This window comes from Mycolicibacterium flavescens, assembly GCF_001722335.1.
GTDB lineage: Bacteria > Actinomycetota > Actinomycetes > Mycobacteriales > Mycobacteriaceae > Mycobacterium > Mycobacterium flavescens.
The window spans coordinates 57,535-170,397 of the sequence record NZ_MIHA01000001.1; the positions used below are offsets into that span (position 1 = coordinate 57,535).

A 112,863-nucleotide genomic window follows, 5' to 3' on the forward strand; every position below is an offset into this window, starting at 1 on the left:
CGGCCCAGCTCGTCGACCCCGCGGGCGACGATCTCCTGCAGCCGTTCGAGGTCGCGCACGTCGCCGCGTTCGGCCACGATCCGGCGGCCGGTCTTCTCGACCAGGTTCACGGTCTCGTCGAGGTCCTCGCGGGTCGCCATCGGGTAGGCGACGCTGGCGATCTGATCGCACAGATCCACCGCGATGATGTCGGCGCCCTCCTCGGCGAACCGCACCGCGTGCGCCCGCCCCTGACCACGCGCCGCGCCGGTGATGAACGCGACCTTTCCCTCGAACTGCTCAGCCATGAGCGATCACCCTACGGAGGCCGCGGATCGGGCTGTGCCAGAATGTCGGCAGTAGCGAGCCGGACCGTGAGGAGTAGCCGTGGCCAACACCGAGGTGCAGCGACACACCGGGGTCGACGTCGAAGAGGTGCCGTCCGCGGAGTGGGGTTGGTCGTATGTGAACCCCCGCGTGTTCCACATCGGCGGGCTGCTGGGAGCCGCGTTCCTGCTGTTCATGATCCACGGCAACCACACCGGGCGGGTCGAGGACCTGTTCCTGATCGGGTTCGCCGCGATCATCGTCGCGTTCGTCGCGCGGGACTGGTGGCTGCGCCGGCGCGGCTGGATCCGCTAGCCCGCACACCCCTCTCACACCGTCGCCAGCGGCCGGAGATCTCCGGCGCGCAGGTCGAACAGCGTCTCGGTGGCCTCCGCGGCACCTCCCAGTTCGGTACTGCCCAGTTCGGCGGCGGCCAGCGCGCGGGCCTTGAACGCGCGCGCCGCGACGCTCAACCGGTGCGGCCTCGGGTCGATCGAGCCGCCCATACCGTCGGGCAGCGCGGCGCCCCAGGCGATCACCTCGACGTCTCCGCGCCGGGCCGTCTCCACCGCATACGCCCGCACCCGCGCGTCCCGGCGCAGCAGCGTCGCGCTGACCGCGAGCGCACCGTCGACCGGCGCGGTGAACACCTCGTCGGTGATCTCCCCGGCCGAGTCGGCACCCAGGATGGTCAGCGCGCGCACATCCGGACAGTCCTCGACGCGCACCATCACCTCCCAGCCGGCGCTGGCCCGGTCGAACAGCCAACCGCCCGCGAGGCCGACCACGTCGGCGAGGTCGGCGGCCAGCACCGTGAGCTGATGGCGGTTGACCCGCTCGTCACGGTCCCCGTCGCTCAGTACGCCGTCATCGGTAGGGGCTCGAGTTGCCATATGCGTCCAATCCGATCTGTGAGCGACGCCGGGCGCGGGCTGCCGGCGCTTACCTAGAGCGTGACATTATTACGCATATCTGTAAAGGTACGGTTTGGTGACGGAATGCCACGGAACGACTCAGTGCGCGAGCGGCAGCGCCGCGGCGACGGGCGCCAACTCGTCGCGCAGTCCGGCGGCGCGCCGGATCTCGGCGAACGCGGCCAGCATCGCGTCGGTCGCCTCGTGCGGATCGTCGAGCGTGCGGTCGTCGGTCAGCACCGAGATGGCGAGCTGGTCGACGTAACTCCACACGGTGATGTTGAGCCCGCTGCCGGTGACGACCGGACCGACCGAGTAGATCTCGGTGATCGCGCCGCCGGCGAGGTCGCCGCGCTCGCGCGGGCCCGCGACGTTCGAGATCGTCAGGTTCATCACCGCGCCGGACTGCATCCGGCGGGCCTGCATGCGGAAAAACCTCGGCGCCAGTGCCGGCGGCAGGTACGCCATCCACGCCGGCAGCACCGTCGGCCCCAGCAGGCGGTGGTTCTCCTTGGCGATCTCGGTGGCCACCGCGGTCAGTTCCACGCGCTGCAGCGGATCGTCGATGTGCACCGGCAGCGACGGCATCATGTACGTGAACTCGTTGCCCGTCAACCGATCCGGCGATGGGTTCGTGCACACCGGGACACCGGCGATCAGCGGTTCGTCGGCCGCGCCGTCGTGGCGCAGCAGCAGGGTCCGCAGTGCACCGGCCGCGGTCGCCAGCACGATGTCGTTGAGCGTGACGCCCAGCGCCCGTGCGGTCTCCTTGACCTCCGGCAGCAGCAGCGGCGCGGTGGCGAAGCGCCGGCCCGGCGAGACGACGTGGTTGAGAAACGTCTGCGGCGGGGCGAAGCTGCGCGCCATCTCGGGGTGGCGGCCGCGTTCGGCGGCCCGCCTGCGCACCCGCGACACCCCGGCGCCGGTCTCGGCGAGCAGTCGGGGCATGCGACGGATCAGGTCGGCGTGGTCGCGGACGGCGGACCCGAGCAGGTGCGCGCGCGTCCCCGGCCCGTCGTCACCGGTCAGCGGTGTGGTGTCCTCCGGTGCCAGCGCCTTGGCCAGTTGGTTGGCCGAGGCCACGCCGTCGGCGAGCACGTGGTGCACCTTGTGGACGATCGCGATCCGGCCGCCGGTCAGGCCCTCGACGAAGTACATCTCCCACAGCGGGTGGCCGCGGTCCAGCGGGGTGCTGGCGATCTCGCCGACGAGGTCGTCGAGTTCGCGGCGGCCGCCCGGCGGGTCGACGCGCGCGCGACGCAGGTGGTAGTCGAGGTCGAGGTCGGGGTTCTCGCACCACATCGGGTGATGCAGCCGCAGCGGGATGTCGACGAGTTGGTAGCGCAGCGCCGACAACCGCATCAGCCGCGGATACGCCACCCGACGGAACATCTCGAAGTCGAAGCCGTCGACGCCGGAGACGTCCAGGATGCCGACTTTGAGTGTGTGCATGTGGATCTCGGGTGTCTCGCTGTAGAGCATCAGGGCGTCGACACCGTTGAGTCGCTTCATCGTCCCGCCTCCCGTCGCTCCCGGTCTTCCCGAAACGGGCGATTCTCAAGCCACTGGCCCGAAGGCATGACGGTCGAGGCGAAGTTTGTAAAGCTGTCGGGATGAGCCTCGTCGCGGCCCGTGGACCGCTCAGCAAGGACCCCGCCGGGTGGTTCACTCCCCCGCTGCCCGCCGACGTGGTGTTCGTCGAACCGCATCCGCGACGGGTTCAGGGGCTGCGCGACGGGCGCGCGGTGATCGACACAGAGCGGGCGCTGCTGGTGCACCGCCGCGACCATCCGCTGAGCTATGCGTTTCCCGCCGAGGAGGCCGCGGATCTACCGGGTGAGCCGGTCGCCGAGGCGCCCGGGTATGTGCGGGTGCCGTGGGACGCGGTCGACACCTGGCTCGAGGAAGGCCGCGAACTCGTGCACTACCCGCCCAACCCGTACCACCGGGTGGACTGCCGACCGACCGACCGGGCGCTGCGCGTCACCGTCGCCGGCCAGACGCTGGTCGACACCTCCGACACCGTGATCGTGTTCGAGACGTCGCTGGAACCCCGTCTCTACGTCGACCCGTCGCACGTGCGGACCGATCTGCTGCGGCCCTCGGCCACGACGAGCTACTGCAACTACAAGGGCTACGCGACGTACTGGTCGGCCGTGCTGGACGACACCGTCGTCGACGACGTCGCCTGGAGCTACCCGGACCCGCCGCCGGAGACGCTGCCGATCGCGGGCTTCTTCAGCTTCGACGCCGAACGCGCCGACGTGCGGGCGGCGCTGCCGCGAAACTGAACTTGTGCTCGACTCGTCGGCGAAGATTCGCACACAAGCTCAGTTTCGGCGGATCACCGAGTCGCCGAACCGTTCGATCGTCTCGACCGTGTGCGCCAGGCTGTCGCCGGGCAGCCCGACCTGCACCCAGGTGACGCCGATCCCCGCCAGCTTGTCCAGGCCGGCGAGATAGGCGTCGGCGTCGAAGTCGTCGCTGCCGGGATCACCGCCGGCGGGGTTGGTGAACGTGACGTCGATGGTGGAGAAGTCGCGGCCGGCCTCGTCGCAGCGGCGGCGCAGATCCTCGATGCCGCGGGCGAGCGTGTCGACGTCCATCGTCGCGGTGCGCGCGGTCTGCGCCAGCTGCGCGGACGCGGCGAACGGGCACCAGGCGTCGCCGTACGCGACGACCCGGCTGCGGGCGGCGGCGGTGTTGCCGCCGATCCAGATCGGCGGGTGCGGGTCGCTGACCGGTCGCGGGTGCGCGGTGATCCCGCTGGCGGTGAAGTGGCGTCCCTGATAGGAGAAGTCGTCGGTGGTCCAGATGCCGCGGATGACCTCGAGCGCCTCCTCGAACAGCGCGGCGCGCTCGTCGAAGTCGACGCCGAGCGCGGCGAACTCCCGCTTCAGGTAGCCGACACCGACCCCGAGGGTGAACCGTCCGCCCGACAGCAGGTCCAGCGTGGCACCGGATTTGGCGACGACGAACGGGTTGCGGTACGGCAGCACGACGATGTTGGGGATCAGCCGCAGCGTCGACGTGGTGGCCGCCGCGTAGCCCATCGCGACGAACGGGTCGACCGCGTCGTGGCCGCCGGCCTCGAGCCACCGCTGCGTGGGGGCTGGGTGGTCGGTGAAGCCGAACCCGTCAAAGCCCGCCGCCTCGGCCGCCGCCGCGACCGTCGCGATCCCGGCCCCGGTCACGAGTTCGGGGTTGTAGGGATGGCTGTGCATCGGATGGGTGAAGGTGAACCGCATATCAGGCTGCCCCGTTCAGAACTGGCTTCTCGGTATTGGAGAATGTCGTTACACCGCGCAAAGTACCGTATCGACCGCGCCGACCCGGGAGGAACCGCACCGCAGATGAGCAGACCCGAGATCGGCGTGTACCTGCCCCAGATGGGGTTCACCTACGAGCAGCTGCTGCATCGCACGCGGCGTTGCGAGGACCTCGGCATCGATTCGGTGTGGCTCTATGACCACCTCTACGGGCCGGGTGTCCCGGACTACCCGTCGTTGGAGGCCTGGACGCTGGCCACCGCGCTGCTGAGCGACACCGAGCGCATCGACATCGGACACATGGTGCTGTGCAACCAGTTCCGCCACCCGGTCGTGCTGGCGAAGATGGCCACGACGCTGGACCAGATCGCGCCGGGCCGCCTGCAGCTGGGCATCGGCAGCGGGTCGGTCGAGGACGAACACCACCGCGCGGGGCTTCCGTGGGGCACGTTCCGCGAGCGGTCCGAACGGCTCGGCGAGACGCTGCAGATCCTCACCCAGGCCTTCGCTGACGAGCGGATCGACTTCAGCGGCAAGCACTTTCAGATCCGGGACTTTCCGGTCAAGCCGGGACCGACGCGGCGCCCGCCGATTGTGGTCGGCGGCGTCGGCGAGAAGTACACCCTGCCGCTGGTGGCCCGCTACGCCGACGTGTGGAACGTGCCCACCTATGCGCTGGGCGAACTGCGGCACAAGGTGTCGGCGCTGCGCGCGCTGTGCGACGAGGTCGGACGCGACCCGTCGACGATCGTGCTGTCGGTGGAGGCGGTGATGGCGCTGGCGCCCGACGACCGCGCGCTGCCCGAAGTGCGTCAACTGGCCGAAAAGCGTTTCGGGATGCCCGCTTTCGGGCTGCACGACGGCGGTCTGGTCGGCACGCCGTCTGCGGTCGTCGATCGCCTCGGCGAGCTGACCGAGATGGGGTTCGGCCAGATCGTGCTGTTCACCCACGACCGCGGGTCCGACGAGACGCTGGACCTGTTGGCCGCCGAGGTCATCGCGAAACTCTAGGCGGGCCGTTTGGCCGGCGGCGAGTAGTTGGGCCTGCCGAGGCCGAGCACGTGCTGGGCGATCATGTTGCGGAACACCTCGAGCGTGCCGCCGTAGATGCCGGTCGGGCCGGCCAGCCGGAACAGGTACTCAGCTGCTCCGTCGTCGGCGGCGCCGTCGGTGCCGACCGGCAGGGTGGCGGCCGGACCGAGGAGGTCCATCAGGTCCGGGGTGACATCGCGCATGGTCTGGGCGATCGCGACGCGGCCGAACATCTCCGGGCTGCTGGCCGCGGCCTCCATCCGGGCGATCGCGCGGCCGAGCCGGTACCGCACCGACGCCTCGGGGCGGGCCACGGCGGCGGCCCGGTCGACGGCCTCGCCGAGCAGCAGCAGATGCTCGGTCATGGTGGCCAGCTTCTGCAGTCCCAGGTTGTCGCGTTCGATGGTGCCGTGTTCGGCGTTGAGTGCCTCGCGCAGCACCGTCCAGCCGCCGTTGACCTCACCCACCCGGTAGCGGTCGGACACCCGCACGTCGCTGTAGTAGGTGATGTTGGTGCGGTCGCCGTCCACGGTGCGGATCGGCTGGATCTCGACGCCGGGGCGGTCCAGCGGCACCAGGAACATGGTCAGGCTCTGGTGCTTGGGCGCGTCGGGGTCGGTGTTGGTGATCAGGAAGACGAACTGGGCGTTGTGTGCGTTCGAGGTGAACATCTTGGCGCCGTTGACAACCCAGTCGTCACCGTCGCGCACGGCGCGGGTCTTGCAGGTCGCGACATCCGAGCCGCCCTCGGGTTCGGTGTAGCCCAGGCACAACCGGACCCGCCCGGCCAGCACGTCGGGCAGGATCTCGTCGAGCAGTTGCGGGGAGGCGAACTGCTGCAGACAGCGCGCGACCATCATCGTGGTGGGCCAGTGGAACCACGGGGTGTGCGCACGCCCGATCTCCAGTTCCCAGATCCGCCTGCGCACGACGCTGAACCCGCCGTCGGCCTCGGAGTTGAAGTCCGCGGCGAGGTAGCCGGCCTCACCGAGCGCCAGATGCACGCCCTCGTCGAAGTTCTCGCCGGTTTCCCGGTCCCGCTCCAGTACCTCGTCGGTCACGATGCGGGCCAGGAACTCGCGTAGCTCGCGTTGGAACGCCTGATCGCTCTCGCTGAGCTGCACGCGGGAGAAGTCCATCTGGACACCGTGACACTATTGCGGTTAGTTGTAAAGTCTCCCGGAGCTCGGACGAAAGGCAGCACCTTGGGCATCGTGACCACCAGCTCGGAAACCGCGTTCCCGCACGCGCCCGAGACGATCTACGACTTCGTCACCAACCCGGCGAACTGGCCCAAGACCTACCCCACGAGCGCGAACATCGGCGGGTTGCCCGACCACCTGCCGCTGACCGTCGGCGACACCTGGACCGAGACCGGGCCCGACGATGGCCGCATCTTCACCTGGCACCTGGCGATCGCGATGCGCCCGACGCTGTGGGTGTTCAACTCGGTCGGCCGGCTCGGACACGACCGCGACGGCAACGGCGGGATGGCGGGCCGGATCACCGTGCAGTACCACTTCACCCGGCCCGGCCGCGATGTCACCCTGTTCACCAGGACGATGACGGTGGAGGCCCCGAAGGACGAACCGCTGCCCGACGGTTTCTTCCGGGCGGTCAATCCGGCGCACATCGACGCGTACCACGAAGCGATCGCCCGCGAGCTCGGCTAGTTGCGGCGAGCGTGCGGGTCTGCACACGACACGCCGACAAATTCTCGTCGTTTGCGCACGCTCGAACGGCGCCGGACGTGCGCATCACGATCCTCGACTAAGCCCGCGGAATCGGCGCCACCACATGGTTTTCGAGGTGGTCGAACACCACGTCGGTGCGCACGCCGGCGACCTCGCGGCGTTTGGTGACCGAGTCGAGAACGAAGTCGCGCAGCGCCTCGGTCGACGGCACGGCGACGTGCACGAGCAGGTCCTCGGTGCCGGTCGTGACGAACACCTGCAGCGTCTGCGGTAGCTGCAGTACGAAATCGCGGAACTCCTGGATGATCTGGCGCGACTGCGGACGCAACCGCACGGTGACCATCGCCTGCACCGGCCTGCCCAGTTTCGCGAGATCGACGCTGGCGTGCACCCCGGTCAGCACGCCGCGCGCCCGCAGCGCCCGCACCCGTTCCAGCGTCGTCGAGGGCGCGACGCCCAGCGCAGCGGCGAGGTCACGGTTGCTGCGCCGACCATCTGCCTGCAGCGACTCCAGGATCGCCGTATCAAGTTCGTCCACACTGCCTCCCAAACGCGCGTCACCAAATTATATTCGGCTCAGAATCATATTTGGACGATTAATGCCTAGCTTTGATCCCTATGACCGAGCAGATGATGCGCTCAGCCGAGCACAACCCGACCATCGCCACGAAGATCGCCATCGTCGTCCGCGACGACCTGCCCGCCTGGCAGAAGCTCAACATGACCGCGTTCTTGGCCAGCGGCATCGCCGCCAGTGCGCCGGACTCCGTCGGGGCCCCGTACCGCGACGCCGACGGCACCTCCTACACCCCGATGTTCGGCCAACCGGTCATGGTCTTCACCGCTGACCCCGACCGGCTCACCCGCACCCTCAACCGGGCGCTCGCCCGGGGTGTGGTCCCGGCCGTGTTCACCGCCGAGTTGTTCACCACGGGGCACGACGAGGCCAACCGCGCGGCTGTCGCCGCCCTGGGGCGTGACGACATCAACCCGATCGGCCTCGCGGTGCGCTCCGACCGCAAGACCGTCGACAAGATCGTCGACGGTCTGCGCCTGCACCGCTGAAGCTCAACGAGGATGCAGCGCCCGACGCAGCGCGGCACCCTGCAACTCGAACAGCCGCATGCTGGTCTCCCACTCCGGCAGCAGCGAGTCGAACCCGTGACACGTGCCCGCGAAGACATGCAGGTCGGTCGCCACTCCCGCGCGCATCAGCCGCACCGCGTAGTCGATCGCCTCGTCCCGCAGCGGGTCGAGCTCCGAGCAGCTGATGAAAGCCGGTGGTAGGCCGGATAATTCGTCGGCCCGTGCGGGAGCAGCGCGCGAGTCGGCCGGCGCGTCGCCGAGATAGTGGCGCCACATCGCCTCGGCGGCCGGGCCGTCGAATCCGGGTGTCTCGGTGAACTCGGCCTTCGACGGCGTCGGACGGTCGTCGAGCACGGGCTGATGCAACAGCTGGAACACCACAGGCCCCGCGCACCACTGCGCCAGCCCGGCGGCCAGGGCCCCGCCCGCGCTGCTGCCCGCGACCGCGATCCGCGCGGTGTCCACCCCGAGCTCCACCGCGTTGCCGACCACCCACGAGTGCACCAAAAGCGCGTCGTCGAGCGCCGCCGGATAGGGATGTTCGGGCGCCAGCCGGTAACCGACCGAGATCACCGTGCAGGCCGCGCGCCGCGCGAGCTCGACGCACTGCAGATGGTCGGTGTCGAGGTTGCCGAGCACGAACGCCCCGGCGTGACAGTAGATCACGGCAGGCGCCGGCGCGGGCCCGCCGCGGTAGATCCGCACCGGGACGTCGCCGGCCTCACGGTTCTCGTACTCGGTCCCCGCGGTGATGACCTCGGCGGCGGTCTCGGCCCTGCGCTGGTTCAGGGAGTCGCGGACGAAGCCGAGCAGACCGGCCGACAGGTCGGTGCGGGCGTCGGCGAAGCCCCGCAGCGCCGGGTCGAGCCGGTCGCCGATGCTCACGGGTTCTCGGCGGCCTGCAGCGCGGCGCCGCCCACGCCCCCGCCGACCGGCGACCCGAAGAGGTAGTCGGACGGCCGGAACCGGCGGGTCATCTTCCAGAACGCGCCTGCGCTGCGCGGCCACTGGGTCACCACCCGCCCGTTTTCGGCGCGGAAGTAGCTGCTACAGCGGGTGAGCCACACGGTGCCGGTCATCCAGCGGTCGATCCTGGCCAGGAACGCCGCCATCACCTCGGGCCGCACCGCGATATACGTGCGCCCGCGGCGGCGCATGTGCGCCAGCGCGCGCACGATGTAGTGCGCCTGGGCCTCCAGCATGAACAGCACGCTATTGGAGCCGACGTTGGTGTTGGGCCCGTACAGCATGAAGAAGTTCGGAAATCGCGGCACCGCCATGCCGAGGTAGGCGTGCGCGCCCTCGCGCCAGACCTCCCGCAGCGAGGCGCCGCCCTCGCCGGTCACGTCGATCTGCCCCAGGTAGTCCGCGGCGGCGTAGCCCGTCGCACACACCACGACGTCGACGTCGAGTTCGGTGCCGTCCTCGGTCACCAGCACCCGGCGCCGCAGCGCGCGGGCCGGGCTCGCGACCACCCGGACGTGCGGCCGGGTCAGCGTGGGCAGATAGTCGCTGGCGAACACCAACCGCTTGCATCCCAGCGGATGCTGCGGGGTCAACGTGCGGCGCAGGTCCGCATCCTCGACCGTGTTCTCCAGCACCTTGAGCGCGACCTCGGTGAACTCCCGGGTCTTGTCGCTGCCGTGTTCGATCACCGAGATGTTGGCCTCGCTGCGCAGCCACAGCCGCGTCCGGTACACCTTCTTGGCCAGCGGGACGTACCGGAAGATCCGCCTCTCGCGCTCGGTGTACGGCCGGTCGGGTTTGGGCAGGATCCACGTGGGCGACCGCTGCACCGAGTACACGGTCGCGGCGACCTTGGCCACCTCGGGGATCAGCTGGGCCGCAGTCGATCCCGTACCGAGCACCGCGACCCGCTTACCGGTCAGGTCGACGGTGTGGTCCCAGCGTGCGGTGTGCATGACGGTGCCGGCGAACGGTTCCTCCTCGACAAGGTCGGGCATCACCGGCCTGGTGAACAGCCCGACCGCCGACACCACCACGTCGAAACGGTGCTGCGCGCCTTCGGCGGTGCCGAGGAGCCAGGCGTCGCCGTCCCACCGCGCCGAGACGATCTCGGTGTCCAGCAACAGGTGCTGGTCGAGTCGGTGCCGACGCGCGCAGCGCTCGAAGTACTCGAGGATCTCGCGCTGACCCGACCACAGCCGCGACCAGTCCGCGTTCAGGTCGAACGAGTAAGAGTACAGGTGCGACTTCACATCGCAGGCCAACCCCGGATAGGTGTTGATCCGCCATGTCCCGCCGACGCCGTCCTCGCGGTCGAAGATCGTGAAGTTGCGAAAGCCTTTCTTGCGCAGAAATATTCCGAGCGCAATTCCCCCGGGCCCGGCGCCGATGATGCCGATCGACAGATCGCGTCGACCCTTCACATTCGCAGGCATTGGCCTCCGTCCACGACGAGTTCGGCACCGGTGACGAACGACGCGTGCTCGGACACCAGGTAGGCGACGGCATCGGCCACCTCCGTCGGCTGTCCGAGGCGGCCGAACGTCGCGGCCAGCCGGCCCTGGGTGGCGTCGTCGAGCATCGGTGTCGCGATCGGGCCGGGAAACACGGCGTTGACCCGAATGCCCATCGGTGAGAGTTCGGCGGCGGCGATCTGGGTCAGCCCCCGCAGCGCCCACTTCGACGAGCCGTAGGCGGCGTGGTTCGGGAATGCGCGCATCGCGCCGGTGCTGCAGGTGTTGACGACGGACGCGCCGTCGGCCTCGCGCAGATGCGGCAGCGTCGCCTGGATGCCGAGGAACGGGCCCAGACAGTTGACCCGCCAGCTGGTTTCGAAGCCCGCCGCGGTTTCGTCGGCCAGCGAGGCGCGGTGCAGCACGCCCGCGTTGTTCACCAGCGCCGTCACCGGGCCCAACCGGTCCGCGACGGTGTCCACCGCGGCGGCCCACTGCTGCGTCGACGTCACGTCCAGTGCGACGGCCAGCACACCGTCGTCGCCGAGTTCGGCCACGTTCGAGCTCAGTTCCTCGACTCGCAGGTCGCACGCCGCGACACGGAATCCGTCGGCCCGCAGGCGGCGCACGATCGCGGCGCCCTGCCCGCGGGCGGCGCCCGTGACCAGCGCGACCCGGTCCGTCATTGTGCCTCCCGCAGGATCTCGGCGGCCCCGCGGCGCAGGGCCTGCGACTCCGAGCCCAGTGTCAGCATGCGGAACCCGTTCTCCGCCATGGCTTTACCGTGAACACCGGCGTGGATACCGGGGATCAGTCCGGCCGCCTGTGCTGAAGCCTGAATCCGGGCGATCGCGTCCTGCACCACCGGCGCGGTCCACGCGTCCGCCGGGGTGTGCCCGAGCGAGATCGCCAGGTCCGCGGGCCCGACGTAGAGGCCTGTCACACCGTCGACGCCGCAGATCTCGTCGAGGGCCGCCAGCCCGCGGGCGCTTTCGATCATCACGAACACGCTGATCCGCTCCTCGTGCGCGGCGGGGTCGCGGCCCAGGTCGGCGCGCAGCGGGCCGTAGCTGCGCACCCCGGCGGGCGCGTACCGGGTCGCGGCCACCGCCGCGGCGGCCTGGTCGGCCGATTCGACCATCGCGACGATCACCGCGTCGGCGCCGGCGTCGAGCACCCGCCCGATCGGCGCCGGGTCGGTGCCGGCCACCCGGACCGCCGTCGCGATCGGTACATGCTCGAGGCGACGCAGTATCAGCGCGACGTCGGCGTCGTCGAGATAGCCGTGCTGGATGTCGAATCCGACGTAGTCGTATCCGGCGTTCGCGAACTCCTCGGGTCCCAGGATGGTCGGCCCGACGACCCAGCCGCCCCAGAGCCGCTCCCGCGCGGCCAGTGCGTCCTGCAGGCGGCTCATGCGGCGATCGCTATCTTGACCCGGTCGGGTGCCGGCCGGCAGGCGAGGTCGAACGCCGCCTGCACCTCGTCGACGCCGAACGTGTGGGTGACGTAGGAGGGCAGCAGATCCGGGTGCCGGCGGGCGAATTCGTCCGCGGCGGCCAGCATCCGACGGCGCTGCAGGGTGACCCCGGACTTGAGGGTGAGGTTGTTGCGCAGCATGGTCCGGATGCTGATCGGATAGCTGTCGTCGTCGGGCACGCCGAAGTAGAAGACCGTGCCGCCCGGTGCGGCGGCCTCGATTGCGTGTCCCAGCGTGGCGACCTGGTGACCGACCGCTTCGATCACGACGTCGGGCCGCTCCGCCGGTTCGAGGTGGCTGACCCAGCGGTCGCTGGTCGCGCGCACCACCGTGTCGACACCGAACGCGGCCGCCACCGACTCCCGGTCCACGGGGTCGACACCCGTCACCTGCCGGGCGCCGCAAGCCTTTGCCACATAGGAGAACAACAGCCCGATCGAACCTTGGCCGAGGACCGCGACATGCAGGCCGGCCAGCGCCGCCAGCTGTTCGACCGCGTAGAGCACGCACGCCAGCGGCTGCAGCGCGACGGCCTGCGCGGGGGTCAGCGACCGGTCGTAGGAGCCCAGCCCGTCACCGTCGGCGACCACGTGCTGGGTCAGCCCGTCGAATCCCGACGCCCAGCCGACGACCCAGTCGCCCACCGCGTGCGCGGTGTGCCTGCTGTCGATCACCTCCCCGACGATCTCGTGGATCGGGAAGCCGGGCAGTTCGGCGGCGCTGCGGCCGCGGTCACCGGGGATCTTGCCGCGCACACCGCGAAACGGCGGCAGGTCCGAGCCGCACACCCCGGCGGCGCGGAAATCCAGCAGCACCTCGCCGTCGGCCAACGGTGCGGTGCGCGTGGGGATGTCGCACTTCTGGAACGTGTACGGCGCGGTCAGGCGGTAGGACCACACGTCACACCTCCACCGGGACGCTGTTGTAGCCCCACTGGAAGCTCGACGGCGGGCGCAGCGCGGCCGCGGGGTCGATGCGCCAGTCGTCGACCCGTTTGAGCCATTCGGTCACCAGGACGGTGATCTCCAGCCGCGCGAGGTGCACCCCGAGGCAGAAGTGTTGTCCTCGACCGAAGGCCAGCAGTCGTTCGATCGGCCGGTTCCAGATGAAGCGTTCGGGGTCGGGGTACTCGCGTTCGTCGCGGTTGGCCGAGGCCAGCAGGGTGATGATGCGCTGCCCCGGCCGGATCGTGGTGTCGTGCAGCGTGATCGGCTTACGCACCGTCCGGGCGAACCACTGCGCCGGGGCGCAGTAGCGGATCATCTCCTCACGCGCGACCGGCACCGCGGCCTCGAGGTCCGCGCGCACCTCGGCCAATTGGTCGGGGTGGGATCCGAGTTCCCACAGGCCGTGCGCGACGATCTTCGGCACGGTCTCGGTGCCGCCGATGAAGATCCCGAGCAGCTGGGTGGCGGCCTCGACGTCGCTGAACCCCGACCCGTCCGGCAGCCGGTAGGCGATCAGGTTGTCGGCGATCGGGTTCTCCCCCGGCACCGCCCGGCTGCGCTCGATGATCGGGACCAGGTACTCGAGGTAACCCGGCCGGGCCTTGGCGACCTCGACACCGCTGCCGGGTTGCGCCATGCTGCCCGCGTTGACGGTGCCCAACACCTCACCGGCGAGTTCGACTGGCAGACCGAGCAGTTCACAGACCATGGACGCGGCGACGATGCCGCCGTAGTCCTGGGTGAGGTCGAACGTGCCGCGCGGCAGCAGTTCGTCGAGCCGTTCGCCTGCCAGCTGACGGACCCGGTCGGCGAGCCCGCTGACCGAACGCGGCCGCAACGGCGCCGACGTGCAGCGCCGGACGGTGTCGTAGATCGGCGCGTCGAAGTTGGCGTGGAACGGCATCGGGTGCAGGGGCGGGTCCGGCACAGGCCCGTCGTTGTGGTCGGCGAGAACCGTTGCCGCGGGCAGGGTCCCCTCCGAGGCGACGAACGTGCCGTCGTTGATCTCCAGCACCCGCCAGACGTCGTCGAAGCGCGACAGCGCGTAGGTGTCCCACTTGTCGATGTAGTACACCGGGTGGTGGTCGCGCAGTATCCGGTAGTACGGCAGCGGGTCGGCCATCACCGCCGGGTCGAACGGATCGTAGGAGAACGCCTGCAGCGTGGGGGAAGTCATTGCAGCGGCGACGGGGGTAGCGCCTGCAGTATCGAGTCCTCCCAGCCGTCGCGCAGCGCTGGCGCGACGCTCATCCAGGTGACGATCTCGGCGGGCGGGCTGTCCTTCCACGACGGGTAGTGCTCGGCGAAGCAGTCCCAGTCACCGTCGAGCGCCCAGTAGTGGATCACCTCGTTGAACCGGAAGGTGGTGATGAACGATCCGAGCCAGCGCTTGCCGGTGCGCTCCGACCACGGCACGTAGAGCCGTTCGAGTTCGCGGATGTAGTCGTCCTGGCGGCCGGGTTTGGTCTGCATGATCTCCTGGATCACCAGACCGGCACCGAAGTTCGCCTCGGTGAGTTCGGCGAGCGTCCGGTTGTACTTGCCCGCGTACATGATGCGCCCCTCACCGGTGGCGCCGATCTCCGAAAGGTAGGTCGACCATTGCGCCGCGGCCTGTGCGTGGCTGCCGCCGTGGGCCTGCGCCTTGCCGATGCGCGCGTAGTCGGAGAACTTGTCGATCTCCCAGATGATCGTGACCTGCGGCCAGTGCCCGTTGTACGGCGTGGTCTCCCAGATCGCGAACAACCGCGCGCCGAGGTCGGCCATCATCGGCGCGTACACCTCGTCGAACACCTCCGTGAACTGCGCGGCACGCCCGGATCCCAGCGCGATCGTCTCGTGCAAATACAGCAGGGTGTGCCCGTAGAACTTCTTCATGACCGGCACCCAGTTGACAGTGGCACCCTGCGAGCGTGACACTTATCGCGTGTTTTGTAAAGGTGTGAGGGCCGTGTCGGGATGCCGCTGACCGCGTTGGCCAACGGCTTCTGTTTCGGCGAGGGGCCGCGCTGGTTCGAAGGCCTGCTGTGGTTCTCCGACATGCTCGGCGAGGCGGTGCACACCGTCGACCTCGCGGGCGACCTGAGCACACTGGCACTGCCCGGACATGCCCCCGCCGGCTTGGGTTTTCGCCCCGACGGATCGCTGCTGATCTCCTCCACCGAGCGGCGCCAGGTGCTGCGCTACGACGGCGAGTCGGTCACCGTGGCGGCCGATCTGTCCGACGCGGTCCCGGCCGCGCTCGGCGACATGGTGGTCGACGCCGCGGGCCGCGCCTACGTCGGATCGCAGGCCCGCGAGGGCGGGGTGATCGTGCGCGTCGACCCCGACGACACCTACACCGTCGTCGCCGAACACCTCGACTTCCCCAACGGCATGGTGGTCACCGCCGACGGGGCGACACTGATCGTCGCCGAATCCACCGGTCGGCGGTTGTCGGCGTTCACGGTGACTTCGGACGGGGCGCTGACCGACCGCCGGGTGTTCGCCGGCGACCTGGACGGGCCGCCCGACGGCATCTGCCTGGATGCCGGGGGCGGCGTCTGGGCCGCCATGACACTGGCGCACCAGTTCGAGCGGATCACCGAGGGCGGCGAGGTCACCGACCGGATTGACATCGGCGACCGCGTGGCGATCGCCTGCGCCCTCGGCGGTCCCGAACGGCGCACACTGTTCCTTCTGTCCAGCACCGACGCCTACCCGCAGCGACTGGTCGGGACGAAACTGTCCCGCCTCGATGCGACGACCGTCGACATACCCGGAGCGGGCCTGCCGTGAGCGACTCCTACTACGAACTCGTCGACGCGGCCGATCCGCTCGGCGAGCGTTTCCGCGCCGGCGATCTGGTGCGCAGCACCTGGTCGGCCGCCATTCAGCAGGGCGCGCCGGTGTCGGCGCTGCTGGCCCGCGGGCTGGAGCGGTGCCAGGCCCGCGACGACACCCGGCTGAGCCGGGTGCTGATCGACCTGCTCGGCGGTGTCCCCGCCGAGGGTGACCTGTGGCTGCGGTCGCGAATCGAGCGCGCGGGCAAGCAGATCGAGTTGGTCAGCGCCGAACTGCTGGCGCCGGGACGCGACGGTGAACCGCGCGCGGTCGCCCAGGCCAGCGGTTGGCGGCTCAAGACCGTCGACACCAGCCCCGTCGTACGCACCTCGGAGCCGCCGCTGCGTCCGCTCGCCGAGGCGAAAAGCCGTGACATGAAGAAGGACTGGGACCGCAACTACGTGCACAGTGTCGACTGGCGGTGGTTGACCGAGCCGCTGCGCGAGGGCCCCGGCGAGTCGTGGATCCGCCCGGAGGTCGATCTGGTCAAGGGTGAGACGATGACCCCGATCGAGCGGTTGTTCGCGGTCGCCGACGACGCCAACGGCATCGGCACCAAACTCGACATCCGCAAGTGGTCGTTCATGAACACCGACCTCGTCGTGCACATGCACCGCATCCCCGACGGTGAGTGGATCGGTGTGCGGGCCGAAACCAGTTACGGGCCCGACGGTATCGGCACGACGGCCGGAACGCTGTTCGACGAACACGGTGCGGTCGCCGCGATCCAGCAGTCGGTGCTGGTGCGCCCGATGCCGGGCAGGTAGTCAGCCGACGCAGTCGCCGGTGGGCACCGGTTGGGTGGCCGCGACACCGTTCATCATCAGCTCGAACACCTGCTTGGCGGTCAGCACGAAACCCGCCTCGGGGTCCTCGACCGCCGCGCCGAAGCTGATCCCGAGCACCCGGCGGTCCATGTCGATCAGCGGGCCACCCGAATCTCCCTGCCGGATGGGGCCTCTGATCGAGTAGACCTCGCGGGTCACCGTCTTGGTGCGGTAGATGTCGGGACCCTGCAGTTCGATGATGTCGCGGATCCGCGCGGGCGTGGCCGTGAACGGGCCGCCGCCGGGGTAGCCGAGAACCAGCGCGTCGGACCCGGTCTCGGCCGGCTTGTCGGCCATCCCCAGCGGCGGTGCCGGCAGGTCGGGGACGTCGAGCACCGCGATGTCCATGTCGGGGTCGAACACGACCACGGTGGCGGGTCGCTCCTGGTCGCCGACCGCGACGCTGACGCTGTCGGCGCCCGCGACGGCGTGCGCGGCCGACATCACCTTGTTGGGTGCGACGACGACGCCGCTGCCGTCCAGTGTGCGCTGGCACGCCTGCGCGACCGAGTGGATCTTGACGACGCTGCGAGCCGCCTCGGCGACCACCGGGCTGTCGGCCAGTGCGGCGTCGGGCGCCTCGACCGAGACGACGGTGGTCTCCGACGTCGGCACGTCGGCGTCATCGGATCGGCCGGAGCCGCAGCCCGCCGCGCCGAACATCACGGCGATCAGGGCCAGGGCGCCCAGCAGTGTTCTCGGGGTCATCGCCGCAAACGATAGCCGCCCGCGCCGGCACGGTCAGTCCAGGAGCCGCAACGCCGCCGCCGGGCAACCGGTGACCGCCCGCTGCATGCGCTCGCGGTCGGACTCGGGGCGCTGCGCCCCGTGGATGACCGCGAACCCGTCGTCGGTCACCTCGAAGACGTCCTCGGCGATCGACTCGCAGATGCCGTGGCCGGTGCACCGGTCGAGATCGACTTCCACGCGCATGTTCACTCCCCTAGCGGACGACGGCGGGCAGGCGTTTGACGCCGTGCACGAAGCTGCTGTACAGCAGGTCGGGTTCGCCGACCTCGATCGTGGTCAAACGGGTCAGCAACTCCGCGAACAGGTTTCGCAGCTCCGCCTTGGCCAGCTGGCTGCCCAGGCAGAAGTGCGGGCCGCCGCCGCCGAAGCCGAGATGCGGGTTCGGCGAGCGGGACAGGTCGAAGGCGCCGGGCCTGTCGAACGCGGCCTCATCGCGGTTGGCCGAACAGTAGAACAGACCGACCTTGTCGCCCGCTCTGACCGGATGGCCGTTGATGTCGGTGTCCTCGGTGGCGAACCGGGCGAACTGCAGCACCGGCGAGGACCACCGGACGAATTCCTCGATGGCCGAACCGATCCGGCCGTCGAAGTCGGCCATCAGCCAGTCCCGCTGTTCGGGGTGCGCGGCGAGCGCCATCATCGCGTGCGTGGTCGCCTGTTTGGTGGTGTCGTTGCCCGCCGAGGCGAGCAGGATCAGGAACGCGCCGATCTCCTCGTCGGTCAGCCGGTGCCCGTCGACCTCGGCGTTGACGATGCTGGTCATCAGGTCGTCACCGGGGTGGGTGCGCCGGAACTTGGCCAGTTCCACGCCGGTGTTCGACAGCAGCGTGATCTGCGCGACGGGGTCGCCGACCCGTTCGTCCTCGGTGGCGTACTCGTCGTCGCTCATCCCGAACAGCTTCTCGGCCGCGTAGGCCACCGCGGGTTGGTCGGCGCTCGGCACGCCGAGCATGTCCATGATCGTCAACATCGGCAGCTTCGCCGAACACGCCGAGACGAAGTCGATCTCGCCTGCGCCGACCAGGTTCTCGACGATGGTGACGGCGTTCTTGTGGATCTGCTCCTCGATCAGCCGGACGTTGCGCGGGGTGAACGCCGAGCTGATCAGCCTGCGGTACACGGTGTGCTGCGGCGGGTCCATGGCCAGGAAGAACGAGGCGAACCGCTGGATCTCGGCGGGCATCGGGTTCAGTGCCACCCCCTGAGCGGAGGTGAACAGTTCGGGATGCTGGCTGACATAGACGATGTCGGCGCGGCGCGTCACCGCCCAGAAGCCCGGTTCGTCCATGTCGAACATCGACGGCATCGGCGGATGCCAGCTCAGCCCGTCGCCGGCGCGCAACTGTGCGAACGACTCGTCGCGCACGGCGAACGGCTGGCTCCAGAAGTTCTCCGAGGTGATGTCGACAGCGCTGTACCCATGGGCTGATGTCACCGATTCAGCGTGACACTTGCTCAAATGTTTGTAAAGCTATGACGGTGCAGGCAACCGACGCGGACCCGTCGACCCGCGAGCGCATCCTGGCCGCGACCGCGACCGTGCTCGGCCGCCACGGCATGACCAAGCTGAGCATCTCGGAGGTCGCCGCCCAGGCGCAGGTGTCCCGGCCGACGCTGTACCGCTGGTTCGCCTCCAAACGCGAACTGCTGGACGCGTTCGTGGTGTGGGAGCGCCAGTACTACGAGCGCGCGGTCGCCGAGGCCACCGCGGGGCTGCCGCCCGCCGAACGCCTCGACGCCGCGCTGCAGGTGATCGTCGAGTATCAGCAGTCCTATCCGGGGCTGCGGATGATCGACATCGAACCCGAACTGGTGATCCGCCGGCTCTCGCGGGTGATCCCGCTGATGCGCCAGCGCCTCGAGCGCCTGGCCACCGGACCCGATCCCGGTCTCGCGGTCGCGACGGCGGTGCGGGTGGCGGTGTCGCATTACCTGGTCCGCAGCGACGACGACGCGGACTTCCTGGCCCAGTTGCGCTACGCCGCGCGGGTCAGGCACCCGGCGCCTCGGGTCGGGCCCTGAGCTCGGCGAGCACCTCCTCGGTGTGCTCACCGAGCTTCGGGGCCACCGACCGCGGCGCCCACGGCGTGCCGTGGAAGTCGGCGGGCGACGCCGCCATCGGCACCGTCGCGTCGCCGTCGGGCACGTAGACGATCCCGCCCGCGGCGTGGAACTGCTCGTCGCCCACCACGTCTTCGAGCGTGTTGATCGGTGACCAGAACAGATCCGGTTCGGCGGCAAAGGATTCCGTCCACTGCGCCAGTGTCCGGGTGGCGAAGATCTCGTCGAGTTCGGTGATCAGCGTCGTCGCGTTGGCCGCGCGCGCCTGCGGGGTGTCGAAGCGGGGATCGGTCAACCAGTCCGGGCGCCCGACCGAGCGGCACAGCGGCGGCCAGTGCCTGTGGGCCTCGAGCCCGACGATCCAGAAGCGGCGCCCGTCGCCGGCGGTGTAGTTGTTCATGCACGGGTTGCCCATCGTCTCGCGCTGGCCGATCGCGATCTGATGCCCGGTGAGCAGGAACGTGTTCAGGTCGAAGCTGACGGTGTAGGCGCCCTGCCGGTACAGCGACGTGCTGACCAGCTGGCCGGCGCCGGTGCGCGCCCGCGACACCAGGGCCGCGCAGACGGCGGCGGCCAGCGTCATCCCCGCCGAGTGGTCGCCCATTCCGCCGCGCTGAAACGGCGGCGTCTGCCCGGGTCTGGTGAGCAGATGCGCCAGCCCGGAGCGGGCCCAGAACGCGGCGACGTCGTAGGCGGCGCGGTCGGCGTCGGGCCCCGACTCGCCGTAACCGGTGATCAGCGCGTAGACCAGGCGCGGGTTGTCCGCCGCCACCGTTTCGAAGTCCAGGCCGAGGCGCGCCAACGCGGCCGGGCGCACGTTGGTCAGGAAAACGTCTGCACCGCCGATCAAGTCGAGCGCGGCGGCCCGGCCGCCGTCGGCGGTGAGGTCGAGCACGACGCTGCGCTTACCGCGGTTGTCCATTTCGAACGGCGGGCTCAGGTCGCCGTCGACGCCCAGCATCCGGCCGAACATCCGCCCGGGATCTCCGCCGGGCGGTTCGATTTTCACGACGTCGGCGCCCCAGTCGGCGAGAATTCCGCCCGCCGCCGGGCCGGCCACCCACACGCCGAGTTCGACGACGCTTATGCCCTGTAACGGCCCGGCCATGGCGTCCTTCCCACGAACTTTACAAATTAGCGCAACTTCGTAAACTGTCCCGGTGAGTCGAGTTCCGCCGGTCGTCGGCCTCGTGGCGCACCTGGGGCGCGGTGTTCAACGTATCGCCACCGACGGGGTGCTCGGCCGGTTCCGGGCGCTGCCCCGGTCGGTCGGCGACCTCGACGCGGCGTACCTGTCCGCGCTGATGGGCCGCCAGGTCGCGTCGGTGTCGGTGCTCGACGGCGACGCCGGCACCTCGGCGCGGGCGCGGCTGGCGCTGAGCGGCGACGGCGTCCCGGATTCGGTGTTCGTCAAGATGCCCGCCGAAACCGTCGCCACCCGCCTGATGGGCGAACTGGGCCGGCTGGCGGCGACCGAGACCCGCTTCTACCGCGAACTCGCCCCGCAGCTGAGCGGCGTGCCCGGCGCGTACGGTTCGGCGTTCGACGCGGCGACGGGCCGGTTCGTGCTGGTGCTCGAGGACCTCGCCGCACACGGCTGCGAATTCCCCGACACCCTGCACCCGATCGACGCCGGGCGCGCCGGCCTGATCGTCGAACTGCTGGCCCGGCTGCACGCGACGTTCTGGGAGCGGGTGCCCGACTGGCTGTACACCGCATCCGGCGACACGGCCGCCCTGCTGACCGGGCCGCTGCTGAAGGCCTCGGCGCGACGGATCGCCGAGCGCACCGACATCGCGGTCGGGGCGGGCCGGTTCATCGACGACCACTACCGCGCCGTCGCGCGGATCATCGACGCGCCGCCGCACACCGTCATGCACGGTGACGCGCACCCGGGAAACGTGTACTTCCGCGGCGGTGCGGCCGGGCTGCTCGACTGGCAAGCGGTGCGCCGCGGCCACCCCGGTCGCGAGTTGGCGTACACGCTGGTCACCGGCATGACATCCGAGGACCGCCGCACCCACGAGCGCGAGCTGCTCGACCGGTACCGCGACGCGCTCGCCGCCTCGGGCGGTCCGCGGCTGGGGCACGACGAGCTGTGGCACCGCTACCGGCAGGGCGCGCTGTACGCCTACGTCGCGGCGCTGATCACCGCCGGGATGGGCGGCATGCAGGCCGAGGGCATCGCGCTGGAGGGGCTGCGGCGGGCGGTCACCGCGCTGACCGACCTCGACACTGTCGAATTACTCCGGAAGTCGCTGTGAGAAGCATCTACCATCGTCTCGACCGCTGACGATTGAGGTTGCGTGAACGAACCGATGCACGACGTCGAGGACAGCTCGACGCGGAACCGCATCCTGGCCGCCACCGCCGAAGTGCTCGCGCGCAGCGGACAGACCAAGCTCAGCCTGTCCGAGGTGGCGTTGCAGGCCGGGGTGTCCCGGCCGACGCTCTACCGCTGGTTCGCCTCCAAGGCCGAACTGCTCGACGCGTTCGGCGCCTACGAGCGCGACCTGTTCGACAACGGCATCAGCAAGGCGACCGCGGGATTGCGCGGCACCGAGAAACTCGATGCCGCGCTGCGCTTCATCGTCGAGTACCAGCACTCGTACTCGGGCGTGCGACTGGTCGACATCGAACCCGAGGTGGTCATCGCCCAGCTCACCCGCATCATCCCGGTGATGCGCGCCCGGCTGCAGAAGCTGCTGACCGGGTCGAACGGAGCGGTCAAGGCGGCCACCGCAATTCGGGTGGCCATCTCGCACTACATCGTCCGCAGCGACGACGACGACCAGTTCCTCGCCCAGCTGCGCCACGCCGCCGGGATCAAGCAGAACGCCTGACACTTGGGCGAAAATTTGTAAAGCTGTGCACATGACCCAGGTGCAGAGTGAGACCGGCGTGCTGGCCGGCGACGAGCGGATGCTGATCGACGGCGAATTGCAGACGACTTCCAGCGGGGCGACGTTCGACGTCATCCACCCGGCCAGCGAGGAAGTCGCCGGCCGGGCCACCGACGGCACCGTCGAGGACATGGCGCGCGCGGTCGGCGCGGCGCGGCGCGCGTTCGACGAAACCGACTGGTCGCGCGACCTGGAGTTCCGCTACCACTGCCTGACCCAGTTGCACGAAGCGCTGGAACGCAACAAGGAACGGCTGCGGCGCATCCTGATCACCGAGGTCGGCTGCCCGGTCACCGTGACCGGCAGCCAGATCGAAAGCCCGATCGAGGAGGTTCGGCACTGGGCCGAGCACGGCCGCAACTTCGACTACCTCGTCGACAACGGGGTGCACGACACCCCGCTGGGCCCGGCGCGCCGCAAGATCCACTACGAACCCGTCGGCGTGGTCGGCGCCATCACGCCGTGGAACGTGCCGTTCTACCTCAACATCGCCGAGACCGTGCCCGCGCTGATGGCCGGTAACACCGTGGTGCTCAAGCCCGCCCAGCTGACCCCGTGGTCGGGCAGCGAGTACGGCCGCATCGTGGCCGAGGAGACCGACATCCCGGCCGGCGTGTTCAACGTCGTGGTGTCAAACGCCAACGAAGTCGGCGCGGCGCTGTCGGCCGATCCCCGCGTGGACATGATCACGTTCACCGGGTCGACGGCGACCGGGCGGGCGATCCTGGCCGCCGGCGCGCCGACGGTGAAGAAGACGCTGCTGGAGTTGGGCGGCAAGTCGGCCCACATCGTGCTCGACGACGCCGACTTCAACGCCGCGCTGCCGATGGCCGCGATGATGGCGTGCGTGATGAGCGGCCAGTCCTGCATTCTGCCCAGCCGGATCCTGTTGCCGCGCAGCCGTTACGACGAGGGCATCGAGGTCCTCAAGAACATGATGGAGAACTTCCCGGTCGGCGACCCGTGGACGCCGGGCAACATGCAGGGCCCGCAGATCAGCGAGACCCAGCGCCAGAAGGTGCTCGGCCTGATCAAGAGCGGTGTCGACTCCGGTGCGCGGCTGGTCACCGGCGGCGGTATCCCGGAGAATCTGCCGGTCGGCTACTACACCCAGCCCACCCTGCTTGCCGATGTCGACCCGAATTCGCAAGTGGCGCAGGAGGAGATCTTCGGCCCCGTGCTCACGGCCACGCCGTACGACACCGACGACGAGGCGGTCGCGATCGCCAACAACACGATCTACGGGCTGTCCGGTGAGGTGTCCAGCGCCGACGTCGACCGCGCGTTCGCGGTGGCCTGCCGGATGCGCACCGGCAACGTCACGATCAACGGCAAGAGCCACTTCGGGATCAACAGCCCGTTCGGCGGCACCAAGCAGTCGGGGCTGGGCTACCGCAACGGCGAAGAGGGTTACAAGGAATACCTGGAGGCCAAGACCATCGGCATGCCGGACCAGTGACGGACTCCGAACAGATCGCCGCCCTGCTGTACCGGTACGCGCGCGCCGTCGACACCAAGGACTGGGACCTGTACCGCTCGGTGTTCACCGACGACGCGGTGATCGACTACTCGTCGGCCGGCATCCCGGTCCGCTCGCGCGAGGAGATCGTCGAGTTTTTCACCCAGGCGTTCACCGCGATCCCGTGGAGCATGCACTACATCACCAACATCGAGGCCGACATCGACGGTGACACGGCCGACGTGCGGGCGATGTTCTACAACCCGATGCAGCTACCCGGCATGGCCGAGCAGAGCGCCTGCGGCGGTTACTACTTCCACCGGTTGGTGCGCACCGCCGACGGGTGGCGCAGCCGCCATCTGCGCGAGGACAACGTGTGGTTCGTCAACCGGCCCGGCGGCGGCACCTGAGTCGCCGAGCAGACGCAAAGTGACCCATTTTCGCGCGACATCCGGGCAATTTGCGTCTGCTCGCCGGAAAAGGTTCAGCCCTGCGCGGCCAATTGACCGCAGGCAGCGGCGATCTCGCGGCCCCGGGTGTCGCGCACCGTGCACGACACCCCGCGTTCGCGGACACGGCGCACGAACTCGCGTTCGGCCGGTTTGGGGCTGGCGTCCCATTCGCTGCCCGGCGTCGGGTTCAGCGGGATCACGTTGACGTGGGCCAGCGGGCCCAGTGCGCCGTGTAGTCGCTTACCGAGAAGGTCTGCGCGCCAAGGCTGGTCGTTGACATCACGGATCAGCGCGTACTCGATCGACACCCGGCGGCCGGTCACGTCGGCGTAGTAGCGCGCCGCGTCGAGCGCCTCGGACACCTTCCAGCGGTTGTTCACCGGAACCAGGGTGTCGCGCAGTTCGTCGTCGGGGGCGTGCAGCGACAGCGCCAGCGTCACCCCGAGCCGCTCGTCGGCGAGTTTGCGGATCGCCGGGGCCAGCCCGACCGTCGACACCGTCACCGACCGCGCCGAGATCCCGAACCCGTTGGGCGCCGGGGCGATGATGCGCCGTACCGCGGCCAGCACCCGGTTGTAGTTGGCCAGCGGCTCCCCCATGCCCATGAACACGATGTTCGACAGCCGCCCGCCGCGCGCCGCAGGAGTGATCCCGTCGCCGTCGCGGTCGCGCAGCTCCACCGCCGCCGCGCGCACCTGTTCGAGGATCTCGGCCGTCGACAGGTTGCGCTTGAGCCCGCCCTGGCCCGTCGCGCAGAACGGGCACGCCATCCCGCACCCGGCCTGCGACGAGATGCACACGGTGTTGCGCTGCGGGTAGCGCATCAGCACCGACTCGAACGTGGTGCCGTCGATCGCGCGCCACAGCATCTTGCGGGTCTCCCCGGCGTCGGTCTCGATCTCGCGGACCGCGTGCAGCAGCGTCGGGAACAGCGTCTCGGCGACCTGGTCGCGCACCGCGGCAGGCAGGTCGGTCATCTGGTGCGGATCGGCGATCAGCCTGCCGTAGTACTGGTTGGCCAGCTGCTTGGCGCGGAACTTCGGCAGCCCGATCTCGGCGACGGCCGCCGCGCGGGCGGCCTCGTCGAGGTCGGCGAGGTGCCGCGGCGGCATGGCGCGGCGCGGCGGGTCGAAAACCAGGGGCAGGGAGGTCGGCATGAGCTTCGTCCAGTATCCCCCATCGGCGGCGGAGCGCCGGTCACGCCAGCAGCGTCAGCACCACCCAGCCGGCCACCGCCGACGGCAGCATTGCGTCGATGCGGTCCATGATCCCGCCGTGGCCGGGCAGCAGCGTGCCCATGTCCTTGATCCCGAGATCGCGTTTGACCTGCGATTCGACCAGATCACCCAGCACCCCGGTGATGACGAGCATCAACCCCAGCGGCACACCCAGCCAGGCGGGTTTGTCCATGAAGAACGTCACCGACACCACAGCGGCGGCGATACCGAACACCAGCGAACCGCCGAGCCCTTCCCAGGACTTCTTCGGGCTGATCGCCGGGGCCATCAGGTGCCTGCCGAACAGGACGCCGGCGACGTATCCGCCGATGTCGGCGAAGACGACGGTCGCGATCACGGTGAACACGCGGCCGCCGCCGTGGTCCTGGAAGATCAGCAGCGCGCTGAAGGCGGCGAACATCGGCACCCAGGTCGCCAGCAGCACCGCGGCCGAGATGTCGCGCAGGTAGTTCACCGGTTGCCTGCGCAGCCCGCCGCCGACGAGCCGCCACACCATGCACACCACGATCGTGCCGCCGTAGGCGCCGAGCAGCCCGGTCGGGCCGAACGGCCAGGTCAGCCAGATCATCGCCTGACCGCCGAGCAGCAGCGGGATGGCGGGCAGGTCGTAGCCGGCCTCACGCAGCCGGCGGATCACCTCGTGGGTGGCGATCGGGATGAAGACCGCCAGCACGGGCAGCCAGCCGATCGGCCAGAACAGCAGGATGGCGATGGCCATGCCGCCGAGCAGCACACCGACGGCGATCGCGGCGGGAAGGTCGCGTCCCGCCCGCGATTTCTTCTTGGGCGGTTCGTCGATCGGCGTCTCTGCCACTGGACTCGAGTGCTGTTCGGTCACTAGACCTCCAGCAGCTCGCCTTCTTTGTGTTTGACCAGATCGTCGATCTGGCTGGTGTAGGTGGCGGTGGACTTGTCGAGATCCTTCTCGGCGCGGCTCACCTCGTCCTCACCGGCTTCGCCGTCCTTCTTGATGCGGTGCAGTTCCTCCATCGCCTTGCGACGGATGTTGCGGATCGACACCTTGGCGTCCTCGCCCTTGGCCTTGGCCTGCTTGACCAGGTCGCGGCGGCGCTCCTCGGTCAGCTGCGGAATCGACACACGGATGATGTTGCCGTCGTTGGTGGGGTTCACGCCCAGGTCGGAGTTGCGGATCGCGTCCTCGATGTTGCGCAGCTGACCGGCCTCATAGGGCTTGATCACCACCATCCGCGCCTCGGGCACGTTGATGCTGGACAACTGGGTGATCGGGGTGGGCGAGCCGTAGTAGTCGACGTTGACACGCGCGAACATGCCCGGATTCGCCCGTCCGGTGCGGATCGAGGCCAGGTCGTCGCGGGCCACCGACACCGCCTTCTCCATCTTCTCCTCGGCGTCGAAGAGGGTCTCGTCGATCACGCTCGTTCTCCCGTCGCTTCCGTTCGCCTGTTTTCCGGGTCAGGTGGTGACCAGTGTTCCGATCTTCTCACCCGCGACCGCCCGCGCGATATTGCCGTCGGTGAGCAGGTTGAACACCAGGATCGGCATGCCGTTGTCCATGCACAGGCTGAACGCGGTCGCGTCGGCGACCTTGAGGCCGCGGTCGATGACCTCGCGATGGCTGATCGCGCTCAGCAGTTCGGCGTCGGGGTGCTCACGCGGGTCGGCGGTGAACACACCGTCGACCGCCTTGGCCATCAGGACCACCTCGGCGCCGATCTCCAGCGCGCGCTGGGCGGCGGTGGTGTCGGTGGAGAAGTACGGCAGCCCCATACCGGCGCCGAAGATGACCACGCGGCCCTTCTCCAGGTGGCGTACCGCGCGCAGCGGGATGTAGGGCTCGGCGACCTGTCCCATCGTGATCGCGGTCTGCACGCGCGTCGCGATGCCCTCCTTCTCCAGGAAGTCCTGCAGCGCGAGGCTGTTCATCACGGTGCCGAGCATGCCCATGTAGTCACTGCGGGTGCGTTCCATGCCGCGTTGCTGCAGCTGCGCGCCGCGGAAGAAATTGCCGCCGCCGATCACCACGGCGACCTGCACACCGCTGCGGACCACCTCGGCGATCTGGCGTGCCACCTGGTGGACGACGTCGGGATCGAGGCCTACCGCCCCGCCGCCGAACATCTCCCCACCGAGTTTGAGCAGCACCCGCCGGTAGGGGCGGTTCGGACCGGAGCCGTTCGGTTCGGGAGTTGACTGGCCGGTGACATTGGAATCCGCCATCCGACTCCTTCGGTTCTCGCTGAGATTTTCCTCATCCTGCCTCATGGCGGGGCAGTTCGAGGCGAAGGGGGTGCGGCGGGCGGCGAGTCGGCTATCCCAGGTGCGCGGTCAGCAACCAGGCCGGCACGGATTTGCGGCCATTGCCCTCGTCGCGGAGGTCCCCGAACGGCATCGGGCCGTCGCCGATGTCGGCGGGCAGGTTGGCGTGGATACGCGCGGGGCGGACCTCGTCGATCACCCAGTATCTGCCGACGACGTCGCGCAGTTCCTCCTCGGTGACCGGGTGGGCGGGCCCCTCGGGCAGGTGGTTGCGGTCGAAGACGAGCACGAAGTACGACGCGCCGGGCGCGGCGGCCCGCACGATCGACTGCTGATAGCCGTCGCGCAGTTCCACCGGCATCGAGTGGAACAGCGTGCTGTCGACGATCGTGCCGAACCGGCCGTCGTAACCGGTGAACGCGCTGATGTCGGCGACCTCGAAGCTGGCGGTGGTCAGGCCGCGTTTGCCGGCCTCGGCGCGGGCCAGTTCGATCGCGGTCGGGGACATGTCCAGGCCGACGGTGGTGAACCCGCGCTCGGCCAGGTACATCGAGGTGGCCGCCTCGCCGCAGCCGGCGTCGAGCACATCGCCGTGGAACTTGCCCGCGTCGATCAGCGCGCGGATCTCCGGCTGCGGTTCGCCGATGCTCCACGGCGGCCGGTTGCCCAGACCCATGTCCTCGACCTCGCCGCGGTAGGCGTTTTCGAACATCTCGTCATGATCGGTCATCAGACGTTGATATCAATGTGATTGATATATGTCAACATGTTTGACATGGATGAGGCGCTCGAGGACAAGCCGTTGGGCTTTCTGCTGTCACGCGTCGTGAACGCGTTGCGCGCAGAGGTGACGGCGACGGTCCTCGAACCGTTGGGCGTGACATTCCCGCAGTACCTGTGCATGCGGATCCTGTCGCAACACCAGGGGCGGTCCAACGCCGAACTCGCCCGCGACTTCAACGTCTCGCCGCAGGCGATGAACGTGGTGCTGCGCGGGCTCGAGGAGCGCGGGTTCGTGACCCGGCCCGCCACCGTCGCCTCCGGCCGTTCGCTGCCCGCGCGCATCACCCGCGAGGGCCAGGAACTGTTGAGACGCACCGATTCCGGGGTCCGGGCCGCCGAGCAGAATCTGATGGCCGACCTCACCGCGCGGCAGCGGCGGGAGTTCCGCGCGATCCTGGCGACCCTCGGCGCCGACTGAAGTCTGCCAGACTGGCCAACGTGAAGATCGTGCTTGCGCCGGACTCGTTCAAGGAGTCGATGACCGCGTCGGAAGCGGTGGCCGCGATGCGCGCCGGCGTCGAGGAGGTGCTACCGGACGCGGAGGTCGTCGGTGTGCCGATGGCCGACGGCGGCGAAGGCACCGTCGAGGCCGTCGTCGACGCACTGCACGGTCGGTACGTCGAGGCGCAGGTCGCCGACGCGCTCGGCCGCACCGTGACCGCGCGGTACGGGCACGTGCCGCTGCGGGCCCTGGCCGTCATCGAGATGGCCGCCGCCGCGGGGTTGGAGCGGATCGCACCCGCCGAACGGGATGCGTTGCACACCAGCACGTTCGGTGTCGGCCAGCTGATCTTGTCGGCGCTCGACCGCGGTGCCGAGGACTTCTTGATCGGGCTGGGCGGGTCCGCCACCAACGACGGCGGCACCGGCATGCTGACCGCCTTGGGCGCCAGGTTCCTCGACGCCGACGGCCGCCCGCTGGCGGCCGGTGGCGCCGCACTGGAGCGCCTCGACCGGATCGACCTCGACGGGCTGGACCCGCGCCTGCGCGACGTGCGCATCCGCGTCGCCTCCGATGTCACCGCGCCGCTGCTGGGCCCGACCGGCGCCAGCGCGGTGTTCGGACCGCAGAAGGGTGCGGATCCGGCCGACGTCGAACGCCTCGACGCGGCGCTGGCGCGGTTCGCCGGTGTCACCGCCGCGACGCTTGGTGAGGCACAGCCGCAGCGCCCCGGCGCCGGGGCGGCCGGCGGCATGGGTTTCGCGCTCGTCGAGTTTCTCGGCGCCACAAGCGAACCCGGTGTCGACGAGGTCGCCCGCACCGTGGACCTCGAACGGGCGCTGAACGGGGCCGACTGGGTGTTCACCGGTGAGGGCAGCGTCGACGCCCAGACCGTGATGGGTAAGACGCCCTACGGTGTCGCGCAGGCCGCGCACCGCGCCGGCGCCCGGGTGGTCATCTTCGCGGGGCGGGTGGCCCCGGACGCGTCGGTGCTGCTCGACCACGGGGTGCACCGACTGGTCGCGATCACCCCCGACGGCACCCCGATCGAGCAGGCGCTGCGCGAAGGCGCCGCGTCGCTGACCCGGGCCACCGTCGAGGTGTGCCGCGAAATCGCTTGAGTGTCAGTGGTGGTGGCACGCCTTCGGCGGTGACGGCGGAACGTCGAGCGCCGGGTTGCCGTCGAAGAAGCCGACCGGTTTGAGGTGAAAGCCCGTGTAGGCGCACGGCATCACCGGCCAGTCCTCCGGACGGACCACGTGGTGGGCGCCGACGGTGTACCACAGCACGACGTCGGTGTTCTCCAACGGAGCGTCGTCCTGCAGGTACACCGGCAACCCCTGTATGTCGGCGGCCTGGTACATGTAGTCGCCCGCGGCGTATTTCTCGGCGGGGTCGTACTTGGTGACCCACAGGTTGTGCTGGACGAACCGGGCGCGGTCGTAGATGTAGGAGCCCTCCTGCACCATGACCGGCACGACATCGCGTGGAGTCAACTTGTAGCCCACCGGGTTACCGACCTCGTTGCGCTTGTTCGGGTTCGTGATCTTCCAGTACCGGCCGGTCGACCAGTCCCAGTCCCTGGCGCCCATCGCCTCGGAGGCCACCAGCGTGTCGCGGGTGATCCAGGCGTTGCGGTGCGGGTTGAGCTCCGGATCGGGTTCGGGGATCGAGTCCACCTCGTAGACGCTGTTACCCGCACCGTCGATGCTCATGTCGAGGCGGAAGTTGAAGAAGTGCTGGTGGTTGGGCCCGTAGATGTTGGGCGCCACCATCTTCCCCCAGCGGGGTTCCTCACCGTCGGGCACCGCGCCGGTGGTGAGCACGCCGGACAGTTTGACCTCGACCTCCATCGAGGCGTCGTTGTAAAAGTACCAGAAGAACCCGTACTCGTAGTTGCCGACCGTGCAGATCATCGAGATCACCAGCCGCCTCGCCCGCCGGACCTCGACCTCGCCGGTCCGGAAGTCGGTGTGTTTCCAGGAGATCCCGTAGTCCTCCTCGTGCATGCAGATCGCGTTCGGGATGGTCACCGGGTTGCCGGACGAGTCGTTGAGCGTCGCGTCGAAGTAGTGGATCTCGCCGAGGCAGTCGCAGCCCAGCGTCAGCGGGTTGGCGCTGAACCCCATGCCGACCTCGCCCATGTCGAACACGTTCTTGTTCCAGTGCGTCGGCGACGAGTCGCCGTAGGGCACCACCATCTCCGACAGCGACGCCCGGTAGATCAGCGGGCGGGTCTCACCGCGATCGGTGTAGGCGATCTCGTGCAGGGTGATGCCCTCGCGGGGGTTGAACCCCAACCGCATCGACCACTTCTGCCACTGCACCTTCCACCCGTCGACGGTGAAGCTCGGACCCTCGGGTTGGGTGATCTCGATCGGTTTGACGTCGGGACGGAACTCGGTGAACGCCGGCCGGTTGTCCGGGTCGAACATGAACCGCTCGGTGTAGTTGCCCGCGGTGGGCGGCAGCGGGACCACGCCGTGGTCCTCGACATCGATCACCTCCATGGCGTCGAGGTCCAGCGTCACGATCAGCCCCTCGACCGGCCGGGCGTAGCCGTGCTCGCCCGGGGCGGCGCGCACGAACGTCAGCGGCCGGCACACCAGCGCCGAGTTGTCGTAGTGGTCCTGCGGGCCGTAGTAGCCGGCCGGCCAGGGGTCGATCATCGCCAGGTCGAAGTCCGTGACGCCGCGTCTGCGCATGGCCTCCTGCCAACGCGGGTCCTGGCGGACCTTCTCCTCGACCCCGGTCATCCACTCCACCAGGTACGACGGGAACCGGCCCGGGATCGGGTTCCACGACGTGATCAGCCGCGCGTCGACGTCGACGGTGGCCTCGTAGATCATCTTGGCGCCGGTGTCGTACATGGTGACGAACGCCTCGCGCGGCACGTCGTCGGTGTCGCTGAAGGTCAGCGCCGCCGGTTTCGCCGGCTCGGCCAGCTGGATCATCACGAACCGCAGTGTGGGGGTGGCGTATTCGGAGTCGGAGATGACAGTGGCGGCGGTGACGATCTCAGCACCCGACAGCGGGTCCAGCGGGTAGCGGGTGGCGTCCGTGGCGTCTGTGCCGGGCACGGTGCTTTCCATCGTCATTTCGTGTCGTCCTTCAATTCGAGCACCGCCAGATGGGCGAGTGCATCCTGTTGCGAAACCTTGTGCGCGGAGCGACGTCCGAAGACGTAGACGATCAGGCCGAGCGCGAACATTCCGAGGCTGATTCCGCCCACCCAGGTCATCCAGGTGGCGGCGGGCACGTCGATCCACGGCGTCGCGAATGAGTAGTACACGCCGCCGATGGTGCCCAGCGTGCCGACGATCACCGCGATCCACACCCCGACCATCCCGCCGGGAATCCGCCAGAACTGTTCGTTGGCGTAGCGATCGGCGTATTTCTTGCGCGCGATGATGACCGGGAACAGGAAGAAGAACCCGGACAGCAGCCAGACCGTCGACAGCCCGCCCTGCAGGTAGATCGTGACGTTGGCCATGCTGCTCTGCGAGTACAGCCCGACCAGGATCAGCGACGAGATGACGCCCTGGATCAGGATGGCGGTCACCGGGTTGCGGGTGCGCGGGTTGAGGTGGGTGAAGATTCGCGGCAGGTGCCGCTCCAGGCCGGAGACGAAGATCAGCCGCGAATACGCGACCTGGTAGGTCATCAGCGCGACGATGATGATACCGGCCAGCACCACCGCGCAGATCTCCATCAACCCGGGAAAGCCTGCGACGTCGAGCATCCCGATGATCCCGGTGACCGGGTCGATCTGGTCGCCCGGCAGCGCCATCATGGTGCCCAGCGTGGTCAGCAGGTAGATGGCGACCAGCGCCACCGAACCCCACAGGATCATCCGCGGGCCGCTTCTGCGCACCGAGAGGAACTCCGCGCCCATGTTGTACGGCGTCTCCACCCCGAGCAGGTACAGCAGCACGGTGCCGTAGAGGAAACCGGCGGCCGCGAAGTTCGGCACCGTGGCTTCCTGCCAGCTGAACGGCGTCGCCGAACCGTGCTCACCGGCGTAGAGCAGCCCGCAGGTGAAGATGGTCAGCGTCAGCGCGCAGTAGACGACGAAGACGATGTTCATGATCCGTTGGTTGGCCGCGAGTTTGGCCAGCGCCAGCCCGATCACCGTCCACAGGATCACCAGCTGCAGGATGATGCTGGTGGTCAGGCCGAGTTCGGCGTGGAACGCCAGCAGCAGGAACTGCAGCACCACCGCCGGCGAGGACGCGGCGTTGAGGATCACCGGCACCCACGACAGGTAGCCGCCGATGAAGCCCCACGTCTCCCCCATTGTCCGGTACGCCCAGATGTAGACGCCGCCTTGGCCGGGCCACAGGTTGCCGAGTTCGACCACCGCCATCCCGGCCGGGATCAGGAAGGTCAGGATGCCCAGCACCCACATCGGGATCGCGGTCCAGCCGCCGGAGGCCATCACCGACGACCCGGTCACCCAGCAGATGATGAAGACGTAGGCGGCGGTCAGCCCGAAGGTGCTCATCACCTTGGGCAGGATCTGTTCGGGGACGAGCTCGGTGGTCATCAGTTTGTCGCGCCCGGCCACGGGTCCGGCGCTGGCCGGTGGCGCGGCTTCTGCTTGTGTCATGTTGTCTCCCAGACGATTCAGTGGACGATCTGTCCGTCTTTCATGCGGACGACACGGCTCGCTTCGTCGGCCACCGTGGGGTCGTGGGTGCTCGCGACCACGGTGACGCCCATGGTCGAGCACAGGTCGCGCAGCATGCGCACCACCGTCTCCCCCGTGCGGTGGTCGAGGTTGGCCGTCGGCTCGTCGGCCAGAACCAGGGTCGGGTTGCTGATCAGCGAGCGCGCGATCGCGGTGCGCTGCTGCTCGCCGCCGGACATCTTGGTCGGCGCGTGGTTGACGCGGTGGCCCAGTCCGACGAGTTCGAGCAGCTCGATCGCCCGCGTGCGCAACGCCTTCCGGTCGTAGGGCTCGAACATCAGCGGAAGTTCGACGTTCTCCACCGCGGACAGAAACGGGATCAGGTTGTAGCTCTGGAAGATGAACCCGATCGTGTCGTGGCGCAGTGCCGCGTACTGGCTCTCGGTCAGCGCGGCGGTGTCGGTGCCCGCGATCTTCACAGTGCCCTTGGTCGGGCGGTCCAACCCGCCGATGATGTTGAGCAGCGTCGACTTTCCGCTGCCGCTCGGGCCCATCAGGCAGACGAACTCGCCGGGCATCACCTGCAGTTCGGCGGCCACCAGCGCCCGCACCACCTCGTCGCCGAGCTTGTGCAGCTTCCACACGTCGGACAGTTCGATCACGGGATCCCCGACGGCGGGAACGACGTCGGTGGGATCTTCGACAGCGGTCATCGTCAGCCTCCTGCGGTCAGTGAGCGGATCGGCGGGCGCGACGCCGCGGTGTAGGTGGGCACGATGCTGGTGACCAGCGCCGCGGCCACACTCACCCCGACGGCGACCGCGGCACCGACCAGCAGGCCGACGGCGGACACCCCGGCGGCGGCCAGTCCTGTTGCGCCCAGGATGATTCCGGATACTCCGGCCAGCGCGGCTCCGGTGCAGGCGCCGATCACCGACGCGATCAGCGGTTCGACCAGAAGTGCGGTGACGACCGGACGGCGCGGCACCCCGGTGGCGCCGAGCACACCGAGTTCGCGGGTGCGCTGCGCGACGGTGCGGGTGGTCGCGACCGCGACCTCCACGACCCCGACCAACAGGACGGTGATCGCGATCAGCACCACCGCGCGCCCGATCTGCTCGGCGTGCCCGAGGGGGGCCGACTGCGCCCGGATCCCGTCGGCCATCCCGAACACGAGGACCACGAGGAAGGCGCCGGTCGCGGTCGTGACCGCGGGAAGCAGCAACTCACGGAGCCGGCGGCGCGTCGCGAGCCATCCGTAGGACAGTCCCTTGCTCAGCATCAGGCTCCTCCCAGCAGCGTGACCGGTCGTTGTTGCAGCAGGCGGTGGACGGGGACCAGGGCGCCGACGATCGCCATCGCCGGCAGGAACGCGGCCACCATCGCGGCGGCCTGCAGCCAGGCGGTCGGTGTCGCGATCCCCGGAATCACCAGCGCGACAGCGGCCCCGGCGCCCAGCACACCGACCGCGTAGGCCGCGATGAACACGATCGCCGATTCGACGAGGAAAAAGTACAGCACCTCGTCGGCCAGGCCGATGCTCGACATGATCCCGAACTCGCGCCGGCGCTCGTGCACGGCCGCCAGAAACGACGACACCGCGATGACGAAGCCCAGACCCAGCCCGACGGTGGAGATCAGGCCGAGCGTCGAACTGGTCACCTTGCCCGAGAACAGCGCGGAGAACTTCTGCTCGAACGTGAGCGGCCCGGCGCCGCCGACGGTGTCGTAGATCAGCCCCCGGCCGTGGGGGTCCGGTTGCTGCGCGGGGTCGGCGGTCGACGCGAGACCGGTTGCGGCCGCGAATGTCTGCGCGAGGTCGCGGCGTTTCTCGTCACCGGGCGGCGCCCACACCGTCCACCACCCGTTGGTCCCGACGACTGCGGCGGCCACCGGCTCGGCGACCGTGACCGACTGACCGGCGCCGTCGACCCGGACGGTGAGGGTGCGTCCGCCGATGGTGACGGTCTGACCGGGGCGCACACCGACGCGCCCGGCGACCGCGGACCCGAACACGGCTTCCCCGGGCTGGACGGTTTCGTTGCCGCGCAATGCGATTCGTTGGCCGGCCAGGTCGGTGAGACCGGACAGCGTGCGGACCGCGGTCCATCCGTCGGGTACGCCCAGGTCGGGCGCGGGGCCGTCGGCGACCAGTGCCCGGGCGTCGCTGTCGTAGTGCGCTCCGGCCGCCGGGACCGCCCACAGCTGGGCGTCGCCCAGCACGTCGGTCACCGAGTCGGCGCCGGTGATCGCGAAGCTCGCCGAGATCGTGCGCACCACCGTCACGCAGGCGATCGCGAGCGCGATGCCGATAACCGAGAGCAGGAACCGCTCCGGGCGACGCCGGATGTTCGCCAGCGCAAACCGGACGAGGCACAGGAACGTGTTTCCGGATGCGGTGGCGATCGCCGGTGATCGAACGGTGGTGGGTGTGCTGCTGACCTGACTGGTCTCCACGAGATGGAATCGTCAGACCACCACGTTTCGGCCGCAGCAGCGCGCAGTGTCGCCTGCGTTAACTCGCCGCGGTTCCCGTTACGGCGCTGTGTCCCCGTGCTGTGAGCCCGCTGGGCGCATCACGTCGTCGAGTGCCACGGTGACGCGAAAACCACAGAGCACCAGGATGTGTAGCAGATACAGCCACAGTGCCAGGGCCGAAACCGCGCCGACGATCGGCAGCCCGCCGAACGGTGCCGACCACGGGATCGGGATCGCCAGGAACAGTACGAAGCCCTGCAGGAAACCGGCCAGGATCGCGCCGGTGCTGAACGCGCCCAACAGCACCGGCCGCCAGGCCAACGAACCCGGACCGATCAGGGCGAACACCCCGACCAGCGCCGTCGACACCGTCAGCCACACGACGTGGAAGGCCACCACGACGCCCCACACCAGCGCCCAACCGCCGCGGTCGTAGAGCGGGCCGACATACGGTGACGACGCGAGCACCGCGAGCACCAGCAGCGGCGCGACCGCCGCCACCCCGAGCAGACCGGCCCGGCCGCGCCAACCCGTGAGAGTGTCCGGCGCAGAGGACATCTGGACGAAGGCCCGGCGCAGTCCCTCCCCGTACAGGCTGGCCGGGAACAGCACCACGGCCGCCTGCACCCATGACATCGACAGCGCCACCGACGTCAGCGTGCGCAGCGCCTCGGGGGTGCCGTGGCCGTCGGGCAGGCCGACGATCGCCGCCTCCATCGCGGACTCGACCGCGTCGTGGCCGACCAGCCCGCCGACCGCCCACAGCGACGCCAGCGCCAACGGGACGATCCCGATGATGCCGAAGAACGTCGCGCCGGCCGCCCACAGCGACAGGTCGCTGCCCGGGAACGTGCGCCGCACCTCGGTCGCCAGCCGGCGGGCGCGGCTCACCGCGACCTCCCGCCCCTCGCGCGCCGGGGCTGGCAGGCTGAGCCTGTGGATCCACGACCCGGCGCCGACGACGGCTGGTCGGCGCTGCACGGCGACATCGAACCCTCGGTGGTGGTGCGCGGGTGGTTGCGGATGATCCGGGCCCTGGCGGCGGGGCCGGTGCTGCGGGTGCCGCCCGATGTGTTGTCGGCTGCCGGGGTGGCGGCGGTGGCGGCGGCACTGGCGGCGGTGGCCGGGCCCGGGTGGTCGTGGCTGGCGGTGCCGCTGATCGTGGCCGCCGGGGTGCTCGACGGCCTCGACGGTGCGGTCGCGCTGCGCACCGGGCGGGCCCGACCGGCGGGCGCCGTCGTCGACGCGGTCGCCGACCGGGTCGGCGACGTGCTGCTGGGCGTGGTGCTGCTGGTGCTGGGCGCGCCGGCGGGCTGGGTGGCCGCGGCGCTGACGCTGGTGCTGCTGCACGAGTACCTGCGCGCGCGGGCGCAGGCGGTGGGCATGCCGGGTGTCGGCGCGGTCACCGTGGCCGAACGGCCGACCCGGTTGATCGTCGTCGCGATGGCCGCGGGCGGCGCGGCGGTGTTTCCGGCCGGGGTGCCCGCGCTCGGCTGGGGCTGGGGCGCGACGTTCGCGATCACGTGGACCGGTATCGGGGTTGTGGGTCTGGTGCAGCTGCTGGTCGGGGTGCACCGCTCGATACCCCCGCGGTTCCCGCGGACCCGATGAGCCCGGCCACGATCTCGGCGGACATCAGCACCAGCGGGATCCCGCCGCCGGGGTGGGCCGAGCCGCCGACCAGGTAGAGGCCGGGCAGGCGGCTGCGGTTGGCCGGGCGTCGCAGGGCGGCGCGCGGCCCGTGCGAGGCGGTGCCGTAGATCGCGCCGCCCGGCGCGCCGGTGCGCCGCTGCAGGTCGGCCGGTGTCACCGTGTCGGCGAACCGGATCCGGTCGCGCACGTCGGCGCCGCGTTCGGCCAGCAGGTCGAGCACCCGCCGCGTGTACTGCTCGCGCAGCCCGGGGGCGTCCCAGTCGACACCGCGGCCGGGGTCGTGTGCGGGCGCGTTGACCAGGACGAACCAGCCCTCGGAGTCGTCGTCGGGCCGCAGCGCCGGGTCGTCGGGTGCGTGCACGTAGACGGTCGGGTCCGGCACCGGTCGCGGCGCCCGGCCGAAGATGGCGTCGAACTCGGCGTCGTAGTCGCGGGGGAAGTAGATCCGGTGCGCAGGGCCGGGCGCGCGCCCGGACAGGCCGAGCAGCACCACGAAGCCGGCCATCGACGGGGACCGTCCCCGCAGCCGGCGCCGCGCCGCCCCGGCGCGGCCCGGGAGCAGTCGGTCGTAGAGCACGGTCGCGTCGGCGTTGCTGACCACCGCGTCGGCGGCGACCTCGACGCCGTCGACCCGCACACCGGACACCCGCCCGCCCGCCACGGTCACCGCGTCGACCGGCGCGCCGGTGCGGATCTGCACGCCGAGGTCGCGGCAGCGCTGCGCGACGGCCTCGACGATGCGGCGCAGCCCGCCGGGCACGTACCAGGCGCCGAACTCCTGTTCCACGAACGACGTCACCGACAGCACCGCCGGTGTGCGGCGCGGGTCGGACCCGGAGTAGGTGGCATACCTGTTGAGCCACATCCGCATTCGCGGGTCGGGCAGCAGCCGGCGGGCCAGCCCGTCGATCGTGCGCCACGGCGCGACCGCCCTGAGGTCGGCCGGTCGCGCGCTCATCCGGGCCAGCGCGGGCAGCGACACCGGTTGCCGCAGCACGGGTTCGCCGACCAGCTCCCACAGTCGCCGCGAGCGGGTGCGCAGCCGCGACCACGCCTCGCCGGAGCCGGAACCGAACGCCGCGCCGAACGCCGCGGGCGTCCGGTCCCTGTCGAACGGCAGCTGCAGGGTCGTGCCGTCGGCGTAGGTGTACACGCACGCCGGGTCGACCGGGGTAAGCGGCAGCTCGGCGGGCCCGCCGGTGTCGGCGAACAGCTGCTCGAGCACTGCGGGCATGGTCAGCAGCGACGGCCCGGTGTCGAAGGTGAACCCGTCGCGCTCGAGCACCCCGAGCTTGCCCCCGACGGTGGCCGCGGCTTCGAAGACCGTGACGCTGTGACCGGCCGCGGCCAGGCGCGCGGCGGTGGCCAGGCCGCCGAGGCCCGCGCCGATCACCACCACCCGGCTCATACCGGCCGACCCTTCCAGCGCAGCGTGCCGCGCAGCCGGCCGGCCCACGACGACACCATCAGCCCGAGCAGGGCCAGCACCGACACCGGATGTGCCACCGCATCGAACCACCGGCCGCACCACGGCGCCGCCAAGACACGACCCACCACGGCCGCGGAGTACCCGAGCGCGCCGATTCGCGAACCGGTCACCGCCGCGGCCGCCGGCAGCACGTAGACGACCGCGAGCGCCGCCCCGACCGCGACCGCGCCCACCGGTGAGCCGAACGCCGCCCACAGCGACTTGCGGTAACCGTCGCGCAGCTCCCGGCCGGTGGCATACATCCGGCAGCTCGCCAGCCGCGACCCGTCGGCGAGCCCGGTGCGCCCACCTGCCGAACGGACCGCCCGCGCCAGCGAGATGTCGTCGAGCACCGCGCCGGCCACCGACGCCCAGCCGCCTGCGCGGGCCAACGCGTCGGCATCGACGATCAGGAACTGGCCGTTGGCCGCGGCCATCGACGGACGCCGGGACCGCTCGGCGATCCGCAGCGGGAGGGTGGTCAGCCAGGACCACGCCAGCAGCGGCTGCACCAGCCGGGCCGCCGGCCCGGAGGTGATCTGGCGGGGCCACGGCGACAGCAGGTCCAGCCGGGCAGAGCGCAGCACGGCGACCGCGGCGGCCACCGCGTGCGGGGCGAGCACGACGTCGGCGTCGACGTACACCAGGATCTCGCCGCGGGCGGCGGCGGCCAGCTGGGCGCACGCGTGCGGTTTGCCGAGCCAGCCCGGTGGCGGCTCGGCGCCGGTCAGCACGGTCACCGCGGAGCCGGCGGCCGCGCGGACCACGTCGGCGGTGCCGTCGGTCGACCCGTCGTCGAGCACCAGGATCTCGACGTCGGACAGCCCGCGCTGGGCCAGCAGGCAGCCGATGGTCGGCGCGATGCGGTGGGCTTCGTCGCGCGCCGGTACCAGAATCGACACCGACGCGGTGACCGGCGGCGGGTCGTCGGGAGGACGACGCAGCAGGCGGCGGTTGACGATCTGGTGGGCCGTGCCCGCGCAGGAAAGCACCGAACCGGCGACGACGAGCGCGCGCAGGGTTTCGGCAACGCGCGCATCGGGCACCTTGCAGACTCTACGAAGTCGCGATCTGGGCGCGCAGCCGACGGGCCCCGACCCGTCCCGAAGCGGAGGTAGCAGAACTGTGGTGGTGGCCGTGCCCCTCGCGCCCGTGCGCGGCACCGCGCTGGTGTGGACGTTGGTGTCGGCGGCCATCGGGGTGCAGATCGCCTATCCGCTGATGCCGGAGTCGGCACGCACCACGGTGACCGTGCTCAGCGTCGTGGTGTTCTTCGTCGCCGCGGTCGCCGACGCCGCCCGGGTGCACGGCGCGGCCGGTGCCGCGGTGCTGGTGGCGGTGGCCGGCGGCGGCGGATTGATCGCCGAGGCGGTCGGGGTGGCCACCGGCTGGCCGTTCGGGCACTACGCCTACACCGGCACGCTGGGGCCCGAGGTGCTCGGTGTCCCGGTCGTGGTCCCGCTGGCGTGGGTGATGATGGCCTGGCCTGCGCTGGTGGTGGCCAGGACGTTGGCCGTGCGGGGTGTTGCCGTCGTGGCGCTCGGCGCGGTGGCGTTGACCGCGTGGGATGTCTTCCTCGACCCGCAGATGGTCGCCGCGGGCCACTGGACGTGGTTCGACACCCTGCCCGGCCTGCCGCTGATCCCCGGCATCCCGTGGACGAACTACCTGGGCTGGCTGGTGGTGTCGGTGGCCATCATGGCGATGCTGAACTGGGCGCTGCGCCGCGAGTCGGCGCCGTCGTCGCCCGCCGCGACGCTGTATCTGTGGGTGTACTTCTCCTCGGTGCTCGGGCACGCGGTGTTCTTCGGGTTGCCGGGCTCGGCGCTCATCGGCGGGGTGCTGATGGGCGCGGTGGCGGTGCCGTTCGCGGTCGTGCTGAGCCGGCGGCGCCGGACGGTGCCGGCGTGAGCGAACTCCGCAGCCGGGCCGCGCCGGGACGGATGCGGCCGCGCCGCCTGGTCGTGCCCGACCCGCTGGCGCCCCACCGGGTCGCCCCGGGCGCCGAGGCGGTCGTCGTCGGGGCCGGCATCGCCGGGATCTCGGCCGCGGTCGTGCTCGCCGAGCGCGGGGTGGCGGTCACGGTGCTGGAGGCGGCCGAGCACCTCGGCGGCCGGTTGGGTGCGTGGCCCGAGCGGCTGCCCGACGGCAGCGAACAGAACGTCGAGCACGGGTTCCACGCCTTCTTCCGCCACTACTACACGTGGCGGTCGGTGCTGCGCCGCGTCGACCCCGAGTTGTCGTTCCTGGCGCCGGCGCCGAGCTATCCCGTCGTCTCGGCGAGGTGGCCGGACGAGAACCTCGCCGGGTTGCCCGCCGCGCCGCCGTTCAACCTGCTGGCGTTGGCGCTGCGGTCGAAGAGCCTGAGCCGACGGGACCTGACCGGCGCGGACCCCGACGCCGGCCGGGCGCTGCTGGCCTACGACCGGGCCACCACGGTCGCCGAGCTCGACACCGTCGATGCGGCAACGTTTCTCGACAACCTGGGTATGTCCGAGCGTACCCGCAGCATGCTGTTCGAGGCGTTCGCGCGGTCGTTCTTCTGCAACCAGGGCGAGCTGTCGGCCGCCGAGCTGGTGGCGATGTTCCACTACTACTTCCTCGGCAACCCGGAGGGCATCGGGTTCGACGTGCCCATCACCGACCACGCCACCGCGATCTGGAATCCGCTGCGCGAGTATCTGATCGGGCTCGGCGCCGACGTGCGCACCGGCACCCGCGTCACCGGCATCGCACCCGACGGGCAGGGCTGGCGCGTCTGCACCGACGCGGAGGATCTCGTCGCGCGTGACGTCGTGCTCGCCGTGGACCCCGGCGCGCTGCGCGGCCTCGTCGGCGGTTCGCGTGAACTGGTTTCGGCCGCGCCGCTGTTGGCGCAGCGCTGCGAAACGCTCACCGTCGCACCGCCGTTCGCGGTCAGCAGGCTGTGGCTGGACCGCGACGTCGCGCCCGGGCGCGCACCGTTCAGCGCGGTGACCGGCCAACCGACGCTGGATTCGGTGGCCGTGTACTCGCGGCTCGAGGAGCCGAGTCGGCAGTGGGCCGTCTCGACGGGCGGCTCGGTGATCGAATTGCATTCGTATGCCTGCCGGTTGGATGATGTCGACGCCGCCGCGCGGGCGCTGCGCGAGGAGCTTGCGGTGCTGTGGCCGGAGACCGCGCAGGCCGCCGTCGTGCACGAACACCACCGGTTGGAGGCGACGGCGCCGGCGTTCCCGCCCGGGTCGACGGGCACCCGGCCGCAGGTGCGCAGCGACGCCCGCGGTGTGCGGGTGGCCGGCGATTTCGTCGAGCTGCCGTTTTTGGCCGGGCTGATGGAACGCTCGGCGATGTCGGGGGTGCTGGCGGCCAACGACATCCTCGCCGAGCTGGGCGCGGCGGCCGAACCGATCGTCGGCGTGCCGCAGCGCGGTCTGCTCGCCGGTGTGCCGAGGGTGCGCTAATCCCGGCGAGCAGACGCAAACTAGCCCTATTCGCCGCGATTTTGGGCGATTCTGCGTCTGCTCGGCAGAGAAACTCAGCCCTGAATGCGGCGCCAGGGGCGGGCCTCTTCGAGCTCATAGGCCAGCTCCAGCAGCCGCCGTTCCTGCCCGAGCGGCGCGACGAACATCATGCCGACCGGTAACCCCGACGCCGACTCGGCGAGCGGCAGCGAGATCGCCGGCTCGCCGGTGGCGTTCTGCAGCGGGGTGAACGCCACCCAGTCGACGAGCCGGCCGATGATCTGCTCGTAGTCCTGTGTCGGGTCCAGGTGCCCGATGCGCGGCGGGGCGTCGGCGAGCGTCGGCATCAGCACGACGTCGTAGGTGGTGGTCAGCCGCGCGGTGATCCGCCGCACCCGCGACAGCCGGGCGATCGCGACCGGCAACCGGTGCAGGTTGCGCGCGGCGTGACGCTCCAGACCCAGCGTCAGGTTGTCCAGACGCGACCGGTCGAAGCTCGGCCCGAACGTCCGACGGCCCCCACGCACCAGCGCGAACGCCAGAAACGACCAGTACAGCAAGAAGTCGTTCATGAAGTACGCCGGCACCGGGTTGTCGATCGTGTCGACGCGGTGGCCCAGCTCTTCGAGCAGCGCGGCGTTCTTCATCGTCAGCTCGCGCACCTCCGGGCCGGCCTCGCGCGCGATCGACTGCGTGCAGACCGCGACGCGCAGCCGCTGCGCGCTCGGACCGGTGACGTCGCCGATGGCGGGAAGCCGCGGGTTGCGCGAAACCCGTTCGGCCTCACGGTAGAACGCCGCGGTGTCGCGCACCGACCGGGTGACGACGCCGTTGGCGACGATCCGCACCGGCATCGCCCGCATGTCCTTGTCCAGCGGCAGCCGCCCGCGCGACGGTTTGAGGCCCACCAACCCGTTGCAGGATGCCGGAATCCGGATCGACCCGCCGCCGTCGTTGGCGTGCGCGATCGGCACCACCCCGGCGGCGACGAACGCACCCGACCCCGACGACGACGCCCCCGCGGTGTACTCCGGATTCCACGGGTTGCGCACAGCGCCGAGTCGCGGGTGTTCGGCCGATGCGCTGAACCCGAACTCCGAGAGCTGCGTCTTGCCCAGCGGCGCAAGGCCGGTCGCGAGGAACGAGCGCGCGAAGTCGCCGTCGCCGCGCTCGGGCCGCGGCGTCCACGCGTCGGTGCCGCTCATGGTGGGCATGCCCTCGACGGCGACGTTGTCCTTCAGGTACGACGGCACGCCGTCGAAATAGCCGCCGTACGGGCGGGATCCGGACGCCCGCGCCCTGGCCCGGTCGAACGCCTCGTAGGCCAGGCCGTTGAGCGCCGGGTTGACCGCCTCGGTGCGGGCGATCGCCGCCTCGACCAGCTCGGCCCGCGACACCTCGCCCGCGCGCAGCGCCTCCACCAGGCCGACCGCGTCGTGATCACCGAGGGCGTCGTCGCCGAAGGCGCTTATCCGAGTCATGGCGATGACGGTACCAAGTCGTACCGCGGCAGCTGCCGGAATCGCGGGCCCCCAGAAATGGGCGAGCGCTCACTGTCGGTACAACAGTGAGCGCTCGCGCCAGAAAACAGAGAGGTTTAGGCCTGGCCGACCTCGAAGCGCACGAACCGGGTCACGGTCACGCCCGCCTCGTCGAGCAGCGCCTTGACCGTCTTCTTGCTGTCGGACACCGACGGCTGATCGAGCAGCACGACATCCTTGTAGAAGCCGGTCACGCGGCCCTCGACGATCTTGGGCAGCGCCTGCTCGGGCTTGCCCTCCTCCTTGGCCGTCTCCTCGGCGATCCGCCGCTCGTTGGCGACGACGTCCTCGGGCACGTCCTCGCGGCTGAGGTACTTGGCCTTGAGCGCGGCGATCTGCAGGGCGACCGCGTGGGCGGCCTGCTTGTCATCGCCGGTGTACTCCACCAGCACACCCACCGCCGGCGGCAGGTCGGCGGCACGCTTGTGTAGGTAGGTCTCCACGGTGCCGTCGAAGTAGGCGACGCGGCGCAGTTCGAGCTTTTCGCCGATCTTGGCCGACAGGTCCGCGATGACCTGCTCGACCGTAGCGTCACCGATCTTCGCGGCCTTGAGCGCGTCGACGTCGTTGGCCTTGGCGGCCGCGGCGGCGGCGACGATCTGGTCGGCGACCGACTGGAATTCGGCGTTCTTGGCGACGAAGTCGGTCTCGGAGTTCAGCTCGATCAGCGCACCGTCCTTGGCGGCGACCAGGCCCTCGGCGGTCGCGCGCTCGGCGCGCTTGCCGACGTCCTTGGCGCCCTTGATGCGCAGCAGCTCGACGGCCTTGTCGAAATCGCCGCCGGACTCGACGAGCGCGTTCTTGCTGTCGAGCATGCCGGCACCGGTCAGCTCCCGCAGGCGCTTGACGTCGGCCGCGGTGTAGTTAGCCATGTTCTAGCTTCTCCCTAAGCTTCTGGAGTCTTCGGTTCGGTCTGGATCTCTGCCTCGGGCGTGCCGGGCTCGGCACCCGCGGCGGTCGGCGACGCGGTCGCCGGCGCGGTCGCGGAAGCCAGCAGCTCCTGCTCCCACTCGGCGAGCGGCTCGGCGGCGGCTTCGGGCTTGTCGCCGTCACGGCCGGCGCCGGCGCGGGCCTGCAGACCCTCGGCGACCGCGGCGGCGATCACCTTGGTCAACAGCGCGGCCGAGCGGATCGCGTCGTCGTTGCCCGGGATCGGGTAGTCGACGAGATCGGGGTCGCAGTTGGTGTCCAGGATCGCGATGATCGGGATGTTGAGCTTGCGCGCCTCGGCGACCGCGAGGTGCTCCTTGTTGGTGTCGACGACCCAGATCGCCGACGGCACCTTCTGCATGTCGCGGATACCGCCGAGCGAGCGCTCGAGCTTGTTCTTCTCGCGGGTCAGCATCAGGATTTCCTTCTTGGTGCGACCCTCGAAACCGCCGGTCTGCTCCATCGCCTCGAGTTCCTTGAGGCGCTGAAGACGCTTGTGCACGGTCTGGAAGTTGGTGAGCATGCCGCCCAGCCAGCGCTGGTTCACGTACGGCATGCCGACGCGGGTGGCCTCTTCGGCGATCGACTCCTGCGCCTGCTTCTTGGTGCCGACGAACATGATCGTCCCGCCGTGCGCGACGGTCTCCTTGACGAACTCGTACGCCTTGTCGATGTAGGTCAGCGTCTGCTGCAGGTCGATGATGTAGATGCCGTTGCGGTCGGTGAAGATGAACCGCTTCATCTTGGGGTTCCAGCGTCGGGTCTGATGCCCGAAGTGCGCGCCGCTGTCCAGCAGCTGCTTCATGGTTACAACGGCCATAGCCAGCCATATCCTTTTTTCGTCGGTTGTCGCCCAGCGTCGGGTGATGCCGGGCCCTGGTGCCTGCGCGGAATGCCAGACCCGTCGCGAAGACGGGACCGACGGCATCCGGGGTTACGACCGAGGGTCGTGTGCAGACACGCGAAGTCAGCCCGCGCAAGCGAGCTGCGGTTAGCAGTTTACACCCTGACCAGGGGTGGTTTTACCACCGCGACCTGGCCATCCACAGATCCGCGGGCGGGGCTGGCGGTCTTCGCCCGGTATGCGCTGAGCTGGGCGGATGCGAGTGCTCACGGTCCTGACCATCGTCCTGGCCGGGGCGCTGGTTTCTGCGCTGGTGGATGCGACGCCGGTCGCGGCCGACGAGGGCCGCTTCGACTGGCCGCTGCGGCCGCGCCCGCAGGTGGTGCGGATGTTCGACGCCCCGAGGCCCGACTGGCAGCGCGGGCACCGCGGTGTCGACCTGGCCGGCGCGCCCGGCCAGCGGGTGTACGCGGCGGGCCCGGGCACCGTCGTGTTCGCGGGCCGGCTGGCGGGCCGGACGCTGGTGTCGGTTGCCCATCCCGGCGGCCTGCGGACCAGCTACGAGCCGGTCGAGGCGACGGTGCGCGTCGGGCAGCGCGTCGACGCGGGTACGACGATCGGCGCGCTGCAGGCCGGCCACCCCGGGTGTGCGGCGTCGGCGTGCCTGCACTGGGGCGCGATGTGGGGGCCGGCGGCGAACGCGGACTACGTCGACCCGCTGGGCCTGCTCGCGTCCACCCCCATCCGCCTCAAACCCCTCCCCTGATTGCGGCGAGCGTGCGTGCCTGACGACGACACGCCGCTACTTTTTCAGCATTCGTGCACGCTCGCGCCACACCGAGCGTGCCCCTACCGTCAAACCCGTGACCACCGACGCCCACCGATCACGGACTCCACGCTTCGGCCTGACCACCGCCACACCGCGCACCGGGACACAGCTGCGCGAGTTCGCCCGGACGGTCGAGGCGGCCGGCTTCGACGTGCTGACCTTCGCCGACCACCTCGGACCGTTGGCGCCGCCGTTCACCACCGCGGCCGCCGCCGTGACGGCTACCGAACGCCTGCACGTCGGAACCCTGGTGCTGAACAACGACTTTCGCCACCCGGTCGAAACGGCGCGCGAATCCGCCGGTCTGGCAACGCTTTCCGATGGGCGGTTTGAACTGGGGATCGGCGCGGGACACATGAAGTCCGAGTACGACGCCGCGGGTTTGCAGTTCGACGATGCCGGCGTGCGGGTTTCACGCATGATCGAGGCCGTCGCAGTGATCCGCGCGCTGCTCGACGGCGCACGGGTCGACCACGACGGCGAGCACTACCGCGTGCATGCCGACGCGGCCTCGCTCGTCGCCCCTGCCCCGGCCCGGGTGCCGCTGCTCATCGGCGGCAACGGTCGACGGGTGCTGCGACTGGCCGGCCGCGTCGCGGACATCGCGGGCCTGGCGGGCATCACGCACAACCGTGACGCCACCGAGGTACGCCTGTCCCATTTCGACCCGGCGGGTCTCGCGGATCGGATCGCGGTCGTCGCCGACGCCGCGGGTGAGCGCTTCGAGCGCATCGAACTCAACGCCCTGATCCAGGCGGTGGTCGCCACCGATCAGCCGCGCCGCGCCGCCGAACACCTCGGCGAAACGCTCGGCGTCGCGCCCGACGCGCTCATCGACTCGCCGTTCGTCCTGCTGGGCACCCATGAGCAGATGGCCGAACAACTCGTCGCCCGCCAGCGCCGCTTCGGGGTGAGCTACTGGACGGTGTTCGACGAGCTGCCTGGCCGGCCGTCGGCGATGCCGGACCTCGCCGAGGTCATCAAGCTGCTCAGCTGAGCCCACCGAGGAACTCGAGCATCGCAGCCACCACGACGTCCGGCCGGTCCCGCTGCACCCAATGTGCTGCTCCGGCAACGAATTCAAGCCGCGCATCGGGCATCACGTGCGCGGCGGCCCGCGCGGCCGACACCGGCACGCTGCTGTCGCGGTCGCCGTGGACCAGCAGCGCGGGCCGCGGGAACGACGGCAACCGGTCACGGTAATCGGTCCGCAGCCCGGTGCACCCGACCTCGTCGCGCTGCCACTGCCCATAGGCCTCGAACGCGTGCGGCGACCGCGCCGCGGCCAGGACCTCGTCGACGAGTTCGGGGGGACGCCGCGCGGGATCGCGGATCAGCGCCGGCATCACCCGCGTCATCGCCGCCCGGCTGCGCCCCGACCACCTGGTGACCGCGCCGAGCAGACCGCTGCGCACCATCGCCCACATCGCCGCCTGCCGCACCAGTGACAGCTGCCCCTCCGACAGCCGCCCCGTCAACCCGTAGCTCGCCAACAGCATTGCGCCCGTGACATTTTGCGGCCTACCCAAGACGTGGCCGATCGTCATGCCGCCGCCCAGCGACAGACCGCCGATCGCGTAGCGGCCCAGGCCCAGCGCGTCGACGAACTCCCCCACGTAGGCGACCAACCGCTCCTGCGTCGACGGCCACGGCGCCGGCGCAGTGTGCCCGTAGCCGGGGTGATCGGGCGCGAGCACGCGGTAACCGCCCGCCGCCAGCCGCGGCCCGACCTCACCCCAGGACAGCGACGCGCTGTCCACCCCGGCGCCGTGCAACAGCACCACCGCCGGCGCCTGGGACGACCCCCACGAGAGATAGCTGACGGACCCCCACGACAGCCGGACCGTAGAGCGCTGCACATCCTCTCCTTCTGTGATTTCGGGGCGCTAACAGTCGCTCACCCATTGGTAGCGCCCCGAAATCGCCAACTTACGCGCGCGGGTGGGCCTGGTCGTGGACCGCCCGCAGCCGCGCGACCGTCACATGCGTGTACAACTGCGTCGTCGCCAACGACGAATGCCCGAGCAACTCCTGCACCACCCGCAGGTCGGCCCCGCCCTCCAGCAGATGCGTCGCGGCGCTGTGCCGCAACCCGTGCGGCCCGATGTCCGGTGCGCCGTCGACGGCCGAAACCGTCTGGTGCACGACGGTGCGGGCCTGCCGCGGGTCGAGGCGACGCCCGCGCGCACCCAGCAGCAGCGCAGGCCCCGAATCCGCGGTGACCAGCGCGGGCCTGCCGGAGTCCAGCCACGACGACAGCGCCGCCTGCGCCGGCTCGCCGAACGGCACGGTGCGCTGTTTGTCGCCCTTACCCAGCACCCGCAGCAGCCGCCGCGGCATGTCGACGTCGTCGATGTCGAGCCCGCACAGCTCGCTGACCCGGATCCCGGTGGCGTACAGCAGTTCCACGATCAGCTGGTCACGCAGAGCCAGCGGATCATTCTGCTGGGCACCGGATTTCGCGGCGGCCATCGCGTCCAGGGCCTGGTCCTGGCGCAGCACCGCGGGCAGCGTGCGATGCGCCTTGGGCACCTGCAGGCGCACCGCCGGGTCGGTGTCGATCAGGCCGCGCCGGGCCGCCCACGCGGTGAACGTCTTGACCGCCGACGTGCGTCGCGCCAGCGTGGAGCGGGCGGCACCCGCAGCGGCCTGGGCGGCCAGCCAGGACCGCAGCCTCGGCAGGTCCAGCCCGGACAACCCGCAGTCGACGAACGCGAACAGCGCCCGCAGATCGGCGAGGTAGGCGCGACGGGTGTGCTCCGAGCGCCCACGCTCCAGCGCGAGGTACTCGTCGAACTCGTCGAGGACGGCTTCCACGGCATCCACCGTGGCAGACGCCGGCCGCACCGCTCAGGTGACGCGCCGCAATGTGTCCGGAGTGAGATCGGCCAGCGTCGGATACCCGTCGACGGCCATCGTGAGGTCGGCCTCGGCGAGCAGCGAGCGCAGCACGTGCACCACGCCGTCGACCCCGCCGAGCGCCAAACCGTAGGCGTAGGGCCGCCCGATCCCGACTGCGGTGGCTCCGAGCGCCAACGCCTTGACGATGTCGGCGCCACTGCGGATACCGGAGTCGAACAGCACCGGCAGCCCGTCGGCCGCCGCCACGACGCCGGGCAGGCAGTCGATCGCGGCGAGCCCGCCGTTGGCCTGCCGCCCGCCGTGGTTGGAGCAGTAGATCGCGTCGACGCCGCCGTCCCTGGCGCGCCGCGCGTCGTCGGGGTGGCAGATGCCCTTGACGATCAGCGGCAGATCGGTCAGCGACCGCAGCCACGGCAGGTCGTCCCACGTCAGCGGGTTACCGAACAGCCCGACCCAGTGCAGCACGGTGGCCTGCGGGTTCTCCTCCGGCGGCTGGGCCAGGCCGGCGCGGAACACCGGGTCGCTGGTGTAGTTGGCCAGGCACCGGCCCCGCAGCTGCGGGAAGTTCGAGGTGGACAGGTCGCGGGGTCGCCAGCCGGGCACCCAGGTGTCGAGGGTGACGACGATGCCCTTGTATCCGGCCGCTTCGGCGCGGTGCACGAGGCTGGCCGCCAGTTCCCGGTCGGTCGGGGTGTAGAGCTGGAAAAACCCTGGGGTGTCACCGAATTCGGCCGCGACGTCTTCCAACGGGTCCTCGGTGAGGGTGGAGACCATCATCGGCACGCCGGTCTGGGCCGCGGCGCGGGCGGTGGCGAGGTCACCGTGACCGTCCTGGGCGCAGATCCCGATCACCCCGACCGGCGCCATGAAGACCGGCGACGGCAACTGCAGGCCGAACAGGTTCACCGACAGGTCGCGCTCGCGGGTGGCGCGGAACATCCGCGGCATCAGGCCCCAGTTGTCGAAGGCGGTGCGGTTGAGCCGCTGGGTGCGCTCGTCGCCCGCGCCGCCGGCGACGTAGGAGTAGACCGACGGCGGCATCGCGGACTCCGCTTTGGCCTCCCAGTCCGCGAACGTCATCGGGAGTTCGGGCACGATGCCCGACAGGCCCTGCAGGTAGATCTCGAACTGGTAGTTGCCGAAGGTCATGCGGTCAGCTTGCCAGTCAGCCGCCCTGTCCGGCCTCGACTTTCGCGAGTTCGGCCTTCCACTGCCGGAAGGTCTCCTCGGTGCGGCCGCGCCGCCAGTACCCGGAGATCGACGACGCCCACTTGGCTTCGATGCCGCGTTCCTTGCGGATGTAGGGCCGCAGGTTGTGCATGACGGCCTGCGCCTCACCGTGGATGAAGACCTGCACCTGGCCCGGCAGCCACGGGGTCTCCTTGACCGCCGCGATCAGCGGCGCGTGGTCGCCCGCCTGGTCCTCGGGCACCAGGTCGGCGCGCCCGCCACGGTAGATCCAGCGCACCTCGACGCCGTCGGGCTTCTTGAGCGGGATCTCGTCGTCGGGGCCCGCGACTTCGATGAACACCCGACCGATCGCGTTGTCGGGCAACGCTTCCAACGCGGAACTGATCGCGGGAACGGCGGCTTCGTCGCCGGCCATCAGATGCCAGTCGGCGGCCGGGTCGGGCGCGTAGGCGCCGCTGGGCCCCATCAGGTAGGCGGGCTGCCCGGGTTGCGCGGCGGCCGCCCACGGCCCGGCGACACCGTGTTCGCCGTGCACGACGAAATCGATGCACAGTTCGCGGCGCTGCGGGTCGACGTTGCGGACGGTGTAGGTGCGCACGGTCGGGCGTTTCTCGGGCGGCAGCGAGGCGAAGCTGTCCATCGTCAGCGGCTGCGGCAGGGCGGCGACGTCGATGGCGGTGTCGACGATGACGAGCTTGACGTAGGCGTCGGTGAAGTCGTTCGGGGTGAAGGTGTCAAATCCCGGACCGCCGAGCACCAGTCGGATCATGTGCGGTGTCAGCTCTTCGGTGCGCACCACTTCGAATGTGTGAATCGGACGCCCTGCCACTGTTCCTCCAAACTCGGCGACCGGTCCGTACCGGTCGGCATTTTCAACTATACGAGCGCGATATCGCCCGGGGGCCGCTACCTCGCGAGGGCCGCGGCCGCCGCCTTGGGCCGCCAGTCGGTGGTGACCAGGGCCCCGAAGTTGTCCTCGCGGTTGTCCCGGTTGGCGGTGTCGGAGTCGCGGATCGAGAAGATGAACGCCGGACCGCTGTACGGGGTCTGCGCCGCGCGCCGCAGCCCGTCGAGGATCTGTTTGGCCTGCTCCTGTTCGCTGACCCCGTCGGCGATCGGGGCGCTGGTCGGCGCACCCATCTCGGTCATCCAGATCTTCTTGTCGCCGTCTCCGTTGGCCACCATCAACTCGCGTACCCGTTCCACGTCGGACCACCCGTTGTGGGTGTCGGCCGCCAGGCCGTGCGGGAAGACATACGGATGCATGGCCATCGCGTCGAAGTACCCCTTGGCGCCGCGGTCATACATCTCGGCGACGAATGTGGGTGGCGCGTCGGGCGCAAACGCCGGGCTCAGCCCGCCGGCGAGCACCGTGCTGTCCGGCTGTACCGCCTTGACCGCCGGGTAGGCCGCCTTGAGCAGTTCGGTGTAGCCGGCCGCCCGGTCGCCGAGGTAACCCCAGAACAGCGGGATGTTCGGCTCGTTCCAGATCTCCCAGTTCGAGACGCGGTCGCCGTAGCGCTGCACCACCGTCTTGACGAAGCTGGCCAGCACCGCGGTGTCGGTCGGCGGTCCGGTGAAGTAGACGCCCGGGGCGCGGGCCCAGTCGGGGCTGTACCCGATCAGGCCGAGCACCTTGATGCCGCGCGAGAGCGCACCGTCGATCCAGTGGTCGACGTAGCCCCAGTTGTAGGCGCCCGGCATCGGTTCGACGCGGCTCCAGTCGATGAACACCCGCAGCCATGACGCGCCGGTCTTGGCCGCCGCGTCGAGTTCGCCCTCGGCCTCGTCGTAGCTCATCCAGGTCATGGGCGCTCCGACGCTGAAGCCGTAGCCGTCGGCCGGTGCGATGACCGACTCGGCGCGCGCGGTGGCTGTCTCGGCGAACAGCGTCACCGCGATCAGGCACGCCGTGACGGCGACCCGGGCGATCACGCTGCGCAGCCGCTGGTACATGGCGACAACCTACCCGAGCGCGACCGCCGCCGACCCCTCGTCGCGGCGGCGGCGCCCCCGGGTCAGCCCCGCTATCCGCGCAGATCGGACGGGTGCACCGCCAGCGGGGTGACCGTGATGTCCATGTAGGGGAACAGCGGCAGCCCCGAAAGGATCTGGTGCAGTTCGTCGTTGGTGTCGACGTCGAAAACGGAGTAGTTGGCGTACTCGCCGACGATGCGCCAGATGTGCGGCCACTTGCCTGCGCGCTGCAGCTCCTGGCAGTAGGCCTTCTCCCGGGTCACCATGTCGTCGCGCTGCGCCGGATCGAGATCCGGCGGCAGGTTGACGTCCATGTGCACGTGAAACAGCATCAGGCACCGGCCCGTTCGGGGTCGAGGACGAAGTTGTAGATGACCCTGCGCGCACCGCCGGTGTGCGGCTGCGGGTCGAGGATCAGCTCGGGTTTGACCGCGGCGGCGATGTCGTCCTCGTTGTGCGGGTCGCCGGGGAAGTACAGCTGCGCGGTGAGCAGTTCGTAGCCCGGGGCGGACACCTTGACGTGCAGGTGTGCGGGCCGCCAGGCGTGCCATCCGGCGGCGGCGATCAGCTTGCCGCAGGACCCGTCGGTGGGGATCTGGTAGGGCGCCGGCATGATCGTGCGGATCTCGAACTCCCCGTCGTCGCCGGTGGTGAACGTGCCGCGCAGGTTCCACTCGGGCAGGTTCGGCGCGAACTGCGAGTAGAAGCCGTCGGCGTCGGCGTGCCAGAGTTCGACCTTGCCCGGCAGCGGGGTGCCGTCGGTGGCGGTGATGCGGCCCTCCCACACCAGCGGGGTGCCCTGCTCATTGTCGCGCATCGGGATCGTGCCGCGCGCACCGCGTTCCGGCGACCCCGGCACGTAGTACGGGCCTTCGATCGAGCCCTTGTTGCCCGAACGGTGGTCGGTGGCGACCTCCTCGACCACGTGCTCCACCCAGACGTCGAGGAACAGCGGCCACTCACCATCGTTGCCGACGTCGATCAGCCACGCTTTGAGCGCGTTGTACTCGTCGTAGGTGACGCGGTGGCGGCGGATGGTGTCGTGCACCGCCGACAGCACTTCGCGAGCCAGCAGGTCGACCCGCTCGGCCGGGGTGTCCCTGACGGCGTCGTACGGCGACTTGTCGGCATGGAATCGCTCGGTCGCCGAGGCGCCCGACGCCGCGGCGCTGGCGGTCTGGGTGTCGGACCGATGCTCGATGCGTTCGATGGTGGTCATGGCGTGATCTCCTTCGGAATTTGGGCTGCGCTGGTCAAATGGACTGGGCGTGTTCAGTTGTCGGTGCGGTAGCGGGTGAGCTTGTCGGTGTCGATGTCGATTCCCAGGCCCGGGCCCGGCGGCACCTGCAGGTGGCCGTCGCGGATCGTCAACGGGTTCGCGAGCAGGTCGTCGGACATGTCCAGGAAGTTCGACAGCTCGCCGGCGCGGCGCGCGGTGAGCTCGAACGCCGAGCCGAACGCCACCGCACACGCGGTGCCGATCTGACCGTCGATCTGGTTGCCCATCACGACTTCCACGCCCAGCCCTTCGGCGAGGTGGTGCACCCGCCGCGATCCGGTGAACCCGGTGCGGGCGGTCTTGATGCTGATCGCGGTCGCCGACCCGCCCAGCACCTCGCGGGTGACGTCGGCCGGTGTCGGCACGGATTCGTCTGCGATGAACGGGATGTCGAGATGGGAGACCAGCCAGCGCCGGCCCTGCACGTCGTCTGCGGGGCACAGTTCCTCGGCGAACAGCAGGTCCAGGTCGGCCATGTCCTTCATTGCCCGCATCGACTCGGCGGCCGTCCAGCCGCGGTTGCCGTCGACATACAGTTCGACGGCGTCGCCGAAGCGCTCGCGCAGCGCCCGCACCACGGCGGTGTCCAGGGTGACCGGGCGCCGGCCCACCTTCACCTTGAAGGTGGTGATCCCGTAGTCGTCGTTGATCCGCTCGGCTTCGGCGACCATCTTCTCCGGGGTGTCGAAGCCCAGCATGTGGCTGACCCGCATCCGGTCGGTGTAGCCGCCGAGCAGCGCGGTGACCGGCAGGTCGAGGGTGCGCCCCAGGGCGTCCCAGATCGCCATGTCCACAGCGGCTTTCGCAGTCGGGTTGCCCACCGTACGGGCCATGCGGGTGTGCACCGTCTCGCGTTCGGTCAGCGTCAGCCCGACGAGTTGCGGGGCGAAGATCTGGCGGATCACCGCGAGGATGCCGTCCTGGGTCTCGCCGTAGGTGTAGGGACGCGGCGGCGCCTCGGCCACGCCGACGACGCCTTCGTCGGTGCGCACCCGGACCAACACGTGTTCGGCGGTCCGCACTTCGCCAGAGGCGAACCTCAGCGGTTTGCGGTACGGGATGGCGAACGGGATGGCTTCGACGGCAACGATTTTCATGGGATCTCCTCGGTGAGGGCGGCTTCGACCGGCGTGTAGGCGGCGGACAGGACGGTGACGACGGCATCGACGACGGGGTTGTCGGCGCCGCGCCGCCAGGCCAGTGCCAGTTCGATGGTGGCGCTGTCGAGCAGGTCGCGGAACACGACGCCGTGCAATGGCAGGGAACGCACCGACGCGGGCACCATCGCGATGCCGAGTCCGGCGGCGACCAGGGCCAGCAGCACCGCGGTGCCCGGCGCGGCGTGTTCGCGGTGCGGTACGAAGCCGGCCCGGCGGCAGGCCCGCGCGACGGTGTCGTTGACGGCCGAGTTCTGGCCGGTGTAGCCGATGAACGGCTCGCTGCGCAGGTCGGTGAGCGACACCACGGGTTCGGCGGCCAGCCGGTGGTCGGCGGACACCGCCAGGATCAGCGGTTCGACGTCGATGGCGCGCAGTTCGATGTCGTCGCCGACCGCGGGCGGCCGCAGCACCCCGACGTCGAGCGCGCCGGTGCGCAGACCGTCGCACTGGGCCGGGGTGAGCATGTCGGCGTGGATGTCGAGCGCGACGGCGGGCAACTCCTGGCGCACGACGCGCGCGATCCGCGGCAGGTGGGAGAACGCCGCGGTGCCGGTCAGGCCCAGCCGCAGCAGGCCGCTGCGGCCGGCGGCGATGCGACGCACCCCGCGCTGAGCTTCGTCGACGCCGTCGAGGATGCGGGCGGCTTCGGCGCGCAGGAACTCCCCGGCCGCGGTCAGTGCGACGTGGCGGGTGGTGCGGTTGAACAACGTGACGTCGAGTTCGTCTTCGAGTTGGCGAATCGCGTACGACAACGCCGGCTGCGCGACGTGCAGCTGTTCGGCCGCGCGTCCGAAGTGGCAGGTGTCGGCCACCGCTACGAAGTACCGCAGGTGCCGCAGCTCCATCGCGTCTTCCCTTCCGTGTGCGCCACTCCCGAACCGGGGTGCACTGTGACCGCCGACACCTCGACGGTATCGGCGATCATCCATAGTCACAAAGACTTGTTACGCATCTATTGATCGTCTTTGTTTATCAATCGGCACCCGAGTCACGACTAGGCATAGCCCTAGTGTGACCGGTACCACTCGCTGCGAGAGTGCAGAGAAGCATCACAATCGGCCCACTCGCTGGAGGTCCCCATGACCGCATCGCAATCCGTCTCGCCCGACCACCGCCGCGTCGCCGCCGTCCTGGCCGACGCGGTCGTCGACGATCCCGAGGCCGGGATCTACCGAGCGAACCGGCGCATCTTCACCGACGAGGAGATCTTCGAGCTGGAGATGAAGCACATCTTCGAGGGCAACTGGATCTACCTGGCCCACGAGAGCCAGGTCGCCGACCCCGGCGACTACTTCACCACCTACATCGGCCGCCAACCGGTGGTCATCACCCGCGCCAAGGACGGCAGCCTCAACTGCCTGATCAACGCCTGCGCCCACCGTGGCGCCATGATCTGCCGGCGCAAGACCGACAACCGGATGACGCTGACGTGCCCCTTCCACGGGTGGACCTTCCGCAACGACGGGTCGCTGCTCAAGGTCAAGGACCCCGACGGCGCCGGCTACCCGGATTCGTTCAACGTCGACGGTTCGCACAACCTGACCAAGGTCGCCCGCTTCGAGAGCTACCGCGGATTCCTGTTCGGCAGCCTCAACCCCGACGTGCTGCCGCTGGCCGAGCACCTCGGCGACGCCACCAAGGTCATCGACATGCTCGTCGACCAGTCCCCCGACGGCCTGGAGGTGCTGCGCGGATCGTCGACCTACACCTACGACGGCAACTGGAAGGTACAGGCCGAGAACGGCGCCGACGGCTATCACGTCACCGCCACGCACTGGAACTACGCGGCGACCACCAGCCGGCGCAGCACCGGTGAGTCCAAGAACGAGACGAAAGCTCTCGACGCGGGCGGCTGGGGCAAGTCCGGTGGCGGCTACTGGTCGTTCCCGCACGGGCACCTGTGCCTGTGGACGTGGGCGGCCAACCCGCAGGACCGCCCGCTGTGGGACAAGCTCGACGAGCTCAAGGCCACCTTCGGCGACGCCAAGGGCGAGTTCATGGTCAAGGGTTCGCGCAACCTGTGCCTGTATCCGAATGTGTATGTGATGGACCAGTTCTCGACGCAGATCCGGCACTTCCGCCCGATCAGCCCGGACCAGACCGAGGTGACCATCTACTGCATCGCCCCCAAGGGTGAGAGCGCGGCCGCCCGCACCCAGCGCATCCGCCAGTACGAGGACTTCTTCAACGCGTCCGGGATGGCCACGCCCGACGATCTCGAGGAGTTCCGTTCGTGCCAGCTGACGTTCCGCGCCGAAGCCGCGCCGTGGAACGACATGAGCCGCGGCGCCCAGCACTGGCTGTCCGGTCCAGACGAGGTCGCCGTGTCGCTGGGCATGCACGGCGTGGTCTCGGCCGGGGTGAAGAACGAAGACGAAGGCCTCTACCCCGTCCAGCACGGCTACTGGCTGCACACCATGCGCGAGGCACTGCAGAACGAATCGGAGAAGTGACGATGACGACCACCGAAGCACCGGCGACCACCAAGCTGATCACCCAGAACGCGATCGAACAGTTCCTCTACCGCGAGGCGCGCTACCTCGACGACCGGGAGTTCGAGAAGTGGCTGGACTGCTACGCCGACGACGTCGTGTACTGGATGCCGGCGTGGACCGACGACGACCGGCTCGTCGAGGACCCCACCCGCGACATCTCGCTCATCTACTACTCCAACAAGGGCGGACTCGAGGACCGGGTGTTCCGCATCCGCACCGAACGCTCGTCGGCGACGTCGATCCCGGAACCGCGCACCAGCCACAACATCTCCAACGTCGAGGTCATCGAACGGCGCGGCGACATCGTCGACGTCCGATTCAACTGGCACACCATGTATTTCCGGTACAAGACCGTCGACCCGTACTACGGCACGTCCTTCTACACCATCGACTTCACCGGCGAACAGCCGTTGATCCGGCGCAAGACGGTCGTGCTCAAGAACGACTACATCCACCACGTGGTGGACGTCTACCACTTCTGAGGTGATCCCTGTGACCGAGACCTACTCGGTGGCGCTGTCGTTCGAGGACGGAGTCACCCGCTTCATCAACTGCCGGCCCGACCAGACCGTCGCCGACGCGTCCTACCGTCAGCGCATCAACATCCCGCTCGACTGCCGCGACGGGGCGTGCGGAACCTGCAAGGCGCTGTGCGAGTCCGGCAGCTATGACGGCGGCACGTACATCGACGATGCGCTGCCCCCCGACGAAGCCGCCGCCGGGTTCGTGCTGCCGTGCAGTATGCGACCGCGCTCGGACCTGGTGTTGCAGATCGCCAGCAGTTCCGACGCCGCGAAGACCGAGGCTGCCACCTACACCGGCACCCTGACTGTGCTGCAACGCCTTTCGCAGACCACCGTCAAGATCGGCATCGAGATCCCCAACCGTGCTGAACTGGCGTTCCTGCCCGGCCAGTACGTCAACATCGCCGTGCCCGGCACCGACCAGACCCGCTCGTACTCGTTCTCCAACGCCCCCGGCGACGACGTGCTGACGTTCCTGGTCAAATTGACCCCGGGCGGGGCGATGTCGGACTACCTGGCCCAGCGCGCCGCGATCGGCGACGCCATCTCGTTCACCGGCCCCAACGGTTCGTTCTTCCTTCGCGAGGCCGACCGACCCGTGCTGCTGCTGGCCGGCGGCACCGGACTGGCACCGATCCTGTCGATGCTGCGCACGATGCGCGCCGCGGGCAGTACACGCGCGGCCCATCTCGTCTACGGCGTCAGCTCCGACGAGGATCTCACCGCAATCGACGAGATCACCGAGATCGGTTCGGCGCTGTCCGGTTTCACGTGGGACTACTGTGTGGCCGACCCGGCCAGCACCGCGCCCAACAGAGGCCCCGACCGCGCCTACGTCACCAGCCTGATCGGTCCCGAGCACCTCAACGGCGGCGACGTGGCCATCTACCTGTGCGGTCCGCCGCCGATGGTCGAGGCCGTGCGCACCCACCTGAACGGCGCGGGAATCGAGCCCACCGGCTTCTACTACGAGAAGTTCGGGCTGGCCAAGACGGGCGCTGCGACGCCCGCGGCGGCACCGTCCACCGCCGAGGCCGCATCACCGGCCGCCGTCGACGAGATCCGGCCCGCGCCCGACGCCCGCGCTGTCGCGGGCCAACCGGTGCTGCCGCCCGCCGACTTCACCCCGGCGAGCGCTGCCGTGCCCGCCGGTGATGAGAGTGTCGTGATCCGCAGCGTGGCAGGGCAACTGGTGGCTCCTCCGCTCGGTGGTGCGGCACCGTGCCCCGTCGACGAGGACGACGGACGGCTGCTGCCCACCGCCGCCCGCGGCATCGTCGGACAGAACCTCTGGCCGGCGACCGAGGTCACGCCGACGGCGGCGGATCCGATCGTCGTCAGCGACGACGGCTACCAGATCGGTGAGGAGCATCCCGAGGTCCACGAATCCGACGCGCTGTTCGAGGCGCGCTCGGCGCTGGAACTGGGCGCCCTCGAGCTGACCATGGGCCGGTTGTCGAGCCAGCAGCTGGCGGGCTACCGGTTGCTCGCCGAGTCGACGCTGCCCTACCTCGACGGCGACCGGTTCGTCGACGCCGAGCAGTACACCCAGACCAACGCGGCCTTCCACGACTACCTGTTCACACTGACCGGCAACACCCACCTGCTGCAGGCGTACCAGGCCCTCGACGTCAAGGGCCGGATGAGCGATGTGCTGCGCAACGCGACCTGGTGTCATCCCCGCTGCGCCACCGATCACGTCGAGATCGTCGACGCGTTCGAATCCGGCGACCGCGACACCGCGCGGGCATTGATCGTCGCGCACGCCGAACGCTCCAAGCAGACCATGCGCCGCGCCATGGCCGACACCGCGGCCGCCACCACGCCCGCGTTCACCACGCCGGGCCGGTTCAGCGGCAAGGTCGTCGTCGTCACCGGCGCCGCGCAGGGCATCGGGGAGCAGACAGCGCGCCGGATCCACGCCGAGGGCGGCACGCTGGTGCTGGCCGACCGCTCCGAGCTGGTCAAGGAACTCGCCGACGACCTCGCCGAGCGCGGCGGCCCGGCGATCGCGGTGACCGCCGACCTCGAACACAGCGAGGGTGCCGGCGCGGTGATCGACCAGACGCTCGCGGCGTTCGGCCGCATCGACGTGCTGATCAACAACGTCGGCGGCGCGATCAACTTCAAACCGTTCACCGAGTTCGGCGCCGACGAGATCCGCGCGGAGATCGACCGGTCGCTGATGACGACGCTGTTCGCGTGCCGCGCCGCGCTGCCACCGATGGTGCGCCAGGGCGGCGGGACCATCGTCAACGTGTCCTCGGCGGCCACCCGCGGTATCCACCGCATCCCCTACTCGGCGGCCAAGGGCGGTATCAACGCGATCACCGCTTCGCTGGCAATGGAGTACGCGGACAACGGCATTCGAGTCGTCGCCACCGCTCCCGGCGGTACCGCCGCACCGCCGCGGCGGATCTCGCGCGGCACGCCGGCCCCGGCGTCCGCGCAGGAGCAGGCCTGGTTCGACGCGCACATCGAGCAGACCGTCGGCTCGTCGCTGCTCAAGCGGTACGGCACCCTCGACGAGCAGGCCGCGGCGATCTGCTTCCTGGCCTCCGACGAGGCGTCCTACATCACCGGCACCGTTTTGCCGGTCGCGGGCGGCGATCAGGGCTGACGCCCCGGGCGCCACCTCTACCATGGTGGACGTGCCCGTCGCGCCAACCTCTTTCGTCGGTCGGGTCGTCGACCTGGACGAACTGGCCGGCCGCGTGGAAGCGACGGCCACCGGCGGGCTGCAGATCCTCGCTGTCACCGGCGAGCCCGGCGTCGGCAAGACCGCGCTGCTGCGTCAGCTGTGCGACCGGGTTCCCGAGTCCCGCTGGGCGGCCGCGCTGCCGTGGGAATCGGCCCGCGACGGCGCCGTCGTCGCCCAGCTGCTACAGCGGCCCGCACCGACGGACCCGGTCGCCGCGGCCCAGGAGATCGCCGCCGGCGTCACGGACCCGACGCTGCTGGTCGTCGACGACGCCGCACACACCGATCAGGTTTCCTGGCAAGCCCTTTCGACGCTGCTGCACCACCACCGGGCGCTACCGGTCCTGGTGGTGACGGTGTTCGACACGTACCCGGACACCGTCAGCGACATCATCGCCGGGGAGTTCGCGGTGACCGGGTTGGACCGGGCCGAGGTGGCGGCGATGGCAGCGGCGCGCGGCCGCATCCTGCACCCCTCGATGGTGGACCGGCTGGCAACGCACACCGGCGGTAACCCGCGCCACATCCGCGCGCTGCTCGACGAGGTGCCGCCGACGATGTGGACGCAGTTCGACGCCCGCCTGCCCGCCCCGCGCAGGGTCCGGGAGGAGGTCGCCGCGAAGTTGGCCGAGGCCGGCCCGGACGGCAGCGCCCTCACCGTCGCGCTGACCATCCTCGGTGAGCACGCCACACTGACCGACGCCGCGCGGCTGGCCGGGATCGACGAACCGCTGGCCGCAGTCGAAGCCGCCAGCCGGGCCGGGCTGCTGACCGGCGACCCGTTCGAACCCGCGGTGCGCGATCCGATAACGGCGGCGGCGGTCATCGATGCGCACGGCCCGCAGGCCACCGCGGCCGCACACCGGCGCGCCGCCGAGATCGCCGAGCACCCGGTGGCCCGCCTGCGGCACCGGGTCGCCGCCACCGCCGTGCGGGACCAGGGCCTGGCCGACGAAGTGGACGCACTGGCGCGCTCCCGCAGCGCGGACGGCGCGTGGCAACAGGCCGCGGTGCTGTTCCGCGATGCCAGCCGGCTGACCGACGACCCGCTGCTGCGCGACGAACGGCTGACCCGCTCGGTGGACGCGCTGGTGGCCGCCGGCGACTGCGTCGGCGCGGCCTCGCTGGTTCCCGCGGTGGAGAATCTGCGCGAAACTCCGCTGCGCAACGCCACATTGGCGTATCTGGCGATCCTGCGCGGACGTGCCACCGAGGCCGAACTGCGGCTGCACCGGGCCTGGGACATCGTCAACGTCGAACGTGACCGCGGCACCGCGGCGTTCATCGCGCAGCGCCACGTGCTGCACGCGCTCGTGCACTGCCAGGGCGACGAACTGGTGAACTGGGCCGACCGGGCGCTCGACCTCGCCGACCCCGACTCACCCGCCGGGATCGAGGCCGCGGCCATCCGCGGGCTGGGCCTGTTGGCCGCCGGTCACCCCAAACGCGCGTCGGCCGCCTACGACGACCTGCACACCCGCGTGCGCCACGGCGCCCAGGCCCAACGCGTGGTGATGGGCCGGGGCTGGGTGCAGCTGATGCGCGACGACGTCGACGCCGCCCGCGCCAGCCTGGAAAGCGCCTGCGCCGCCGCCGCTCTCGGTGGCTCGATCCGCATAACGCTGTGGTCGTACGCCTGGCTGGCGCGCACCCAGTTCGCGATGGGCGAATGGGACAGCGCGCTGCGCAGCGTCGAGGAAGGCCGCGCGCTGGCGGCCTCGAGTGGGATCGTGTTGATCACACCGCTTCTGGAGTGGACCGCCGGGCAGATCAGCGCGCTGCGCGGCGACTGGGACGCCGCCGACGCGGCGGCCCGCGCCGCCTCCGACGGGCCCAGCGAGTACGCGATGATGCGGGTGCCGACGCTGCTGCTGCGCGCGCAGATCGCCGAGGCGCGTGCCGACTACGCCGCGGTACGGCGGATCCTCGAACCGCTGCAGCGCATTTCGGCGGGCACCTCGCTGCAGGAGCCCGGGTACTGGCCGTGGGTGGACACCCTGGGCAACGCGCTGGTCCTCGACGGCGACCCGGCCGCGGCCGACACGCTGCTGCGCCCTCACGAGCAGCGCGCCAAGACCCGCGGACACCGCAGCGCACAGGCCCGGCTGGGCGCGGTGCGGGGCCGGTTGCTCGGCGCGACCGGCGACATCGCCTCGGCGTGCCGGGCGTTCGAGCACTCGCTGGCGCTGCTGGACGGTCTGCCGTTGCGCTACGACACCGCGCGGGTCAACTTCACCTACGGGCAGACGCTGCGCCGGGCGGGCAAGCGTCGTGAGGCCGACGCCGCGATCGGGGCGGCACGCGAACTGTACGCCGCGCTGGGCGCGCAGACCTATGTCGCGCGCTGTGACCGCGAACTCAAGGCGGGCGGTTTCAACCAGTCCCGGGAGAACCGCGACGCCGTCGACCTCACGCCCCAGGAAGAGGCGGTGACCACCCTGGTCGCCAAGGGCTTGTCGAACCGGGAGGTGGCCGCCGAACTGTACGTGTCGCCGAAGACGGTGCAGTACCACCTGACCCGGATCTACGCGAAGCTCGGGGTCCGCTCCCGCTCCGAATTGGCGGCGTTGCGCCGCTGACCGTCGCGCAGCGGGGCGGCGGTCCGCTCGGCGACCTCGTCGAAGCTGACACCGGGTGCCAGCTCCACGACGTCGAAACCGGTTCCGGTGACGTCGAATACGCCGAGGTCGGTGATCACGCGGCTGACCACCGCCTTGCCCGTCAGCGGCAGGTCACACGCCGACACCAACTTCGCGGCACCGGATTTGGTGACGTGGTCCATCAGCACGATCACCTTGTCGGCGCCGCTGACCAGGTCCATCGCGCCGCCCATCCCCTTGACCATCGAGCCCGGCACCATCCAGTTCGCCAGATCGCCGTTGGCCGCGACCTGCATACCGCCCAGGATCGCGAGGTCCACGTGGCCGCCGCGGATCATCGCGAAGCTGGTGGCCGAGTCGAAGAACGACGCGCCCGGGAGCACCGAGACGGTCTGCTTGCCGGCGTTGACCAGGTCGGGGTCCACCTCGTCCTCGTACGGGAACGGGCCGACGCCGAGGATGCCGTTCTCGGCGTGCAGCGTGACGGTGGAGTCGGCGGGCAGGTAGTCCGGGATCAGCGTCGGCAGGCCGATGCCGAGGTTGACGTAGTCGCCGTCGCGCAGTTCGCGCGCGGCCCTGGCGGCCATCTCGGTGCGGGTCCAGCTCATGACAGTGCCTCCTCGCGGGGTCGGGTGGTGCGCTTCTCGATGCCCTTGCGGGCGGCCTGCTGCGGGGTGAGCTCGACGACGCGCTGCACGAAGATGCCGGGCAGGTGGATCTCGTCGGGGTCGAGTTCGCCGACGTCGACGACGCGTTCGGCCTCCACCACCGTGATGCGGCCGGCCATCGCTGCGGGCGGGTTGAAATTGCGTGCGGCGGCGTGGAAGACGCAGTTGCCGGCCCGGTCGGCGACCGCTGCGCGCACCAGCGCGTAGTCGGTGACGATCGACTCCTCGAGCAGCATCTCGCGCCCGTGGAAGGTGCGGACCTCCTTGGGTGGTGAGGCCACCGCCACGCTGCCGTCGGGGTGGTAGCGCCACGGCAGCCCGCCCTCGGCGACCAGCGTGCCGACTCCGGTCGGGGTGAAGAACGCGCCGATCCCGCTTCCGCCGGCGCGCAGACGTTCGGCCAGCGTGCCCTGCGGGGTCAGTTCGACGGTCAGCTCACCGGCCAGGTACTGGCGGGCGAACTCCTTGTTCTCGCCGACGTAGGAGGCGATCACCCGGCGGATCCGGTGCGCCTCGAGCAGCAGGCCCAGCCCGCCGCCGTCGACGCCGCAGTTGTTGCTGACGATGGTCAGGTCGTCGGCGCCCTGTTCCAGCAGCGCCTCGATGAGGAACCACGGGATGCCGGCCAGGCCGAACCCGCCGACCGCGAGGCTGGATCCGGTGCCGATGTCGGCGACGGCCTCGGCCGCTGAGCCGACCGTTTTGTCGAGTGTCATTGGTGCTCCAGGTGATTCAGGATGGCGGGCGTGATGACGCCGGGTTGTTGGACGTTCGCCAGGTGCGCGGCGTCGTCGACGACCAGCAGCGTCGAGTCCGCGACGCCGGCGGCGATCTCCTCGAGCTTGGCCGGCGGGGTGGCCGGGTCGTCGGCGCCGGCGATGCACAGTGTCGGGGCGGTGATCTGCGGAAGTGATTGGTGCAGATCGAGTTCGGCGATGGCTTCGCAGCAGGCGGCGTAGCCCTCGGCGGGGGTGTCGGCGACCATGCGCTCGTGGGCGGCCCGCACCTCGGGTCGCGCGTCGAGGTGGGCCGGGGTGAACCACCGGTCGACGACGACGGCGGCGGCCACCGAGGCGGATCCTTCGGCGCGGACGGTGGCCGCGCGCTGCGTCCAGGCGTCGGCGGGCGGCAGCGCAGCGCCGGTGCACAGCAGCACCATCCGGTCGACGCGTTCGGGGTGGCGGGCGGCCAGCCGCATGGCGGTCATGCCGCCGAGCGACAGCCCGACCACGTGGGCGCGTTCGATGCCGAGCCGGTCGAGCAGCGCGACGAGGTCGTCGGTCAGGTCGTCGATCGAGTACGGTCCGTGGGGCACCGGGGAGGCGCCGTGGCCGCGGGTGTCGTAGCGCACGACGCGGTAGCGCTGGTGCAGCGCGTCGAGTTGCGGTTCCCACATCCGATGCGTGGAGCCCAGCGAGTTCGACAGCACGACCGTCGGGCCGTCGTCGCGTCCGGTGACGACGGCGTGCACGTCCACCGCGCTCATCGGATCACCTCGAACACCGCGGCCAGGCCCTGTCCCCCGCCGATGCACATGGTTTCGAGCACGTAGCGGGCGGCGCGGCGGCGCGCCTCGTAGGCGGCGGTGGCCAGGATGCGCGCGCCGGTCGCGCCGATTGGGTGGCCGAGCGAGATGCCCGAGCCGTTCGGGTTGACCCGCTCGTCGGTGGGGTCGATCTTCCACTCGGCCAGCACGGCCAGGGTCTGGGCGGCGAACGCCTCGTTGAGTTCGATCAGGTCGAGGTCGTCGAGTGAGAGCCCGGCCCGGTCCAGCGCGGCCTCGGTGGCGGCCACGGGCCCGATGCCCATCGTCTCGGGTGCGCAGCCGCTGACGTTCCACGAGCACAGGCTCAGCAGCGGGGTCAGGTCGAGCCGTTCGGCGTCTTCGCGGGTGGTCACCACGCACATCGCGGCGCCGTCGTTCTGGCCGGACGCGTTGCCTGCGGTGACGGTCGCGGCGGGGTCGACGCGGCGCCGGATCGGGCGCAGCGCGGCCAGGTGTTCGGCGGTCAGGTCGGCGCGCGGGTGCTCGTCGCGGTCGACCACGGTGGTGCGGCCGCGGGAGCCGGTGACCGTGACGGGGACAAGTTCGTCGATGAACCGGCCGCTGTCGTGGGCGGCGACGGCGCGCCGATGGGACCGCAGCGCCAGTTCGTCTTGCTCGTCGCGGGTGATGCCGTAGTCGCGGCGCAGGTTCTCCGCGGTCTCGATCATGCCGCCGGCGACGGGATGGCTTGTGCCACCGGCGGTCTCGCGGGCCCGGTCGAGCCGGTCGCGCAGGGCGATCCCGCCCTGGCGGACGCCGGTGCGCAGGCCCAGGGCGTAGTGCTCGACGTTGGACATCGACTCCACCCCGCCGGCGACGACAACGCGCGCGGCACCGGTGGCGACCTGACCGGCCGCGTAGAGCACGGCCTGCAGGCCCGAACCGCAGCGGCGGTCGAGCTGCAGGCCCGGCACTGCGGTGCCCAGGCCGGCGTCGAGGGCGGCGATCCGCCCGATCGCGGGCGCCTCCCCGTTGGGGTAGCCGTTGCCGAGCACGACGTCGTCGACGTCGTGCTCACCGAGACCGGTGCGGTCGACGAGCGCCTGCAGCGTGCGGGTGGCCAGGTCGGCGGCGGTCAGCGAGGCGAGCGCCCCGCCCATTCGTCCGACCGGGGTGCGCACGGGGTTGCAGATCACGACGTTCATGGGTTCGAGCCTATGGACCGGGCTCGATATTCTGAAATACCTATTTGACGTGAATTGAGATCTGTAGCCTCTCAATCGTGGAGCTGCGTCATCTGCGGTATTTCCAGGCGGTGGCCGAGGAGCTGCACTTCGGCCGCGCGGCCGACCGGCTCCACATGGCTCAGCCGCCGCTGTCCCAGCAGATCCGTCAGCTCGAGCGCGAGATCGGCACCGACCTGTTCGTGCGCACCACCCGCAGCGTGGAATTGACCCCCGCCGGCGAGGCGTACCTGGCCCGGGTGGTGCGCATCCTCGACGCCGTCGACAGCGCCGCGGACCAGGCCCGCCGGATCGGAGACGGCGTGGAGGGTCATCTGGCGATCGGATGCGTCGGCTCGGCGACCTACTCGCTGCTGCCGCGACTGGTCCGCGCGCTGGGCGAGGCGCTGCCGGAGGTCGACGTCAGTGTCCGCGGTGAGATGCTCGCCCCCGCCCAGCTCGCCGCGCTGCGGACCGGAGAGATCGACCTCGCGCTGCTGCGGCCACCGGTCGACGATCCCGACATCTCCGCCGAGCCGATCCGGCGCGACCGCCTGCTGATCGCGCTGCCGGCCGACCACCCGTTGGCCGACCACGACGAACTCGACATCGACGACCTGCGCGACGCGGACCTCATCGGCCACGCCGGCGGCGGCCGGTCGCGGATGAGTTCGTTGGTGACCACCCTGTGCGTACGGGCCGGTTTCACTCCCCGGGTCCGCCACGAGGTCGAGGAGACCTCGACGCTGGTGACGCTGGTGGCGGCCGGACTCGGCGTCGCGGTGGTCCCCGAACCGACCGCCGCCCTCGGGATCGGCGGTGTGGTGTACCGACCGCTTCGCGCGCAGCAGGCCTCGGTCGAACTGCTCGTCGGCTACCGGAGCGCCAACGTCTCACCGTTGATCGCCAACGCGATCCGGGTCGTGCGCGCCGCAGCAACCACCGCCACCACCTGACCACCCGCCCTACCCGCCCGACCCGCCCTACCCGCACGACAGCTTCCACCGTCCGTCGCGCGACACCACCAGCCCCTGCAGTTCGAGGTTCGCCAACGGACCCAGAACCTGGCGGGCCGGCAAACCGGATGCGACCGCGACCTCGTCGGCGGTGCGCCCACCACGCCGCGGCAGCGCGTCGTACACGCGCTTCTCGGTGTCGCTGAGCTCGTCCAGCGGTGAGGTCGGCCGCTGCTCGTCGAGCGCCAATTCGCCGATACGGCCGACATATTCGACGACCTCATCGGCACGCGTCACAATCCGGGCACCCTCGCGCAGCAACACATGGCAGCCGACCGACGCCGCGGACGTGACCGGCCCGGGCACCGCGCACACCGGGCGTCCCAAGCCACGCGCCCACGCCGCGGTGTTGGCCGCACCGCTGCGGGCCCCGGCCTCGACGACCACCGTCGCCCCGGCCAACGCGGCCACCAACCGGTTGCGGGTCAGGAAGCGGTGGCGCGCGGGCCGAGTCCCCGGCGGATACTCGCTGAGCACCAGGCCGTGTTCGGCGATACGCCGCAACAGCGCGGTGTGCCCGGCCGGATACGGCACGTCGATCCCGCCGGCGAGCACCGCGACCGTCGTCCCCTCGGCGGCCAGGGCCGCGCGGTGCGCCGCCCCGTCGATGCCGTACGCACCGCCGGAGACCACCGCGACCTCGCGTTCCACCAGACCGGAGGCGAGGTCGGCGGCGGCGAACTCCCCGTACGCCGTCGAAGCCCGGGTACCGACCAACGCCGCCGCCCGGTAGGCGACCTCGTCGAGAAGGGCAGGACCGATCGCCCACAACACCATCGGCGCATGCGCCTGCGACCGCATCCGGTCGGGCACACCGCCGAACCCGGTGAACGCCAGTAGCGGCCACTCGTCATCGTCGGCGGTGAGCAGCCGCCCACCCAACCGCTGCAGTATCTCGAGATCCGCTGCTGTGGAGTCGATCTCGCGGCGCGCTTCGGCGATGCTGTTGACCTGCTCCCCCGCCTCCCCGCGGCGTACCCGCTCGGCGGCCTCGACGGCCCCCACCCGCGATACCAACCCGGCCAACGCCGGACATGGCGGTTCGACCACCCGCGACAGGTAGGCCCACGCCAAGGCCACATCGTCGGTCATCTCGCCCTTCCTCCCTGCCGGAAACTCAGCGCGGTGGTGATGTCCTCCAGCACCGGCGACGTGCGCCCGGCCAGATCCGCCAGCGTCCACGCGACCCGCAGCGTGCGATCCATCCCCCGGAGGCTGAGCGTTCCGCGGGCAGCAGCCACGTCCAGCGGTTTCATGGTTTCCGGCGGCAACCGGAATTTGCGGCGCAGAAGCGAGCCACTGACCTCGACATTGGTGCGAATACCGTACGGCCGCCACCGCTCGGCGGCGGCGTCGCGCGCGGCGGCCACCCGGGCCCTGACGACGGCGGTGGATTCGCCGTCCTCGGCGGTGGTGACACCCGCCCGCAGAGAATGCATCTGGATGTCCAGATCGACCCGGTCGAGCAACGGGCCGGACAGCTTGCCGAGGTAGCGCCGCTTCTCCAGCGCACCGCAGACACAGTCACGCGGATCAGGGCGGGCGCACGGACACGGATTCGCCGCCAACACCAGCTGGAACCGCGCCGGATAGCACGCCACACCGTCTCGGCGGGCGATGCGAATCTGGCCGTCTTCCAACGGTGTCCGCAGCGCCTCGAGCACCGGCGTGGCGATCTCGGCGCACTCGTCGAGGAACAGCACTCCGCGGTGGGCCCTGCTGACCGCGCCCGGCCGCGCCATCCCCGAACCGCCGCCCACCATCGCGGCCACGCTCGAAGTGTGATGGGGCGCCACGAACGGGGGCCGGGTGATCAGCGGTGTGCTGCTCGACAACAGCCCCGCCACCGAGTGGATCGCCGTGACCTCCAGCGCCTCGCTCTCCGCCAGAGGCGGCAACAGGCCCGGAAGACGTTGCGCAAGCATTGTTTTCCCGACTCCAGGAGGGCCGGTCAACATGAGGTGGTGCCCGCCGGCGGCGGCGACTTCGACGGCGAACCGGGCGTGACTCTGGCCGACCACATCGGCGAGATCGGCGGTTTCGCGCTGCACGGACGGAACCGAGTCGACCCGTGGTTCGAGCGATCCCTCACCTCTGATCCACGCGTGCAGATGGCGCAGATCGCGCACACCCCACACATCGATGCCGTCGATAAGACTCGCTTCGGGAAGGTTCTCGAAGGGAACGACAGCCGCGGGCCAACCCTCGCGTTTGGCGGCCGCGACGGCCGGCAGGATCCCCTTGACCGGACGGACCCGCCCGTCGAGCGCCAGTTCGCCCAGCAGCACTGTCTTTGCAAGGCGCGGCCAATCGTCCTTCGTCTGCGCCGCGAGCACGGCCAGTGCCAGTGCCAGGTCGTACACCGAACCCATCTTGGGCAGCGTCGCCGGCGACAACGCGAGGGTCAGTTTCGTATCCGGCCAGTCCTGCCGGCTGTTGGTGATCGCGGCGCGAACCCGGTCGCGGGATTCCTGCAGCGCCGTGTCGGGAAGCCCGACCAGACTCACGCTCGGCAGCCCGCCCGAGATGTCGGCCTCGATCTCGACGATGTGGCCGTCGAGTGCGCGCACCGCGACCGAGAACGCCCGCCCCACCGGCATCTACCCCACCCCCTGCACATGGGTGATCTCCGGTCTCGGGCTGCGGCCGATGCGCACGCCGACGACGTCGATGCGCACCCGCGCCCAGCTGCTGTGCTGGCCGGACAGCCACAGCCCGGTCAGCCGACGCAACCGGCGCACCTTCTGCGGCGTCACCGCGTACTCGACACCGCCGAACCGGTCGGTGGTACGGGTCTTCACCTCGACGAAGACCACCGTGCCAGTGGTGTCGTCGGCGGCGATCACATCCAGTTCGCCGTACCGGCACCGCCAGTTGCGCTCGAGCACCCGCAACCCCAGCGCCTGCAGGTGCTCGACCGCGAGCTGCTCGCCCAGCGCGCCGATTTCAGAACGGGTCATCGAAGTCATGTCCCGACCGTGCGGCAGAGCACCGACACCTCACCGGCTTCACCTCACCGCCATCCCCAAGTGCGAATTCATCCACAGACCCCCCGCCCCCCGGTTTCGGCGTCGTCAAAAAACGGGTACACGCCGGCATGTCCAACACGTCGGTACCCGGGGTAGCCCAGCGGGCGACCAACAGCGATGCGTTCGAATACACCGCGCGAGCGGGTTTCGCGGTCAGCGGGGTGCTGCACCTGCTGGTCGGATACCTCATCCTGCGGATCGCCTTCGGCGCCGGCGGCAACGCCGACCAGTCCGGAGCACTGGCCACGCTCGCCCAGCAGACCGGCGGCACGGTGCTGCTGTGGGTGGTCGCCATCGGGTTGTTCGCACTCGGGCTGTGGCGGATCGCCGAGGCGGTGATCGGCGCCAAGCCCGGCGAGGGCGGCGGTCGCCACGGTGACGACACCCCCGCGTGGAAGCGTGCCAAGGCCGTCGGGTTGGCGATCGTCAACTTCGCCATCGCGTTCTCCGCGGTGCGCTTCGCCACCGGCAGCGGGCAACAGAGCAGTCAGCAGAACTCGAGCCTCAGCGCGCAGATGATGCAGTCGGGGTGGGGTAAGGCGGTGCTGATCGCAGTCGGTCTCGGCCTGATCGCCGTCGGCGGCTACCACGTCTACAAGGGCGTGACCAAGAAGTTCTACAAGGATCTGCGCGTCTCGGGCGGCACGGCGGTCACCGCGGTCGGGGTGGCCGGCTACGCCGCCAAAGGCCTGGTCCTGGCCGGCGCCGGCCTGCTCGTCATCGTGGCGACCCTGCAGGCCGACCCCGCCAAGGCGAGCGGCTTCGACGCGGCGGTCAAGACACTCGGGCAGGCACCGTTCGGCAAATTCCTGCTGATCCTGGCCGCGGTCGGGGTGGCCGCGTTCGGCGCGTACAGCTTCGTGCGCGCCCGCCACGGCCGGATGTGACCGCGAGCTGAGAGCCCGGCTAAGAACCCATCGTCTCGAGCAGGGTCGCCAGTTGCACCGGGCTGACCGAGATCCCGCACTGGTTGCGCATGTCGGTGAGCGGACCGGCGATCCGCCGCAGGTCGAGGTATTCCCCGGGATGCGCGGTGAAGTAGGCCCGCACCGCGTCACGCGCCTGCTCCGGGGGTTGGGTGGCGGCGGCGGTCAGCACGTCGTTGGCACCGGGGTGGGCCTCGAGATACCCACTGGCCTCACCGAGCACGCCGCTGGCGGTGGAGGCCAGCCCGCTGGCCGTGCACGGCGCCGCAGAAGCGACCGGGGCCGCCGTCACCGAACCCACCAGAACCACGCCCAGCACTGCCGACCGCATCATTGCCCTCATCCGCCCATCCTCGGTGTCGCCGCGGGCCGGCCGCCCCCGGATGCTGGGGAACGTACCGCTGCGTGCGGGCGCCCGCGGCGTTGTGCAGAAATGGTCACCGGGGGTTGACGCCGTCGGGATTGCGTACAGCGGGGCGGTCGAGCGTCGCGAAGAGGTATGTTCATTAGGTTATCCTCAGCTAAAGAACGTGGATTGACCAGCAAAAACAAGGGAGAGGTCCGGTATGCGCGCACGGTGGAAGCGAATCGCCGCAGTGGTGTCGGCTGTTGCCGTGCTGGGCGGGTCCACCGCCTGCTCGAGTTCGGATGACGACGACGAACTTCTGATCTACAACGCCCAGCACGAGTCGCTGACCAAAGAGTGGATCGAGGCCTTCACCGAGGAGACCGGGATCAAGGTGACCTACCGGCAGGGCGGAGACACCGAGTTCGGCAACCAGCTCGTCGCCGAGGGCGCAGGCTCGCCCGCCGATGTGTTCCTCACCGAGAATTCACCGGCGATGGCCGCCGTCGAGCGCGCCGGGTTGTTCGCCGACCTCGACGCCGCAACCCTCGAGCAGGTTCCCGCGCAGTACCGCCCGTCCACCGGCAAGTGGACCGGAGTGGCTGCGCGCAGCACGGTTTTCGTCTACAACACGTCGCGCTTGCAGCCCGACCAGCTGCCGAAGTCGCTGCTGGATCTGCAGCAGCCGCAGTGGAAGGGACGCTGGGGCGCGCCGCCGCCGAAGGCCGACTTCCAGGCCATTGTGTCGGCGCTGCTGCAGCTCGAGGGTGAACCCGCGACCGCGCAGTGGCTGGCCGGCATGAAGGCCAACGCCAAGCTCTACAGCGACAACATCGCCACGCTCAAGGCGGTCAACGCCGGCGAGGTCGACGGCGGCGTGATCTACCACTACTACTGGTACCGCGATCAGGCGAAAACCAAAGAGATCAGCGGTAATACGGCGCTGCACTACTTCAAGAACGAAGATCCCGGCGCGTTCGTGAGCCTGTCCGGCGGCGGCGTGCTGGCCTCCAGCGACAAGTTGGACCAAGCGCAGCAGTTCCTGACCTTCATCACCAGCCGGGCCGGCCAGGAGGTGCTCGAGAAGGGCACGTCGTTCGAGTACCCGGTCGCCAGCGGGGTCCCGGCGAATCCGGCTCTGCCACCGTTGGATTCGTTGCAGGCCCCGGAGGTCGACCCGTCGGACCTCAACGCCCAGCAGGTGACCGATCTGATGACGAAGGCTGGCTTGCTGTAGGTGGTCGCCGCTCCCCCTGTCTCACCTCCCGCGGCGCCTGCACCGCGGTCGCAGGGGACGCCCCGCCCGGGACCGCTGGTCTCGGTGACGGTGGCGATCCTGGTCGCGGCGACCTGTATCCCGCTGGGTTACGTGGTCTGGGCGGCATTTTCGGTCGGCTGGACGCGGGCCTATGAGCTGATCGTCCGCCCGCGGGTCGGTGAACTGCTCATCAACACCCTGGCGCTCGTGGCCATCACGGTGCCGCTCTGCGTGGTCATCGGGGTCGGTGTGGCCTGGCTGGTGGAACGCACCGACCTGCCCGGCCGCGCGCTGTGGCGCCCGCTGTTCGTTGCCCCGCTTGCGGTTCCGGCATTCGTCAACAGTTACGCCTGGCTCGGGGTCATCCCGTCGCTGCACGGGCTGGCGGGCGGCGTCCTGGTCACCACGCTGTCCTACTTCCCGTTCATGTACCTGCCCGTCGCGGCCACCATGCGCCGTCTCGACCCGGCCGTCGAAGAGTCGGCGAGGACGCTGGGATCCGGTCCGGCCGCGGTGTTCTTCCGCGTGGTGCTGCCGCAACTGCGGTTGGCCATCCTGGGTGGCGCTCTGCTCGTCGGAGTGCATCTGCTCGCCGAGTTCGGTGCGTTCGCGATGCTGCGCTTCGACACCTTCACGGTCGCGATCTTCCAGCAGTTTCAGGCCACCTTCGACGGCGCCGCGGGCAGCATGCTGGCCGGTGTTCTCGTCCTGCTGTGCCTGGCCCTGCTGATCGGTGAGGCGGCCGCGCGCGGCGGCGCCCGGTTCGCCCGGATCGGTTCGGGCGCACCGCGGCAGGCCGCTGTGGTCGGGTTGCGGGCGAGTCGGATTCCCGCGCTGGCCGGCCTGGCGACGCTGGCGGTGCTGTCGATCGGCGTCCCGGTCGGCACCATCATGCGGTGGCTGTGGCGCGGCGGAGCCGACGTGTGGATCGTCGACGAACTGTTCACCGCGCTGGGCCAGACCATCGGGCTGGCCACCGCCGCGGCCGTGGTGACCACGGTGCTGGCCTTCCCCGTCGCGTGGGTTGCGGTACGGTCCAGCGGTTTTCTGGCCCGCGCCGTCGAGGGCGCCAACTATGTGACCAGCTCGTTGCCCGGCATCGTCACCGCGCTGGCCCTGGTGACCGTCAGCATCCACTTCGCGCGTCCCCTCTATCAGAGCGTCTCGTTGATCGTGTTCGCCTATGTGCTGTTGTTCATGCCGCGCGCGCTGGTCAACGTCAGGGCCGGTCTCGCGCAGGTACCGGTCGGCCTCGAGGAGGCCTCCCGCTCGCTGGGCCGGTCACCGACGGCGACGTTCCTACGGGTGACTCTGCGCCTGACCGCACCGGCCGCGGCCGCCGGCGCGTCGCTCGTCTTCGTCGCGGTGGCAACGGAACTGACCGCCACCCTGTTGTTGGCGCCGACCGGAACCCGGACGCTGTCGATGCTGTTCTGGTCGTACTCCAGTGAACTGGATTACGCGGCCGCCGCCCCCTATGCGCTGACGCTGGTGCTGTTGGCGATTCCGGTCACGTTGCTGCTGTATCGGCAGTCGACGAAGGCGGCGGCGTTGTGAGCGTCGTGCAGACCCGGGGACTGGGCAAGTCGTTCGACGGGCACACCGTGCTCGACCACATCGATCTCGACCTGCCCGCGGGCACCATCACCGCGGTGGTCGGGGCATCGGGATGCGGTAAGACCACGCTGCTGCGGCTGATCGCGGGCTTCGAATCCCCCGACGCCGGAACGGTGACCGTCGCGGGCCGCCAGGTCGCGAGCCGGCAGCACTCGGTGGCACCGCACCGGCGTGCGGTCGGCTACGTCGCCCAGGACGGCGCTTTGTTCCCGCATCTGACCGTCGGCCAGAACATCGCGTACGGGTTGGCGGGCTCACCCCGGCGGGCGGCGGTCCGCGCCCGGGTCGACGAGCTGCTCGAGACCGTCTCGCTGGATCCCTCCTACGCCACGCGCCGCCCGCATCAGCTGTCCGGGGGTCAGCAGCAGCGGGTCGCACTGGCCCGGGCGCTGGCCCGCCAGCCGGCCGTCATGCTGCTCGACGAGCCGTTCAGCGCGCTCGACACCGGGCTGCGGGCCGCCACCCGAAAAGCCGTGGCACACCTGCTCAGAGAGGCGGGGGTGACCTCGCTTCTGGTGACCCACGACCAGGAGGAGGCGCTGTCGATCGCCGACCAGGTGGCGGTCATGCGCGACGGGCGCTTCACCCAGCTCGGGCCGCCGCTGCAGGTGTACCGCCGTCCCAGCGACCACTTCACCGCGGCGTTTCTCGGCGACTGCATCACGCTGCCCTGCACGGTCACCGGCGGTATCGCCGACTGCGCGCTGGGACAGGTGCCGGTGGACGGCGTTTCGGCATCCGGCGCCGCGACACTACTGCTGCGACCCGAACAACTGGTGGCGACAGTGGTCTCCGACGCCGAACGCCGCGACGCCACCGGCACCGTGCTGGCAGTCGAGTTTCTCGGTCACGACGTCCTGCTCACCATCGACCCGGACGGCGACACCGAGCCGATCGTCGTGCGCCAACACAGCCTCGACCCACCCGCGGTGAACGCCAAGGTGCACATCGACGTGGTGGGCAGCGGGGTCGTGCTGCCATGAACCGGCTGCTCGACCATCTGCACCGGTCCGGCGAACGCATTGCGGTCCATACCGATTCGCAACACCTGTCCTACGTCGATCTGGCCGCGCGTGTGCAGACCGCGGCATCGACCTACGGCGACGGGCGTCGGCTGGTGCTGCTGGAGACCCGCAACGACGTCGCCACACTGGTGCACTACCTCGGGGCGCTGGCGGGCGGGCACGTCGTGCTGCCGGTACCCGCCGGGCGCGACCACACCGCGGTGCTGCAGACCTACGACCCCGACATCGCGGTCAGCGACGGCGAGGTGCACCACCGCCACGACACCGCGGCCCACCGGTTGCACCCCGACCTGGCGATGCTGCTGTCGACCTCGGGCAGCACCGGTTCCCCGAAGCTGGTCCGGCTCTCGTACACCAACCTGCTCAGCAACGCTCACGCCATCTCCGACTACCTGACCATCACCGAAAACGATGTCGCCGCAACCACTCTGCCGATGTCGTACTGCTACGGACTGTCCGTCGTCAACAGCCACCTCCTCAGCGGAGCCGGACTCCTGCTGACCGACCTGTCGGTGACCGACGAACGGTTCTGGGAGTCGTTCCGCCACCACCGTGCCACCTCGTTCGCCGGTGTTCCCTACACCTTCGAACTGCTCGAGCGGCTCGAGTTCGATCGACTCGACCTCCCCGACCTGCGCTACATCACCCAGGCCGGCGGACGGATGGCACCCGAGCGGGTGCGCCGGTTCGCCGAATACGCCGACGCGGCCCGGTGGCAGCTGTTCGTGATGTACGGAGCCACCGAGGCGACAGCCCGGATGGCCTACCTGGCACCGGAACTCGCGCTGACACGCCCGGCCGCGATCGGAACACCCATCCCCGGCGGTGCGTTCACCGTCGACCCCCTGCCCGAGGGCACCGACGACACCGTCGGCGAACTGGTCTACCGCGGCCCGAACGTGATGCTGGGATACGCCCGCGGGCCGGCCGATCTGGCGCTGGGCAAGACCGTCGATGCCCTGCACACCGGCGACCTGGCGCGACGTGCCCCCGACGGCCTCTACGAAATCGTCGGACGCACCAGCAGATTCGTGAAGATGTACGGGCTGCGTATCGACCTGCAGCGGGTGGAAACCGCGTTGAGCGCGGCGGGGATCAGCGCATTCTGCGCCGACGCCGAGGACCGCCTGGTCGTCGCCGCCAGAACCCAAGAGGTCGGCGGCGTACAGCAGATCGCGGCCGAGGCCGCGGGGGTACCGGCGTCGGCGGTGTGCGCCGTCGCCGTCGACGAACTGCCGCTGCTGACCTCCGGCAAGCCGGATTACCCGGCGGTGCGGGCGCTGGCCCGCGCGCCGTCGCAATCGTCGGCCACCACGGTGCGTGATCTGTTCGCCGATGTCCTGCAACTGGGCGCCACCGGTATCGACCCCGACGCCAGCTTCGTCGACCTCGGCGGCAACTCGCTGACCTACGTCACGACCTCGGTGCGCCTGGAGCGCGTACTGGGCCGGCTGCCCGCCGACTGGCCGCAGCGGCCGGTGCGCGACCTCGAGGCGATGGAGAAACCGGCGCGGTCGCGCCGATCCTGGGCCGCAACCATGGAAACCAGTGTGGCGCTGCGGGCCGCGGCCATCGTGTTGATCGTCGGCTCGCACGCCGAACTGTTCGAGCTGTGGGGCGGCGCGCACATCCTGCTCGGTATCGCCGGCTACAACTTCGGCCGGTTCTGTCTGACCCGCCGCCCCCGCACCGACCGGGTTCGGCACCTGCGCAACACGATCGGCTGGATCGCGGTGCCGTCGGTGCTGTGGGTCGCTCTCACACTGCTGCTCACCGACCACTACACGTGGACGAACCTGCTGCTGGCCAACAAGATCCTCGGCCCGCACGACAGCATGACCGCGGGCCGGCTGTGGTTCGTCGAAGTGCTGGTGTGGACGCTGGTCGCGCTGGCGCTGGTGTTCTGGTCACCGGCGATGGACCGCGTTGAGCGACAACGTCCTTTCGCGCTCGCGGTGGTGTTCCTGGTGGTCGGGCTGGCGCTGCGCTACGACGCGCTGAGCCTCGACATGGGCCGCGACGCGTGGTTCACGATGTTGGCGTTCTGGTTCTTCGCGATCGGGTGGGCGGCGTCGAAGGCCACCACACCACTGCAGCGGGTGCTGTTGACCGCGGTACTCGCGGTGGCGCTGCACGGCTACTTCGACAGCCTCACCCGCGAACTGCTGGTGTTCGGCGGCCTGGCGCTGGTGATGTGGCTGCCCACGATCCGCTGTCCGGCCGCACTGACCGCGGCGGCCGGTGTGCTCGCCGAAGCATCGCTGTACACCTATCTGGTGCACTACCAGGTGTACGCGCTGTTCCCGGGTGACCCGTTGATCGGCGTGCTGGCCTCGCTGGCCGTCGGCATCCTGCTCACGCAGCTGGTGACCGTGGCGCGGCACCGCCTGCGCGTCCGGCGCACCGAGCGGCGCAGGACCCTCACTCCCGCTCCGCGATGAGGCCTTCCTGGGCCACCGTCGCCGCGGTGACGCCGTCGGCGCGGATCAGCGCGCCGGTCACGACGCCTCGTCCCCTGGCGGCCGCCGGCGAGGTCGTCTCCAGCAGATTCCACTCGTCGGCGCGCACCGGGTGGTGAAACCAGATCGACGAATCGGTGGTGCCGCTGCGGTGGGTCCGCCCCGCCATCGAGTGCCCGTGCACCTGCAGCGCCGGATCGATCATGTAGACGTCGCAGACGTAGACCGCGACCAGCGTGTGCAGCGCGGCGTCCTCGGGTAGCGGTACCGTCGCGCGCCACCACAACCGGCGCACGAACTGACCCGACGACTCGTCGTCGGCGATGCGGATGTCGAGTTCGGCCAGCGGCATCGACGGCGCCGGACCGGCGGGCCCGGTCTGTGGCAGCGACTCCGGTTTCGGCTCGGCGACGGCCCGCCGTCCGTGCTCGGGTCCGCGGGCCGGCGTCGCGAACGACACGGTGGCCGCGGTCAGTAACCGGTCCTGCTGGTGCGACTCGATGCGCCGCGCCGACGACGTGCGCCCGTCGAAGATCCGTGTGACGATGTAGTCGACGTCGTCGCCCGCTTCGCCGCCGCGCAGGAACTGCAGGTGCATGTTGGTGGGCATCCGGTCGGGTTCGACGCTGCGCCATGCTGCGGCCAGGCTCTGGGCCATGAACTGCCCGCCGTAGGCCCGTTTTCCCGCCGGGCCGCTGGCCGGACCGACCCACCGATCCGCGGCCGCGCCGGGACGCACGTCCAGAAGCGTGAGCAGCACGCTCACAAGGGCAGTCCCGTCGCCACGGTGCCGGCCCGGACCAACGCGTCGACCTGTTCACCGGACAATCCGAGCCAGTCGCCCAACACACCCGCGGTGTCATCACCGAGCGCCGGCGCGGCGACGGCCGGCGGGTACTGCCCGGCGATCGAGATCGGCAGTCCGGGAGCGAGATACGTACCGATCCGCGGTTGCTCCAACGTGCTGAACAACGGGTTGTCGGTCACCTTCGGCGCGACGGCAGCCTCGGCGAATGAGCGATAGCGCTCCCACAGCACCGACGACGACGACAGCGCCGCCGTGATCTCGTCTGCGGTGTGGGCGCTGAACCATTCACCGAACAAGCCGGACAGCGCCTCGCGGTGCTCGTACCGCTGCCCCTCGTCGGTGAAATCGGCATTGAGCGACTCCGCGAGCGCGGCAACGGCTTTCGTCGTACCGGTCAGCTCGGCCAGGTCACCGAAGTGCCGGCCCGTCAGCGCGACCACCATGAACGCGGCCCCGTCGCTGCTGACGAAGTCCTGACCGTACTGGCCGTACACCGAGTTGCCGATGCGTTCGCGGGCGGTGCCGTTGACCATCACCTCGGTGAAGAACCCGAGATTGCCGGCGGTGGCCAGCGCGACGTTCTCCAGGGGGATGGCGATCCGTTGGCCTTCACCGGTCGTATCGCGGTGCCGCAGCGCGGTCACCACCGCCAGCGCGGTGTAGATCCCGCAGGACACGTCCCAGGCCGGCAGCACGTGGTTCACCGGTGCCGCGAGTTCAGCCGGTCCGGTCACCATCGGGAAGCCGACCCCGGCGTTCACGGTGTAGTCCACGCCGGTGCCGCCGTCGGCGCGTCCTGATACCTCGACGTGGATCAGGTCGGGCCGCATCTCGCGCAGCGTGTCGTACGAATGCCATTGCCGTCCCGCGACATTGGTGATCAGCACACCGCTGCCGGCGATCAGCCGCTGGACGAGCGCCTGTCCCTGCTCCGACCGCATGTCCGCGGCCACCGACCGCTTCCCCTTGTTCAGGCCCGCCCAGTAGATGCTTTCGCCGCCGTCGGTGACCGGCCAGCGGCGGTAGTCGGCGGCACCGCCGATCGGGTCGACGCGCGTCACCTCCGCGCCCAGCTGCGCCAGCGTCATCCCGGCCAGCGGTACGGCGACGAAGCTGGAGATTTCCACGATGCGCACACCGGCCAGTGGGCGGGCCGGGCTGGGTGTCTCGGTCGTCGGGGTCATCGCGCACAGTCTAAGCAGCCAGGTTCGCGGGCCGAACGGCCGTGCTTCACACCAGTTCGATGGCCTCGGCGATCGACGGCAGCACCCGGCTGGCCCGGAACGGGTAACGTTCCACGTCCTCCACGCTCGTCGACCCGGTCAGCACCAGGATCGTCTCAAGGCCCGCCTCGATGCCGGCGACGATGTCGGTGTCCATCCGGTCGCCCACCATGATCGTGCTCTCGGAGTGGGCCTCGATGCGGTTGAGCGCGCTGCGGAACATCATCGGGTTCGGCTTGCCGACGAAGTAGGGTTCTCGTCCGGTGGCCTTGGTGATCATCGCGGCGACCGACCCGGTGGCCGGCAGCGGACCTTCCGCGGACGGCCCCGTGACGTCGGGGTTGGTGGCGATGAACCGGGCGCCGCCGAGGATCAACCGGATGGCCTTGGTGATCGCCTCGAAGGAATAGGTGCGGGTTTCGCCGAGCACGACGAAGTCCGGTTCGATGTCGGTCAGCGTGTAGCCCGCCTCGTGCAGCGCGGTGGTCAGCCCGGCCTCACCGATCACGTAGGCCGACCCGCCGGGCAACTGGTCGCCGAGGAACGCCGCGGTCGCCAACGCCGACGTCCAGATCGACTCCTCCGGCACCGACAGACCGGACCGGCGCAGACGGGCCGACAGGTCGCGCGGCGTGAAGATCGAGTTGTTGGTCAGCACCAGGAACGGCCGCTGCAGTTCGGCAAGGCGCTGCAGGAAGTCCGCGGCGCCGGGCAGCGCGTGTTCCTCGCGGACGAGCACGCCGTCCATGTCGGTGAGCCAGCACTTCGGTGTGTCGCGCACCCGTCCAGTCTGTCAGTTCATCGGCATGTCCGGCATCTCTACGCTGCAGCGGGCCCGGAAGTCGGCCGCCGCCTGCCGGACCGCGCGTAGTTCGTCACGGACGCGGGGATTGGCATCCATGTAGGCCTGGATCTCAGCCGTCATCTGCTCCCGCGACTTGCCCTTGAGCCCGGTGAAGAACGCGTTCACCTCCGGATGGGTGAACAGGTACGACGAAGTGCCTGCCGACACACCCGCCATCACCCCCGCGAGGTCGGCGGCCGTGCAGTTCGGCGGATCGGCGGCGGCGGTTCCGGCAGCGCCGAACAGAGCCGCAGCGACTACCGCGGCCGCCCCAAATACCCTCGGTGACAACATTTTCGGACTCCTTGCTCGATGTGACGGACGGCGTAGGAAGCTCAGCGGGGACCTATGCCGCCACCGCCGCCACCGCCGGGGCGGCCAGGGCGACCGATGTCAATGCCGGGTGGCCCGGGATCGACGATGATGTCGAGTCCCCAGTCGTCGCTGCAGTACCAGGGGTCGGGACAATAGCCCGGATAGGCGGGGCCGGCCTGTGGGGCGTCGGGGCCGCCACCGCGAACCGACCCCTGGGCGCACACCGTGGCAGCGCCGGCGTTCGTGCAATCCGCGGACGCGACGGGCGCGAGTCCGATCGGCACCAGTGCCACAGACAGACCCGTCAACACCCAGCGGTATAGCCGTTTCATCGTCGACTCCCTCCTCGACAATGCGACGGATCACCGCAATGCGATTGCTGACAGGTACCGGCAGCGTAAATCTGCGAACCGGGAAGCGACGCGAATTGGACATTTCCGTTCGATAATTCGGCCTCACCACCATTCGCATACCGGATAGATCGACTACCTAAAATGGATTTGTTTGAAAACGCACGAGGTGACGGTCGAACGAAGGTTTTCCTCGCCTAACAGGCGCCGTCGACCCGCGCGGGACGTCGCGGTAGTTGGCGCAGTGTGTTCGGTAAACGAAATGGCTTCCGTCTCCAACGGTCGGTGCTACTGTCCCGGCACGCCGGCTGAACGGAGGGGTGTCCATGGCACCGAACGATCAATGGACGCGTCCGGCCGCAATGGCAATTCCCGAGGAGGGATATCTGGAATTCGAGCGCGGCCGCTACGGACCGGTGTTTCCCAGGACACCAGCCTGCTACGGCTTCTCGATCATCGCCAAGGTGAAGGACGGCCGCGAAGAAGCGGTACGCGCATACGGAAAACAGATCGAGGAGGCGATCGCCGCCAGCCCCGACGTGCTCGCTCCGCTGCGCCTGCACTACCTGCGCTGGGTGCTGTTCGACGTGGGCTCCGGGCTGCACTTCCAATATCAGGGCATCTTCGACACCGACTTCGACAAATACACCGAAGACGCCGTTCGACTGTTCGGCCAGACGGGTATCACCACGGTGTTCACCAATCTCGAGGGCTTCCCGGACGATTGGCGGGAGAACCCCGACGCGTTCGTGAAGTTCGTTCGCGAGCACCATGTGCCGAGCTTTCTGGAGTACGGCGAATACCCGTACGTCACCGCCGACGAGATCAAGAAGGCATTGCGGTTGAAGGCGGCCTTCTCGGACATGCTCGACCAGATGCAGTGACGGACCGACGGTGAACACCTCGGACGCCGAAGCGGTCCTAGCCACTGTGCTCCGGTACATCGCAGGCTTCAACCGCGGTGACATCGACGCGATGGCAGAGGCTTTCGACCCGTCGGGGGTGATCCTCGACGGGATGCCACCGCATGTCTGGCTGGGGCCGTCGGCCTCGCAGGACTGGTACCGAGATGTCGCATCGGAATCGGCGCACACGGGTGCCTCGGAATACCAAGTCAGCCTCGGTGATTCTCTGCACAGTTCCGTCAGCGGCGATCACGCCTATATCGTTCTGCCGGCTTCGATGACCTTCACTCTCCGTGGGACGCCGGTCACACAGCTCGGTGCATTCTTCACCGCGGCGCTTCGTCGCCTCGACGGCGAGTGGCGGATCTCCGCCTGGGCGTGGACCAAAGGGCGGCGGGCAGCGTGATCGCCGACCAGACCGTCCTCGAACTCGACGACATCCAGCACATCCTGCTGACTCGGACCCCCGCGCTCACGGGACGCTACGAGTTCCTGTCGTTCGATACGCCTACCGGCGGACGCACCTGGCTGGCCGCGCTGCTGGACAAAGTCCAGTCAGCCGCCGACGCGCACGCGACAATGGGCGACTCCGACCGTTGGGTCACCGTCGCCTTCACCTGGCGCGGGCTGCGGTCGCTCGGTGTGCCCGAGGAGTCGCTGGCCACGTTCCCCGACGAGTTCCGCGAAGGTATGGCCGCGCGTGCCGACATCCTGGGTGATATCGGCGACTGTGCGCCACAGAACTGGGTCGGAGGGCTCGCGGACGACGACCTGCATGCGATCGCAATTCTTTTCGCCCGGACCGACGACCAGTGTCGGCGTTCGATCGACGAACACGACAAGCTCCTCAACCGAACCGACGGGGTCCGCAGCCTTTCTCACCTCGATTTGAACGCGACACCGCCGTTCAACTACGCCCACGACCATTTCGGGTTTCGGGACCGCCTGTCCCAGCCGGTGATGGAGGGCTCCGGCGAGCAACCGACACCGGGGTCGGGCGGCCCGCTCAAGCCCGGTGAATTCATACTCGGCTACCCGGACGAGGACGGCATCCCCAGCGACCTTCCGCAGCCGGCAGTCCTGTCGCGCAACGGAAGCTATCTGGCCTACCGCCGCCTGCAGGAGCACGTGGCGTTGTTTCGTGATTATCTGCGCGAGAACACCGACACCGCGGCCGACGAGGAGCTCTTGGCCGCGAAGTTCATGGGACGCTGGCGCAGCGGTGCGCCGCTCGTCCTGGCGCCCGAAAATGACGATCCCGAACTCGGTGCAGATCCGTTGCGCAACAACGACTTCAATTACAAGGAGATGGATCCGTTCGGTTACGCCTGCCCGCTGGGGTCCCACGCACGGCGTCTCAACCCCCGCGATACCGCCCACAACATGAACCGCCGCCGGATGATCCGCCGCGGCGCCACCTACGGTCCCGCACTCGCTGACGGCGCTCCCGATGACGGTGTCGACCGGGGCATCGCGGCGTTCATCATCTGCGCCAGCCTGGTCCGTCAGTTCGAGTTCGCCCAGAACGTGTGGATCAACGACAAGACGTTTCACGAACTCGGCAACGAGCACGACCCCATCTGCGGAAGTCAGGACGGCACACTCGAGTTCACCATCCCTCGCCGCCCGATCCGCAAAGTACTCAAAGGGCTTCCAGCGTTCACCACATTGAAGGGCGGGGCCTACTTCTTCCTTCCCGGGATCGCCGCCCTGCGCTATCTGGCGGGCTTGACGTGAGCGGCGCCAGGACCTACAACCAGCAACACGTCGCACGCGAACACGACGGGCGCAGGCGGATCAGCATCTACTGGACTTGGAGCTATCCGTGGGAGGCGCAGCGCGATCCCGCCGAAATGTACAACCGCTTCTCGACGATGACCGAAGTGCGCAACGCGTTGTGGCCCAGCTATGAGCAGCCGGCATACGATGCGGCCCACTTCCTGCAGGGCATCGCCGGCACCCTCGAGTTGTTCCACCGGTCTACGCTGGCCTTCCAGCGCTTGGCAGGCGAGACGACCGGTCATCCGGTCGCGGTCTTCCAGCGCATCGACCAGGCCGGCTACCGGCAGCCGATCGACGAGCGCGTTCTCGCCGACACCGACACCCTGATGGTGTTCGGCCTCGACCACCTGCTGTCCCAGCAGGAGGTGGACCTCGCGGAGGTGGAGGCGGTCGAGCAGTGGCTGCGCCGCGAACACACCTGCCTTCTGCTGGCCCCTCATCATGACGTCGGCTTCAGCGACGACTATGCGCAACGGCAGATGGAGTTTTCACACCACGGTGACCCGCTGGTGCCCCGCCAGCAGCGCTTCGGTCATTACACGCGGTCGCTGATGACGGCCCTCGACGTGCCCGTCCACAACACCTGGGGGCTCCGTCCCGCCGTCGTCCCGGGCACCCGGGACATCGCTCCGCTGACCGCGATCCGGGATCTGGACGGCGTCCGGTTACTCGACAACGTCACCACCTTCAACTTCCACCCGCACCTTCCGCATTACGACCTCACCGTCGCGGAAAGCGACGCGGTCCGGGTGCTCGGCAGGCAACGGGTCGATCCCGAACGGCCCCACCCGTTCACCGCCGACGGCAATTCCGAGTTCAACGCACTGATCTGGATGCCTCCGGCAGGTTCGCGGGCCGGTGACATCGTGCTCATCGACTCGACGCATTTCACCACGCTTTTCGGTGGAACCGACAGCCTTCGCAATCTCTGGCAAAACCTCGCAACCATGCCCTAGGAGTCACCATGTCGATCTCGAGAACCTCTGTCGGCCGCCCCATCCTGAGCACCGGCCTCGCCCTGTTGAGCGCGACAGCCATAGCGGTCGCGCCGATTGCGCCACTCCCGTCGGTCGCCACTCCGCCCCAGGTGGGTGTCGCGGCGCAACCAGCGCCGGCGTACCAGCTGACGGCCTCCATCGCCGACATCCTCCAGTTCCCGGCTCTGCGCGAATACATCATCAACCAGATCACCGACCTCGCCACGTGGGGTGTGGGATTCGCCGAAGCGGGAGCGAATCTGACCAGGGCGATCGGACTGCTTCCCGAGACATTACGGCTGCTCACCCAACAGTTGCTGTCATTGGATCTTCAGGGCGCGCTGACCACAATCGAAGAGGCGTTGGTCGGCACCGTCGCAGCGGTCGGATTGCCGATCCTGGATTCGATCATCACCGTGCGCGAACGCAACCTGGCCGTGCAACTGGCGATGCAGACGGCCGTTCCCGAGGCGGTCATCGGCTTCGGTGCAGCACTTTTCGGTGCTGTCGACGGCGTGCTGCGGGCCTCGATCGCCGGCGGTCAACAGGTTGTCGACGCGATCCTGACCCTCGACCTGGGGAACATCGTCGCCGCGTTCGTCGATGCCACGCGCGGCTTCTTCGGCTCGTTCGTGGAGGGCGGGCAGGACATCGTCGACGGAATCGTCTTCGTCCAACGGACGATCGCGAACGCACTGGCGACACCGCCCCCGCTGGTCACCGCCGGCGACGCGGAGCTGATGGGCTTCGCGCAGCGCTCAGCCGCCGAACCCGGCGACAACGCAATCAACACCGCGTCCTTGGCCGGCGCGTCGACTGACGACCACGGACCCGGAGCTGCCGAAACACCCGGTCCCGGTGAGGAGGACCCGACCGCGCCCGGTTCGGATGAGGACACGACCACCGAGCCCGCGCAGGAGGAAGAAATCGAGGTCGAGGATCCCGGCGACGACGCTCCGGATTCTGAACTCGCAGAGCAGGAGTCCGCACTACAAGACGAGGTGCCACAAGATCAGGGGCGGCAACCGGTGGACCAGCAAGCCCCGCCCCCGTCCGCGCCCGCGGCCGGCGCCGGTCCGGCTGCCGAGGCGCCCGACGCCGAGCCGGACGACACCGACACCGACACCGACACCGACACCGACTGACTAGCCGCCCGGCCCGTTCGGCCACTTCAGCAGTGAACCAGCGTCGACGCGGATGTGCTGGCCGGTGATGTAGCGGCTCTCGTCACTGGCCAGGAACACCCCGAGGTTGGCGATGTCCTCGGGTTCGACGTACGGGATCGGCATCGCCTGAAAGATCGTGAACAGCGGTTCGGCGTCCTCGCGTGCCGGCTGCTTGCCCTCGGCGGTCATGTCCGGCCGGAAGATGCTGTACATGCCGTCGTTCTGCAGCAGATGGGTGTTGCAGTTGGTCGGGTGGATGGCGTTCACGCGGATCATCCGCGGCGCCAGGTGCAGACACATCTCGTCGACGTACTCGATCACGATGCGCTTGCTCCACCCGTAGCCGGCACCGCCGGGGCCCATCGTCGGGTTGTCGGTGGTGCCGCGCATCATTCCCGCCGTCGACCCGGTCACGATGATCGACGCCCCGTCGGGCAGATGCGGGATGGCCACCGCGACGGTGTTCATCACACCGACGAGGTCGACGTCGGAGGCGTCGACGAACTGCATCGGATCGGGTTTGCCCATCGCCATCGGCAGGATCCCGGCATTGGCGACGACGATGTCGATCTTGCCGAGGTCGGCGACACCCGCTTCGACCGCGTCGCGCAGTTCGTGGCGCTCGCGGACGTCGGCCATCCGGGCCACCACCCGCCTGCCGGTCTCCTTGACCGCGCGCTCGGTCTCGGCCAGATCATCCGGTGTGGCAAGCGGATACGGGTTGGACTCGATCTGGCGGCAGATGTCAACCGCGATGATGTCGGCGCCCTCTTTGGCCATCGCAACGGCGTGCGCGCGGCCCTGCCCCCGCGCCGCGCCGGTGATGAACGCGACCTTACCTTCGAGTCGTCCGGCCATTGCCTACCTCCTTGAGATGTTGACTCTGCGGTGAGGGCGCACACCCCTCGCGAATACGCGTCCTCACCGCAGAGTCGATGGCGTGAAAGTGAGATGCAGTTCGTTGAGCCCACGCATGATGAACGTCGGCTCGTAGACGTAGCGGCGGTCACCGGCAGGGCCGTGATGGTCCTCGGACACCGCGATGTCGGTCATCCGGTCCAGGATCCGGTTCAGCGAGATACGCCCCTCCGCGCGCGCCAGCGGTGCCCCCGGGCACGAGTGCACGCCGCGGATGAACGCGATCTGTTCGCGCACATTCGGCCGGTCCGGACGGAACTCGTTCGGGGCGGGGAACTTTCGTTCGTCGCGGTTGCAGGCGCCGGGCAGCAGCATCACCGTCGTGCCGGCCGGCACCTTGACGTCACCGATGCTGGTGGTCGTGCGCGCCATCCGGAAGTGCGCCTTGACCGGGCTCTCCATCCGCAGCGTCTCCTCGAGGAACGCGGGGATCCTGCTGCGGTCCTCGCGCAGCGCGGTCTCGAATTCGTCGTTCTCGCCGATGACGCGCATCGCCGAACTGACCAGTTTCGTGGTGGTTTCGGTGCCCGCGGCGAACAGGAACGTCGACAGGTTCATCACGTCCTCGATGTCCGGCGTCGAACCGTCCTCGTATTTGGCCTGGGCCAGTTCGGTCAGCACGTCCTCGCGCGGGGCGCGCCGACGGTCCTCGATGTAGCCGTAGAACTTGTCGTTGAGCCACTGCAGCGGGTTGTGCGAGGTCGGCGCCTCCTTGCCCAGCTCCCCGACCGTCTCCAGCGCGAACGCGGCCTTGAACTCGTCGTGGTCTTCGGCGGGCACCCCCAGCAGGTCGGCGATCACCAGCAGTGAGAACGGTTTGGCGTAGTCGGCGAGGAACTCGCAGCTGCCCCGCTCGATGAACGTGTCGAGTTGCCGGTCGGCCAGGCGCCACATGAACTCCTCGTTCTCCTTGAGGCGCTTGGGCGTGATCAGCTTGTTCATCAGGCCGCGGGTGCGGGTGTGCAGCGGCGGGTCCTGCGAGGTGATGTGCTCGGCCATCGGCACCGCGTCGCGGTGTTGCTCGATCAGTTCGCTGACGTCGTCGCGGCCGTCGGGCCCGAACGGCATCCCCGAGAACGGGCCGGCCACCGACACACACGACGAGAACGCGGGGTCGCGGTAGACCGCCAACGCCTCGTCGTAGCCGGTGACCGCCAGCACGTTGAACGGGGTGGCCTCGGTCACCGGGCATTTCGCGCGCAGGTGATCGAAGTACGGGTACGGGTCGGGCACCAGCGTCGCGTCGGTGAAGAAGTCGACGGTGTCGAAGTCGGTCATGAGGCACCCCTCACGGTGTCGAAGGTGACGGGCAGGGCGGTCGGTGAGCGGAACACCTGACCGCGGATGAACGGGTCGCCGGAGGTGTCCAGCCGCAGGTTGGGCAGCCGGTCGAGCAGCAGGTTGACCGCCACCCGCATCTCCAGGCGCGCCAGGTGCATACCCAGGCACACGTGGACACCGTGGCCCCAGCCGATGTTCGGCTTGACATCGCGGAAGATGTTGAACCGGTCGGGATCCGAGAACCGCTCTTCCTGCCGGTTGGCCGCGCCCAGCACCGGCATCACCGAACACCCCGCCGGGATGTGCACACCGCCGAGCTCGGTGTCGCGGGTGGCCACCCGGGTGATCATGAGCAGCGGCGGCTCCCAGCGCACCGCCTCTTCGATCGCCTGCGGGATCAGTGACCGGTCGGCGCGCACCGCGTCGAGCTGGTCGGGGTCTGACAGCAGCCCGAACAACAGGTTTCCCAGCGACCGGTAGGTGGTCTCCACCCCGGCCGGCAGCAGGAGCCGGAGAAACGAGAAGATCTCCTCGTCGGACAGCTTCTCGCCGTCGATCTCGGCCGCGGCCAGGCCGCTGATCAGATCGTCGCGCGGATCCTGCCGGCGGGCGTTGAGGATCGGGCCGAGATAGTCGGCCAGCGCCTGCGACGCCTGCCGCCCGCGTTCGGGGTTGACGGTGAACGACAGCAGCGAGATCGACCATTTCTGGAACTGCGCGTAGTCCTCCTGCGGCAGCCCGAGCAGGCCGGCGATGATCAGCGTGGGGTACGGGAAGTTGAACTCCTTGACCAGATCGGCGCTACCGCGGCCGGCGAACCGGTCGATCAGCGCCGCACCGATCCGGGTGACCAGGTCGTCTTCCCAGCGGGCCAGCGCCTTCTGGGAGAACGCTTTCGAGATCAGCGCCCGGTGCCTACCGTGCTCGGGTTCGTCCATGCCGAGGATGACGTACTTGCCGAACACGTCGCCGAAGGCCTGGATGATGATCGACGACGAGAAGGTCTCGTTGTCGCGCAGCATCTGCTGGGCTTCCTCGTAGCGGTACACCATGAAGAGCGGTTTGCCCTCTTCGCCGGGAATCCCGGGGATCTCGATCTTCTGGACCGGCTCTTCGCGCCGGAGCCGGGCGAGTTCGGTGTAGGGGTCCCGGACGTCGCCGGAGACGAAATCGTCGAACTCCCCGAAGTCTTCGAGGTCGTCGAACAGCTGCTGCATGGCTTCCCTCTCAGGCCGGGTACGCGACGGACTTGATCTCGGTGTACTGGTCGAAACCGGCGGTGCCGTTCTGACGACCCACCCCGCTGGCCTTGTAACCCCCGAACGGGGTGTCGGCGCCGTAGCCTGCCGCGCCGTTGATGCCGAGGAAGCCGGCCCGCAGCCGGCGAGCGACCGCCAGGCCGTGCTCGATGGAGCCGGCGATGACGTTGCCCGCCAACCCGTATGGGCTGTCGTTGGCGATGCGCACCGCGTCGTCCTCGTCGGTGTACGGGATGACCGCCAGCACCGGACCGAAGATCTCCTCCTGCGCGATGGTCATCTTGTTGTCGACGTCGGCGAAAAGGGTTGGCCTGACATAGAACCCCTTGTCGAGCCCATCGGGTGGCTCGGCACCGCCGACGACCAGCCGTGCGCCCTCTTCGACACCCTTGTCGATGTAGCCGCGGATGCGGCCGCGCTGCTTGTCCGAGATCACCGGCCCGCACAAGGTGGCGGGGTCCTGCGGGTCGCCGGGGCGGACGCCCTCGTAGATGCCCTTGAGCATCTCGATGCCCTCGTCGTAGCGCGCCCGGGGCAGCAGCAACCGCGTCGGGTTGGCGCAGCCCTGCCCGGCGTGCATGCAGGGCGCGATGCCCATCATGCAGCCCAGCCCGAAGTCGGCGTCGTCGAGCACGATCGTCGCGGACTTGCCGCCGAGTTCGAGGAACAGCCGCTTCATGGTGGCCGCGCCCTTCTCCATGATGCGCTGCCCGACGACCGTGGATCCGGTGAACGAGATCAGGTCGACCTTCGGCGAGAGCGTGAGTTCCTCGCCGACGAAGTGGTCGGAGGCGGTGACGACGTTCACCACTCCCGCTGGGATGTCGGTCTTCTCGGCGATGAGCCGGCCGAGACGGGTGGCGTTGTAGGGCGTGTTGGGCGCCGGCTTCAGCACGACCGTGCACCCGGTCCCCAGCGCCTGGCCGATCTTCTGGATGGTGACCTCGAACGGGAAGTTCCACGGCACGATCGCGCCGACGACTCCCGCGGGTTCGCGCCACACCTTCCTGGTGGTGTTCATCCCGGTGACCGAGACGAAGGCGTCACCGAGCGGGGTCTCCCACGGGTATTCGTCGATCAGTTTGGCCGGATAGCGCAGCCCGTCGGCGAGCGGCGCATCGAGTTGCGGGCCGTGGGTGATGGCGCGCGGGCACCCGACCTCGAGGATCAGCTCTTCGCGCAGTTCCTCGCGTTCGTCTTCCAGTGCCTCCTGCAGTTGGAGAAGACAGCGCTGCCGGAACGCGTGATCGGTGGACCATGTGGTCTCGTCGAACGCGCGGCGCGCCGCGTCGATGGCCCGGTGCATGTCGGCTTTCGACGCGTCGGCGACCTCGCCGAGCGTCTCCTCGGTGGCCGGGTTGATGTTGGTGAAGGTACCGGCCTCACCGTCGACGAGCTTGCCGTCGATCAGCATCCTGGTCTCGAAGCGGGGCACGATGTCAGCCATTACTCTGTCCTCCCAGCGCACCGAAACGCGGTATCCCCATCATCAACCGGGTCATCTGGTGCAGCCCGGCGGCCGGTAGTAACCGGTTGGCGATCATCAGCATTCGCGCATCGGGGCCGACCGGTACTTTGACGAAGGGTTTGGTGCTCTCGAGCGCCTTACTCAGGCCGGCGGCGAACTTCTCCGGCGAGCGGGCGGCCATCCGCATCGCGGCCCTGCCCCGTTTGTCCATGGTGGCGTGGTGCGGTGCGTACACCCCGGCCAGGTCACGACAGTCCGTGGTGCCGGCGTCGGTGATGATCTCGGTGTCGTAGGTGCCGGTGACCAGGATCGTGACGCCGATCCCGAATGGCGCGACCTCGGCGGCCATCGCCTCACCCCACCGTTCCAGGGCGCCTTTGGCCGCTGAATAGGGTGCGGTAGCGGGCATTCCACGCACCCCGCCCTGACTGGACACCAGCACGATCCGTCCGCGTCCGGTCCGGCGCATCTCGGGCAGCAGGGCCTTGGTCAGCGCGACCGGGCCGAACACCGTCGTCGCGAACATCCGCTCCCAGAGGCTGGTCGGTGTCTCCTCCACCATGCCGGCCGCGGAGATACCGGCGTTGTGCACCAGGGCGTGGGGTGCGCCGACCGCCGCGGTGATCGTCTGGGCCGCGGTCTCGATCGAGCCGGTGTCGGTCAGGTCCAGGGTGACACCGGTCAACCGTGGATCGTCGTCGGCGGCGCCGGTCGCGTCGCGCAGCGCCTTCATCCCGGTGTCGACGGACCGCATCGCGGCCAGCACGTGCCACCCATTGCGGTACAGGTGGCAGGCTGAGGCGAATCCCAACCCGCGCGACGCGCCGGTGATCACGACGCTGCGCTGACTACCCATCCGCGGCCTCGGGGGCACACCGGTCGCTTCTGGCTCCGATCGCGACGTCGGGGCGGCCGTCGGGTTGCATGCTCATCCAGGTGGACCAGATGCCCGACGAGTAGGGGCCGGGGTGCCCGTTCTCTTCGTAGAAGCCCTGCGGGTCATAGACTTTCGCCTCGGGATACGGCCACGGGCAGGCCACCGACGTCGAGATTCGGGTCCACTTGAGGATCGCGAATCCGGTGCCGTAGGCGAAGTAGGCGACGTTGATGATCACGAACATCACCACGAACATGCCCAGCGCGGGTCGGCGGGCGAACAGCCGGGACCGCTGTGCCAGCTTCTCGGCCACCGTCCTTCCGGTGTCGTCGCGGTAGAGCAGCACACCGGCGGGGATCATCACGAAGGTGACCATCACGGTTTCCCAGATGAACGGGAACTGGTAGGTCTCGCCGACGAACACCGAGCCGAACGGCACCACCTGTGAGTAGATGTAGAAACCGGTGCGTACCAACGTGATTTCGAGCATCGCGTCGATGAGGATGCCCAGCGGCAGGATCAGCGCCGCCAGGCTGATCAGCGGGTGGCGCCACACGAACGAGTCGGGTGGCCGCTTGGCCTGCAGTTTGCGCAGGATCCAGATCGCCGGGAAGAACGGCCCGAGGTAGAACATGATGTAGCCGATCACCAGGAACGGCTCGACCGTCGGCGAGATCGACACCAGCGGCCAGTCTTCGGGCCAGTGCCACAGTTCGGGGTTGTACACCGCGAACGGCGACCAGTTCATGATCGGGTCCTGCCACACGATCAGCGTCGTGACGATGCCCATCAGCAGCACCGGATGCGCGCCGAGCCGGCGCCACGCGATCACGTACACGATCACAATGGCTGACATCGAGATGATCGTGAAGATCTGGAACAGGGTCAGCCAGTGGTCGAAGCCGAACAGCGGCTCCACCGGACGGGGTGCGCCTTCGACTTCGGGGTTGCGGATTCGCGGTGAGACGGCGCCCTTGCGGGCGTTGACCGCGATCAGCACGAGCAGGAACACCGCGACCGCGATCCACAGCGCGGCCCTCCACGACCCCTTCTTCGGTTCGGCGGCCTGCTCGGCGGGCGGTGTGGCTTCCTGGGTGGCCATCGCTCACTCCTCTCCGAAGCGGTCCACGAGATAGGAGGTGACGCCGTCGGCGTCGAGGCGGCGGGCCACGAGATACCCTGCGCCCATCCAGGCGCGGCGGGTCCAGTTGCCGAACGACACGCGGGTGCCCGGCGCCCCGGACGCGGCGGGCATCATCTTGACCCGCTCCAGCGCCTCCTTGATCCCGCGCGGGCTCAGCGGGTGCGCGTCGGCGCACGCCCGCAGCAGCGCCGAGGCGATGTCACAGTTGACCACCGGTACGCAGTACTGCGGGCGGCGACCGTATTTCGCCTCGTACTTGTCGAGGAACTGCTGGCCGACCGGGTTTCCCTCGTCGTACTGGTCGACACCCGTCCATCCCATGAACGCGTTCCACATGACCGGGTTCATCCACGCGTTCTGGAATGCGGTGCTGGTGAACCGCGGCGGATCCCAGTCCAGCGACTCGAGCGCGGTGTTGAGGAACACGATGCCGAAACCGAAACCGCAGTGCACCAACGCGTCGGGTTTGGCTTCGTGCATCGTGCGCACCGCCGCGGTGACGTCCTGGGCGGTCTGCGCCAGCGACGCTTCGGCGACGATGCGAATGTTCTTGCGCCGACACGCGGCCCGGAAGTTCCGCAGGTAGGTCTCACCGACCAGCGACTGCTCGATCAGCACACCGACCTGGCTGTGTCCGCCCTTGGCCAGCAGGTCGGCCCAGAATATCGGCTCGTCGGTCAGCGACCCCTGCGGGAACGCGAACGTCCACTCCCCGAGCCAGTCGTCGCTGCCCGAGACGCTCAGCGCGGGAACCTTGAAACGTTCCTCGATCGCCTCGCGGGTGGGGATGCAGTTGTCGCTGATGTTCGGCCCGAACACCGCCAGGCACCCCTCGTCGACGAGTTCGCCATAGGCGTCGATGACCTTCTTGACCGATCCCTTGGGCAGACCTTCGGCTTCGCGGTACACGATCTCGATGGGCCGGTCGATGATCCCCTGCTCGCGCGCCTCTTCGAAGATCAGGTGAAACGGGTTGAACAGGTCGTCCTTCATCTCCTGCGGATAGAACTCCGGCAGTTTGAAGTCCATCAGGTAGCCCAGTCTGATCGGCTCCGCAGTGCTCTCGTACGACATGCGACCTCCGTTGGCGGGCCGGGCTGCGACTGCCCAAACCTAATATTTGTTCAGACCCTAGCGAGCCGGTAGCCGAGCGTCAATCACTCGCCGGCCTGCTGATCAGCCAGATAGACCTCGATCATCTCCATCAACCCGCGGGTGACCGTCGAGTCGTCGGTGAGGGGGCCGGCGATGGCCGCGCGCGCCGCGTCGCGGGTGTCGAGACCCTCGGCGATCAGCCTGCCCGCGGCGATCAGCACCCGCGTGGAGGCGACTTCGCGCAGTCCCCCGGTCTCCAGCCGCCGGATCGCCTGGCCCAGCCGGACGAGCTCGGCCGCGCGGTCGGGTGCGATGCCGGCCTCGTTGGCGACGATCTTCTCCTCGATATCAGGTGTGGGGAAGCCGAATTCGATGGCGATCATGCGCTGGCGCGTGGAGTCCTTGAGGTCCTTCAGGACGCTCTGGTAGCCGGGGTTGTACGACATCACGAGGCCGAATCCCGGCGCCGCGTCGAGTGTCACACCCAAGCGCTCGATCGGGAGTTGGCGCCGGTGGTCGGCCAACGGGTGCAGCACGACGGTGGTGTCCTGGCGGGCCTCCACCACCTCGTCCAGATAGCAGATCGCGCCTTCGCGCACGGCGCGCGTCAGCGGCCCGTCGACCCACTCGGTTTCGCCGCCGCGCAGCAGGAACCGGCCGACCAGGTCCGCCGTCGTCAGATCGTCGTGACAGGACACGGTGACCAGCGGTCGACCCAGGTCGTGCGCCATCGCCTCGACGAACCGCGTCTTACCGCATCCGGTCGGACCCTTGAGCACGATCGAGAGCCCTTGACGGTAGGCAGCGGTGAAGACCTGCTCTTCGTTTCCGACGGGTACGTAGTACGGGCGGGTGGTCGTCACCGGTATCGGTTCCCCTCTGTGCGGGACGCTTTCGTGCAGCCTACGCGGAACAGATATTTGGTTCAAGGATCCTCACGAGATTTTCCGACGGAGGTCGGCACTGCGCAGAGCCGCGCGAAACAGCGGACCCACCACGTCGGCCAACTGACTCGGCTTGGGGATCGAGGCGTGCGCGGCGCTGCCGAACACGTTGGCCAACTCGCCGGTGTCGGTCGTCGCTCCGATCGTCAGGCACAGGCAGCCGATCCCCCGCCTGCGGGCTTCGGTCAGCGCGCGCCGGGCGTCCGCCGCACCGTAGACCCTCTCGTAACCGTGGTCGTAGGCCAGACCGTCGGAGAGCACCACCAGCAGCCGCCGCGTGGTGCCCGCCTTCTCGTCGAGCACCGAGGTGCCGTGCCGGATCGCCGCGCCCAGCCGCGAGTAGGCACTGGGCACCAACGCACTCAGCCGCCGCATCACCCGCACGTCCATACCGTCGTCGAACCGTTTGACCGGAAAGAGATTCACCGTTGCGCGGCCCTGCGACCGGAAGGCGTACAGCGCCACCCGGTCGCCGAGTTCGTGCAGCGCGATCGTCAGCGCCGCCGCTGTGGCGCGCTGCTGTTCGTGGATGTTGGGACCGAGGCTGCCGGCTTCGCCCGCCGAACCCGACACGTCCAGCAGCACCAGCACCGCGAGGTCGCGGCGCCGACGCAGGTTGTCGAGGTACACCGACTCGTCGGGCGCCGATCCGGCCAGCAGCTCCACCCTCGCCTCGACGGCGGCGTCGACGTCGATGTCGTCGCCCTGGGCCTGCCGGTGGCACCGGTCCAGCCCGATTCCCAGCCGGGTCAACGGCCGGCGCAGCGAATGGACATCCGGGCGGGTCAACGGTTTCGGGCCGAGGTCGGGCTCGATCTCGTGCACCGTGCACCAGTCCGGACGGTAGCGCTTGTGGTGGACATCCCATTCCGGATACTTGCGCCCGTCGGAGCCGTCGCGGTCGTCGTGCCCGTCGCCGGGTCCGGCGGCCACCGACGTCACCGGCCCGCCGCCCGACGTACCCCGACTCGACCGGTGGGTGGGACTGTCGGCTCCCGGGGTGCCACCGTCGCGGAGTTGGCGCACCGCGCTGAGCATGCGCTGCAACAGTTTTCCCAGCGTCCCGCCGCCACCGACCGGGCTCGAGAACAAGTCGATGACGTCCTCGCCGTCGTCGGCCTGCTCGTCGAGTTCGGCCAGGTCCTTGGCGAGGTCGTTGCGGGGCACGTGGGTGTCGCGGTGGCTGGCAGCAGCGTGCGCGGCCAGAAGCTGACGCGCCCTGATCACGCCGAAGCTGGCGGGCGGATCGGCGGGTCGATCCCTGCCGGAAGCCATCGCCAGGGATTCGGCCGGCGTGCCGACACGTGCGGTGATGTCGAGATCGATCAGCGACCGCACCCGGGCGGGCAGCAGCTCTTCGTTGACCGCCAGCGCGCGATGCCCCTCGACCGCGAGGTACCGACGCGCCAGCGCGGGTCGACGGCGCATCCGGCGGATGTGGTCGGGCTCCAGACCGCCAGCGGCCAGCAGTGACGCCTGCACCGCGACCGACTCGAGCTGGGCAGCACGGCTCGCCGAGCCGTCGATGAACACCGTGACACCGTCGGTCCACGCCGGCGAACCGGGCTCCGCCCCAGCCACCGCGACAGTGCGGCCCGCCAGCGCCGAGGCCAGCAACGCGAGCGGGTGCGCCCCGCGGCCGCTGTTCTGTGCCGACTCGTCCAGAGCACACCTCACTCGTTGACCAAATATCTGTTCCAACGTAGAGTCCCGCGCACTGACCCGTCAATCACCCGGAGGGAAGATGATCGACTTCAGTGGTCAGGTCGCGGTCGTCACCGGCGCGGGCCGCGGGCTGGGTCGGCACTACGCGCTCGAATTGGCAAGGCGCGGCGCGGCGGTGGTGGTCAACGATGTCGGAGCCACCATGGGCGGCGTCGGCGCCGACACCTTGGTCGCCGATCAGGTGGTCGACGAGATCACACACGCGGGCGGAACGGCGGTAGCCTCCTACGACTCGGTGGCCACGCCCGCCGGCGGTGAGGGGATCGTGGATACGGCGGTCGAACGTTTCGGCCGCCTCGACGCGGTGATCAGCAATGCCGGGATCTTCAGCGCGGTTCCGTTCGACGAACTCAGCTCGCACGACTGGCGGCACATGCTGTCGGTGCATCTCGACGGCGGGTTCCACCTCGCTCAGCCGGCGTTCCGGATCATGAAGGCCCAGCAGTACGGACGGTTCGTGTTCGTCGCTTCCTCGGCGGGAGCGTTCGGTCAGCATCTGGAGGCGCACTACGCCGCGGCCAAGGCCGGGCTGCTCGGGTTGACGAACGTCATCGCGTTGGAGGGCGCACCGCACGGGATCCTCGCCAACACCGTCCTGCCCTTCGGCATCTCCCGCATGGTCACCGAGACCTTGGGTGACCCCGCGGTCCTCGAGGAGAACGGGTTCTTCCGGGCGATCCGTCCCGAACTGGTCACGCCGCTGGTCGCATTTCTCGCGAGCCGGGAGTGCGCACTCACACACCACAACTTCTCGGCGTGCGCGGGCCGTTTCGCGCGGGTGTTCGTCGGGCTGGGTCGCGGTTGGATGGCCGACCCGGGCGACCGCGTCGACGCGGACGATATCGCGGCGCACCTCGACGAGATCACCGCCGCCGAGCCGTACATCATTCCCGGCTCGATCTACGACGAGGTCTTCGAAGTGACGCAGCGACTGGGCACCACCACCGGCTGAGGCCCGCGGCGGTCAGTCCCACACCACCGGGAGATGCTGCGGTGAGCGGAAGTAGGTGCCCGCCACGTACGGTGCCGGGGCGTCGGGGTCCAGCCGCAGACCCGGCAGCCGGTCGAACAGCGTGTTGAAGATCAGCATGCTCTCCAGGCGCGCCAGGTGCATACCGAGGCAGACATGTGCGCCGTGCCCGAACCCGATGTGCGGCTTACGGTCCCGGAAGATGTCGAATTGCTCGGGCCGGTCCCAGCGGGACTCGTCGTGGTTGGCGCTTCCGAGGTTGACCGCTACCGTCGATCCGGCCGGGATGGCGTGCCCGTAGAACTCGACGTCGTGGGTGGTCTCGCGCATGAAGTTCAACAGCGGGGTCTCCCAGCGGATCCCCTCTTCGATCGCCTGCGGCAACAGGGCGCGGTCGGCGATCACCGCTTCGAGTTGGTCCGGGTGGCCCAGCAGGCCGAGCGCCAGGCTCGCGGTCGACCGCGAAGTGGTCTCCGCACCGGCCGGGAGCAGATTGCGCATGAACCCGTAGATCTGCTCGTCGGACATCTGGACGCCGTCGATGTCGGCGGCGGCCAGCACGCTGACCATGTCGTCACGCGGGCTGCGCCTGCGGTCGGCGAGGATCCCGACGAAGTAGTCCTTCAGTTCGGCCGACGCCCGCAACGCGCTGTCCATGTCGGAGTGAAAGCCCAGCAGGTCGATGGCCAGCCGGTGGAACTCCGGCACATCGGACTCGGGCAGACCGAGCAGCGCGGCGATCACCCGCACCGGGATCGGCATGAACACCGTCTCGACGAGGTCAGCGCGCTTGTCGCCGCGGATCCGCTCGACTGTGCGTTGCACCAGCGGGCCCACCAACTCCGCTTCCCACCGTCGCATCGATGAACGCGCGAAGGCGAATTCGTGCAGACGGCGGTAAAGCCCGTGCTCGGGTTCCTGCATTTCGAGGATTGTCGGACCCTGCAACGGCCGCACGATCGCCTCGTAGCACCGCGTGCTGAATGTGATGTTGTCGGTGAACACCGCCTTCACCGCATCGAACGAGTACGCGGTGAAGATCTGCTGCCCTTCGGCGGGGTTGTCGAGGATGCCCATCTCCGGCCAACCCGGATGGACCGGTGCCTGCCGCCTGAGCCGGTCGAGCATCGGATACGGGCTGGCCTCACCGTCCGCGCCCATGCCTGCGTCGAAGCGAGCCTGGGCGTCCTTGACCCCCTGCGACAGTTTCTCGGTCATCGGCTACCGCCCCGTCGAGTTCATGCATCTCCCACACAGTCGATTTCGCCACCGACCTAACTTTTGTTCAGACCCTAACGGGGGGTGATCGGGGCGTCAATCGCCTGCACCCGCCGGTCAGACCGGAGAAAGGCGCGCTTCTGGTACCTTTGAACAAACGTTGGGTTTGTCCGGCGAACCAATACGGGAAGTGTGAGCGGTGGAGGTGTCGTGGGGCGCCCTCGGGTGACGCCGAAGTCCGGCCAGTCCTCGGCCGACGGCACACGCCGCACCGAGATCCTACAGACAGCCGCGCTGCTGATCGCGACATCCGGGCTGCGGACCTCGCTTCAGGAGATCGCCGACGCCGCCGGCATCCTGCCCGGCAGCCTCTACCACCACTTCGAATCCAAAGAGGCCATCCTCGTCGAACTGCTCCGGCGCTATCACGACGACCTCGACCGCATCGCCGGCCAGGCGATGGACCGGTTGGACGACGCGACATCGATGTCGGCGTTCGACCGGATCGTCGATCTGGGCTCGGAGATCGCGCAGTGCGCGGTCACCCACCGCGCGGCGCTGCAGATGACCTTCTACGAGGCCCCGACCTCCAACCCGGAACTGGCCGCACTGGCCCAGAAGCGCCCGTCGTCGATCCTGGAAGCGATGGTGCAGACGCTGCGCGCCGCGCGCTGGAGCGGCTATCTGCGCGCTGATGTGGATCTGCCGGTGCTCGCCGACCGGATCGTGCAGGCCATGCGCCAGGTCGGCCTGGACGTGATCCGCCACACCGCGAGCGCCGACAAGGTGGCCACGTTGATGTGCCGAATCCTGCTGGAGGGCTTGGCCACCGAGCCGCCGACCGATGCCGCGCTCAACGGTTCGGCGGCGTTCCGTGCGGCCGACGAGGTGGTGCGCTCGTGGGGCGAGGACGCACAGTCGGCGGCCGACGACAAGGCGGCTCATGTGCGCGCCGTCGCGCGCGCCGAGTTCGGCCGAAAAGGCTACGAGGTCACGACAATCCGTGATATCGCCTCGGCTGCGGGGTTGGGCACCGGGACGGTGTACCGGCTCATCGGCTCCAAAGAGGAACTGCTGGCCTCGATCATGCAGTCGTTCAGCGAGAAGATCGCAGGCATCGGATGGACCAATGTGCTGCGGTCGGACTCGACGCCGGTCGAGAAGCTCGACGCGCTGGCCTGGCTGCACACCAACGCGCTGGACCAGTTCGGCGACGAATTCCGGATCCAGCTGGCCTGGATGCGGCAGTCGCCGCCCGATACGCCGAACATCGCCTGGCTGTTCACCAAGCGGCTGCGCCAGATGAAATCGCTTCTGGTCGAGGGCCTGCGCTCCGGGGAGATCGCGATCGACAGCCCGTCGAACGAGGTCCTCGCCCGCTGCGTGCTCGGGGTGTCGTGGATACCGGAGAACATCTTGCACGACATCGGCATCGAGCGGTCGCTGGGTCACGTCCGCGACACGATGCTGCGCGGAGTGATCACCCGCGGGCAATGACGGGGCCGGCTAGCGGACCCTGATCGGTAGCGTGCCCCAGCCCCGCACGCTGGACGTGTGCGCCATCTGCGCAGCCTCGTAGCCGATGTCCCACTCCGGCCAGCGGACCAGGATCTCCTCGAGCGCCACGCGTGCCTGCATCCGGGCCAGCGCGGACCCGAGGCAGAAGTGCAGTCCCTGACCGAAGGACAGATGCGCGGCGTTGCGGTGAATGTCGAAGCGCTCGCCGTCGGCATAGTGTCGATCATCGCGATTGGCCGATCCGTTGAGCAGCAACATGATCGACCCCTCCTCGATGACTTGACCGTGGCATTCGACATCGTGTGCGACATGGCGGGCCTGCACCGGTGACGGCGCCTGGAATCTGAGCACCTCCTCGACCGCGCCGGGGATCAGCGAGAAGTCAGACGCCAATTCGGCGCGCTGTCCGGGATGTTCGGCAAGGATCTGGCCGATGAAGCCGATCAGCCGGGTGGTCGTCTCGTTGCCCGCGCCGGCGATCATACTGGTGTAGGTGAGCACCTCGGTCCGGGTCAGCGGCCGTGGCGACCCGTTCTCCTCGATCTGCGCGGTGAGCAACTGCGTCATCAGGTCGTCGGAGGGATGGTCGGCCCGCCACTCGATGTAGTCGGCGAACAGTTGGTAGCTGTTCTCGAATGTCTCGGTGGTGACGGCCTTGAACGTCCCTTCCGCCAGGCCGATCGCGCCGCCGGTCTGCTCGCGGATCTGGGCCTGGTCGGTCTCCGGGATCCCGAGCAGGTAGCCGATCGTGCGCATCGGGATCTGGGCGCCGAGAACCGCGATCAGGTCGAAGCCGTCCTCCCCGGTGAGCGGGTCGAGGGCCCGCACGCAGAACTGACGCGTCAGGGGCTCGATCGCGGCCATCCGCCGCGGCGTGAACACCTTCGACAGCAGCCTGCGGTGCAGATCGTGCAGCGGCGGATCCTCGAACAGGATGACGCCCGGCGGCACCTCGATCCCGCTCTTGATGACGTCCATGGTGGTGCCGCGACCCGACCGGTAGGTCTGCCAGTTCGGCAGCTCACGGGCCACGTCGTCGTAGCGGCTCAGTGCGTAGAAGTCGTACTTGTCGTTGTAGTACAACGGCGCTTCGTCGCGCATTCGCCGCCAGATCGGGTACGGGTCGTCGTCGATCGCGAAGTCGAACGGGTCGTAGTAAAGGTCGACCGTCTGCGCGTCAGTCACGCCGATCCGCCTCCTCAGTCGTCGAATGCGTGGCGCGGCAGCGTGTTCGGCATGTCGAGCGAACTAAGCAACCCGGTGGGGGCCGCCACGACATACGGAATCGCGTTGACCACCCGCATCGCGGTTGCCGCCATCGCCGCATGGCCGGCGCCATGGCCCTCGGCGTCGCCAAGGTTCATCGCGCAGTGGATGTCCGGTTCGCCGGTGATGTCGACGCGGTAGGTCGCGTCGAATTCCGATGTCAGCCAGTCCGGTGCCACGTCGCGGGCCATCCGGATGATGTGCTCGATGACGATGGCCTCCCGTCCGTTGACCACGCCGGCGGCCCTGGTGCACACCGCACCGCAGGTCCCGGCCTTGATGGTGCCGAACGCGACTTCGATGTCACGATCGGTCAGCCGCCGGTCCAGCGAACCGCGCACTTCGGAGACCTCCACCCCCAGGCCGGCCGCCATCAGGTGAATCGGTGCCTTCCAGGCCATTTCGATGAAACCAGGTGTCTTCAGCAGCGGTTCGAAGTCGAGTGGGTGCCCGAACCCCATCCCGTTCATCATCACGTCGGCCACCGGGTAGTGGTCGTTGAGCGCCACCTCCGTGACCTTGATGCAGTCGATCTTCTTCGACTGTGTTGTCAGGAGCAGTGCCAGTTGGTCCGATCCGAAACCGGGGAAGATCCCCGAGGCGTAGAACGACACGTTTCCGGACTTCGCCGCCTGCTCCAGCTGGTCCCGCCACTCGGGCGAGTAGTAGGCCGGCGGGTAGATCAGCGTGGTCGACGTGGTGGACACGATGTTGATACCGGCTTCGAGCAGTCGGAGGTAGTCGGGCACCGCGCCCGCATCGCGTTCGGGACCGCTGGCGGCGTACACGACACAGTCGGGTTGCAGGGCGATCAGCGCGTCGGCGTCATCGGTGGCCGTGACACCGACCGGGTTTCCCCCGGCCAGTTCACCGGCGTCCTTACCGACCTTGGTCTTCGAATGCACCCAGACGCCGACGAGTTCGAGGTCCGGTCTGCGCCGGATCGCGTCGATCGCGATGGACCCGACGCCTCCGGTGGACCAGACCACCGTGCGTAGTGGTGTTGTCACTCAAGCCTCCAGTTTCGTGTCGTGTGCTCGCTCGACCGCGCGGGCGGCACGTTCGAGGTAGGGCCAGGCGGTCTCGGGCGGCAACCCGCCGCACAGCGGCAGGAGCGGCAGCAGCCCACCGCCACGGATGGTTTCGGCAGCCTCGTCGGTCGACATGATGCGGTAGGGGCTGTCCTGGTCGCGCAACGCCGGCACGCTGTCGGCGCGGCAGATGCTCGCCACGGAGTCGTCGCCGTGGCGGTAGGACGCCGCGGTCATCGCGTCGTGGAGCAGATAGGAGCCGATTTCGTCCCAGGCCGTGTCGATGTCGTCGGCGACGAACACTGCTGTCGGCGCGCCCGCCACCGGGAGCTGAAAGAGCCCCGGTTCGAAGCCGTGGGCGCGGCATTCGGCCTCGTAGAATTCCCTGAGCTCCGGTGACGGGGTCTGGGAGATGAACCCGAGCCCGTTGCGCGCGGCCCGGCGCGCGGCGGCCCGGCTGCCGCCGGCGATGAGCAGCAACGGGCCGCCGGGGGTGGCGGGTGGCGGCGTCACGTGACTGACCGAGCCGTCGCGGTGGACCGGCTTGCCCGAAAGCAGTTGGCGCAGCACGGTAAGCGTCTCGTCGGCCACTCGACCGCGATCAGCCATCCCGACGCCGAAGTGTTCGTATTCTTCGGCGCGGTGGCCGATCCCGAAGGCGTACGACACGCGCCCGCCGCTGATGATGTCGAGGACGCTCATCTCCTCGGCCAGCCGCACGGGGTCCCAGAAGGTGATCGGTACCGCGGCCAGCATGATGGCCAACTGTCGCGTGCGGGCCGCGATCGCCGACGCCAGGATCAGCGGCGCGGGCAGGTGCCGGTCGTCGGTGGCATGGTGCTCGGACAGTACGGCCGCCACCGCGCCGCGCGTCTCAGCCCATGCGCACATCTCGATGGCCGCCGCGTAGAGACCGGTGGTGTTCCCGGCGGGCGCCCGCATGTCGAACCGCAGCGTGAACATCAGCGCTCCGCCAAGGTCGTCACGCCGACCGACTCTAACCTAAAATTTGTTCCCTGGTGTGCGTTCAGCTCACCTGTGTCAACGTGACCGGCATCTCGACGTCGAGAACCTTGTTGAATCCGCATGCGCCGCTGGGGCCTTCGGTCTTGTCCCAACCGACGAAGCGGCCGGGTTCGGGCGGGTAGTCCGACCAGAAGGTGAACGACTGTCTGCCGGGGTGCTTGGTTCCGTCGATGCAGGGTTCCCAGTCCGGGACGGTCCTGGTCACCTTCCACCGGCCGCTCATGTAGACCAGGTCGGCGCTCCACCCCTGGTCGCTGACCACCCGGCCGGCGCAGTCCTGGTAGGTCGTGCACGTGGAGGTGACCGTCCAGGTCTGGGTGACGCTGAGCTCCGGGTGGTCTGAGTCGTTGGTCTCGGCCCAGCGGCCGTCGGAGAACACCGTGAACGTGCCGTTGATCGCGACCTCGCCCTGGGCGCGGGCGGGTGACGCGACGCCAACCAGACACGTCACCGCCACCCCGATAACCACCGCCGGGCGGATCACGGCGGCCCCCCCGGGTAGACGAGGTCCTGCCAGGAGCGTGGCTGCTCGACGAGATCGGTCTGATGCCCGGCGTTTCCGTCCGGTGTGGCGTATCGGCCGCTCTGCGGATCGTAGTGCGCGACGGCCACCGACGGCCCCGGTCCCGGCGGGATCCCCGGCGGAAGTGGTGTCCCCTCGACCGGTGCGAACAGGTTCTCGTCGGCGGTGACCCGATCGTCGGGCGGCACCCCCTGCGCGATCAGGTTGGGGTCGATCGGATACGCGCCCAGCGAGTGCTGGCGCATCGCCAGCGGCTTGTAGGGCTGGTCGCTGTAGCACTGCTCCACGGTCGGTGCGCGCTTGCCGGGCACACCCATGCACGGCGCATTGCGCGCGCCCCGCACGACGATCGGCGAATCCTGCGGCAGCTTGCAGTACACCCCGTCCGGGGTGTCGATCGTGGTGAGGTCGGCCGGGCTGCGCCAGGCCGAGGGCGGAAGGAACCCGACGGTGCAGGGGTTGGGGTCGGTCATCTGAATCCTGAAGTCGCCGATCGGGATTCCCGTGGCATTGTTCTCGGCGGCCGAGGACTGCGCGTTGGCCACGAACGACGGCAGCAGCACCAGCACCTGTTCGAGTGAGGGTCGGTAGGTCACCGCCACCTGGCCGAACGTCGTCATGTTCGCCAGCAGGACCGGCAGGGTCGGTTTGATCTGCTCGAGCAGGTGGGCGGCCTCGTCGGCGGCCGGCGGGCCCGCGGTGAGCAGCGTGCGGATCTGCGGGTCGTTCTGCACCACCTGCCCGGTGATGCCCGCGAGACTGCCGGCCCACAGCCGTAGCGCATCGGTGGACCGCGCCTGCGCGTCGAGCAGCGGCACGGAATCCTCGATCAGCGTCGCCGAGCGCGCGGCGTCGCGGTTGAGGTCGCCCGACAGCGTGGCCGACGAGTCGATCAGCGATCCCATGTCATAACCGGCGCCGCCGAACGCGGTGAACGAATCGTCGATCAGCGCGCGCAACCGGCCGTCGGGGATGCTGCCGATCAGCGTGTTGACCTGTTCGAGCATCGGGCTGACCGGTTGCGGAATCGTGGTGTCCGACATGGGGATCACCGATCCATCCTCGAGATACGGCGGCTGGTCGGTTCGCGGTAGCAGTTCGACGTACTGTTCGCCGACCGCCGACACGCTGCGCACCTCGGCTTGCAGGTCGGCCGGAATTCTCGGGGACGTGTCGAGGCGCAGGGTGGCGACGGCCTTCGTGCGCGACACGTCGATGCCGGTCACCTTGCCGATCTGCACTCCGCGGTAGGTCACGTTGGCGAACCGGTACAGCCCGCCGGACGCGGGCAGCTCGAGGGTCACGGTCACCTTGCCGATCCCCAGCAGCGTCGGCACCCGCATGTAGGCGAACACCATCGCCGAGACGCCGACGATCGAGGCGATCGTGAAGATCACCAGCTGGATCCGGACCAGACGCGGCAGCATCAGCCACCACCCCCGGGCTCCCAGGGTGCGGGCGCAGCATTCGGGATCGGCCCGAATGGCGGCGAGGTACCCACTCCGAGCGGATATTTGGTGTAGTACGAGTCGTAGCCCGGGTCGCCCGGCGCCGGGACGAGCGACGCCCGGTCCTGGCCGAGCGCGGTGCCCAGCAGCAGGCCGCGCTTGATGCGCGCGTTGGTCAGGTCGACGGTCACCCACAGGTTCATGTAGTCACCGCGGATCCCCCGGTCGATGAGGTTCTGCGTCATCGGGAACGTCGGTAGCCACGCCAACGCGGTGTCGATCTCGGGCCCCACATCGGCCAGCGCGCGCAGCGTGGGCGCCAGGTTCGTCAGGTTGGCCACCAGATCGGCGTGGGTGTCGTCGACCAGCCCGGTGATGGTGCGGCTGAACTCCCCCAGCCGTTGTAGCGCGGTGGTGAACCGGGGACGTTCCCGCACCAGCACGTCGAGCGCCGGCGGGATCTTGTCCAAGGCCCGGGTGAGTACCTGCTCTTCGTCCCCGAGCCGCTGCGCGAACTTGTTGAGCTCCTCGATCGTGGCGATGATGTTGTCGCGCTGCCGGTACAGCGTCGCGACGAAGGTGTCCAGGCGCGTGATCAGGTCGCGCACATCGCCCTGTCGACCGGACAGCGCGGTGTTGAAGTTCGCGATGATGTCGCCGATCTGGCCCAGGCCGCCGCCGTTGACGACGGCGGCCAGCGAGGCGAGCGTGCGCTCGGTCGACGGGTAGGTCGACGTGCCGTTCAGTCCGATCGTCGCGCCGGGCTGCAACCGACCCCGCGGCGCCTCACCCGGCGGCGGGTCCAGCGCGACGTGCATCGAGCCCAGTAGGCTCGTCTGCCCGACAGTCGCAACGGCGTTGGCGGGCACCGCCACTGCGGGCTCGACCGACACCTCGAGGTCGATGTGCCACCCGTGCAACGTCATCGCACCGACGCTGCCGACGATGACGTCGTCGATCATCACCGGTGAATTCGACTCCAGCGTGCCGACATTGGCGATCTCGAGGTGGTAGACGGCGGAATCGGAGCCGCGCCCGACCGCACCGGGCAGGGGCAGCGAGTTGACGCCCTGAAACGAGCACCCGGTGACCGTCAGCATCGCGGTCAGGCTCAACGCCGCCATCCGCCTGCCGGTCACGGGGGTGTCCCGTGGCTCGGCGGCGACGACGGCTGCTCGGCGGGCAGCAGCATGTCGGGCAGGGTGACAGGGCCGGGGGCGGCGGCGCCCGGCGCGTGTGCCGGCCCCGGTGGCGGCGGGAAACCCGGCGGCGGCGGCACATCCCCGGAACCGGTGTACGCCGACACCGCGGGCCGCGGCTCGGGTTCCCGGGCCGGTGCGCCGGCGCCGGGCATCAAATCCGGTTCGGTGTAGCGCAGCATGTACGGCGGCGGGTTGGAGGACAGAAACAGGCTGAACGGGAACGGCAGGTTGTTGAAGTTCGCGGTGCGAAGTCCCGGGCCGAGGTACTGCGAGCACAGTTTCCCGGTGCTCGGCGCGGTGACGTTCTCCAGCGCCCCGATCATCCCGCAGATGAACCACTTCGGGTTCGACATGTTGTTGAGCACGAAGACGCCACTGGCCGCGCCGGTGCGTGGGTCGAACATGTTGACGGCATTGGCGATCGAGTGCGGCGCGATGTGCAGGACGTTCTCCAGTGCCATCCGGTTGTCGGCCAGGTTCTGCGTGACGGCGGCCAGCCGCTGGATCTGTTCGGCGGTCTTGTCGCGGGTGCCGCGGATGAACCGGGTGGTCTCGCCGACGACCTCGGAGAGGTTGGTCAGCGCGGCGTCGAGGTCGGAGCGGCTGTCGTTGAGGACGCTGGTGAGTGTGGCGAATCGGTCCTGGAACTGCACGATCTGGTCGTTGCTCTCACGCAGCGCGGTGACGAAGGTCTGCAGGTTCGCGATCGTGTCGACGACGTCGCCGCTGCCGTCGGCGAGGATCCTGCCGACACCGGACAACTGGGCCAGCGTCTCGCGCAACCGCGCGCCGTTGCCGTCGAGTGCGCCGGCCGCGCTGTCGATGAACCGGCCCACCGAGCCGGTCGACATGCCGTCGGCCGGACCCAGATCCGTTGCCAGCCGCATCAGCTGGTCTTTGACCTCGTTCCATTCGACCGGGACCGCGGTGCGGTCGACCGGGATCACCGCGCCGTCGGCCATCACCGGTCCCGACTCGTACGCCGGGGCGAGTTGGACGTACCGCGCCGACACGAGGTTCTGCGCGACGATCACCGCCTTGGCGTCGGCGGGTACCCGCACCCCCCGGTCGACGGCCAGTCTCATCTCGGCCTGTGTGCCGATCGGACGGATCGAGGAGATCGTGCCCACCTTGACCCCGGCGATGCGCACCTCGTCTCCGGGGTAGATCGCGGTGGCGGTGAGGAACTGCGCGGTGATCACCGTCGGCCGCAGCAGGGTCTGGCGGATCAGGACGACCCCGCCGCCGAACAGGACGGCGACCAGTAAGACGGCAAGCACGCGTCGGAGCTGGATGCCGCCAATGTCGCGGCCCCGGCTGGTCGGGCTCATCGGGGCGGCCCTCCCCACTGTTCGTGTGGTTGTGGGATCCCGTTGTAGGGGAACGGGAGTTCGGCGCGCGGGCCGGCGTTGTCGGGCGGCTGACCGGCGTTGACGCCGCGCCGGAACCCGAACGCGTAGTCGAGCCACGGCTGAAGCAACTGGCCGAACGCAATGTTCGGGATGTAGGCCTGATAGTAGGGTCCGTTGCCGATCGTCTCACCGAGCGTGATCTGGAACTTGGCCAGCCCCGGCAGCGCCTTGGCGATGTTGTCGCGGTTCTTCTCCAGCACCGCGGTGACCGCGTTGAGCGTGTCCAGCGTGGGGGCGAGTTCGCGTTCGTTGTCCTCGATGAGCTTCGACATCTGTTGGGACAGCGCCGAAGTGTGGGCCAGCATCTCGACGATGGCGTAGCGGCGCGCCGACAAAACCGTGACCAGATCGTTGGCATTGAGAAGAAGGGTGTTGACCTGCTGGCTACGGTCGCTGAGAATCTTCGACACGTCGGCGCCGCTGGCCAGCAACTCCCCGAGGGTGTCGTCGCGGTCGTTGATCGCGCGCGACAGGTTGCTCAGCCCGTCGAAGGTCGGGCCGAGTTGGGGCGCCACTTCGTCGAGGGTGGCCGACAGGGTGTCCAGCGACTGGTTCAACGCCGCCGTGTCGGTACCGGCGGTGTTGGTCGTGAGCTCGCTGACCGCCTCGGTCAACGAATACGGCGATGCGGTGCGCGACACCGGGATCACCGCCATCGGGCGCAGCGTGCCCTCGCCCTTGGATTCCAGGGTCACCACGCGCTCCCCGAGCAGCGTGCCGGTGCGTACGTGGGCGGTGGTGTCCGAACCCAGCGTGACGGTGCCGTCGACCGTCAGCGTCACCAGCGCGTTGCGCCCCTGCAGCGCGACAGCCGATACGCTGCCGACCTTCATCCCGGAAATGGTCACGTCGTTACCGGGGGCCAGTCCGCCTGCGTCGGCGAACTGGGCCTGGTAGCGCACCGCGGTCGCCCATGACATCAGGCGTTCAGGGGCCAGACCGACAGCGATCACCAGCGTGATCAGTATCACGCCGATGATTCCCGACCGGATGAGCCGGCTGCCACGGTATTTCAGCATCAGGGTTCGCTACACCTGCCGTTCTCCTGCCGGACCCACGGGAACACGGCGGTACGGCCCTGAAGATCGGTGACCCGCCACTTGAGTTCGCAGATGTAGTAATTGAAGAAGCTGCCGTAGGCGCCGGTCCGGATCAGCTTGCGGTAGTTCTCCGGCGCCTTCTGCAGTCCGGTGTCGATCCGGTCCTTCTGGAAGTCCAGGTTGGGCGCCAGCCGGTTCAGTTCGTCGACCGTGTCCGCCAGCGGTGTGCGGGCTTCGCGCAGGAGATCGGCCACCGAAGCGGTACCGTCGTTGAGCGCGTCGATCGCGGTGCCGATCGGATCGCGCTCGGCCGCAAGCTCGGTGACGAGCACTTCGAGGCGGTCGATGGTGCCGGAGAACTTGTCGCCTTCCCTGTTGAGGGTGCGCAGCAGGGTGTGCAGGTTGTCGATCAGGGTCTGGATGGTCTGGTTGCGTTCGGCGAGTGCGGTGGTGAACCCGGAGGTGTTGGTCAGCAGCGAATGCAGTGTGCCGCCCTGGCCCTGGAAGATCTGGATCAGCGACGCCGAGAGCGCGTTGACGTCTTCGGGGTTCAGGCCACGGATGACGGGTTTGAGCCCGCCGAGCAGAAGGTCGAGATCGAGTGCGTGCTCGGTCTGTTCGCGCGGGATCCGGGCACCCGACGGCAGCGGTTCACCGCCGGGGCCTTCGATCAGTTCGAGATAGCGGTCGCCGACCAGGTTGAGGTAGCGCACCGCCGCGCGGGTGCCGGTCGTCATCTGTACGTTGCGATCGGCGTCGAAATGGACCAGCACGGTCTTGTCGGGCAGCAGTTGCACCTGCTCGACCGTGCCGACCCGCATACCGCCGACCCGCACCGATTGGCCGGTCTCCAGGCGGGACACGTCGCCGAAGACCGCGGAATAGCTTCTGGTGCTGCCGGTTTGATACTGCCCGAAGATGACGAACAGCGATGCGGTCAGCAGCGTCATGACCGCGGTGAAGATCCCGAACTTCACCAACGTCGGACGAAGCGGCTGTCTCATCCGGGTTGTCCGATCTGCGCGGTGTTACGCGGTGGTCCGGCAGTTTCGGTGTCGGGGAACATGATCTGTTTGATGATGTCGGCGTTGAGGATGATGCCCGGATAGGTGCGCCGCCACGGGTTGGTTCCGGTGTCGGCGACGACATAGGGTGCGACCGTTTCGTAGGGCAGTTTCGGAAGGCCGGTGCACTGCGGTCCCCCGGTCGCGCCGGCTTTCGGCAGATCGAGCGGGTACCGGTACCGCTCCTGCGCCCAGAGGAAGCCGGCCAGAACGGTGACGCCGGGTTCTTTCATCGGCGGTCGGTGCGCGAGATCGACCATGCCGGCCAGCGAGCACCAGAGCGCCTGGTTGTACTGGTCGGTCAGCTCGGTGGTCGGCACCAGCAGGGCAAGCACCTCGGCCAGGGGTTGGTGGTTGTGGCCGAGCACATCGTTGCCGATATCGGCGAGCCCGATGATGCTGACCAGGGCGGCGTCGAGGTTCTGCTCCTGATCGACCACGCTGTCGCCGATGCGGGCCGCGTTGTCGGCGATCGTCACGAAATCGGTTGCGGCGTCGGCATAGGCGCGCAGTACGCCCGGCGCGGTCTGGAGGTCTGCGTCGAGGGCGGGCAGGGCGGGCTCGAGTGTCGCCAGATACGAGTCCAGATCCGAGAGCATCTGACCGAATTTGTGTCCGCGTCCCGACATCGCCGAAGCGATCGCGCCCAGGGTGGCGTTGAGCTTCGCCGGTTCGATGTTGGCCAGCACCGAGGTCAGCTGCTCGAAGACGGTGTTCATCTCGACCATGACGTGCCGGGCGTCGATCACCTGGCCCGCCCGCAACGACTCCCGTGACGGTTCGGCGGGGAACACGAACTGTATTTGCTTGGCGCCGAACACCGTCGGCGAGGCGATGTCGACCAGGGCGTTGGCTGGTATCGCCTCGAGCTTGGCCGGGTCGAGGGCGAGGTGGATCGCCGCCTGCCCGGTCGGCAGGTCCTCGATGGCGGACACCTTCCCGACCTGCACGCCGCGGACCTGGACCTTGGCGTCCGGGTTCATCACCAGTCCGGCGCGCTGCGAGATGACGGTGACCGGCACGGAATCCGAAAGCCCGCCGCGGAACAGGTTGGCGGCCAGGACGAACATCGCCGCAACCGACACGATGGCAATCAAGCCGACGAGCGGGCGCAGCAGATGTCGTCTCACAGATCGACTCCGCGAATGCGTACGTCGCGGTGACGCGGGCACACCGCCGGTCGGTATGACAAGCCCGCTTCACCCCCCGTACGCGTGGAAGACCGGTGCAGCACTTTACGCCGGAACATATCTTTGGGTCAATCACTTCCGGTTGGCCTGGCC

General features: G+C 69.3%; 111 protein-coding genes (1 of these 111 only partly in view). 36 read left to right on the plus strand and 75 right to left on the minus strand.

Annotation, left to right across the window (positions count from 1 at the left end):
* On the minus strand, positions 1–287 hold the 5' portion of the coding sequence (locus tag BHQ18_RS00265) for a mycofactocin-coupled SDR family oxidoreductase (protein WP_069411570.1). It extends 547 nt beyond the left edge of the window; only the first 287 of its 834 coding nucleotides appear in the window; its start codon is at positions 285–287; its stop codon lies off the left edge, out of view.
* 79 nt (positions 288–366) lie between these two features.
* Between BHQ18_RS00265 and BHQ18_RS00270 the strand changes: the two genes are divergently transcribed.
* On the plus strand, positions 367–621 hold the full coding sequence (locus BHQ18_RS00270) for a DUF2631 domain-containing protein (protein WP_069411571.1): 255 nt from the start codon (positions 367–369) through the stop codon (positions 619–621).
* Between the two features lie 14 nt (positions 622–635).
* Here the strand turns inward: BHQ18_RS00270 and BHQ18_RS00275 are convergent, their stop codons facing one another.
* Positions 636–1,199, minus strand: a complete 564-nt coding sequence (locus BHQ18_RS00275; RefSeq protein WP_234794033.1) for a hypothetical protein — start codon at positions 1,197–1,199, stop codon at positions 636–638.
* A gap of 120 nt (positions 1,200–1,319) precedes the next feature.
* Positions 1,320–2,732 carry a WS/DGAT/MGAT family O-acyltransferase gene (locus BHQ18_RS00280; RefSeq protein WP_069411572.1) on the minus strand — a complete coding sequence of 471 codons (1,413 nt, stop codon included), beginning with the start codon at positions 2,730–2,732 and terminating at the stop codon, positions 1,320–1,322.
* Positions 2,733–2,833: 101 nt separating this feature from the next.
* Here BHQ18_RS00280 and BHQ18_RS00285 point away from each other — a divergent pair, with 101 nt between their 5' ends.
* Positions 2,834–3,511, plus strand: a complete 678-nt coding sequence (locus tag BHQ18_RS00285; RefSeq protein WP_069411573.1) for a DUF427 domain-containing protein — start codon at positions 2,834–2,836, stop codon at positions 3,509–3,511.
* A gap of 39 nt (positions 3,512–3,550) precedes the next feature.
* Here the strand turns inward: BHQ18_RS00285 and BHQ18_RS00290 are convergent, their stop codons facing one another.
* The gene (locus tag BHQ18_RS00290; protein WP_069411574.1) at positions 3,551–4,468 is read right to left on the minus strand and encodes an LLM class F420-dependent oxidoreductase; all 918 of its coding nucleotides are present in this window, start codon (positions 4,466–4,468) and stop codon (positions 3,551–3,553) included.
* Between the two features lie 105 nt (positions 4,469–4,573).
* Between BHQ18_RS00290 and BHQ18_RS00295 the strand changes: the two genes are divergently transcribed.
* Positions 4,574–5,500 carry an LLM class flavin-dependent oxidoreductase gene (locus BHQ18_RS00295; RefSeq protein WP_069411575.1) on the plus strand — a complete coding sequence of 309 codons (927 nt, stop codon included), beginning with the start codon at positions 4,574–4,576 and terminating at the stop codon, positions 5,498–5,500.
* Here BHQ18_RS00295 and BHQ18_RS00300 read toward each other — a convergent pair.
* On the minus strand, positions 5,497–6,660 hold the full coding sequence (locus tag BHQ18_RS00300) for an acyl-CoA dehydrogenase family protein (protein WP_069411576.1): 1,164 nt from the start codon (positions 6,658–6,660) through the stop codon (positions 5,497–5,499). The genes BHQ18_RS00295 and BHQ18_RS00300 overlap by 4 nt on opposite strands.
* Before the next feature lie 66 nt (positions 6,661–6,726).
* Between BHQ18_RS00300 and BHQ18_RS00305 the strand changes: the two genes are divergently transcribed.
* Positions 6,727–7,194: a polyketide cyclase gene (locus BHQ18_RS00305; protein WP_069411577.1), complete on the plus strand. Its 468-nt coding sequence runs from the start codon at positions 6,727–6,729 to the stop codon at positions 7,192–7,194.
* 97 nt (positions 7,195–7,291) lie between these two features.
* Here BHQ18_RS00305 and BHQ18_RS00310 read toward each other — a convergent pair whose 3' ends face one another.
* The gene (locus BHQ18_RS00310; RefSeq protein WP_069411578.1) at positions 7,292–7,753 is read right to left on the minus strand and encodes an Lrp/AsnC family transcriptional regulator; all 462 of its coding nucleotides are present in this window, start codon (positions 7,751–7,753) and stop codon (positions 7,292–7,294) included.
* 80 nt (positions 7,754–7,833) lie between these two features.
* On the opposite strand from BHQ18_RS00310, the gene BHQ18_RS00315 reads away from it, so the two are divergent.
* Positions 7,834–8,280, plus strand: coding sequence for a PTH2-like family protein (locus tag BHQ18_RS00315; protein ID WP_234794034.1), 447 nt, complete (start codon positions 7,834–7,836; stop codon positions 8,278–8,280).
* Positions 8,281–8,283: 3 nt separating this feature from the next.
* On the opposite strand, the gene BHQ18_RS00320 is transcribed toward BHQ18_RS00315, so the two are convergent.
* The 7 genes from BHQ18_RS00320 to BHQ18_RS00350 are packed head-to-tail and all read right to left on the minus strand — an operon-like array spanning position 8,284 to position 15,026.
* Entirely contained in the window at positions 8,284–9,186 is a 903-nt protein-coding gene (locus BHQ18_RS00320) for an alpha/beta hydrolase (protein WP_069411579.1), read from the minus strand.
* Positions 9,183–10,703 carry a flavin-containing monooxygenase gene (locus BHQ18_RS00325; protein ID WP_069411580.1) on the minus strand — a complete coding sequence of 507 codons (1,521 nt, stop codon included), beginning with the start codon at positions 10,701–10,703 and terminating at the stop codon, positions 9,183–9,185. Before BHQ18_RS00325 ends, BHQ18_RS00320 begins: the two co-directional genes overlap by 4 nt.
* A complete protein-coding gene (locus BHQ18_RS00330; RefSeq protein ID WP_069411581.1) occupies positions 10,688–11,407 on the minus strand; it encodes an SDR family NAD(P)-dependent oxidoreductase in 720 nt (239 codons plus the stop codon). Before BHQ18_RS00330 ends, BHQ18_RS00325 begins: the two co-directional genes overlap by 16 nt.
* Positions 11,404–12,138 (minus strand): HpcH/HpaI aldolase family protein, encoded by a 735-nt coding sequence (locus BHQ18_RS00335; RefSeq protein ID WP_069411582.1) that lies wholly within the window; start codon positions 12,136–12,138, stop codon positions 11,404–11,406. Before BHQ18_RS00335 ends, BHQ18_RS00330 begins: the two co-directional genes overlap by 4 nt.
* Entirely contained in the window at positions 12,135–13,100 is a 966-nt protein-coding gene (locus BHQ18_RS00340; RefSeq protein ID WP_069411583.1) for a zinc-binding dehydrogenase, read from the minus strand. The genes BHQ18_RS00335 and BHQ18_RS00340 overlap by 4 nt, the downstream gene beginning before the upstream one ends.
* A gap of 1 nt (position 13,101) precedes the next feature.
* Entirely contained in the window at positions 13,102–14,325 is a 1,224-nt protein-coding gene (locus tag BHQ18_RS00345; protein WP_069411584.1) for a cytochrome P450, read from the minus strand.
* The gene (locus BHQ18_RS00350; protein ID WP_069411971.1) at positions 14,322–15,026 is read right to left on the minus strand and encodes an NIPSNAP family protein; all 705 of its coding nucleotides are present in this window, start codon (positions 15,024–15,026) and stop codon (positions 14,322–14,324) included. Before BHQ18_RS00350 ends, BHQ18_RS00345 begins: the two co-directional genes overlap by 4 nt.
* Positions 15,027–15,107: 81 nt before the next feature.
* Between BHQ18_RS00350 and BHQ18_RS00355 the strand changes: the two genes are divergently transcribed.
* Positions 15,108–15,926 (plus strand): SMP-30/gluconolactonase/LRE family protein, encoded by an 819-nt coding sequence (locus BHQ18_RS00355; protein ID WP_069411585.1) that lies wholly within the window; start codon positions 15,108–15,110, stop codon positions 15,924–15,926.
* Entirely contained in the window at positions 15,923–16,738 is an 816-nt protein-coding gene (locus BHQ18_RS00360) for a thioesterase family protein (RefSeq protein WP_069411586.1), read from the plus strand. The genes BHQ18_RS00355 and BHQ18_RS00360 overlap by 4 nt, the downstream gene beginning before the upstream one ends.
* On the opposite strand, the gene BHQ18_RS00365 is transcribed toward BHQ18_RS00360, so the two are convergent.
* Genes BHQ18_RS00365 through BHQ18_RS00375 form a run of 3 tightly spaced genes read right to left on the minus strand, consistent with a single transcriptional unit; the run spans position 16,739 to position 18,983 of the window.
* Positions 16,739–17,506 (minus strand): MarP family serine protease, encoded by a 768-nt coding sequence (locus BHQ18_RS00365; RefSeq protein WP_069411587.1) that lies wholly within the window; start codon positions 17,504–17,506, stop codon positions 16,739–16,741.
* Between the two features lie 33 nt (positions 17,507–17,539).
* Positions 17,540–17,731, minus strand: a complete 192-nt coding sequence (locus tag BHQ18_RS00370; protein WP_069411972.1) for a ferredoxin — start codon at positions 17,729–17,731, stop codon at positions 17,540–17,542.
* 10 nt (positions 17,732–17,741) lie between these two features.
* Positions 17,742–18,983 (minus strand): cytochrome P450, encoded by a 1,242-nt coding sequence (locus tag BHQ18_RS00375; protein ID WP_069411588.1) that lies wholly within the window; start codon positions 18,981–18,983, stop codon positions 17,742–17,744.
* A 38-nt stretch (positions 18,984–19,021) separates the two neighbouring features.
* Between BHQ18_RS00375 and BHQ18_RS00380 the strand changes: the two genes are divergently transcribed.
* Complete coding sequence (locus BHQ18_RS00380; RefSeq protein WP_069411589.1) at positions 19,022–19,570, plus strand: TetR/AcrR family transcriptional regulator; 549 nt, start codon at positions 19,022–19,024, stop codon at positions 19,568–19,570.
* On the opposite strand, the gene BHQ18_RS00385 is transcribed toward BHQ18_RS00380, so the two are convergent.
* Positions 19,539–20,717 carry a CaiB/BaiF CoA transferase family protein gene (locus BHQ18_RS00385; protein WP_069411590.1) on the minus strand — a complete coding sequence of 393 codons (1,179 nt, stop codon included), beginning with the start codon at positions 20,715–20,717 and terminating at the stop codon, positions 19,539–19,541. The two genes, BHQ18_RS00380 and BHQ18_RS00385, sit on opposite strands and share 32 nt — an antisense overlap.
* Positions 20,718–20,769: 52 nt before the next feature.
* On the opposite strand from BHQ18_RS00385, the gene BHQ18_RS00390 reads away from it, so the two are divergent.
* Genes BHQ18_RS00390 through BHQ18_RS00405 form a run of 4 tightly spaced genes read left to right on the plus strand, consistent with a single transcriptional unit; the run spans position 20,770 to position 24,381 of the window.
* A complete protein-coding gene (locus tag BHQ18_RS00390) occupies positions 20,770–21,873 on the plus strand; it encodes a phosphotransferase (RefSeq protein WP_069411591.1) in 1,104 nt (367 codons plus the stop codon).
* Positions 21,874–21,927: 54 nt separating this feature from the next.
* Positions 21,928–22,452, plus strand: coding sequence for a TetR/AcrR family transcriptional regulator (locus tag BHQ18_RS00395; RefSeq protein WP_109789162.1), 525 nt, complete (start codon positions 21,928–21,930; stop codon positions 22,450–22,452).
* A gap of 31 nt (positions 22,453–22,483) precedes the next feature.
* The gene (locus tag BHQ18_RS00400) at positions 22,484–23,971 is read left to right on the plus strand and encodes an aldehyde dehydrogenase family protein (protein WP_069411593.1); all 1,488 of its coding nucleotides are present in this window, start codon (positions 22,484–22,486) and stop codon (positions 23,969–23,971) included.
* Positions 23,968–24,381 carry a nuclear transport factor 2 family protein gene (locus tag BHQ18_RS00405; protein ID WP_109789146.1) on the plus strand — a complete coding sequence of 138 codons (414 nt, stop codon included), beginning with the start codon at positions 23,968–23,970 and terminating at the stop codon, positions 24,379–24,381. The genes BHQ18_RS00400 and BHQ18_RS00405 overlap by 4 nt, the downstream gene beginning before the upstream one ends.
* 74 nt (positions 24,382–24,455) lie before the next feature.
* On the opposite strand, the gene rlmN is transcribed toward BHQ18_RS00405, so the two are convergent.
* The 5 genes from rlmN to BHQ18_RS00430 form a co-directional block, all read right to left on the minus strand.
* Entirely contained in the window at positions 24,456–25,580 is a 1,125-nt protein-coding gene (gene rlmN, locus BHQ18_RS00410) for a dual-specificity RNA methyltransferase RlmN (RefSeq protein WP_069411595.1), read from the minus strand.
* A gap of 40 nt (positions 25,581–25,620) precedes the next feature.
* Positions 25,621–26,499 carry a phosphatidate cytidylyltransferase gene (locus BHQ18_RS00415; protein WP_069411596.1) on the minus strand — a complete coding sequence of 293 codons (879 nt, stop codon included), beginning with the start codon at positions 26,497–26,499 and terminating at the stop codon, positions 25,621–25,623.
* A complete protein-coding gene (gene frr / locus BHQ18_RS00420) occupies positions 26,499–27,056 on the minus strand; it encodes a ribosome recycling factor (RefSeq protein WP_069411597.1) in 558 nt (185 codons plus the stop codon). Before frr ends, BHQ18_RS00415 begins: the two co-directional genes overlap by 1 nt.
* 39 nt (positions 27,057–27,095) lie before the next feature.
* Positions 27,096–27,860 carry a UMP kinase gene (gene pyrH / locus BHQ18_RS00425; RefSeq protein ID WP_069411598.1) on the minus strand — a complete coding sequence of 255 codons (765 nt, stop codon included), beginning with the start codon at positions 27,858–27,860 and terminating at the stop codon, positions 27,096–27,098.
* A 91-nt stretch (positions 27,861–27,951) separates the two neighbouring features.
* Positions 27,952–28,629, minus strand: coding sequence for a class I SAM-dependent methyltransferase (locus tag BHQ18_RS00430; protein ID WP_069411599.1), 678 nt, complete (start codon positions 28,627–28,629; stop codon positions 27,952–27,954).
* Between the two features lie 36 nt (positions 28,630–28,665).
* On the opposite strand from BHQ18_RS00430, the gene BHQ18_RS00435 reads away from it, so the two are divergent.
* Positions 28,666–29,100, plus strand: a complete 435-nt coding sequence (locus BHQ18_RS00435) for a MarR family winged helix-turn-helix transcriptional regulator (protein ID WP_084293804.1) — start codon at positions 28,666–28,668, stop codon at positions 29,098–29,100.
* Positions 29,101–29,120: 20 nt separating this feature from the next.
* Positions 29,121–30,245, plus strand: a complete 1,125-nt coding sequence (locus BHQ18_RS00440; RefSeq protein ID WP_069411601.1) for a glycerate kinase — start codon at positions 29,121–29,123, stop codon at positions 30,243–30,245.
* A 3-nt stretch (positions 30,246–30,248) separates the two neighbouring features.
* Here BHQ18_RS00440 and BHQ18_RS00445 read toward each other — a convergent pair whose 3' ends face one another.
* From BHQ18_RS00445 to BHQ18_RS29980, 6 genes are all read right to left on the minus strand, one after another.
* Positions 30,249–32,222, minus strand: a complete 1,974-nt coding sequence (locus BHQ18_RS00445; protein WP_069411602.1) for a primary-amine oxidase — start codon at positions 32,220–32,222, stop codon at positions 30,249–30,251.
* Positions 32,219–33,733, minus strand: a complete 1,515-nt coding sequence (locus BHQ18_RS00450; protein WP_069411603.1) for an APC family permease — start codon at positions 33,731–33,733, stop codon at positions 32,219–32,221. Before BHQ18_RS00450 ends, BHQ18_RS00445 begins: the two co-directional genes overlap by 4 nt.
* 17 nt (positions 33,734–33,750) lie before the next feature.
* Positions 33,751–34,467 (minus strand): ABC transporter ATP-binding protein, encoded by a 717-nt coding sequence (locus BHQ18_RS00455; protein ID WP_069411604.1) that lies wholly within the window; start codon positions 34,465–34,467, stop codon positions 33,751–33,753.
* A gap of 2 nt (positions 34,468–34,469) precedes the next feature.
* Entirely contained in the window at positions 34,470–35,036 is a 567-nt protein-coding gene (locus BHQ18_RS00460; RefSeq protein WP_069411605.1) for an FtsX-like permease family protein, read from the minus strand.
* Positions 35,036–36,211: an FtsX-like permease family protein gene (locus BHQ18_RS00465; protein WP_069411606.1), complete on the minus strand. Its 1,176-nt coding sequence runs from the start codon at positions 36,209–36,211 to the stop codon at positions 35,036–35,038. Before BHQ18_RS00465 ends, BHQ18_RS00460 begins: the two co-directional genes overlap by 1 nt.
* A gap of 78 nt (positions 36,212–36,289) precedes the next feature.
* Positions 36,290–37,123 carry a YihY/virulence factor BrkB family protein gene (locus BHQ18_RS29980; protein ID WP_069411607.1) on the minus strand — a complete coding sequence of 278 codons (834 nt, stop codon included), beginning with the start codon at positions 37,121–37,123 and terminating at the stop codon, positions 36,290–36,292.
* A gap of 45 nt (positions 37,124–37,168) precedes the next feature.
* On the opposite strand from BHQ18_RS29980, the gene BHQ18_RS29815 reads away from it, so the two are divergent.
* Positions 37,169–37,843 (plus strand): CDP-alcohol phosphatidyltransferase family protein, encoded by a 675-nt coding sequence (locus tag BHQ18_RS29815; protein WP_069411608.1) that lies wholly within the window; start codon positions 37,169–37,171, stop codon positions 37,841–37,843.
* Here BHQ18_RS29815 and BHQ18_RS00480 read toward each other — a convergent pair.
* Together BHQ18_RS00480 and BHQ18_RS00485 are read right to left on the minus strand one after the other, a co-directional pair.
* Positions 37,752–39,341, minus strand: coding sequence for a phytoene desaturase family protein (locus BHQ18_RS00480; protein WP_069411609.1), 1,590 nt, complete (start codon positions 39,339–39,341; stop codon positions 37,752–37,754). The two genes, BHQ18_RS29815 and BHQ18_RS00480, sit on opposite strands and share 92 nt — an antisense overlap.
* Positions 39,290–40,399, minus strand: a complete 1,110-nt coding sequence (locus BHQ18_RS00485; RefSeq protein ID WP_234794035.1) for a glycosyltransferase family 2 protein — start codon at positions 40,397–40,399, stop codon at positions 39,290–39,292. Before BHQ18_RS00485 ends, BHQ18_RS00480 begins: the two co-directional genes overlap by 52 nt.
* 91 nt (positions 40,400–40,490) lie before the next feature.
* Here BHQ18_RS00485 and BHQ18_RS00490 point away from each other — a divergent pair, with 91 nt between their 5' ends.
* Positions 40,491–41,264 carry a carotenoid biosynthesis protein gene (locus BHQ18_RS00490; RefSeq protein ID WP_234794036.1) on the plus strand — a complete coding sequence of 258 codons (774 nt, stop codon included), beginning with the start codon at positions 40,491–40,493 and terminating at the stop codon, positions 41,262–41,264.
* Entirely contained in the window at positions 41,261–42,796 is a 1,536-nt protein-coding gene (locus BHQ18_RS00495) for an FAD-dependent oxidoreductase (RefSeq protein WP_131815639.1), read from the plus strand. Before BHQ18_RS00490 ends, BHQ18_RS00495 begins: the two co-directional genes overlap by 4 nt.
* A gap of 74 nt (positions 42,797–42,870) precedes the next feature.
* Here BHQ18_RS00495 and BHQ18_RS00500 read toward each other — a convergent pair whose 3' ends face one another.
* The 3 genes from BHQ18_RS00500 to rpsB form a co-directional block, all read right to left on the minus strand.
* A complete protein-coding gene (locus BHQ18_RS00500; RefSeq protein WP_069411611.1) occupies positions 42,871–44,277 on the minus strand; it encodes an amidase in 1,407 nt (468 codons plus the stop codon).
* 116 nt (positions 44,278–44,393) lie between these two features.
* Complete coding sequence (tsf, locus tag BHQ18_RS00505; protein ID WP_069411612.1) at positions 44,394–45,209, minus strand: translation elongation factor Ts; 816 nt, start codon at positions 45,207–45,209, stop codon at positions 44,394–44,396.
* A 14-nt stretch (positions 45,210–45,223) separates the two neighbouring features.
* The gene (rpsB, locus tag BHQ18_RS00510; RefSeq protein ID WP_069411613.1) at positions 45,224–46,087 is read right to left on the minus strand and encodes a 30S ribosomal protein S2; all 864 of its coding nucleotides are present in this window, start codon (positions 46,085–46,087) and stop codon (positions 45,224–45,226) included.
* A gap of 280 nt (positions 46,088–46,367) precedes the next feature.
* Between rpsB and BHQ18_RS00515 the strand changes: the two genes are divergently transcribed.
* Positions 46,368–46,877 carry a M23 family metallopeptidase gene (locus BHQ18_RS00515; protein WP_069411614.1) on the plus strand — a complete coding sequence of 170 codons (510 nt, stop codon included), beginning with the start codon at positions 46,368–46,370 and terminating at the stop codon, positions 46,875–46,877.
* A 97-nt stretch (positions 46,878–46,974) separates the two neighbouring features.
* Complete coding sequence (locus BHQ18_RS00520) at positions 46,975–47,937, plus strand: TIGR03621 family F420-dependent LLM class oxidoreductase (RefSeq protein WP_069411615.1); 963 nt, start codon at positions 46,975–46,977, stop codon at positions 47,935–47,937.
* On the opposite strand, the gene BHQ18_RS00525 is transcribed toward BHQ18_RS00520, so the two are convergent.
* From BHQ18_RS00525 to BHQ18_RS00565, 9 genes are all read right to left on the minus strand, one after another.
* Positions 47,930–48,799: an alpha/beta fold hydrolase gene (locus BHQ18_RS00525; protein ID WP_069411616.1), complete on the minus strand. Its 870-nt coding sequence runs from the start codon at positions 48,797–48,799 to the stop codon at positions 47,930–47,932. The genes BHQ18_RS00520 and BHQ18_RS00525 overlap by 8 nt on opposite strands.
* 70 nt (positions 48,800–48,869) lie before the next feature.
* Complete coding sequence (locus tag BHQ18_RS00530) at positions 48,870–49,757, minus strand: tyrosine recombinase XerC (RefSeq protein ID WP_069411975.1); 888 nt, start codon at positions 49,755–49,757, stop codon at positions 48,870–48,872.
* Positions 49,758–49,790: 33 nt separating this feature from the next.
* Positions 49,791–50,951, minus strand: a complete 1,161-nt coding sequence (locus tag BHQ18_RS00535) for a lactate 2-monooxygenase (protein ID WP_069411617.1) — start codon at positions 50,949–50,951, stop codon at positions 49,791–49,793.
* A 16-nt stretch (positions 50,952–50,967) separates the two neighbouring features.
* On the minus strand, positions 50,968–51,822 hold the full coding sequence (locus BHQ18_RS00540) for a siderophore-interacting protein (RefSeq protein ID WP_069411618.1): 855 nt from the start codon (positions 51,820–51,822) through the stop codon (positions 50,968–50,970).
* Positions 51,823–51,899: 77 nt separating this feature from the next.
* Entirely contained in the window at positions 51,900–52,949 is a 1,050-nt protein-coding gene (locus BHQ18_RS00545; RefSeq protein WP_069411619.1) for a GH39 family glycosyl hydrolase, read from the minus strand.
* A 71-nt stretch (positions 52,950–53,020) separates the two neighbouring features.
* Entirely contained in the window at positions 53,021–53,302 is a 282-nt protein-coding gene (gene catC / locus BHQ18_RS00550; protein WP_069411620.1) for a muconolactone Delta-isomerase, read from the minus strand.
* The gene (gene catA / locus BHQ18_RS00555) at positions 53,302–54,189 is read right to left on the minus strand and encodes a catechol 1,2-dioxygenase (RefSeq protein WP_069411621.1); all 888 of its coding nucleotides are present in this window, start codon (positions 54,187–54,189) and stop codon (positions 53,302–53,304) included. Before catA ends, catC begins: the two co-directional genes overlap by 1 nt.
* Positions 54,190–54,242: 53 nt before the next feature.
* Entirely contained in the window at positions 54,243–55,346 is a 1,104-nt protein-coding gene (locus BHQ18_RS00560; RefSeq protein WP_069411622.1) for a mandelate racemase/muconate lactonizing enzyme family protein, read from the minus strand.
* The gene (locus BHQ18_RS00565; protein ID WP_069411623.1) at positions 55,343–56,254 is read right to left on the minus strand and encodes a LysR family transcriptional regulator; all 912 of its coding nucleotides are present in this window, start codon (positions 56,252–56,254) and stop codon (positions 55,343–55,345) included. Before BHQ18_RS00565 ends, BHQ18_RS00560 begins: the two co-directional genes overlap by 4 nt.
* A 234-nt stretch (positions 56,255–56,488) precedes the next feature.
* On the opposite strand from BHQ18_RS00565, the gene benA reads away from it, so the two are divergent.
* Genes benA through BHQ18_RS00585 form a run of 4 tightly spaced genes read left to right on the plus strand, consistent with a single transcriptional unit; the run spans position 56,489 to position 63,707 of the window.
* Complete coding sequence (gene benA / locus BHQ18_RS00570) at positions 56,489–57,862, plus strand: benzoate 1,2-dioxygenase large subunit (protein ID WP_069411624.1); 1,374 nt, start codon at positions 56,489–56,491, stop codon at positions 57,860–57,862.
* Positions 57,863–57,864: 2 nt separating this feature from the next.
* Positions 57,865–58,386: a benzoate 1,2-dioxygenase small subunit gene (benB, locus tag BHQ18_RS00575; protein ID WP_069411625.1), complete on the plus strand. Its 522-nt coding sequence runs from the start codon at positions 57,865–57,867 to the stop codon at positions 58,384–58,386.
* A 10-nt stretch (positions 58,387–58,396) separates the two neighbouring features.
* A complete protein-coding gene (benC, locus tag BHQ18_RS00580; RefSeq protein WP_069411976.1) occupies positions 58,397–61,048 on the plus strand; it encodes a benzoate 1,2-dioxygenase electron transfer component BenC in 2,652 nt (883 codons plus the stop codon).
* 22 nt (positions 61,049–61,070) lie between these two features.
* Positions 61,071–63,707: a helix-turn-helix transcriptional regulator gene (locus BHQ18_RS00585; protein WP_069411626.1), complete on the plus strand. Its 2,637-nt coding sequence runs from the start codon at positions 61,071–61,073 to the stop codon at positions 63,705–63,707.
* Here the strand turns inward: BHQ18_RS00585 and BHQ18_RS00590 are convergent.
* The 4 genes from BHQ18_RS00590 to BHQ18_RS00605 are packed head-to-tail and all read right to left on the minus strand — an operon-like array spanning position 63,653 to position 67,087.
* Complete coding sequence (locus BHQ18_RS00590) at positions 63,653–64,336, minus strand: CoA transferase subunit B (RefSeq protein ID WP_069411627.1); 684 nt, start codon at positions 64,334–64,336, stop codon at positions 63,653–63,655. The genes BHQ18_RS00585 and BHQ18_RS00590 overlap by 55 nt on opposite strands.
* The gene (locus BHQ18_RS00595; protein WP_069411628.1) at positions 64,333–65,112 is read right to left on the minus strand and encodes a CoA transferase subunit A; all 780 of its coding nucleotides are present in this window, start codon (positions 65,110–65,112) and stop codon (positions 64,333–64,335) included. The genes BHQ18_RS00590 and BHQ18_RS00595 overlap by 4 nt, the downstream gene beginning before the upstream one ends.
* On the minus strand, positions 65,109–65,882 hold the full coding sequence (pcaD, locus tag BHQ18_RS00600; RefSeq protein WP_069411629.1) for a 3-oxoadipate enol-lactonase: 774 nt from the start codon (positions 65,880–65,882) through the stop codon (positions 65,109–65,111). The genes BHQ18_RS00595 and pcaD overlap by 4 nt, the downstream gene beginning before the upstream one ends.
* Complete coding sequence (locus tag BHQ18_RS00605; protein ID WP_069411630.1) at positions 65,879–67,087, minus strand: acetyl-CoA C-acetyltransferase; 1,209 nt, start codon at positions 67,085–67,087, stop codon at positions 65,879–65,881. Before BHQ18_RS00605 ends, pcaD begins: the two co-directional genes overlap by 4 nt.
* Positions 67,088–67,164: 77 nt before the next feature.
* On the opposite strand from BHQ18_RS00605, the gene BHQ18_RS00610 reads away from it, so the two are divergent.
* A complete protein-coding gene (locus BHQ18_RS00610; RefSeq protein WP_069411631.1) occupies positions 67,165–68,061 on the plus strand; it encodes a LysR substrate-binding domain-containing protein in 897 nt (298 codons plus the stop codon).
* A 27-nt stretch (positions 68,062–68,088) separates the two neighbouring features.
* On the opposite strand, the gene dprA is transcribed toward BHQ18_RS00610, so the two are convergent.
* Genes dprA through BHQ18_RS00625 form a run of 3 tightly spaced genes read right to left on the minus strand, consistent with a single transcriptional unit; the run spans position 68,089 to position 71,090 of the window.
* The gene (gene dprA, locus BHQ18_RS00615) at positions 68,089–69,213 is read right to left on the minus strand and encodes a DNA-processing protein DprA (RefSeq protein WP_069411632.1); all 1,125 of its coding nucleotides are present in this window, start codon (positions 69,211–69,213) and stop codon (positions 68,089–68,091) included.
* On the minus strand, positions 69,210–70,721 hold the full coding sequence (locus BHQ18_RS00620) for a YifB family Mg chelatase-like AAA ATPase (RefSeq protein WP_069411633.1): 1,512 nt from the start codon (positions 70,719–70,721) through the stop codon (positions 69,210–69,212). Before BHQ18_RS00620 ends, dprA begins: the two co-directional genes overlap by 4 nt.
* Positions 70,722–71,090: a YraN family protein gene (locus BHQ18_RS00625; RefSeq protein ID WP_069411634.1), complete on the minus strand. Its 369-nt coding sequence runs from the start codon at positions 71,088–71,090 to the stop codon at positions 70,722–70,724. It lies immediately after the preceding gene.
* Positions 71,091–71,218: 128 nt separating this feature from the next.
* Here BHQ18_RS00625 and BHQ18_RS00630 point away from each other — a divergent pair, with 128 nt between their 5' ends.
* A complete protein-coding gene (locus BHQ18_RS00630) occupies positions 71,219–72,037 on the plus strand; it encodes a DUF1206 domain-containing protein (RefSeq protein WP_069411635.1) in 819 nt (272 codons plus the stop codon).
* A 19-nt stretch (positions 72,038–72,056) separates the two neighbouring features.
* Here BHQ18_RS00630 and BHQ18_RS00635 read toward each other — a convergent pair whose 3' ends face one another.
* Positions 72,057–72,419, minus strand: coding sequence for a heme-binding protein (locus BHQ18_RS00635; protein WP_069411636.1), 363 nt, complete (start codon positions 72,417–72,419; stop codon positions 72,057–72,059).
* Positions 72,420–72,642: 223 nt separating this feature from the next.
* On the opposite strand from BHQ18_RS00635, the gene BHQ18_RS00640 reads away from it, so the two are divergent.
* From BHQ18_RS00640 to BHQ18_RS00655, 4 genes are read left to right on the plus strand one after another with little or no spacing between them, the layout of a single operon-like run.
* Entirely contained in the window at positions 72,643–73,659 is a 1,017-nt protein-coding gene (locus BHQ18_RS00640; RefSeq protein WP_069411637.1) for an iron ABC transporter substrate-binding protein, read from the plus strand.
* Positions 73,660–75,237, plus strand: a complete 1,578-nt coding sequence (locus BHQ18_RS00645) for an ABC transporter permease (protein WP_069411638.1) — start codon at positions 73,660–73,662, stop codon at positions 75,235–75,237.
* Complete coding sequence (locus BHQ18_RS00650) at positions 75,234–76,280, plus strand: ABC transporter ATP-binding protein (protein WP_069411639.1); 1,047 nt, start codon at positions 75,234–75,236, stop codon at positions 76,278–76,280. The genes BHQ18_RS00645 and BHQ18_RS00650 overlap by 4 nt, the downstream gene beginning before the upstream one ends.
* On the plus strand, positions 76,277–78,763 hold the full coding sequence (locus tag BHQ18_RS00655) for an AMP-binding protein (protein ID WP_069411640.1): 2,487 nt from the start codon (positions 76,277–76,279) through the stop codon (positions 78,761–78,763). The genes BHQ18_RS00650 and BHQ18_RS00655 overlap by 4 nt, the downstream gene beginning before the upstream one ends.
* On the opposite strand, the gene BHQ18_RS00660 is transcribed toward BHQ18_RS00655, so the two are convergent.
* Genes BHQ18_RS00660 through BHQ18_RS28900 form a run of 5 tightly spaced genes read right to left on the minus strand, consistent with a single transcriptional unit; the run spans position 78,744 to position 82,303 of the window.
* Complete coding sequence (locus BHQ18_RS00660) at positions 78,744–79,547, minus strand: acyl-CoA thioesterase (RefSeq protein ID WP_069411641.1); 804 nt, start codon at positions 79,545–79,547, stop codon at positions 78,744–78,746. The genes BHQ18_RS00655 and BHQ18_RS00660 overlap by 20 nt on opposite strands.
* Positions 79,544–80,773 (minus strand): CoA transferase, encoded by a 1,230-nt coding sequence (locus tag BHQ18_RS00665; RefSeq protein ID WP_069411642.1) that lies wholly within the window; start codon positions 80,771–80,773, stop codon positions 79,544–79,546. The genes BHQ18_RS00660 and BHQ18_RS00665 overlap by 4 nt, the downstream gene beginning before the upstream one ends.
* A gap of 46 nt (positions 80,774–80,819) precedes the next feature.
* Entirely contained in the window at positions 80,820–81,560 is a 741-nt protein-coding gene (locus BHQ18_RS00670; RefSeq protein ID WP_372516625.1) for an HAD-IIA family hydrolase, read from the minus strand.
* A gap of 45 nt (positions 81,561–81,605) precedes the next feature.
* The gene (locus tag BHQ18_RS00675) at positions 81,606–81,950 is read right to left on the minus strand and encodes a heme-binding protein (RefSeq protein WP_069411644.1); all 345 of its coding nucleotides are present in this window, start codon (positions 81,948–81,950) and stop codon (positions 81,606–81,608) included.
* Between the two features lie 41 nt (positions 81,951–81,991).
* Positions 81,992–82,303 carry a hypothetical protein gene (locus BHQ18_RS28900; protein ID WP_084293808.1) on the minus strand — a complete coding sequence of 104 codons (312 nt, stop codon included), beginning with the start codon at positions 82,301–82,303 and terminating at the stop codon, positions 81,992–81,994.
* 344 nt (positions 82,304–82,647) lie between these two features.
* Here BHQ18_RS28900 and BHQ18_RS00680 point away from each other — a divergent pair, with 344 nt between their 5' ends.
* From BHQ18_RS00680 to BHQ18_RS00700, 5 genes are read left to right on the plus strand one after another with little or no spacing between them, the layout of a single operon-like run.
* Positions 82,648–83,205: a hypothetical protein gene (locus tag BHQ18_RS00680; RefSeq protein ID WP_084293832.1), complete on the plus strand. Its 558-nt coding sequence runs from the start codon at positions 82,648–82,650 to the stop codon at positions 83,203–83,205.
* Positions 83,206–83,215: 10 nt separating this feature from the next.
* Positions 83,216–83,632 carry a YybH family protein gene (locus BHQ18_RS00685; protein ID WP_069411646.1) on the plus strand — a complete coding sequence of 139 codons (417 nt, stop codon included), beginning with the start codon at positions 83,216–83,218 and terminating at the stop codon, positions 83,630–83,632.
* Entirely contained in the window at positions 83,605–84,963 is a 1,359-nt protein-coding gene (locus tag BHQ18_RS00690) for a Dyp-type peroxidase (protein WP_234794038.1), read from the plus strand. The genes BHQ18_RS00685 and BHQ18_RS00690 overlap by 28 nt, the downstream gene beginning before the upstream one ends.
* Positions 84,960–85,964 carry a hypothetical protein gene (locus BHQ18_RS00695; RefSeq protein ID WP_069411647.1) on the plus strand — a complete coding sequence of 335 codons (1,005 nt, stop codon included), beginning with the start codon at positions 84,960–84,962 and terminating at the stop codon, positions 85,962–85,964. The genes BHQ18_RS00690 and BHQ18_RS00695 overlap by 4 nt, the downstream gene beginning before the upstream one ends.
* Positions 85,965–85,972: 8 nt before the next feature.
* Positions 85,973–87,130 carry an ICP22 family protein gene (locus tag BHQ18_RS00700; RefSeq protein ID WP_131815640.1) on the plus strand — a complete coding sequence of 386 codons (1,158 nt, stop codon included), beginning with the start codon at positions 85,973–85,975 and terminating at the stop codon, positions 87,128–87,130.
* Here the strand turns inward: BHQ18_RS00700 and BHQ18_RS00705 are convergent, their stop codons facing one another.
* From BHQ18_RS00705 to BHQ18_RS00745, 9 genes are all read right to left on the minus strand, one after another.
* Entirely contained in the window at positions 87,131–88,009 is an 879-nt protein-coding gene (locus BHQ18_RS00705) for a mycofactocin-coupled SDR family oxidoreductase (RefSeq protein ID WP_069411649.1), read from the minus strand. It lies immediately after the preceding gene.
* A 63-nt stretch (positions 88,010–88,072) separates the two neighbouring features.
* A complete protein-coding gene (locus BHQ18_RS00710) occupies positions 88,073–89,347 on the minus strand; it encodes a cytochrome P450 (RefSeq protein ID WP_069411650.1) in 1,275 nt (424 codons plus the stop codon).
* Positions 89,344–90,567 (minus strand): cytochrome P450, encoded by a 1,224-nt coding sequence (locus BHQ18_RS00715; protein WP_069411651.1) that lies wholly within the window; start codon positions 90,565–90,567, stop codon positions 89,344–89,346. Before BHQ18_RS00715 ends, BHQ18_RS00710 begins: the two co-directional genes overlap by 4 nt.
* Before the next feature lie 10 nt (positions 90,568–90,577).
* Positions 90,578–92,023: an aldehyde dehydrogenase family protein gene (locus tag BHQ18_RS00720; protein ID WP_109789164.1), complete on the minus strand. Its 1,446-nt coding sequence runs from the start codon at positions 92,021–92,023 to the stop codon at positions 90,578–90,580.
* A 25-nt stretch (positions 92,024–92,048) separates the two neighbouring features.
* Positions 92,049–92,933, minus strand: coding sequence for an SDR family oxidoreductase (locus tag BHQ18_RS00725; protein WP_069411653.1), 885 nt, complete (start codon positions 92,931–92,933; stop codon positions 92,049–92,051).
* A complete protein-coding gene (locus tag BHQ18_RS00730) occupies positions 92,926–94,056 on the minus strand; it encodes a spirocyclase AveC family protein (protein ID WP_069411654.1) in 1,131 nt (376 codons plus the stop codon). Before BHQ18_RS00730 ends, BHQ18_RS00725 begins: the two co-directional genes overlap by 8 nt.
* A gap of 3 nt (positions 94,057–94,059) precedes the next feature.
* A complete protein-coding gene (locus tag BHQ18_RS00735; protein ID WP_069411655.1) occupies positions 94,060–95,172 on the minus strand; it encodes an ABC transporter substrate-binding protein in 1,113 nt (370 codons plus the stop codon).
* An 83-nt stretch (positions 95,173–95,255) separates the two neighbouring features.
* A complete protein-coding gene (locus BHQ18_RS00740) occupies positions 95,256–96,062 on the minus strand; it encodes a CbbQ/NirQ/NorQ/GpvN family protein (protein ID WP_084293834.1) in 807 nt (268 codons plus the stop codon).
* Between the two features lie 66 nt (positions 96,063–96,128).
* Entirely contained in the window at positions 96,129–97,814 is a 1,686-nt protein-coding gene (locus tag BHQ18_RS00745; protein WP_069411656.1) for a nitric oxide reductase activation protein NorD, read from the minus strand.
* A 67-nt stretch (positions 97,815–97,881) separates the two neighbouring features.
* On the opposite strand from BHQ18_RS00745, the gene BHQ18_RS00750 reads away from it, so the two are divergent.
* On the plus strand, positions 97,882–98,814 hold the full coding sequence (locus BHQ18_RS00750; protein WP_069411657.1) for an SDR family NAD(P)-dependent oxidoreductase: 933 nt from the start codon (positions 97,882–97,884) through the stop codon (positions 98,812–98,814).
* A 12-nt stretch (positions 98,815–98,826) separates the two neighbouring features.
* Here BHQ18_RS00750 and BHQ18_RS00755 read toward each other — a convergent pair whose 3' ends face one another.
* A complete protein-coding gene (locus BHQ18_RS00755) occupies positions 98,827–100,050 on the minus strand; it encodes a cytochrome P450 (RefSeq protein WP_069411658.1) in 1,224 nt (407 codons plus the stop codon).
* 210 nt (positions 100,051–100,260) lie between these two features.
* Between BHQ18_RS00755 and BHQ18_RS00760 the strand changes: the two genes are divergently transcribed.
* The gene (locus BHQ18_RS00760) at positions 100,261–101,547 is read left to right on the plus strand and encodes a TetR/AcrR family transcriptional regulator (RefSeq protein WP_069411659.1); all 1,287 of its coding nucleotides are present in this window, start codon (positions 100,261–100,263) and stop codon (positions 101,545–101,547) included.
* 9 nt (positions 101,548–101,556) lie between these two features.
* Here the strand turns inward: BHQ18_RS00760 and BHQ18_RS00765 are convergent, their stop codons facing one another.
* From BHQ18_RS00765 to BHQ18_RS00810, 10 genes are all read right to left on the minus strand, one after another.
* A complete protein-coding gene (locus BHQ18_RS00765; RefSeq protein ID WP_069411660.1) occupies positions 101,557–102,753 on the minus strand; it encodes a cytochrome P450 in 1,197 nt (398 codons plus the stop codon).
* Positions 102,754–102,767: 14 nt separating this feature from the next.
* The gene (locus BHQ18_RS00770; RefSeq protein WP_069411661.1) at positions 102,768–103,844 is read right to left on the minus strand and encodes an NAD(P)H-dependent amine dehydrogenase family protein; all 1,077 of its coding nucleotides are present in this window, start codon (positions 103,842–103,844) and stop codon (positions 102,768–102,770) included.
* Positions 103,845–104,828, minus strand: coding sequence for an LLM class flavin-dependent oxidoreductase (locus BHQ18_RS00775; protein WP_069411662.1), 984 nt, complete (start codon positions 104,826–104,828; stop codon positions 103,845–103,847). It abuts the gene before it with no gap.
* Between the two features lie 64 nt (positions 104,829–104,892).
* Entirely contained in the window at positions 104,893–105,375 is a 483-nt protein-coding gene (locus tag BHQ18_RS00780; protein WP_069411663.1) for an Rv2253/PknI dimerization domain-containing protein, read from the minus strand.
* Positions 105,372–106,841 (minus strand): MCE family protein, encoded by a 1,470-nt coding sequence (locus tag BHQ18_RS00785; RefSeq protein WP_069411664.1) that lies wholly within the window; start codon positions 106,839–106,841, stop codon positions 105,372–105,374. The genes BHQ18_RS00780 and BHQ18_RS00785 overlap by 4 nt, the downstream gene beginning before the upstream one ends.
* Entirely contained in the window at positions 106,841–108,001 is a 1,161-nt protein-coding gene (locus BHQ18_RS00790) for an MCE family protein (RefSeq protein ID WP_131815641.1), read from the minus strand. Before BHQ18_RS00790 ends, BHQ18_RS00785 begins: the two co-directional genes overlap by 1 nt.
* Positions 107,998–109,395 carry an MCE family protein gene (locus BHQ18_RS00795; RefSeq protein WP_069411665.1) on the minus strand — a complete coding sequence of 466 codons (1,398 nt, stop codon included), beginning with the start codon at positions 109,393–109,395 and terminating at the stop codon, positions 107,998–108,000. The genes BHQ18_RS00790 and BHQ18_RS00795 overlap by 4 nt, the downstream gene beginning before the upstream one ends.
* Positions 109,392–110,495, minus strand: a complete 1,104-nt coding sequence (locus BHQ18_RS00800) for an MCE family protein (protein WP_069411666.1) — start codon at positions 110,493–110,495, stop codon at positions 109,392–109,394. Before BHQ18_RS00800 ends, BHQ18_RS00795 begins: the two co-directional genes overlap by 4 nt.
* Positions 110,495–111,520, minus strand: a complete 1,026-nt coding sequence (locus BHQ18_RS00805; protein ID WP_069411667.1) for an MCE family protein — start codon at positions 111,518–111,520, stop codon at positions 110,495–110,497. The genes BHQ18_RS00800 and BHQ18_RS00805 overlap by 1 nt, the downstream gene beginning before the upstream one ends.
* Entirely contained in the window at positions 111,517–112,710 is a 1,194-nt protein-coding gene (locus tag BHQ18_RS00810; RefSeq protein WP_264010180.1) for an MCE family protein, read from the minus strand. Before BHQ18_RS00810 ends, BHQ18_RS00805 begins: the two co-directional genes overlap by 4 nt.
* Between the last annotated feature and the right edge of the window lie 153 nt (positions 112,711–112,863).

Coding starts and splice junctions, on each gene's coding strand:
- BHQ18_RS00700 (WP_131815640.1), top strand. CDS start 85,973: ATGTCGATCTCGAGAACCTCTGTCGGCCGCCCCATCCTGAGCACCGGC.
- BHQ18_RS00795 (WP_069411665.1), bottom strand. CDS start 109,395: ATGAGCCCGACCAGCCGGGGCCGCGACATTGGCGGCATCCAGCTCCGA.
- catA (WP_069411621.1), bottom strand. CDS start 54,189: ATGACCACCATCGAACGCATCGAGCATCGGTCCGACACCCAGACCGCC.
- benA (WP_069411624.1), top strand. CDS start 56,489: ATGACCGCATCGCAATCCGTCTCGCCCGACCACCGCCGCGTCGCCGCC.
- BHQ18_RS00300 (WP_069411576.1), bottom strand. CDS start 6,660: ATGGACTTCTCCCGCGTGCAGCTCAGCGAGAGCGATCAGGCGTTCCAA.
- BHQ18_RS00680 (WP_084293832.1), top strand. CDS start 82,648: ATGGCACCGAACGATCAATGGACGCGTCCGGCCGCAATGGCAATTCCC.
- BHQ18_RS00755 (WP_069411658.1), bottom strand. CDS start 100,050: ATGACCGAGAAACTGTCGCAGGGGGTCAAGGACGCCCAGGCTCGCTTC.
- rpsB (WP_069411613.1), bottom strand. CDS start 46,087: ATGGCCGTTGTAACCATGAAGCAGCTGCTGGACAGCGGCGCGCACTTC.
- BHQ18_RS00750 (WP_069411657.1), top strand. CDS start 97,882: ATGATCGACTTCAGTGGTCAGGTCGCGGTCGTCACCGGCGCGGGCCGC.
- BHQ18_RS00625 (WP_069411634.1), bottom strand. CDS start 71,090: ATGACTTCGATGACCCGTTCTGAAATCGGCGCGCTGGGCGAGCAGCTC.
- BHQ18_RS00605 (WP_069411630.1), bottom strand. CDS start 67,087: ATGAACGTCGTGATCTGCAACCCCGTGCGCACCCCGGTCGGACGAATG.
- BHQ18_RS00435 (WP_084293804.1), top strand. CDS start 28,666: ATGTTTGACATGGATGAGGCGCTCGAGGACAAGCCGTTGGGCTTTCTG.
- BHQ18_RS00535 (WP_069411617.1), bottom strand. CDS start 50,951: ATGACCTTCGGCAACTACCAGTTCGAGATCTACCTGCAGGGCCTGTCG.
- BHQ18_RS00400 (WP_069411593.1), top strand. CDS start 22,484: ATGACCCAGGTGCAGAGTGAGACCGGCGTGCTGGCCGGCGACGAGCGG.
- BHQ18_RS00335 (WP_069411582.1), bottom strand. CDS start 12,138: ATGAGCCGCCTGCAGGACGCACTGGCCGCGCGGGAGCGGCTCTGGGGC.
- BHQ18_RS00560 (WP_069411622.1), bottom strand. CDS start 55,346: ATGAAAATCGTTGCCGTCGAAGCCATCCCGTTCGCCATCCCGTACCGC.
- BHQ18_RS00365 (WP_069411587.1), bottom strand. CDS start 17,506: ATGACCCCGAGAACACTGCTGGGCGCCCTGGCCCTGATCGCCGTGATG.
- BHQ18_RS00665 (WP_069411642.1), bottom strand. CDS start 80,773: ATGACCCCGACGACCGAGACACCCAGCCCGGCCCGCCCACTGGCCGGT.
- BHQ18_RS00730 (WP_069411654.1), bottom strand. CDS start 94,056: ATGGCCACCCAGGAAGCCACACCGCCCGCCGAGCAGGCCGCCGAACCG.
- BHQ18_RS28900 (WP_084293808.1), bottom strand. CDS start 82,303: ATGAAACGGCTATACCGCTGGGTGTTGACGGGTCTGTCTGTGGCACTG.
- BHQ18_RS00630 (WP_069411635.1), top strand. CDS start 71,219: ATGTCCAACACGTCGGTACCCGGGGTAGCCCAGCGGGCGACCAACAGC.
- BHQ18_RS00455 (WP_069411604.1), bottom strand. CDS start 34,467: ATGACCGCTGTCGAAGATCCCACCGACGTCGTTCCCGCCGTCGGGGAT.
- BHQ18_RS00585 (WP_069411626.1), top strand. CDS start 61,071: ATGGTGGACGTGCCCGTCGCGCCAACCTCTTTCGTCGGTCGGGTCGTC.
- BHQ18_RS00275 (WP_234794033.1), bottom strand. CDS start 1,199: ATGGCAACTCGAGCCCCTACCGATGACGGCGTACTGAGCGACGGGGAC.
- BHQ18_RS00715 (WP_069411651.1), bottom strand. CDS start 90,567: ATGCAGCAGCTGTTCGACGACCTCGAAGACTTCGGGGAGTTCGACGAT.
- BHQ18_RS00710 (WP_069411650.1), bottom strand. CDS start 89,347: ATGACCGACTTCGACACCGTCGACTTCTTCACCGACGCGACGCTGGTG.
- BHQ18_RS00430 (WP_069411599.1), bottom strand. CDS start 28,629: ATGACCGATCATGACGAGATGTTCGAAAACGCCTACCGCGGCGAGGTC.
- rlmN (WP_069411595.1), bottom strand. CDS start 25,580: ATGCCGACCTCCCTGCCCCTGGTTTTCGACCCGCCGCGCCGCGCCATG.
- BHQ18_RS00515 (WP_069411614.1), top strand. CDS start 46,368: ATGCGAGTGCTCACGGTCCTGACCATCGTCCTGGCCGGGGCGCTGGTT.
- BHQ18_RS00350 (WP_069411971.1), bottom strand. CDS start 15,026: ATGAAGAAGTTCTACGGGCACACCCTGCTGTATTTGCACGAGACGATC.
- BHQ18_RS00620 (WP_069411633.1), bottom strand. CDS start 70,721: ATGCCGGTGGGGCGGGCGTTCTCGGTCGCGGTGCGCGCACTCGACGGC.
- BHQ18_RS00450 (WP_069411603.1), bottom strand. CDS start 33,733: ATGACACAAGCAGAAGCCGCGCCACCGGCCAGCGCCGGACCCGTGGCC.
- BHQ18_RS00500 (WP_069411611.1), bottom strand. CDS start 44,277: ATGACTCGGATAAGCGCCTTCGGCGACGACGCCCTCGGTGATCACGAC.
- BHQ18_RS00330 (WP_069411581.1), bottom strand. CDS start 11,407: ATGACGGACCGGGTCGCGCTGGTCACGGGCGCCGCCCGCGGGCAGGGC.
- BHQ18_RS00280 (WP_069411572.1), bottom strand. CDS start 2,732: ATGAAGCGACTCAACGGTGTCGACGCCCTGATGCTCTACAGCGAGACA.
- BHQ18_RS00595 (WP_069411628.1), bottom strand. CDS start 65,112: ATGACACTCGACAAAACGGTCGGCTCAGCGGCCGAGGCCGTCGCCGAC.
- BHQ18_RS00395 (WP_109789162.1), top strand. CDS start 21,928: ATGCACGACGTCGAGGACAGCTCGACGCGGAACCGCATCCTGGCCGCC.
- BHQ18_RS00325 (WP_069411580.1), bottom strand. CDS start 10,703: ATGCCTGCGAATGTGAAGGGTCGACGCGATCTGTCGATCGGCATCATC.
- BHQ18_RS00705 (WP_069411649.1), bottom strand. CDS start 88,009: ATGGCCGGACGACTCGAAGGTAAGGTCGCGTTCATCACCGGCGCGGCG.
- BHQ18_RS00315 (WP_234794034.1), top strand. CDS start 7,834: ATGACCGAGCAGATGATGCGCTCAGCCGAGCACAACCCGACCATCGCC.
- BHQ18_RS00345 (WP_069411584.1), bottom strand. CDS start 14,325: ATGACTTCCCCCACGCTGCAGGCGTTCTCCTACGATCCGTTCGACCCG.
- BHQ18_RS00460 (WP_069411605.1), bottom strand. CDS start 35,036: ATGCTGAGCAAGGGACTGTCCTACGGATGGCTCGCGACGCGCCGCCGG.
- BHQ18_RS00670 (WP_372516625.1), bottom strand. CDS start 81,560: ATGGACGGCGTGCTCGTCCGCGAGGAACACGCGCTGCCCGGCGCCGCG.
- BHQ18_RS00370 (WP_069411972.1), bottom strand. CDS start 17,731: ATGCGCGTGGAAGTCGATCTCGACCGGTGCACCGGCCACGGCATCTGC.
- BHQ18_RS00590 (WP_069411627.1), bottom strand. CDS start 64,336: ATGAGCTGGACCCGCACCGAGATGGCCGCCAGGGCCGCGCGCGAACTG.
- BHQ18_RS00805 (WP_069411667.1), bottom strand. CDS start 111,520: ATGAGACAGCCGCTTCGTCCGACGTTGGTGAAGTTCGGGATCTTCACC.
- BHQ18_RS00285 (WP_069411573.1), top strand. CDS start 2,834: ATGAGCCTCGTCGCGGCCCGTGGACCGCTCAGCAAGGACCCCGCCGGG.
- BHQ18_RS00380 (WP_069411589.1), top strand. CDS start 19,022: ATGACGGTGCAGGCAACCGACGCGGACCCGTCGACCCGCGAGCGCATC.
- pcaD (WP_069411629.1), bottom strand. CDS start 65,882: ATGAGCGCGGTGGACGTGCACGCCGTCGTCACCGGACGCGACGACGGC.
- catC (WP_069411620.1), bottom strand. CDS start 53,302: ATGCTGTTTCACGTGCACATGGACGTCAACCTGCCGCCGGATCTCGAT.
- dprA (WP_069411632.1), bottom strand. CDS start 69,213: ATGACCGACGATGTGGCCTTGGCGTGGGCCTACCTGTCGCGGGTGGTC.
- tsf (WP_069411612.1), bottom strand. CDS start 45,209: ATGGCTAACTACACCGCGGCCGACGTCAAGCGCCTGCGGGAGCTGACC.
- pyrH (WP_069411598.1), bottom strand. CDS start 27,860: ATGGCGGATTCCAATGTCACCGGCCAGTCAACTCCCGAACCGAACGGC.
- BHQ18_RS00545 (WP_069411619.1), bottom strand. CDS start 52,949: ATGTACCAGCGGCTGCGCAGCGTGATCGCCCGGGTCGCCGTCACGGCG.
- BHQ18_RS00290 (WP_069411574.1), bottom strand. CDS start 4,468: ATGCGGTTCACCTTCACCCATCCGATGCACAGCCATCCCTACAACCCC.
- BHQ18_RS00635 (WP_069411636.1), bottom strand. CDS start 72,419: ATGAGGGCAATGATGCGGTCGGCAGTGCTGGGCGTGGTTCTGGTGGGT.
- BHQ18_RS00720 (WP_109789164.1), bottom strand. CDS start 92,023: ATGCTGATCGACGGCAAGCTCGTCGACGGTGAGGCCGGTACCTTCACC.
- benB (WP_069411625.1), top strand. CDS start 57,865: ATGACGACCACCGAAGCACCGGCGACCACCAAGCTGATCACCCAGAAC.
- BHQ18_RS00655 (WP_069411640.1), top strand. CDS start 76,277: ATGAACCGGCTGCTCGACCATCTGCACCGGTCCGGCGAACGCATTGCG.
- BHQ18_RS00640 (WP_069411637.1), top strand. CDS start 72,643: ATGCGCGCACGGTGGAAGCGAATCGCCGCAGTGGTGTCGGCTGTTGCC.
- BHQ18_RS00355 (WP_069411585.1), top strand. CDS start 15,108: ATGCCGCTGACCGCGTTGGCCAACGGCTTCTGTTTCGGCGAGGGGCCG.
- BHQ18_RS00445 (WP_069411602.1), bottom strand. CDS start 32,222: ATGACGATGGAAAGCACCGTGCCCGGCACAGACGCCACGGACGCCACC.
- BHQ18_RS00775 (WP_069411662.1), bottom strand. CDS start 104,828: ATGTTCACGCTGCGGTTCGACATGCGGGCGCCCGCCGGGAACACCACC.
- BHQ18_RS00295 (WP_069411575.1), top strand. CDS start 4,574: ATGAGCAGACCCGAGATCGGCGTGTACCTGCCCCAGATGGGGTTCACC.
- BHQ18_RS00800 (WP_069411666.1), bottom strand. CDS start 110,495: ATGCTGAAATACCGTGGCAGCCGGCTCATCCGGTCGGGAATCATCGGC.
- BHQ18_RS00725 (WP_069411653.1), bottom strand. CDS start 92,933: ATGGGTAGTCAGCGCAGCGTCGTGATCACCGGCGCGTCGCGCGGGTTG.
- BHQ18_RS00385 (WP_069411590.1), bottom strand. CDS start 20,717: ATGGCCGGGCCGTTACAGGGCATAAGCGTCGTCGAACTCGGCGTGTGG.
- BHQ18_RS00675 (WP_069411644.1), bottom strand. CDS start 81,950: ATGTTGTCACCGAGGGTATTTGGGGCGGCCGCGGTAGTCGCTGCGGCT.
- BHQ18_RS00565 (WP_069411623.1), bottom strand. CDS start 56,254: ATGGAGCTGCGGCACCTGCGGTACTTCGTAGCGGTGGCCGACACCTGC.
- BHQ18_RS00785 (WP_069411664.1), bottom strand. CDS start 106,841: ATGCTGCCGCGTCTGGTCCGGATCCAGCTGGTGATCTTCACGATCGCC.
- BHQ18_RS00735 (WP_069411655.1), bottom strand. CDS start 95,172: ATGTCGTACGAGAGCACTGCGGAGCCGATCAGACTGGGCTACCTGATG.